This window comes from Ahrensia kielensis DSM 5890 (assembly GCF_000374465.1).
Lineage (GTDB): Bacteria > Pseudomonadota > Alphaproteobacteria > Rhizobiales > Rhizobiaceae > Ahrensia > Ahrensia kielensis.
This window is the reverse complement of the sequence record NZ_KB894528.1, coordinates 290470-404035: the sequence shown is the minus strand read 5'-3', so window position 1 is coordinate 404035 and position 113566 is coordinate 290470. Positions and strand designations below refer to the sequence as shown.

The following is a 113566-nucleotide window of genomic DNA, read 5'->3' as shown; positions in this document are numbered from 1 at the left end:
TTGCGGATTATTGATGCGGGAAAAGAACTTATATCGCTTCATAACCGTCCTGCGGTCGCTTTGTCGCAACGTAAAGCCGCGCCGCAACCCTTTCAATCAAATAACAAATTCGCCGTTTTACAAGGCGGAGCAATGCTTGGCGCAAAACAAGCGCCGCGCGTTGCTACCCGATTACAAAAGCCAAATTTAGTTATCCTGCCTGGCGGGCGATCATGATCAATAATATATAAAAATTTAGGTGCACGGCTTACCTGTTGTTAACCTCGATGCCTCATTCTAAGGGGACTATTTATTAGACTCGTGGAAAAACCGATGAGCTTTGCCCCAAATGCAGCTGAGATTGACCTAACGAGACGCCAGTTTCAACGCGTCGATGTTAATTTAATTGGCCGCTATATGTTGCAGGACCGTTCAGAACATGAATGCAAGATTTGCAACATGTCACCGGGCAGCGCAGCATTTATATGCAACAAAGTTGGTGAAATCGGAGAGCGTGTCGTCGCCTATATCGATCATGTTGGTCGCATCGAAGGTAAAATTACCCGCATTACAGACGTTGGCTTTGCGATTGAGTTGACCTCAACAGCACGTAAGCGCGAAAAACTTGCCGCGCAGCTTACTTGGCTTGCCAACAAGCATGAGCTTGCTCTTCCTGAAGATCGTCGCCACGAACGTATCGTGCCGCAGAAACAAGCTGTTGTGTTGTCGCTTCCAGATGGGCGTCAATATCGCTGCCGTATCATTGATTTGTCTCTGTCTGGCGCAGCTATAGAGTTGAAAGTAAGGCCCGCATTGGGCTCGGCTGTGACACTTGGCAATATGCGTGGACAAGTTGTTCGTCATTTTGAAGACGGAATCGCAATTGAATTTGCAGTAATTCAGCGACGTGAAAGCCTCTCAGATTACCTAAACTAGGCAATTTATATCAGCAAAAACAATATGTTGCTGAGAATACGTAAAAAATACTTTGAATTTTACACGTAATTTCACAGAATTTGCTTCAAATTTACACGCCAGAATTCGGCTGATTTAAAACTCTTGCTGTCAGTGTTCATCCCACAGGAGATGGACATGACAACAATAAAAAAATCAGCGAGTAAGTTTCTAGCTTCCGCATTCGGCGCTGCACTGTGTACCATAATGGTATCGAGCGGCAGTGCCTATGCGCTCAGCATGAAAACGACGAATTTCACCACACAGCCAATTGGCCACAATGAGTTTTGTAAAGCTGCCCCCGTTGAATGCCAACGCACAGGCCGCAACATAGCACCGCATCAATTGACGCGTGCGAGCTGGGCAAAAATTGTCAATGTAAACAATCACGTGAACACGACAATCACGCCGCTTACAGATCTTGAAATCTGGGGCAAAATGGAAGTTTGGTCATACCCAACCAATGTTGGCGATTGCGAAGACTATGTTCTTTTGAAACGCATCAAACTGATTAAGGCTGGCATTAATCCGGGCAATCTTTTGATTACCGTGGTCAAACAACCCAATGGCGAAGGTCATGCCGTTTTGACTGTACGCACCGATCGCGGTGACTTCATTCTCGATAACCTTGTCGGCCGTATCGATGATTGGCGTGACACACCTTATGAATATCTAAAGCGGCAATCGACTGAACATGCTGGTCGCTGGGTAACAATCGAAGACAACCGAAGCCGTATCGCACGGAACTGACGTGTAAATAGCAACACTGTTAACTTGAGTTTGCCCGAGTCGAGTCCCATCATCCATCCCCAGACTTGGGCAACGGCCGATCTTCTTAACTGAAGATCGGCCATTTTTTTATTCAATCATCGGCTTTGTTCTAAAAGCCTTCGAGCACAAGTTTGCCCCGCGCTTTACCGCTTTCAAGAATAGCATGGGCGCGTTTCAAATTTTCTGCATTGATTATGCCAAGTGTCTCTGTCGCGGTTGAGCGGATTTTACCGTCATCAAGCAATGCAGCAACTTCGTTCAATATATCGCCCTGCCGCTGCATATCATCTGTTTCAAACAGCGAGCGCGTAAACATCATTTCCCAATGTATCGACACGGCTTTGCCTTTGAACGGCATAATGTCGAAGCTTTCTGGATCATCAATCAATCCAAAACGCCCCTGCGGCGCAATTAACTCTCCAACTTGTGCAGCATAGCTACCCGAATAATTTGTCGAGAATACAAAGCCGGGCTGACCGATCCCCAAGGCTTCGATCTGTGCGGCCAACGGCTTACTGTGATCAATCACATGGTGCGCGCCCAGATCTTTGACCCAGTCCATTGTTTCGGGGCGTGATGCCGTTGCGATAACCTTAAGATCAGTCAAAGCACGCAGCAGCTGGATTGCGATTGAACCAACACCGCCTGCCCCGCCGATGATCAACACCGCAGGTGCAGCGCCTGGAACAGGATCATTCACACGCAAGCGGTCAAACAGCATTTCATGCGCTGTTAGCGTTGTTAATGGCAAGGCTGCGGCTTCTGCATCTGTCACCGATTTAGGCTTTGTGCCGACGATACGCTCATCCACGAGGTGAAATTCAGAGTTTGTGCCCTGCCTATTGATAGCGCCAGCATACCAAACCTCATCACCTGGCTGGAACAATGTCACATCGCTGCCTGTCTCTACGACTTCGCCAACCGCATCCCAGCCTAAAACAACAGGGACATCATTTTTTGATTGCTTGCGACCGCGTATTTTGAAATCAACCGGATTAACCGACACAGCCTTTACCCGAACCAACAAATCTCGGCCTGTTGGTTGCGGCTTATCCATTTCCAATTCAACCAGCGCCTTGTCATCGACAATCGGCAGGCTCTCATAATATCCAATTACTTTCATTTCATTCTCCATCGCCGCAAAATGTTGCGGTGTTATATCAAGCTATTTTGCTAAGTTCATTGACACTAAAATTAGCAACCGCTCCATCCGTTGCCTTCATATAGGCTGCTAAATGCGGCGCACTCATATGCTGCTGCCAAAGCTCACGGCTTTCCCAGTTTTCGTAAAACACGAAGAAGCCCGGATTCTCATTATCGATGTGTAGATCATATTGCAGACAACCCTGCTCTGCGCGTGTGATCGAAACCAGCTTCTCAAGCTGTGTGCGTACCAAATCTTCGCTGCCAGCAACCGCTGTAATTTGGGCCAGAATAGTAAGTGCCATGTCAGTTCCTTTTTTGACAATCAAACAAGTTAGATGCATATGAGACTTTACACACAATCTGACAAGTACGCACAATTGATGCATATAGGTACATTATGGATACTGTAGAAACGCACTTACCCTTACCGGCACAGCGCTTTGAAAATTATGATTGCAGCGAGGGGTGCCCTGTTGAAGCAGCGCTTGAGCAAATTTCAGGTAAATGGAAGGGCTTGATTATCTTCCACCTGATGCAAGAAACCCTGCGTTTTAATGAGCTATCCCGCCGTCTTTCTGGCGTGACACAGCGCAGCCTGACGAAGCAGCTACGTGAATTAGAAACTAGCGGCATTGTTCACCGGAAAGTCTTTGCTGTGGTGCCACCAAAGGTGGAGTATCGCCTGACAGATAAAGGCCGTGAACTGCACGATGTGATTGAAGCATTACGCTCTTGGGGCAGCCGTTACAGATAATAAAAACGCCGCAAACTCAATGAGCTTGCGGCGTTTTAAAATTTAATAGTGCTCGCTCTTTAAGCTGAAGCGTTCTCTGCTTCTTCGGCACGCTCTTCATAAATATAAAGTGGGCGCGCACCGCCGCGAACAACTTCGTCAGATATAACGACTTCGCGTACACCTTCCATCGCTGGCAATTCGAACATTGTGTCCAGCAAAATGCTTTCCATAATAGAGCGAAGACCACGAGCACCTGTTTTGCGCTCGATTGCTTTTTGCGCGATTGCGCTCAAAGCATCTTCGTGGAATGTCAGCTCGACTTCTTCCATAGAGAAGAGACGTTGATATTGCTTCACGATTGCATTTTTGGGCTCGGTCAGAATGCGGATAAGCGCTTCTTCGTCGAGATCTTCCAATGTTGCAAGAACCGGCAAACGGCCCACGAACTCAGGAATCAAACCAAAGCGTAGCAAATCTTCTGGCTCAACCTTGCGGAAGAGTTCGCCTGTTTTGCGTTCATCCGGCGCTTCAACCGAAGCGGCAAAACCAATGGACGTACCTTTACCGCGTTCAGAAATGATACGGTCTAGACCGGCAAATGCACCACCTGAAATAAACAGGATGTTTGATGTATCAACCTGCAAGAATTCCTGCTGCGGATGCTTACGGCCACCTTGCGGCGGCACGGAAGCAACAGTGCCTTCCATGATTTTCAAGAGTGCCTGCTGTACGCCCTCGCCCGATACATCGCGTGTAATAGACGGATTGTCAGACTTACGAGAAATCTTGTCGATCTCATCGATATAAACGATGCCGCGCTGCGCGCGTTCAACATTATAATCAGATGCCTGAAGCAGTTTGAGAATGATGTTTTCAACATCTTCGCCCACATAGCCAGCTTCTGTCAGTGTGGTTGCATCGGCCATTGTGAACGGCACATCAATCACACGCGCTAGCGTTTGAGCGAGAAGCGTTTTACCGCAACCTGTTGGGCCGATCAGCAAAATGTTAGATTTCGCCAATTCCACATCATCGTTTTTCTCGGCATGTGCCAAACGCTTATAGTGGTTATGAACAGCAACAGAAAGAATGCGTTTCGCATAAGGCTGGCCGATGACATAATCATCTAGCGCACCCAAAATCTCTTGCGGTGTTGGCACACCTTCGGACGATTTAGCCACAGAGGATTTATTTTCCTCGCGGATGATATCCATACACAATTCAACACATTCATCACAAATGAAGACGGTTGGTCCTGCAATTAGTTTACGCACTTCATGCTGGCTCTTGCCGCAAAAAGAGCAGTAGAGTGTGTTCTTTGCGTCTCCGCCTGAACTTCCACCACCACTATTACCGACTTTGCTCATCAATTCGTCCCTATGTTTCGCAGCATATTCTACTATGCCGGATTTTGCCCTTTAGGGGCTATTTGTCCCGCTATTACCGATCATAAGGTAAACGGATACTATTTAACTGGACGCAAAACATTTCCAGCGTGATTCGTATCAACATGTGACCACACATCTTGTAACCAACACATTAACGCGTCCAAAATTTAACGCGATTGCGCAAATACGCAATCGCAAAGGCGTGTCACAATTGCCGCACTAACGTCTAAAACAACGCAATATGCGTTAAATCAGACGATTACTTAGCGCTTTCGCTCTCGATCGCCGCACGTGACGTGATCACTTTGTCGATCAAGCCAAATTTTTGTGCTTCATCAGAAGACATAAAGTTATCGCGCTCTAGTGCGTTTTCAATAGTGTCGTAGTCCTGACCTGTGTGTTTGACATAGATCTCATTCAAACGACGTTTCAAGCGCTCTGTGAACTTGGCGTGGATCATAATGTCCGTTGCCTGTCCCTGATAACCACCTGATGGCTGGTGCACCATGATTGATGCGTTTGGCAATGCAAAGCGCATATCTTTTTCGCCAGCTGCAAGAAGCAACGAGCCCATGGACGCTGCCTGACCTGTACAAAGTGTAGACACGGCAGGTTTAATGAACTGCATTGTATCATAGATCGCCATGCCGGCTGTCACAACACCGCCTGGTGAGTTGATATACATTGCGATTTCTTTTTTCGGGTTTTCTGCCTCAAGAAAAAGAAGCTGCGCGCATACGAGTGTCGCCATACCATCTTCAATCGGGCCCGTGATAAAGATAATACGTTCTTTAAGAAGGCGTGAAAAAATATCATAGGCGCGTTCACCGCGTGCGGACTGCTCCACAACCATCGGCACAAGGTTCATCGCGGTTTCAATTGGATTGCTCATTTATCACCTTTGGCGTGTTAGCTTGATTTCATGTTTAATTTTGCGAATGCAAAATGATAATTCTAATTCCCGACTTCATAGACATTTCGGGAATCATTTAAATCTGTTCCTGATAAATAGGGTGTCAAACCCCTATTTCGCAAGGTAGGTATGGGAATTTGGTTTAAAGGTGGTTTATACATTCCATTCCTACCCCTCTTTCACATCATTTATTTTCATGACCACCTGCCCAAATTACCTTAAAATTACGTTGAAGCCGTCTGGGCCCCATGTATCCATCGATCCACATGAGTCAGCCTTCGTTCAGAACCCCTATGCTGCATATGCCGCCTTGTTTGAGGTTGGTCATCCGGTTTTCTTTTGGGAAGAATATGGCATTTGGTGTCTGGCAGGGTTTGACGCCGTCAATGCTTTGTTTCGTGACCGCCGCTTCGGACGACAAATACTGCATGTGGCAACCCGCGAAGAACTTGGCTGGCCAGAGCGCCCTCAACATTTGAAAAACTTTGATGATGTCGAGCGCCATTCACTTTTGGAACTTGAGCCGCCGGGCCATACACGTTTGCGCAAACTAGTGAACCGCGCCTTCGTATCACGGCAGGTCGAATTGCTGCGCCCGCAGATTACAGACCTTTGCCTGCAACTTGCGGATAAGTTTAGCGGCGAGACTGAACTTTTGGCTGATTACGCAACGCCGCTTCCCCTCACGACGATCTGCCGCTTGCTGGGTGTTCCCGTTGATGCTGGCCAGCAATTGCTCGATTGGTCGCACGCCATCGTGAAAATGTATGTGCTGGACCCAACGCCTGCCGATGAATTAGCCGCGGACAAAGCGTCGAAAGACTTTGCCGATTTTCTGCGTCATCACATCCAGCAGCATAAGCAGGCACCGAAAGATGACTTGCTCTCAACGCTCATCGCCGCCACAGAAGATGGTGACCGATTGACGGAAGATGAGTTGATTTCAACGATTGTCGTGCTGCTTAACGCCGGACATGAAGCAACGGTTCATCAGCTTGGCAATGCTGTGAAAACGATTCTAGAAAGCGGCATAAGTCCTTCAAAACTATTTGAAAGTGATGCTTCAACGATTGCGACGGTCGAAGAATGCATACGCCATGACGCGCCGCTGCATATGTTCACACGCTATTGCCTTGATGATCTAACACTTGAAGTCGATGGTGCATCTATTCCTTTGAAAAAAGGTCAACAGATCGGACTTCTCTTGGGGGCTGCCAATCGCGATCCGCGCAAGTTCGAGGCACCAGACCAGTTTAATCCTGAGCGTTCGTTCCAAGGTAATGTATCGTTCGGCGCTGGCATTCATTTTTGCATTGGGGCGCCGCTGGCGCGGCTTGAGTTGCAAATAGGACTGCGTACATTGTTTGAACGCGTACCGGATTTAAAACTATCGACACCGCCGCAATATCGCGACATTTTCCATTTTCACGGACTTGATAAAGTTCTCATTTCATAGACGACAAAGAGGCATTCATGACCACCCCGAACTTTGACGAACAGATTAACCGCATTGGCACAAATTGCGCCAAATGGGACGCGCTTGAGAGCACGTACAACATTGCGAGCGACGAAGGCTTGGCCATGTGGGTGGCCGATATGGAATTTAAGCCACCGCAATCGGTTCTTGATGCGCTGAACTCAATGGTCGATCACGGTGTCTTTGGTTATTATGGCGATCAAACCTCTTACAAAAACGCCATCGTAAACTGGATGGACCGCCACCATAATTGGAAAGTTGACCCAGCGTGGATTTTCACGACGCATGGCCTCGTCAACGCTACGGCATTTTGCGTTCAAACATGGTCTAAGCCAAATGATGCCGTTATCCTGTTTACGCCGGTTTATCATGCCTTTGCACGCATTGTTGAAGCCAATGGCCGCCGTGTGCATGAAAGCCCGCTGATTAATGAAGCTGGGCGCTATGTGCTTGATATGGAAGGCTTGGAAAAGAGCCTTAAGGGCGATGAGACAATGCTCATCTTCTGCTCACCGCACAATCCGGGTGGACGTGTCTGGTCAAAAGACGAACTAAAAGAAATTTGCGATTTCTGCATCAAGCATGATTTAATTTTAGTGTCTGATGAAATTCATCATGATCTGGTTTTTGGCGATGCCAAACACACAATCATGAGCTTGGTGAGCGAAGACATCAAATCACGCCTTGTCATGATGACGGCGAGTTCAAAGACATTCAACATGGCGGGCGGTCATTGCGGCAATGTCATTATTGAAGACAAAAAGCTTCACGGCGAGTTCGACGCAACGCTAAAAGCCAACGGCATTTCGCCAAACAGCTTCGGTATTGGCATGACAGAAGCTGCCTATAATGGCGGCGATGAATGGCTGGAAGCGCTGCTCGCCTATCTATCAGAAAACAAACGTATTTTTGATGAAGGCATCAATGCCATCCCCGGTATTCGCTCGATGAATTTGGAAGCAACCTATCTTGCTTGGGTTGATTTTTCAGGCACAGGCATGGACCGCGCCGAGTTTACAAGGCGCATCGAGAAAGATGCCAAGATTGCCACTAATAATGGACCTACATTTGGCTCAGGCGGCGAAAGCTGGCAGCGCTTTAACCTTGCGGCCCCACGCGCACAAATCATAGATGCCGTGGCGCGGATGCAAGCTGCCTTTGGTGATATGCAATAGCAACAATCAAGATAGCGTATCCGGTTTTGTCGGATACGCTATTTTTGTAGGCACGAATTTTAACAATCTTGCGCTAATCATCCATGCTCAAGTCAGCAAGGGATTAAACGCATATGTTCGGCAGTTCAAAATCACGCCTTCCAGCCATCATAACATTTACAGACGGCAAGCAGCTTAAATGCGAAATTACACCGGGTTCAACACCTGGCCTCATGTCTGCCATTAGTGGCGAGAACGTCTTTCTGGATTTATATGTGGAAGGCAAACGTAAATTCTATTTACGTCAGCATATGCTTTGCGTTGAAGAAGATAGCGAAGCTGTCGCGCTTAAAGAAAGCAAAGCTTAAATCTCAACGAATGCAACGTGTCCAAGGCGGGGCAATCCCCGCCTTGAAGTTGTCTGAAGCCTGGCTTAGCCAAGCGCCTTATCAATATCAGCAATAATATCGTCAACGCTTTCAATACCAATTGAAAGTCGAACCACATCATTGCCAGCGCCTGCTGCTTCGCGTTGCTCGTCCGTCAGCTGGCGGTGCGTTGTTGACGCTGGGTGGATAACAAGCGAGCGTGTGTCGCCAAGGTTAGCAACATGGGAGATTAGCTCCAAGCTTTCCACGAATTTGACGCCTGCATCATAGCCGCCCTTTAGGCCGACAGTGAAAACACCACCTGCCCCGTTTGGCGAATATTTCTTTTGCAATGCATTGTAGGGATCATCTTCCAAACCGGCATAACGCACCCACGACACTTTATCATGTGATTTCAAGTGTTTTGCGACCGCAAGCGCATTGTCGCAGTGACGCTGCATACGCAATGACAAGGTTTCTGCACCAGTCAAAATATTGAATGAGTTTTGCGGAGAGATCACGGGACCAAAATCGCGCATACCCAACACGCGGCAAGCAATTGCAAACGCAATATTGCCAAGTGCTTCATGCAACACAACGCCTGCATATTCCGTGCGCGGCTTTGAAAGCATCGGGTATTTGTCTGTTGCAGACCAATCGAATGTGCCGCCATCAATGATGAGACCGCCCATAGAATTGCCGTGGCCGCCGATGAATTTAGTCAATGAATGAACAACAATGTCCGCACCATGTTCGAATGGGCGAATAAGATATGGCGTTGCCATTGTGTTATCGACGATCAGCGGAATGCCATGTTTTTTAGCTACTGCTGAAACAGCCTCAAGATCGGTGACGATGCCGCCTGGGTTCGCCAAGCTTTCGCAGAAAATAGCTTTCGTATTCTCATCGATCTGGCTTTCAATCGTGGACACATCGTCCATATCGGCCCAGCGCACATGCCAGTCGAAGTTCTTAAACGCTTGATTAAACTGGTTGATAGAACCGCCATAAAGTCTGTTTGCGGCGATGAAATTATCACCTGCATTCATGATCGTGTGGAAAACCAACAATTGAGCGGCATGGCCAGATGAACATGCAAGAGCGGCTGTACCGCCCTCCAATGCTGCGACTTTTTCTTCGAGCACTGCTGTCGTTGGGTTCATCAACCGTGTGTAGATATTGCCAAATTCCTGCAAACCAAAAAGCTTAGCTGCATGGTCTGTGTCTTTGAAAACATAGGCTGTTGTCTGATAAATTGGCGTAATGCGTGCACCCGTCGTCGGGTCAGGCGATGCGCCAGCATGAATTGCGAGTGTGTCGAAACCGGGTGTGTGAGGCGCCATATTCATCTCCTAAATAAATTTATGTATACGTTATTGAACAATTGCTCGCCTTTGCAAAGGAAGGATATTCTAACAAAGCTCGAATGGGCGAGCATATACATGCATTTCAAGCAATTTGGTGAAATTATAATCTGGTTAAAGCCTCAGTCGTGGTATCTCAATGGCAGGGCAGCGGTCTTGCACAACAACCAGCCCCTGCTCCTCAGCAAACAGTGCCGCTTTATCATCGCGCACGCCGAGCTGTGACCAAATGTATTTAGGCTGCGGCGTCAGATCGAGCGCTTCTTCGATCACGCCGAACAAATGCTCCGGCGCGCGGAATACATCTACCATATCAATCGGCTCCGGAATATCGGCAAGGGATGCGTAAGTCATCGCTTTGTTGATGATACGGCCTGAATGACCCGGATTGACGGCAAAGACCGTGTAACCTTTGTCGACCAAATACCCGATCACCCGGTTGCTAGGTCGGTCGCGGTTAGCAGACGCGCCAACGACTGCGATGGTTTTCACTGTGGTCAGCACATCGCGCAAAAACGCATCTTCATAAATATCGTGGTCCAAAAAGTATTACTCCGGCAAAAATTATTCGGGCAACGGCATGTTGCGGTTTTCATCAAGTGGCGCAAATGGATTATGTGCTAATTCCCAAAGATGACCATCGGGATCTGCGAAATAGCCTGAATAGCCACCCCAGAACGTTTTATGAGGCTGTTTGGTGGCCGTAGCGCCGCAGCTTAATGCATGCGCAAACGCCTCGTCCACGGCTTGCTCATCATCAAGATTATGGGAAATCGAAACACCGCGATATTGCACGGGCATATCTTCGACACCTGCATCATCAGCCAGAGCCGCTTTACCAAACAGCCCTAAAACCGTACCGTTCGTGATAAAGAAAGTGACGCTGTCTTGGCTGGCGGATGATTTTTTAAAGCCAAGCTTTTCATAAAATGCGCTGGCGCGTTCAATGTTCTCAACACCAAGCGTTATCATCGTCAAACGTGGTTCAAAAACCATTAGCGGTCACTCCACTTTGCTTCACGCTTTTCTATAAAAGCTTCAATGCCTTCGCATGCATCGCCTGCCAGCATGTTTTCCGTCATCACCTTGGATGTGTAATCATAGGCTTCACGAAGTCCCATCTCGGCTTGCGCATAAAATGCCTGCTTGCCCGTTTTTACCGTCATTTGTGATTTTGAAGCGATCATCGTGGCGTATTTGGTAACGACTTGATCGAGATAATCTTCAGGTACAATGCGGTTAATCAAGCCATATTCTTTGGCATCGCCTGCCTCAATGGTTTCACCTGTCAGCAGCATTTCCATTGCTTGTTTGCGGTGAACATTGCGCGTGAGAGCGACCATTGGCGTTGAGCAGAACAAGCCGATATTAACACCCGGCGTGCAAAAGGTTGCCTTGTCCGTCGCGATTGCCAAATCACATGTTGCAACCAGCTGGCAGCCTGCGGCCGTTGCCAAGCCATTAATGACCGCGATTACGGGCTTTGGACATTCATTGACTGCCAACATTAGCTCCGAGCAAAGATCAAATGTCTGCGTGAAAAACGCCTGCCCCTTATCTGCATCTGCACGTCGGGCTGTCATTTCTTTTAAATCATGGCCGGCGGAAAACACTTTACCCGCATGACCAATGACAATGACGCGCACGCTATCATCAGAGCCAGCGGCGACAATTGCATCACGCAATGCTGTCATCAACGCAATCGACAATGTGTTCGCTGAACCATTGTTGAGCGTCAAATGCAAAATGGCATCTTTTTGCAGCGATAATAGAATTTCATTTTCTGATTGCGGGGCGGCTGACATGGCTTTAGCTTCCAGTTGAATATCGATTTCAAACTACCAGTGTCATGCTCCAAGTGACAAGGGTGGCCGACGACTTGTTATAATGGATTTGTTCGTATGAGCGCTCAACAAAACACAGTCAGCAACGAACGCTATGATTTTTGGAGCGTCTCGACGCTGCACTTATGTGCATTGACCTTTGTTGCGCTGAACACAACGCTTGCATGGCTTCGCGGTGAAACGGATTTCATTATCGGGGCGCTCTATCTTCTAACATTCGTGCATATGGGATTTTGTATCGCGCGCAATAATTTTAGCGGATCGCGCAAAACCACATGGATATTATTGGTTCTGGCTCTGCTCGTGAGCGAGGCAATAAGGTTCTCAGGCTACCTTATCCCAGCCAGCCAATTATCTTCCGGCATTACCACCGCTCCCACTGTTGGGCCCTATATCGGTAAATTTATACAAAATATGACGCTTATTGGCCTCAATCTTTCTGATCTTGGCGCGTTGATTTTCTTACTGATACTTGGGGCGAGCATGACTGCCTATTTCAAAATCAATAGTCATGGCGAAGGCACGCTGGAGCGAATTGTTGTGTTGGCTATCCTTTTGATGTTCGCACTGCTTTTAGGAAGCGTACTATTTAGCGGAGCCGACACTTCCGCGACAGCTGCGGCAAACGATCCTGCCCTGCCGCAATGGTATCTTTTGCCGTTTTATTCAGCGCTGCGTGCCATTCCCAATGAAATTGGCGGCATCATCATGCTGTGTATTATGCTCGTCATACCGGTTTTTGCAATCTTTATAGGAACCCCAAAAGCAAAAGGACGACGCCTGTTTATGCGCATACTTATGGGGCTCGCGCTTGCATCATTTGTTGGCCTTGGTGTCCTTGGCGCGCAATCCGTCAATAATAATATGATGATCGCCTCTCAGGTGCTCATTGCCATTTACTTTTCATATTTCATTATCGGAACGATTTTGACACCGAGACCGGAGAATTAAAATGACTGAACTCACACCAGTGATGACTGCTTCTGAAATTGAGCATTTTCTTGATACGCAGTTTTCAGAGGTTCATGTCGATGGCCGTGTATTTTCAGTCGTTGATGTTTCTCCAGCAAAAACAACGCTTCGCCTTGACCCAATTGCGCGGCATTTACGTCCCGGCGGCACCGTTTCAGGGCCAACACTTTTCGCGCTGGCAGATGTTTGTGCTTATCTGGTTATTTTGGCTCATATCGGCCCGATGAAGCACACCGTTACGACCAATCTCAATATCAACTTCATGCATAAGCCTAAGCCCGGCCCGCTTAATTGCGTCTCGACCTTGCTCAAACTTGGCAAAAGGCTTGCTGTTGTTAATTGCGATATATTGGATGAAAATAAGACGATTGTGGCCCAAGCAACGGCAACATATTCAATTCCATCGAAATAATCATACGGTAAAATAATACCACATTATTAAGCCACTGTTTTTGCTTAACATTTACGTTTTGACGTTTTCAATATCACTTGACAGTGCCCCTCACCCTCAGTAAACGCAGCTCTATCGCGCAAAGCTTCTGTTTTGTGCGGTTTATTTTTTGGAATATGCGATCCATTTGCATCCCAAATACAAGCAACAAAAAAAGCCTGAACCGACTGGTGACGGATATCTAAAGGAAACTCTTATGCGCACATTTTCGCAGAAGCCTCACGAGGTGGAGAAAAAGTGGCTGATTATCGACGCTGAAGGTCTCGTCGTTGGTCGTCTTGCCTCTATTATTGCTCACCGCCTTCGCGGCAAGCACAAGCCTACATTTACACCGCATGTTGATGATGGTGACAATATTGTCGTTATCAACGCTGATAAAGTTGTCTTCACAGGCAAAAAACGCAGCGACAAAATTTATTACTGGCACACAGGCCACCCAGGCGGCATCAAGCAGCGCACAGCTGACCAACTTCTTCTTGGTCGCTTCCCAGAGCGCGTTCTTGAAAAAGCTGTTGAGCGTATGATCCCACGTGGTCCGCTTGGTCGTCGTCAGATGAAAAACCTTCGCGTTTACGCTGGCTCTGAGCACCCACACACAGCTCAACAAGCAGAAACGCTTGATGTTGGCGCAATGAACTCCAAGAACAAGAAAGTTGGTTGATCCAAATGGCTGAAATTAATTCACTTGAAGAACTGGGCGCAGCAACTGGCGCTATCTCTGCCGAAGCTGCTGTTGAAGCTGCACCGGTTTACGAGAAAAAAGTTGATGAATATGGCCGTGCCTATGCAACTGGCAAGCGTAAAGACGCTGTCGCACGTGTATGGTTGAAGCCAGGTTCTGGTAAAATCACAATCGTTGGTGAGCCTAAAAAGCGCGATGTTCGCTCTAAAGCCCGCAAAGAGAAGGTCAAAGCAGTTAAGTCACGCGACTTTACTGAATACTTTGCCCGTCCTGTTTTGCAGATGGTTATTAAGCAGCCGCTCATCGCAGCGAACCGCGAAACACAATACGACATCGTAATCAGTGTTGCTGGTGGTGGTCTTTCTGGTCAAGCTGGTGCTGTTCGTCACGGCATTTCAAAAGCTTTGACATATATGGAACCATCATTGCGCGGCGTTCTGAAGCCAGACGGCTTCCTAACACGCGACAGCCGTACAGTTGAACGTAAGAAATACGGTCGCGCAAAAGCCCGTCGTTCTTTCCAGTTCTCAAAACGATAAAAATAAACTGGCATTTATTGTCAGCTGCATTGAGCGGGGCTTTTCAGCCCCGCTTTTTTTATATCTTCCCTTATAAACTTCGAATTTAATTGGAATAGCGCTGCGCTTTGTCTTATATCGCTGGCATCAATAGGAATAATCCCATGCCATCGACCAAAATCGACAACGCTTTTACAGCACGCAATCTCAATGCAGCAGCAGAAGACCCTACGCATGCAGGTGCGTTGTCATTCATGCGCCGCAAATATTCTAAATCACTCAGCGGTGTTGATGTCGCTGTAATGGGCGTGCCTTTTGATGCTGCTGTATCAAACCGCCCTGGCGCGCGTTTTGGTCCGCAAGCAGTACGGCGTGCTTCAGCAATTTTTGATAATGATCCGCAATATCCGTTTGATGCAGATTTGTTTGAAAATCTGGCTGTCGTTGATCGCGGCGATGTTCTTTTAGATTATGGCAATCACAGCCAGACGCCAAAACGCATTGAAAAAGAAGCGGCAAAAGTTGTTGAATCTGGTGCCAAACTCATCACAATCGGTGGTGACCACTATGTTACTTGGCCGACTTTAAAAGCGCATTTTGCCAAATATGGGAAAATGGCTCTTATTCAGTTTGATGCCCATCAGGACACTTGGTTTGATGATGGCAAGCGCATTGACCATGGTTCATTTGTCGGACGCGCTGTGCGCGACGGAACGATTGACCCTGAGCATTCTATTCAGATCGGCATCCGCACTCATGCGCCAGAAGATTGCGGCATTAAAATGCTGTATGGCTATGATGTTGAAGAGATGCGTATCGCCGAGATTGTAAAAGCAATCAAAGAGCGCGTTGGCGACATGCCGTGCTATATCACTTTTGACATTGATTGCCTTGATCCTGCCTACGCACCTGGCACTGGCACCCCTGTGGCAGGTGGTCCATCTACGGCGAAAATGCTTGGCGTATTGCGCGACCTTGGCTCACTCAATATTGTTGGCGCAGATATTGTAGAAGTTGCCCCAGCCTATGATCACGCCGATATCACGGCAATCGCGGGCGCTTCTGTTGCTATGTATTATTTGGGCCTGCTTGCTGAACAGAAGAAGAAGTAGTTCACACATTGATTCCGCAAATGCGGCTAAGTTTTTGGAATTAGAATCAAAATGACTAAATCAGTTTTTATTGACGGCGAGCACGGAACCACAGGCTTGCAAATTGCAGAACGGCTTGCTGCACGCGATGACATCAATCTTTTGTCGCTTGCGATGGAAGATCGGCGCGACAATGAAAAGCGAACAACAATGCTGCGCGATGCTGATATTGCGATTCTATGTTTACCCGATGATGCTGCGCGCGAAGCTGTTGCACTGGCTGAAGGTTCAGGCACACGGTTTATTGATGCGTCAACTGCGCACCGTATTGCAGATGGCTGGGTCTATGGTTTTGCAGAAAGCGAGCCGGGCCAGCGCGAAAAAATCATCCACGCGCAAAATGTTACTAACCCGGGCTGTTATTCAACAGGCGCGATTGCCCTGCTGCGTCCCCTCACCTTAGCGGGTCTATTACCCAGCACTTATCCGGTGACGATAAATGCGGTTTCTGGCTATTCAGGCGGCGGCAAGCAGATGATTGCGCAGATGGAAGATGCTAAGCGTGATGACGCGATAGAGGCCCCTTATTTTGCCTATGCGCTTAGTTTGAAGCACAAGCATGTGCCTGAAATCAAAGTGCGTAGCGGGCTTACGCTTGATCCAATTTTCACGCCAAATGTTGGCCGATTTGCTCAAGGCATGTTGGTCAATATTCCGCTGCATACAGATGCGATGAATGGTGCCTCCCGCGAAACTATTCATCAGGCTCTTGCTGCTCATTATGCAGGCCAAGACATCGTTGAGATTGTACCTAACGATGTAACTGACGGTTTGGCGCGAATTGATCCAACTGAAATGGCGGGAACCGACCGCATGAAGCTTTATGTTTGCGCGCGTGAAGACGGCAAGCAAATCAACCTTATTGCTTCCTTGGACAATTTGGGCAAAGGCGCATCAGGCGCAGCTGTTCAAAACCTCAACCTGATGCTTCAAGCCTAATTTAAGTGAGGCCGTGCGTGTGTGCACGGCCATCTTTTAGCGGTAGCGGCCCAACAAGCCCGCGCCAATGCGCAACCGCAAATGCTAGAACTATAAACGCCAAGCCTTGGTGCACGAGTGCCCAATCCAGCTGAACCTCCGTTAGCAGCGTTGCAATACCAACAATCGCCTGACCTATCACCAAGACAAGAAGCATTGTCGCGCGCCATGTATGTGTTGAACCAGCGGCCCAGCGCCAACAAATGATGGTATGCAGCAAAACGGCGGCCAAAACGACATAGGCACCCGTGCGATGAACGAACTGCACAATTGCCGGATTTTCGACCAGATTATGCCAACCCAGCGATGCTTCCCACATTACCGATGGGAAAAAACCATTCCCCATCATTGGCCATTCATTAAAGACAAGTCCTGCATCCATGCCGGCAACAAGCGCGCCGAGATAGATTTGCAAGAAGATCAATATGGCTAAAACACCAGCCACAAATGATGAATTGGCGGTTGGCTTTAGATCATTGCGATGCGGAGCGATGCCGCGTGCGACCCACATTATAAGCGCGAGTATCAATGCGGCCATGCAAAGATGCGTTGCCAAACGATAATGGCTCACATCAACCCGCTCGCTCAAACCTGACGACACCATCCACCAGCCGATAAAGCCTTGCAAACCACCCAAGGCAAGCAAGCCCACAAGCGGCTTTTTGATACGGTTGTCTAATCTGCCTGTTACCCAGAAGAATGCCATGGGCAATGCAAAGACGAGGCCCAAGCTGCGCGCTAAAAAGCGGTGTGCCCACTCCCACCAAAAGATGAATTTGAACTCATCCATCGACATGCCTTTATTGACCAGCTGATATTCAGGAATCTGGCGATATTTTTGCAGCTCCTCTTCCCAAGCAGCATCGGTCAATGGCGGCACAACGCCGTGAATTGGTTTCCACTCTGTGATTGAAAGGCCAGAATCGGTCAGGCGCGTCGCACCGCCAACAATAACCAGACACAGCAACATCAACGCTGTGAAATAAAGCCACTGGCGCACCATTTTTCGGTTCTTCAATTCGCGCTGAAGGCTATTTTGTTCTGGCTGTGACATGAGTGTAATTTCCATTCATTATGTAACGCGCTATTTCGCAAAATAGCTACCTTCATACAAGTGTCGGTTTGTCGCGGACATTTGTTGCCAAACGCCTCGGTTTGATGGCAAAGGTCAGGAAACGAATATTACCAATTGGGACGAATTAATGCCGACACGCCTAAAATCTTTTATCGGGATGCTTCTGCTCGTAACAATGGTGATTGTTTACGCATTGGTTGCCACCACTGTGGCCACATACCGACTGGCCGATAGCGAATGGTATATCCATTTAGCGTTTTTCGGCCTTTCTGGTCTTTTATGGGTGGTCCCTGCGATGTTTGTCATTTCTTGGATGCTGAAACCCAGCAAAAAAGAAATTGAGAGAAACAACCAATAGAATTTGAATAAACCCAGTAACGTTTCAAAAACCATATTTTGAAAGATTACGGTGGAAACGCGCTAAATCAAGCAGCAAACTTAAAACGCTAAAACATTTGAAACTTGCACATGCAATCCTTACGCAAACAGGATTGGATATGTCACACACAGTAGAAAATACTATGGCCACAAGTGATCGGGAGACCCGAACACGCGCAGCCTTCTCAGTTCGTGCGATCACGGATAGACAAGAAGCGCTGTCTTATGTCGACCAATTATCTGATGATGTCGTGACAACCGGTTACCAAACAAAAATATTCCTGTCCGCGTGGCTTTCTAACGAAACAGCCAAACCACTCTTTCTCATTTTCAACAAGCATGGCCATGGCGATGTTTTATTACCATTGGAGTTGCAGGCTAAGAAGACGGCAATCTATTGCGGCGATTCTCATGCGAACGGTAATTTTCCCGTCGGAAAGCGCGACGATATTCTCGCTCTATCAAGCATTACGATTTCAGAAATATCGAAAGAATTGCGAAATCTCAATTGTGCGGCGGATGCTCTCTTTCTTGAACGTCAACATGAGCAATGGGATGACATCAAGAACCCATTTGTTTTCGAAAGCAGTCAAGCCAGCCCGAATGTAGCGTTATCGCTAAGCCTTGAGGGCGGATTTGAAGGCGTTCAAGAGCGTCATCACGGCAAGCGCAAGCGCAAGCGGCAACGCAGCCATATGCGCAAGTTAGAGATGATTGGTACTGTGCGCTATGTTGAACAAGTACCTTGCGATGATATCGAAGCTGTACTCGATGCGTTCTATGAAATGAAAACGGCACGGTTCAAAGAGCTTGGTCTTTGTGACGTTTTTGCCGATCAATCCGTTCGCAATATGTTTGGTAAAATGTTTAAAGACAGCTGTGCGCTCGATAAACCGACACACACATTACAGGCCGTTTATTGTGATGATGAACCTGCGGCTATCATTGGATGCACACACCATAAAGGACGTCAAACCGTTGAGTTTGGCACTTTTGCAGAAAAGTTCGCAGATTGCGGTCCAGGCGATTTGTTGTTTTTCAATTCAATCGAAACAGCATGTGCAAGAGGCTATGATATTTATGACTTTGGCGTTGGTGATGAGTTTTATAAACGCCGCTGGTGTGAAATCGAAACATGGCACCGCGAAACCCACATTCCAATTAGCGCACAAGGTAAGCTTAAAACCACGCTGCGTATTCTTCGCGGCCGCATTGTAAAAGCCGTTAAGACCAACACATTCATATGGGCAAAAGTGAAGACTGCCCGCAAACATGTTGGAAATTTGTTTAGGCGCTGAACGCTTGTTCAGCACCTAACTCAATCATTTAGATTATGCGTGATATCGATTTGATGTCGGAGGCAACGGCGCATCAACATTGCCTGACGTGACAATCAACACATCCTCATAGCCGCCAGCAACCAGATCTTCTGCAGCTGCAACAACCTGATTTGAATCTGGCTCCACCATCGATATGACAATTTCGCTATCTGGTGTTGTCAGTCTTTTGAGACCACTAGCATCCGTTGGTCCGCAATCAACCACAACAAGATCGTAAGCAGAGCTCAGCGCATCCATAATCATGGGCAAGCGATCAATCGCACGCATTGCCAAAACAGCATCTGCATTGCCAGTCGGGATAATATGGGCCCGTGTTGCCGCATCGCAGTGAATTACATCTGAGTAAGGCGCCTGCGACGCTAGAAGCTCGGTAATACCGGGCAATGTAAAGTCAGCCAGCATATGCTGCGAAGATGCAGCTGTGCCCGTTAGATCAACGAGAACAACTCGCAACCCTTCATCTGCCAAATGCCGAACAAGGCTTACAGAGCACATGCTACCTGCATCACCTTCTGGCGATACAATAATGGCACGGCCGGCACCCTTTTCGATGAGTTGATTGGCAAGCGAAGCAACCGAGAAATTATCATTCGCTATATATTCTGGTTCAGGAACATGTTCCTCGCGTTTTTGATAAACGGCTGCTGTGCTTTTGGGCACATTATTGGCAACTGGCATCGCAACAACATTATCTTCATCAGTTCTCTCACGGGCCGCAGCAACAGGCACCAAAGCGCGACCAGAAAACAACTCGCTCATTAATGTCACAAGAACCATAATGATGAGCGAGCCAACAAATGTTGCGCCCAAGAGTGGAACCATTTTTGGAAACGCAGCTTCAATCGGCGTTAAAGCCGGAGAAATAATACGTGCTTTGGCTGGCACATCTTCGCGCTCGCCGCGCGATTTTGCCTCACGGAATCGCAAGGAATAACTTTCAAGCAATGCGCGCTGTGAAGCAGCTTCACGCTCTAGCGCTCTAAGCTCGACTTCCTGTCCGCTTACCTGCGATGTGGCAGCTTTTTGCTCGTTCAATGCGCTTATGAGATCTTGTTCCCGCTCGCGGTTGATAGAAGCCTCGTTGCGCAATCCTTGCAGCACACGTTCAGCTTGTTCACGCACCTGCTCGTTGAGGTCGTTAATTTGAGATCGCAATGCTTTGATGCGCGGATGCTCCGGCAGCAGCGTCGTTGATAAATCTGCAATTTGTGCGTTCAAACGAACCTGCTGCTCGCTCAAACGTTCAATGAGCGGTGAAGAGATCACATCCGGCAATGTATCAAGAGCAGCGCCGCTTTCTAGAGCCCGTTCAACAGACAGAACACGCGCTTCAACACTTGAACGTTCGGCGCGAACCCGCGATAGCTCTGATGCTAATTCGCCAAGTTGCTGGGTCGCAAGTGTACTGTCATTTTCACTTTGAAAGAGATCATTTGAAGCACGGAAGTCTTCCACCCGCGTTTCCGCTTCAAATAGGCTGCGCTGTAGCTGTGCGATTTCAGAGGCTAAAAAGTCAGCCGCCTGCCCGCTCGTATCACGCTGAGATTGGCTCTCCAGTGACACATAGGCTTTTGCAATAGCGTTCGGGACGGCCTTGGCAAGCTCAGGGTCTGAGGATTCAAACTCAATGACGACGACGCGAGCAGGTTCAGCAGAATAAACTTCCAAACGATCACGCATCGCTTTTAGAACGCGTTGCTCTGCTGGCAATTCACGCGGATCAGCGGCCAAACCAAATGTGATAAGGCCTTCTTTAAGGGCGGAAATATTTCGTGTTGAGTCAAACTCGCCCCTGTCTCCAAGTTTCAACTCTTCAGCAACTTTGAGCAACAAATCGGATGAGCGAATAATTTCGATCTGGCTGGCAACACCTTCAGCATCAATTATAGGCTGATCAGCTGGTTGGTTCTCTGCCGATGGGCGGGTGTAAACAGATTCATTTAAATCCAGTAATACGCGCGTGTCCGCTTTATATTTTGGAGAAACCATACTCAGCAACCCAAAAACAACGGCTGTGAGTATGAGGGCGATGATAATAATACGGAATTTATCGCGCCAAATAGCACCGAACAAACGTCCCATATCAATATCGGCGTCGCGTGACTGGACTTGATCCGACATACTCATAACTCCAACTCAAAATACTAACGACTAAACACTTACCCACCCACCTCTAAAGCAACATGGTAACCATAGAGTAAACTTGCCCTTAAAGCTTTGTTCGCAAAGATAACTGAAGTGTTAAGTTTTGGGCGATGATGGCGGCTACGCCAAGGAATTGACCGCTCTTTGACCAGTTTTTTACCAGCCATTAACCTTAACAGCGCGATAAAGGAGCTGAGTTTTATTGCGCAACGTGCGCAGATTCTGACCGGAACGCGTTATGATGAGTATGAAAACAACCACACGAATGATCGCACTAAGCATTGCTTTGGCGAGTTTAAGTGCTTGCACAGGTTACCGCCCTGCACCGCCCGCATTTCACGATATCATCAATCAACCCTATATGTTGGATGCCGGAGATCAGATTCGGGTTACCGTGTTTGGTCAAGACGATTTGACCAATACATATAATGTCGACAAATCAGGCTACATATCATTCCCGCTGGTTGGCGCAATCGCAGCACGCGGACGCACTGTCCAACAAATCGAAGGCGCAATCGCAGCATCTTTGCGCAATGGTTACTTACGCGATCCTGACGTTTCTGCGGAAGTTGCCGCATACCGTACAATCTTTGTAATGGGTGAAGTTGGCGCTTCGGGCCAATATTCTTATCGGCCGGGCATGACAGTGCAAATGGCCGTTGCTGGCGCAGGTGGCTTTTCTTCACGTGCCAATCAGAGCAACGCGGATATTACACGCCAAATCAATGGTAAAGTAATGACCGGACGGGTTCTCATTTCTGATCCCGTTATGCCAGGCGATACTGTTTATGTCCGCGAACGGATTTTCTAGTCCAGTGCATAAACCAGAAACCTTACGCATCGTCCATATATTGCGCGCACCTATGGGCGGTGTATTGCGCCATGTTCGAGACCTTGCACTTGCGCATGCTAAGCTTGGCCATGAGGTTGGTATTATATGCGATGCCAGTGGTCCGGCAGGCTATAATGAAGCATTGCTTGAACAGCTTGAACCTCATCTTTCTTTGGGAATTACGCGCACCGCAATGAGCAGAAGTGTTGGGCCATCTGACATCACTTCGACAATAAAGATTCGCAATCTGATTAAATCGCTGCGCCCTGATGTTGTGCATGGGCATGGCGCAAAAGGCGGTGTTTACGCCCGTATTAGCGGCTCGCTAATAAGCACCGATCACGGACGCCCTGCACGGCTTTATTCGCCCCATGGCGGCAGCCTTCATTTCGACCCTGCCAGTAAAAATGGCAAAATTTATTTCATTATTGAAAAGTTTCTCGAACGACTAACGGACTGCCTTTGCTTTGTTGCCGACTTTGAGGCTAACGCTTATCGCAGCAAAGTTGGCACGCCAAAATGCCCGTCACGGGTTATTTACAACGGGCTTGCGGAAGATGAGTTCGAGCCCATCACGCTTGCCGATGATGCCGCCGACTTTTTGTTTATTGGCGAAATGCGAATGCTCAAAGGGCCAGACCTTATGCTGCGTGCGCTTTCCAGATTAAAAGCTGAAGGCGCGCAAAACATCAGCGCTGTTATGGTCGGCGAAGGCCCTGACCGCGAAGAAATTCATGCCCTCATAAAAGAACGTGAACTGCAAACCAATGTGACGTTGCGCCCGCCAATGCCTGCTCGAACAGCGTTTTCACTGGCTAAAACCGTAGTTATGCCTTCGCGTGCTGAGGCGATGCCTTATATTATTTTGGAAGCCTTGGCCGCACAGCGTCCACTGATCGCGACCAATGTTGGCGGCATTCCTGAAATCTTTGGAAAGGCAAAAGATGTGCTCATTGAGCCTGATGTCGATTCTTTAACGGCCAGAATGCGATTTGCATCTCAAAATCCTGATGATTTTATGGCGCGTATGCCTGATCATACTGATTTAAAAAGCGAATTCTCAATCGACACAATGTCAAACTGGGTACTTGAAGCCTATTACAAAGCGAAGTCTCGACGAAAATAAGTCGAATGGTACAGCTTTTATCAAGCGTTTCTTAGGGTTGCGGCTCTATTATCCTCACAACCGCCCCGTGGGTATGCAAACAAATGACCAATATTGATCCAAAAGAAAAATTCTCTCGAAGTGCTGTCGCCAATTATGACGACGGCGAAGGACTAGTCGTTAAACCCGGCAAGTTGAACGATCTTGCAGCGCGTATTGCCGCTGAATACCGTGTGGATACGGTATCGCCTGCGATGCTGACCGGCTTTATGCGGCTGGGTGAAGCGATTGTACTTTTTGCGATCGGCATTGCGATTATGGTCGTCTATGTCGGCGTGAAATGGACGCCTGTGGCAAACGGATTGGCTTGGCATTACCTTTTATCATCTGCCATTGGCGCAATCCTCACCATTACCTTTTTTCAGGTGCTCGACCTTTATCAAACCAATGCACTTCGGCGCTCTTTCCGCACATTTCCAAAAGTTCTACTGGCTTGGTCATCGACCTTTGCTATCTTATTGATTGGCGCTTTCTTCTTGAAAATTTCAGAAGACTTTTCGCGCGTTTGGCTCGCCTCTTGGTATATTGGCGGGGTCATTTTCCTATTCTTTGAACGTCTCATGCTCAATTTTTGTGTTCGTAGATGGGGCCGCAACGGTATCATGGAACGCCGCGCGGTTATCGTCGGCGGCGGCAAGCCTGCTGAAAAACTGATCCGCTCGATTGAGCAACAAGCCGATAATGACATTCGCATTTGCGGCCTCTTTGATGACCGCGATGATGTGCGTTCACCGCCAATTGTCGCCGGATACCCGAAACTTGGTAATATCGAAGAATTGGTGGAATTTTCACGCCGTGCACGCATTTCCATGCTGATTGTTGCTTTGCCGCTTGATGCAGAAGATCGTGTTTTGGCAATGCTGAAAAAACTGTGGGTTCTCCCAGTTGATATCCGCCTATCGGCACACTCAAACAATTTGCGCTTCCGCCCACGCACTTATTCTTATGTCGGCAACATTCCTATGTTCGACATTTTTGACCGCCCTATTCGCGATTGGGATTCTGTCGCAAAGCGTGCCTTTGATATTTTCTTTTCTGTCTTAGGCATCACGCTGCTCTCACCAATTATGCTGGGTGCCTATCTTGCTGTGAAATTGACTTCAAAGGGACCGGCCATTTTCGTGCAAGAACGCCATGGCTTTAATAATGAGATTATCCGTGTTTTTAAGTTCCGCTCAATGTATGTGGAACAACAGGATCTATCGGCGAGAAACGCAGTCACGAAAGGTGATCCGCGCGTAACCCCAGTTGGCCGCATTATTCGCAAAACTTCAATTGATGAATTACCGCAATTTTTCAACGCTTTGCGCGGTGACCTATCACTTGTTGGACCTCGCCCCCATGCCGTTCACGCGCAAACACGTGAAAAGCTTTACGGTGAAGTCGTTGATGGATATTTCGCACGACACCGTGTTAAACCCGGTGTTACCGGATGGGCTCAGATCAATGGTTGGCGCGGTGAAATCGACCATGATGACAAAATCAAAATGCGCACTGAATGCGATCTCTATTACATAGAAAACTGGTCGCTGATGTTTGATTTGCGCATCTTATTCATGACGCCCATCAGCTTGTTCACAAAATCGGATAATGCCTATTGACCGATACCTGCTTACATTACGGTGCCCCAAACGGCCTGACGCTTGCTGAAAAAAATCGCGCTTTGATCGCGATTTTAAGCGGTTTCGCGTTATGGACTGGTGCCTTTTTAAGCGGATTTGTTATTGCTGAACCAGCGCCTTATGAACTTTTCATGGCTGGCCTGATTGGCGTTTGGGCTTTGTTAGGGCTTAAAATTCCAGCCTCTATTTCACCGCTCGTTGTCCTGATACTTCTGTTCAATGTCGGCGGCATTGTTTCGTTGATGACGATGGATAATTGGTCGAGCCAAGTTATTTATGTCGCCGTCTCATTTTTCCTTGGGCTGACATCAATCTTCTTTGCCGCCGTCGTTGCTGCAAGGCCAAGCCTGCTTAGGGTCATTTTCTCTGGTTATATGGCTGCCGCTGTCATTACAGGCACAATCGGTATTCTTGCCTATTTCGGCGCAATGCCTAGTGCTGACCTTTTCTTGCGCTTTGGCCGCGCGAAAGGTGCCTTTCAGGACCCCAATGTTTTTGCGCCGTTTTTGTGCTTACCAGCGCTTTTCTGCTTGCATCAAATTTTAGTACGCCCCGCGATCAAATCACTGTCCTATATGGCGATGCTTCTTGTCATTGCGCTTGGTATATTTCTATCGTTTTCACGCGCAGGCTGGGGGCTTTTTGTTCTGAGTGCACTCCTGCTAACAGCGGCGCTTCTGATATCCAACCCGTCGGGCCGTTTTCGTGTGCGCGTTACGCTTCTGGCCATAACCGCCCTAATCGCGGTTAGTGTTGCACTTCTCATAGCGCTTCAATTTGAAGCCGTGCGCGATGTCTTTTTCACACGTGCTCAATTGGTGCAGGATTATGATGGCGCGCGTCTGGGACGATTTGCCCGCCACTGGATTGGATATATGATGGCGACGGAGCATCCGTTCGGCATTGGTATTCTTGAATTCGGTGAGATGTTTGGCGAAGACACACATAATATCTGGCTCAAAGCTCTGTTTGATTATTCATGGCTTGGCTTTTTTGCCTATGTCACGCTTATGGTTTGGACGTTGGGCGCTGGTTTGAAAATTCTATTTCGCAACCGCCCGTGGCAACCATATCTGTTGTGCACTTATATAATTTTCATCGGCCACATCGTCATTGGCAATGTGATCGATACCGACCATTGGCGGCACTTCTTTTTGCTGCTGGGCATCATATGGGGCTGCATAGCAGCGGAAAATTACCACCAAAATAAGCTTGCTGCTTCTCAATAAGTGGTCGGAGCGGCGGGATTTGAACCCACGACCCCTCGCCCCCCAGGCGAGTGCGCTACCGGGCTGCGCTACGCTCCGACTATCATCGCTATAGCTGCCTCTTTATCACCAGACAAGACTGCAATTGAACAGAGCTCTGTAATCTTACAGAGCCCATAACAAACGAAAATGCAGACAAAAAAATACCGCTATCCAAAAAAGGAAGCGGTATGAGTTAAGTGAGTAAAAGACTGGTGTTAAATCCAGTAAGCAAGAAATACGGGGTAGATATTAACTTGCGGTTAAGCGTCAGGAATATTCAGCGCGCCTGATCTAATAAACGTTTGCACTCAAGAAGATCGAATAGCGCCTCTTGCAACAATGTACGATTATCTCGGCTCATACCTTCGCCAGAGATCGCATCTTCTTTTACATTCTTGCTGCGATTGAAAAGCCCGCGCCCCTTCGCTTTTGCTTCTCCGACAAGCACGTTTTCGTCCACGGTATCAGATTTTGCGCTTTCGCGTAGTTGTTGAGCTGCCTTATCGGCTTCCTCAGCTTGGGCATGCGCAGCTTCTTGATTGCGCTTGGACATTTCTTCCAATGCACTCAGATCGCCGGTGCCAATAGCAATGGCAAATTGCACACCATTTTGACGTAAAATTTTCTGTACACCCTTAATGGTGTAGCCTTCTTCATAAAGGAGATGCTGAATACCGCGCAGAAGATCGAGATCAGCGGGCCGATAATAACGGCGACCACCACCGCGTTTTAGTGGCTTGATTTGACTAAAGCGTGTTTCCCAGAAGCGCAGTACGTGTTGAGGCAAATCCAACTCATCAGCAACTTCACTGATCGTGCGAAACGCGTCTGGACTCTTATCCATAATCAACACCTACCTAAATCATATATCGCACATACTAAGCGAGGCGAATCAACGCTCCAGATCATAGCCTAGTTAACGTGAGCTACGGCGGAAACCTTCAATTACATGATTCTTAAGGACATTTGAGGCTTTGAATGTCACCACACGCCTTGGCGTAATGGGCACTTCTTCACCTGTTTTAGGGTTTCGACCGATCCGCTCGTTCTTCGAACGGACCTGAAATGTTGCAAAAGAAGAAAGCTTTACTGTCTCGCCTCGCACAATGGCATCGCAAATTTCATCGATGATCATTTCAACCAAAAGCGCCGACTCGGTGCGGGATAGACCCACCTTCCGATATACAGCCTCCGACAGGTCAGAACGTGTCAACGTCTTGTCCGTCATTTGGCGTTTCCCCTCAAAGTTTCGTGATATCGGCGAAAGCTATAGAAAATACTGTAGTGAATCAAGGCCAATAGACTTCTAAAGCGCTAATTTAAGTTACCAGCGTAATAATACTGCGCCCCAAGTAAATCCGCCGCCCATTGCTTCAAGTAAAACCAAATCGCCTTTCTTGATCCTTCCGTCAGCTACAGCGACTGAAAGTGCCAGCGGAACAGACGCTGCTGATGTATTACCATGTTTATCGACAGTGATGACTACTTTGTCGGCTGGAATACCTAGTTTTTTAGCCGAAGCATCAATAATACGGCGGTTTGCCTGATGGGGAACAAACCAATCAATCTGCTCGCCAGTAATGCCTGCCGTTTCAAAAGAATCTTCGATCACATCTGTGATCATGCCAACAGCATGCTTGAAAACTTCCTTGCCAACCATCCGCAAATGGCCAACGTCTCCGGTCGTTGAAGGCCCGCCATCCACATAGAGCTTTTCTTTGTGGCTACCATCTGAGCGCAAATGAGCAGCTAGAATACCGCGGTCCGACGTTAAACCTACGCCTTCAACAGCTTCCAGAATAATAGCGCCTGCACCATCACCGAACAATACGCATGTTGTGCGATCTTCCCAATCCAGCAAACGCGAAAATGTTTCTGCACCAAGGACCAGCACTCGTTTTGCCATACCGCCGCGTATATAAAGATCAGCGGTTGTCGTTGCATAAACAAATCCTGTGCAAACAGCTTGCAGATCGAAAGCTGCACCGTGTTTCATTCCGAGACGGTTTTGAATATTAACGGCTGTCGCTGGAAACGTATTGTCAGGCGTTGATGTGGCGCAGATGATCAAATCGATATCATCTGGCGTTAAACCTGCATTGTCTAAAGCTGCACGCGCTGCAGATTCGCCAAGCGATGCGGAGGTCTCCCCCTCACCCGCTATATAGCGCTGCTTAATGCCAGTACGCTGCTCTATCCATTCCGATGTTGTGTCAATTTTTTGCTCGAATTCTGCATTCGGCATAACGCGCTTGGGTAAAGCACTACCAACACCTATTACCGCTGATCGGATCATTGAATCTACTTTTCGCTCTTGTTTTCGTTGAGTTCCGGCACTATTGCCGCAGGTGTACTGCGTCCCTGACGTGTGTGGAACTGCTTGATATCTATATCGATTTTACTTTGCAACTCGTTACGGACCATGTCGTGGCCCATATCCAAAGCAGCCGCAAACCCTTCGCTGTCAGTGCCGCCGTGACTTTTGATCACGATGCCATTGAGGCCTAGAAAAACACCGCCATTGACTTTGCGCGGGTCCATTTTTTCGCCCAAGCGCTTAAACGCACTGCGCGCAAACATATAGCCAATCTTAGACATCAATGAATGTCCCATGGCGGCGCGTAAATATTCGCCGATTTGCCGCGCTGTGCCTTCAGCTGTTTTAAGGGCAATATTGCCGGAAAAACCTTCCGTCACAACAACATCAACCGTGCCTTTGCCTAAATCATCGCCTTCAACGAAACCGTGATATTCCAATGTTGGCAAATCCGCATCACGCAGCAAGCGCCCTGCTTCTTTTACTTCTTCTTGGCCTTTGATCTCTTCAACGCCAACATTTAGAAGGCCAACTGTCGGGCGTGGATTTTCAATCATTGCGCGCGCCATTGCAGCGCCCATAACGGAAAAATCTACCAATTGCTGTGCATCAGCGCCAATCGTCGCGCCAACGTCCAGAACGATGCTCTCTCCGCGTAAAGTCGGCCAAATCGCAGCAATAGCGGGGCGTTCAATATCTGCCATTGTACGCAGGCAAAAGCGTGACATAGCCATGAGTGCGCCCGTATTGCCAGCGGACACACACACATCCGCCTCACCGGTCTTAACGGCCTCAATGGCCTTCCACATCGATGACTTCCAGCGCCCCTGCCGCAAGGCTTGGGACGGCTTGTCATCCATACGCACAGACACATCGCAATGCACGAATGTGCTGGCGGCTTTTAATTTGGGAAACTTATCAATTTCAGGCTGAACTTCAGGTTCTTTGCCATAAAAAATAAACTTTAACTCAGGATGACGCTCTAGCGCGATTGCCGCGCCGGGTATGAGTACCGACGGGCCATGATCGCCGCCCATCGCATCCACTGATATTGTGACCAAAACTGAACCGTCCCGTTTATTAATTATTTAATTCAGGTTATTTTCATGTTCTCTTGAACAGGTTGAAAATAACGGTTTTATGGCAGCGAACAAGCTTTTCCTCAAAGCTTCACAGCTTGTCTTTTAAAGCTGCAAGCGCTGCAAAAGGATTTTCCTTGGCCTCTTCCTTATCTGAAGCGCTTTCTTCTGCAAACTTTTGAGCTTCTTCCTCTGCCCCGTCAATACGCGGATATGGATTGATCTCAAGTGCAAAAAACTCCGCCGCGATGTCTCCCACGTCCAAAAATGGCGATTGAAAGACTTCCGGCACATCATCACCTTCAGCATCAATCAACAATTCATTGGCTTCGCCAGTAACAGCAGGCTTTGCCAATTTCGACGTTTCAGGCACAAAAACCGCGTTTATTTCTTCGTTGACCGTCTCTTCCACAGGCTCCAACGTAATCACACATTCCTGATAAAGCTGCGCTTTTAGGGGCCCAGATACTCTCACACCGTCCTTATGCCAGCGCTTGATGTTCAACTTTGCAGACAATGACGATATTGACAGCACGCCCATGCTTTTAGCCAGCGCCGCAAGTACATCCGCGTCCGGTTCAATCTTCACGTTCAGCCCCTTCGCAGGCAGCTTTAATACGTTGATTTTTTGCGATATGGGGCTTGGCAAAGCTGAGCCAGATGCATTTTCATCCATATGATTCTCATTCATTCGCAAATTACCTTACGGTTGAGGAAAATTAATTTCGCCGCGCAACAATTGATCCTCATCAATCTTGGCCAAATGAGCAGCGCTCGTGATCATATATTGAGCCAGCGCTTCAGATGCTAGCTGTTCTTTGCTATCGGGCGTAATGTTGCGGACAAGCGCGTCTTTTAATGCATCAATATTATTATCATCCAAAGCCTTCCAATAAGGCCCCATGCGCCCATAGAACATTTTTCCCAGCTTTTTCATACGCTTGGGAACACCCGCGTCCCCCACACCGAGCTCACGCACAGAGTGATCTAGCTCCAAAAAGAACTCATCAAGCACATCTTGGCTCAGCTCTTCTAATGCAGGCGATGTGCTGCGTGTGCGGAAAAGAAACAATATCATGTGAAGTCCGATAGCTTCATAGCGCCCTATCGGCGTGTCAGGCACACCCCATTCGGCATAAAGGACCGGTTGACGGCCAGCTTCAATAATATGTGCATAGAGCTTAGAAACGATTTTCTCGTTCGGATTTTGTTTTTTTGGTCGAAACAGTGACATAATCATAATGCAAACCCTTACTCTATTCGGCACTCGAATAGCTTATGCTTGCTGCTAGCGCGTTGCGCAGACGCTTGCAAGAAGGCGGTATGTGCGGTACCGGACAATAGAATATATAGAGTATGCGTACTCTGCCTAAGGAGATAGATGTGGCGGCAAAGAATTCCAAGACCGATAAAAGAGGTCATTTCATCGCAGCAGCAGTTGCAGTCGCAATGCTTGGCGTTTCGGGCTGCTCAACATCGAGTGTTCTAGGGTCCAAAGAAACCTTCAAGCAAGGTTATGTCATTGACGAAGAAACAATGGCGCTTGCGCCTGTTGGTTCGAGCCGTGAGCAAGTTTTGCTAGCGCTTGGCACACCCACCACTACGAATAATTTTGGCGGCGAAGTATTTTACTATATTTCCCAAACGCGCGTTCGCTCTGCTCAGTTTTTAAAACCTAAGCTTGTCGACCAGCGTGTGTTTGCGATTTATTTCGATGACAGCGATACGGTAAGCCGCATTGCCGATTACGGCCTTAAAGATGGGCGCGTATTTGACTTTATAGCTGGCGCAACGCCTACGGGCGGTAAAGACCAGACATTCCTAGGTCAAATTCTGACAGGATCTCTAGGCGGCCCTTCAGCTTCCAGCATTCTGGGACGCTAAAAGCCTCAATCAATATATTAAACGTTGCAAATCACACTGGTTTGCAGCGTTTTATTTTGCCTAAGAATTACGGCGCACAACGAATGCTTGGCCCAACAGAACAAGCAAGCATAGCGCGCATACAGGCAATACGATCCAATTGAGCATATCCCAGCCATAGGCGTTCAGCGTTGCACCGGATGCAAATGACGCAATTGCTACAGTTGTGAACAGCGCGAAATCATGCACGCCTTGAATCTTGTTCTTTTCAGATGGACGATAAGTGTCTGTGAGCATAGCGGTTGCGCCAATAAAGCCAAAGTTCCAACCAACGCCCAATAATATAAGCGCAAACCAAAACTGCCAAAGCGCAAGACCCGATAGCGCAACAATTGCGCAGCCAATCAATAAAATCAGTCCCGTCGCGACGATTTTTTCCTTACCGAATCGCACAATCAATCTGCCGGTAAAGAAGCTCGGCGCAAACATAGCCATAACATGCCATGAAATACCTAGGGTCGCATCGTTCAATGAGTGCCCGCAGCTTATCATGGCAAGCGGTGCGCCTGTCATCACAAAGCTCATTAAGGCATAGGTTGTGACGGCGCACACAAAAGCGATTAAAAAACGCGGCTGCGAGATAATTTCGAGCATAGGGCGTTCCGCGCCCGATGGCGCATTTGCGTCTTCTACTGGCACGGGCAAAGTGCGCAATGTCATTAAAATGCCTGCGCCAATGATGCCCAGAGCCACAACAGATATGAATGCACCTGCAAAGCTTACAGGCTGCAGCATATCTTTTGTGAAGATAACGGCTTGCGGTCCAATGATTGCGGCAAATACACCGCCGCCCAGGACCCAAGAGATTGCCTTTGGCTTAAATATTGCTGGTGCTGCATCGGCTGCTGCAAAGCGATATTGCTGAACAAAAGAACCGCCGACACCAAGCACGGCCAGTGCCACCACAAAAAACCAGAAATTATGCTGGATCAAGGCCAATGCGGCCAAAGCGCCGCCAACACTTGAGATTAATGCGCCTGTTGAAAAACCATAACGGCGTCCAATTGCACGCATCAGCATTGCAGCTGGCAATGCGCCAAGCGCAACGCCGACATTATATCCTGTGACTGGCAGTGTTGCGAATGTCTTATCGGCGCCTAAAAGGTAGTGACCAGCCAAACCGCCGATAGAAATTGCAATCGGCGCACAAGCACCGACAAAAGCTTGAGAAATGGCGAAAGTAGCGGCTGTGCGCTTGGCTTCACCAAGGTCTAGCGTATCGCTCATTTTTTCTCACGATACTTACGGGCTATGCGGTCAAGAACAGCATTTACGAGTTTCGGCTCATCACCATCTTCAAAGAAGGCAACCGCAATATCAATATATTCAGAGTTGATCACTGCGACCGGCACATCCTTGCGCTCAAGCAGCTCAAAAGCCCCTGCCCTTAAAATCGCGCGCAATGTGCTGTCGATGCGCGATAATGGCCAATCTTCTTGCAAAGCATCACGAATGATGGGGTCTAGCTTGGTCTGATCGCGTACAACGCCTGAAAGGACGCCGCGAAACCAAGAGGCATCCGCTGCCACATATTCTTCGCCGTCAACGACTTGGCCTAGACGAAATGTTTCATATTCGGCCGCGATCTCAAGTACGCCAGCGCCAGAAATATCCATCTGGAATAATGCTTGCACAGCGGCAAGCCTTGCAGCGCCGCGTTTATTTGCCGATCTGGTCTTCGCTACAGCCATTAAACTTGACCCAACATTTTGAGCTTCAAGCTATGCATCGTAACTGCTGCACGCGCCGCAAAGCCGCCCTTATCTAGCTCAGTCTTGCGCACACGCGCCCAAGCTTGGATTGCGTTTTCAACGGTCAAAATACCATTACCAATTGGCACGCCTTCAGACACAGACAAGTCCATCAGTGCGCGCGAGCTTTCATTGGACACAATATCAAAATGATATGTTTCACCGCGAATGACCATGCCGAGTGCAACATAACCATCATAATCGGTGACACCGTCTATCGCATAAGCAATAGCGGCAGGAATTTCGAGTGCGCCCGGAACTGTCACCACATCATAGGTAACACCCGCTTCATCGAGCGCAGCTTTCGCGCCTTCGAGCAAGGCATCCGCCATGTCGTCGTAGAAACGAGCTTCGACAATTAGAAAATGAGGGGCATCTGACATGAAAAATTCCGGCTGTTTTGAAATGAAATGGCTGACTACGCCTCTTTACCCGCCTCTGCAAGACGCGAAATGTAACGTTCTACATATCTGGCGATTTGATCGATCTCAATATTGACCTTATCACCCACTTGAACCTGCCCCCAAGTCGTAACTTTTTGGCTATGGCGAATGAGTAGAACATCGAAAATATCGCCGTTAACGCTGTTAACAGTCAGAGACGTTCCATCAAGACAGACCGAGCCCTTGGGCGCGATATATTTTGACAAAGCGGATGGCGCTTCAAGATAAAAACGTGTTGCGTCGCCTTCGGCTTCAATGCGTGTCACGGTGGCAAGACCATCAACATGACCCGACACCATGTGGCCGCCATACTCATCGCCGACTTTCATCGCACGTTCGGTATTAATGCGCGTGCCTTCCACCCAAGTGGCAGCACTTGTTAAACGCAGCGCCTCTTCCCAAGCCTCAACTTCAAACCAGATATTGTTACTATCCAGCGACGATTTTGCTGTGACCGTCAAACAAACGCCTGCACAGGCAATCGATGCACCAATATCAATCGTTTGCGTGTCATAGGCCGTGCGAATACGAAACAGCTTACCGCTGGCAAGTTCTTTAACGCTGTCAATTGTTGCAATATCGCTGACGATGCCTGTGAACATTAGTTTTTTCCGATTTCAAAATAACGATCAGGACCGAATATAGCGCGTCTTTTGATTACAAAACCATCCGGTAAATCACCGCTTGTAACAGGACTTGCAATTCCGCTTTTGCCGACCTCTACATCGCTTTCAAACAAGCAGATATTTTCAACCAGATCGTCCCTCAAAAAGCTTCGAGCCACTTGCCCGCCGCCTTCAACCAAGGCGCGTGTGATGCCAATTGCGGCTAAATCTTCCATAAGTTCTGGCAGCGCAATGCGGCCATCATGAATATCGCAAGCCATAATTTTCGCGCCGTGATCGGCCAGCGCTTTCGCATTGTCTGATTGCGGATAGGCTGTCGCCACATAAAGCGGTGCCTGATCAATGGTGTGAACCAATGCGCCATCAACACCCAAACGTGCGCCCGTATCCAAGACAATACGCGCAGGCGATCTGTTTTCCAGCCCTGGCAGGCGGCAGGTCAAAGTGGGATTGTCAATGATGGCCGTATCAACCCCGACGATAATCGCGTCATGTTCAGCGCGCAATATATGGCTTTGATGCCGCGCCTGTTCTTGCGTAATCATCAATTGACGGATTTTGCGGTCGCCGATCATGCCATCGGCAGAAACGGCAAGCTTTAGAGTCGCTTGCGCCCGTTTTGTCATAGATCGATTCAAGTAAGAACCAAGCACTGTGCGTGCCTCATCTTCCAGGCAGCCAACAAGAACTGTGATTCCTGCCTCGCGCAGAATATTATACCCTTTGCCCGATACGCGCTCATCAGGATCGGTCAATGCACTCACAAGACGGGTGATGCCCGCATTCACAAGCGATACAGCGCATGGCGGTGTGCGGCCATGATGCGCGCAAGGCTCCAATGTCACATAGGCTGTCGCGCCTTTTGCATGTTCGCCAGCTTCTGCCAAAGCGGCAGCTTCCGCATGGGGCCGCCCACCAATATCTGTAATGCCACTGCCAACGATAACGGGTCCATGGCCCAAATCTTTGACAAGCAAAGTCGAGACCGACGGATTGGTGCCGGTGCGTGCTAAATGACGCCGACCGAGCCGAATGGCAGCCGCCATAAATCGTTCGTCTGTTTTGGTAAGATTTTCAGCCGCCATTATGTGCGCCTTGCAACATTAGTCGTCTGCTTCTGGTTTAGCGACCGGTAGATTTCCACCAAGTTCGCCCAAAAGCTCTTGAAAGTCATTGGGATCACGAAAATCCTTATAGACTGATGCATAGCGCACATAGCCAACATCATCGAGATTTTTTAAAACCTCCATAACAAGCGCGCCCACATCATCCGATGCGATTTCCTGTTCGCCGCTGCTTTCAAGTTGGCGCACAATACCGGACACAGCGCGTTCAATGCGGTCGGCCTCAATTGGGCGCTTGCGCAGGGCAATTTCAAACGACCGCGCAAGTTTATCGCGCTCAAAGGCAACTTTGCGGCCGTTTTTCTTTACAACGTAAAGCTCGCGCAATTGCACGCGCTCAAATGTTGTGTGCCGCCCGCCGCAATCATTACACACACGTCGCCGCCGGATAGCCGTGTTATCCTCTGCAGGACGGCTATCTTTAACTTGTGTGTCTTCTGAATGGCAAAACGGGCAACGCATTTATCAACTCATATAATCGTAAATCGGAAAGCGGTTTGTTAGCTTGATAACGTCTTCTTTAACAGATGCTTCAACACCAGACGTATCGCCGCCCTCACCTGCTGCGGCAACGCCGTCAACAATACGAACAATCAGCTTGCCAACTTCACGGAATTCAGCAGGACCAAATCCACGTGTGGTTGCAGCTGGTGTACCAAGACGAATACCAGATGTGATTGTTGGTTTTTGCGGATCGTTCGGCACGCCGTTTTTATTACACGTAATAAATGCACGGCCAAGCGCTTCTTCCGTCGCCTTGCCAGTCACGCCTTTCGGGCGCAAATCAACCAGCATCAGGTGCGTATCTGTGCCACCTGAAACAATGTCCATGCCGCCTTCGACAAGTGTTTCCGCCAAGATTTTAGCATTTTGAGCAACAGCGCTCATATATGTTTTAAATTCTGGGCGTAGCGCTTCGCCAAATGCAACAGCTTTACCAGCAATAACATGCATCAATGGACCGCCCTGAATACCAGGGAAAACAGCAGAATTGATTTTCTTCGCAATCGCTTCATCATTGGTCAACACAAGGCCGCCGCGTGGGCCGCGCAAGGTTTTATGCGTTGTTGATGTTGCAACATGGGCATGTGGGAACGGGCTTGGGTGCAAGCCTGCTGCAACAAGACCTGCAATATGGGCCATATCAACCCAAAGGATTGCATCAACAGAATCAGCAATTTCGCGGAAGCGTTTAAAGTCGATAACACGTGAATATGCAGAACCGCCGGCCACAATGATCTGCGGCTTGTGTTCTTTAGCCATTGCTTCGACCTGATCGTAATCAATCAGACCTGTTGCAATATCCAGACCGTATTGAACCGCGTTGAACCATTTGCCAGACTGGTTTGGACGTGCGCCATGTGTGAGGTGACCACCGGCATCAAGGCTCATGCCGAGCAATGTATCGCCTGGTTTTGCAAGCGCCATAAACACAGCTTGGTTTGCCTGACTACCAGAGTTAGGCTGAACATTGGCAAAATCACAGCCGAAAAGCTCAAGAACGCGTTCAATCGCTAAGTTCTCAGCAATATCAACATATTGACAACCACCATAATAACGGCGGCCAGAATAGCCTTCCGCATATTTGTTGGTCATGATTGAGCCTTGTGCTTCGATCACTGCGCGTGATGCGATATTTTCCGAAGCAATCAATTCAATTTCATTGCGCTGACGACCCAGTTCTTGGCGAATTGCACCAAAAACAGCCGGATCGCGGTCGCTCAAGGTTTCATTGAAAAAATCGTTGGAAAACTGTGTCAGATTAGCACTATCAGTCGACATAAACGGTCACCTTTCATGATTTAGAAGATGAGGATCTTCACATGTCGTCGCTCTAACAGATGATTACCCCTATGTCATCGCTAGAATCGACACCAAAACGGCGCATCCAAAACATTGAATGCGCCGCGCACGTTTTCTAGCAAATTTTGACTTAAAAATTTAAAGTGAAGTCGCAGCTGTTTCCAACTCGCCAACACCGTCGCGGTTGTAAATATCATCGCGGAAGTGAACAACGCTATCGCCTGTCGACCATGCGCTGATATATACAAAATATACCGGCACTGGCGTGCTTAGCTGAATTGGCGTGCTCTCACCTGATTTGATGATTTGTTCAATTTGGCCGCGCGTATAGCCAGCTTCTGATGACAACAACCAAGCAGATAGTTCACGGATATCTTGAATACGCACGCAGCCAGATGACTCAAAGCGCAAGAATTTACCGAACAAGCTCTGCTGCGGTGTGTCATGCATATAAACAGCATGCGGGTTGTGGAAGTTGATCTTGGTCGACGACATCGCGTTGATCTTGCCTGGCTCCTGACGGAAGCGCAGCGCAACAGCTTCATCTGTTGCCCAGTTCACTGTTTCAGGTGCCACTTCCTGACCGCCACCATCAAACAAACGAATTTTGTTGCGTGTCAGATATGTTGGATCTTTGCGCATTAAAGGAATGATATCTTTGCGGATAATCGACTTTGGTGCAGTCCAATATGGATTAAGAATAACTTCGTGAATCTTGGACGAAAGCACCGGTGTTTCGCGGTCAATACGGCCAACAATGGTTTTATGACGGCGTTCAACACGGCCATTGGTCACAGCTTCCAGCTCAGTACCTGGAATGTTGACCATAACAAAACGATCACCAAGATAGCCTGACATCGAGCGCAAGCGCACAAGGTTTGTTTCCAGCTGGCCAAGACGTGTCTGCGCATCAACATTTAATGCAGCAAGCGTGTAGTTACCCATAACACCATCGGCAACCATGCCGTGACGCGCCTGAAAGCGCTTCAAGCCCGCATCAAGGAAAGAATCAAATGTTGTGCTATCGCCGGAATTACGTGCCATATCGCCAGAAATGATAAGGCGCTGACGTAATTGACGCACGGCATTGTCACGTACACCAACTTTTAGACGCTGTGTCGCATTAACCCGTGGCCATCCGCCGTTTGCGACGATGCGTCGGTAATTATCAATCGCCACTTCCACATAAGACACAGTTGAAGGGCTGAGAATTGGAAGGCGGCTATCGACAGCAGCTCTATTGCTAGAGCCTGCAGAATCAAACTGATCATCCCAATTGCCGCGCTGTGGTGATTGCAAAATATCACCAATTGATGCCTGAGCGTTCGCCGCTGAAGGTAAAATTGCCGCTGCGCTTAACGCTGCTGCAGATTTTAAAACTGTACGTCGGCTACTTTTAATAAATCCGGTCATGGGTTTCCCGCGTAGTGGATACAAATAAGATTGCGAAACTATAATATGTTGTGCTTCGTAACATCGTCAACTTAACAAAGCGCAAACCATGATAACAATCGCGCGACTACCAAAGGTAATCTCGGACTTATGTACATTGCTCTTGCATTGACCCTAGCTGTCACCCTTACTTGTTTCATTGGAATATGGCTAATAAATGTCATGACACAAGATGCTGGGGTTATCGACTATTATTGGGGGCCAGGTTTTGCGGTTATCGGCGGCGTTAATCTCTATCTGCTGGGCACAGGCTCATTTTATGAATGGTTTTTGTTCGGCGCCGTTTGCTTATGGGCGCTTCGATTGGCAGGCTATTTGATCAATCGCCATCATGGCAGCACACTGGAAGATGGGCGTTACCGCGTCATGCGTGAAAATGCAGGGCCTGGATATTGGTGGAAAAGCCTCTTTACGGTTTTCATATTGCAGGCAGTCCTGCTTTGGCTTATCGCCGCCCCTCTTCACGTTGCATTTGGGGCCGACTATGCAGCAATCCCCCTCCTCTTTTGGCTGGGTATCGCCGTGTTTGCCTTTGGCTTTGTTTATGAATGGGTTTCAGATCATCAATTAGCAACGACCAAGACGACCAGTGGGCACAGCGTAAGATCTCTAACACTGGTCAAAAATGGCCTGTGGAGCCGATCACGGCATCCCAATTATTTTGGCGAAATTGTCTTATGGTGCGGTATTTCAATCGCAGCTTTTGCGCTATCGGGTTCGATATTGAGTTTTGTTGGCCCTGCACTTTTAGCATTCGTTATGATCAAAGTGTCTATTCCGCTGACAGAACAGCACTTAGCGCGAAGCCGGCCTTCCTATTCGTCCTATAAAAAGACAACGCCTATGCTTTTGCCGCTCGGCAAGGCGAAAAAGTAGTCTTCATAAACAAAGCGCCGCATGATCTGCGGCGCTCTATTTGTAAAATCAGTGTGATTTCTTAGAGACGGTACATCACTGTGTCGTTCCAGTAGCGGTCCAAACGCTGCATTGTGCGGTTCATCGCTTCAAATTCTGCATTGCTGATGCCTCCAACAGCCTCGATTGACGCAACGTGGCGGTCGTAGAGTGCTGAAACCGACTTTGCTACTGCGACGCCTGAATCTGTAAGGCTGATACGCACTGAACGGCGGTCTGAACGTGAACGCTCATGATTGATGAAACCAAGCTCAACAAGTTTCTTGATGTTATAAGAAACGTTTGAACCAAGGTAATATCCGCGAGAGCGCAGTTCACCTGCTGTCAATTCACCATCACCAATATTGAAAAGAAGAATTGCCTGAACAGCATTAATATCGTTGCGGCCTTGGCGATCAAATTCGTCTTTTACCACTTCTTGAAGGCGGTGATGAAGGCGCTCAACCAATTGCAAAGATTCAAGATATAGCTTGCTGGTAGGTGAACTATTCGTTGTCGAGTGGGATTCCCCCACCTTATTTAATTCGTTTAACATTGTAGCCTCACTGTATGTCGCCGATGTTTCTCGGCTTGTGAGTTCAATCTATCGAACACGTATAAAATTCGAATTAAAAGCCAGCGTTAACAACCTCTTACAGTTCGCTATTGTGAGTTTTGCTTAACAAGAGCTTACAGGTGTTCGAATCCGGTACGCTGCTGGTGTCGGTTCTCAATGAATATGCCTGCCGATAAGAGTGCCCAAAATAGTATGGCAACGCTGTGCGTTAAAACGGTCATTGAGCGCGGTTCAAACAGTTCTGTCCAAACGCCAAAAGCCAAAAGCTCAAGGCACATTGCAAACAGCCACAGTACAACGCCCCATGATTGGGTCATCCATAAGCCCAAACCAGCAGCAGGCAGAATGACGGCCAAAACAGTCTTGAGCATACGCCAATGGGTATCCAGCATATCGAATCGCAAATTGCCGTTTTGCGTGATGCCAGTGAGCTGCGCCCAGTTCATCAATGCGGCGATGAGGCACAGCACTGCCATGGTTCGCAAAAACCATACATATAAAGACACAATGAATGTGCGCTTGGAGCCATTGGTTTGCATCGTGTGGAGAACCGCACCTAATCGTGGATGAGGCATAATCGCCTCTTGGCTTAATTTGCTACCCTAGCTCTTGGCTAAATGCAAAGTCCCGTGATACGCCCACAAGGAGTTGTACACGGACTAAATGGAATAAATAAATGCGCAATATTGATGACATTGTTCAAGGCCGCCGATTACGCCGTATGCGTAAAGCACAATGGTCCCGTAATCTTGTGCGTGAAAATCAACTCACGGTGAATGATCTGATTTGGCCCATTTTTCTTGTTGAGGGTGAAAACCAGACCCAGCCGATTGATGCCATGCCCGGTGTTTCGCGTTTGAGTGTCGATATGGCCGTTGAAGCTGCCAAGAAAGCCCACGATCTTGGCATTACGCTGATTGCGCCATTTGCCCATGTGCCTTTTGAAAAGAAAGATGTCACCGGTTCTCACATTCTTGATGAAGACAACATCATCTTGCGCGCGGTCGCAGCGATTAAAAATGCGGTACCTGAAATCGGGCTTATGACTGACAGCGCGCTTGATCCGTTTACAGATCATGGCCATGACGGTGTTTTGCGCGATGGTATCATCGTCAATGACGAGACCGTTGATATACTTGTGCGCGCATCGGTTTTGCAGGCGCAGGCAGGAGCAGACATTATTTCACCGTCCGATATGATGGATGGCCGAATTGGTGCCATTCGCGATGCGCTTGATGCATCTGGCCAATGCGACATTGCGATCATGTCTTATGCGACAAAATTTGCATCTGCCTATTACGGCCCCTACCGCGAAGCGATCGGCACATCCGGTCTCTTAAAAGGTGATAAGAAAACGTATTACATTGACCCTGCAAATTCAGACGAAGCCATTCGCGAGGCCGAACAAGACATCGCAGAAGGTGCTGACATGATCATGGTCAAACCTGGCATGCCTTATCTGGATATTTGCCGCCGCCTCAAAGACACGTTCCAAATGCCAACCTTTGCCTACCAAGTATCGGGCGAATATTCGATGATTGAAGCTGCGGCTGCCAATGGCTGGGTCGATGGCGAGCGCGTCATGATGGAAAGCCTGCTTGCTTTCAAACGCGCTGGCTGTGACGGCATTTTGACCTATTTTGCGCCAAGGGTCGCCGAAAACTTGGCCAAGAATTGAAATCAGCGCCGATTGTTCCCATCTATTTGTAGAACAAAGAATGAGGACAAGCATTGATGAATAGCGAAGCTGACATACAACACTGGCGCCTATTAGAGGGCGTGCGAACAAGACGCATCTTTGCGTTTTTTATCGATTACGCCATGATTTTGGTATTGATCGCGCTGGCTGCTTTGCTCGTTTTCGTTCTTGGCATTGCAACATTAGGTGCCGCATGGCTGCTTTATCCAATCTTAGGCTTTCTTGTTGCCGGTATTTATATTGCATGGTCCGTTGGCGGTGAAAAACAGGCCACATGGGGCATGCAGATGATGGGCATCAAACTGTCTCGCTATGACGGACAGCGCATTGATTCCATGACCGCGATTGTTCATGCTGTTTTATTCTGGGCCACAACCGCAATCTTTATGCCGCTTTTACTGGCTCCGTTGTTTTTAGAAGATAAACGCACATTGCATGATCTTGCCCTTGGAACACGCGTTATCCGCTCAAATGCTTGATCAAACTGTACCTTGACGTTTGCCAATTTGTGACCAATTTTACTTTGGCAATCTTTTTGGGTGATGATGACACAGCACGATACAAAAACACCGCAGTTTTTTCTGACATCACCGTCTAAGTGCCCTTATCTTGACGGGCAGATGGAACGGAAGATATTCACGCATCTTGTTGGTGACAAAGCACCGGAGTTGAATGAGCTTTTGACGCAAGGCGGTTTCCGCCGCAGCCAAAACATTGCATACCGCCCCGCCTGTGAAACCTGCCGCCGCTGTGTGTCCGTGCGTATTTTGGCCGATGAATTTAGACCAACGAAGAATATGCGCCGCATCATAAAGGCGAATAATGATCTGATTGGCACTGAGCTTAATCCAGAGCCAACGTCAGAACAATTTTCATTGTTTCGCGCCTATCTGGATTCAAGGCACCGCGATGGCGGCATGTCAGACATGACAGCGCTGGACTATGCAATGATGGTCGAAGACACGCATGTAAATACTAAAATCATTGAATATCGCCGCCGTGGTCCTGACAGCTTCATCACGGGCAAAGGTGAAGGCCCGCTGATTGCCGTTTCATTATGTGACCGCATGAATGACGGCTATTCTATGGTTTACTCATTCTTTGACCCAGATACGGAATTCAAATCCTTGGGCACGTGGATCATTCTTGACCACATCGCGCGAACAAATATCCAAGGTTTGCCATTTGTTTATTTAGGGTACTGGGTCGAAGGTTCACCTAAAATGGACTACAAGTCTCGCTTTAAGCCGCAACAGCACTTGACCGTAAATGGGTGGGAGCTTTACCGCGGTTAAGTGAACCACCGGATAAAGCGACATGACTCCCTATCAAAAAGGCCTATTGATTACTGGATTTGGCGGCTTGGTGCTGACAATCGACATTCCGCTCATCCGGCTTGGCGGCGGCGATGCATGGTCGGCGCAGTTTACCCGCTCAGGGCTAGGCTTAGTAATCGCACTCTTGTGCTGGATCTTCATCAGATTACGGCAGGGCAAACGCGTCTCACTATTGCCGGGCCGCGCAGGCATGGTCGTGGCTGCCTTTTATGGCTTGAGCGCCATTGCTTTTGTTGCTGCGGTCTTCAACACCACGACCGCCAATCTCGTTTTTATTCTAACGTCCACAACCATATTTTCGGCATTGCTGGGCTGGGTTATCCTTCGTGAACGTCCTAAGACTGCAACACTCATCACAATGGCTATTATGGTGTTCGCGGTATTTCTGATTGTTTCAGAAAGCATTCAAAGCGGTAATTACTTTGGCGATTTGTGCGCCGTGGCAGCTTCTTTTGGATTATCAATGGCCATTGTATTTGCCCGTTTAAGCGGCAAGGATATGGGGTTTGCGCCCATGATTGGCGGCATATTACCGTTGATATTAGCGACTGGCGTTTTGCTTTCAAAAGGCGGTGTATCGGCATTTCACCTTGATGCCGCTTGGTGGACAATCGCCAATGGCGCGATTGTTATTCCGATTGCATTTTGGTGCCTTGCGACTGGTCCTAAATATCTATCTGGGCCAGAAGTTGGGATGTTCTATCTTTTGGAAACAGTTTTGGCGCCAATTTGGGTCTGGATCATCTTTTCAGAAGCGCCCACCCGAAACACGATGATAGGCGGCACAATATTGATTATTGCGCTTATAGGCCATTCGCTCTGGCAATTACGCAGCGAGCGAAAACGGCGATCAGCTGAGCGTAACGAACTTGCCACCAATATAGGTTAAAGGCATTTTTTCACCGGATGCAAAAGCCCGCACGCGGCCAATTAGAATATCGTGGTCGCCTGCCCCAACGATCTGATTGATATCGCAATCAAACCACGCACTGGCCTGCGGCAGGATCAAGCGCCCACTTTCAAGCCGGCGCACCTCAACTTCCGCAAAGCGGTCTGCATGATCGCCTTTGGTAAAGCGCATCGCTGTATCGGCCTGCTCTGCGGCCAGAATGTTGACCGTATAGCCTTTGGCCTTTGCAAACGCATCATGGCTGGATGAAGCCTTGCGAATGGACCAAAGCACCATTGCTGGATCAAGCGACACCGTGTTGAAAGAATTGCATGTCATGCCATAGTCTTGGCCTTCGAAATGCGTGGTCACGACTGTAACGCCGGTTGCAAAACACCCCATCGCTTTTTTAAGCTGGTTGGCGTTTAAGGCATCAAGGTTTAAATTTGCATCAGCATTCATTAGAGAAATCTCCTTCACGGCACTTCGTGACCTTCGGCTAGCGTCCACAATTCAAACCATGTTTCACGGTCTATTTTTACGTTCATTGCATCTGATATTTTTGCAATACGCTCGATATTATTCGTGCCTATTACCGGCATTATTTGTGCTGGATGAGCAAGCAACCAAGCAATTGCCACAGCATCAGCACCAACATTTTGCTCATTTGCAATTTCTTTCAAACGCGGCATTACGCGTTTTGCGGCTTCATCGGAAGTATCGAACAGTCGCCCGCCCGCCAAAGATGACCAAGCCATAATGGGCATATCTGCCTGCTGGGCTTTGGCAATCTGGCCATTTGTAAACGGCGCATGTTCAAGAATGTTGACCTCGATCTGATTGGTCAAAATCGGATGTTTCATCGCAGATTGCAGGAGTTCAATATCCCACGGCATGAAGTTGGAAACACCAATACCGCGCACTTTACCGCTATCGACAAGCGCATCGAGCGCAGCGCCTGTCTCATAGTGATCCATCATCGGATCAGGACGGTGGATGAGCAGCATATCAATGACGTCCACACCAATACGCTTGAGCGAATTTTCGACCGAATAATTAATGTGGGCCGCCGATGTATCATAATATTTTACGCGGCGCTGCGGGTAAGCTTCACCCGTTAGCATGATATCGCATTTGGTTATGATCTGCATTTTGCTCTTTAGATCACTGCGCCCTTTAAGCGCATTGCCAAAAAGCTCTTCACACACATAGCCGCCATAAATATCGGCATGGTCAAATGTCGTAATACCTTGATCCAAGCAAGCTTCAACCTTGCGGATAATATGCTCCGAAGACGTGTCGGCATCATCACCCAAACGCCACACACCATAAATAAGGCGGCTCATCTCAGGCACGGCGTTTTTAAAGTCGATCATTTGCATGCTAGAAAGTCCATTATCCATCAATTACTTACGTGTACCATTGCCAAGCGGCGTTGGTGGTGTTTCGTCTGGCACACGCCCATATAGATGAGGCATTGAGCATGTTTTCAAGTGCGGCAAGACCTTGGTGCCAAATATTTCGCATTCATCCAAGTGAGGATAGCCCGAAAAGATGAAGGATCGGATACCCATCTTCTGATAGGCTTCGATCTTGCTCATCACCTGATCAACAGAGCCAACCAACGCTGCACCACAGCCTGAGCGCGCACGGCCAACCCCTGCCCAAAGATGCGGCTCAATAAAGCCAAACTCATCAGCACGGTCACGGTTGGCGGCTTGCAGCGCTACGCCGTAGTTTTTTGCATCCAAGGCACGTTCACGAATTTCCTTGCCTTTTTCATCTTCAAGCTTGCTCACCAGCTCGTCCGCATATTCATAGGCTTCTTGTTCGGTATCGCGCACAATCATATGAACCCGCAGACCATAATCGATCGTGCGGCCATGTTCCGTTGCCCGTGCGGCAACACTTTTCATGCGCTCGGCAATGAGTTCTTCAGGCTCAGGCCACATCAGGTAAACGTCACAATGTTTTGCGCAAAGTTCAACAGCGTCGGGCGAATAGCCGCCAAAATAAAGCAATGGGCCGCCATTTTGTTGGTACGGGCGAACCGGATCTGTGTTGAGACCCTTTAGATTATAGATTTCGCCTTCATAATTGATTTCATCTTGCGTCCAGCATTGGCGCAGAATTTCGACAACTTCGGTCGAGCGCTTATAACGATATTCACTCGATGCTTGCTCACCGGGAAATGGCGAAGAAATGACATTCAGCGTCAAGCGCCCTTTCATCATATGGTCAAGCGTTGCAACGGCACGGGCGAGCATGACAGGGTGTACTTCACCGCAGCGAATAGCGGCCAATAGATTGATATTGTCTGTAATCGGCGCCATTGCGGATGCAAAAGTCCATGTGTCCATACCAACTTGATAGGATGATGGGCAAAGACAATTGCGAAAACCCAACTGATCGGCGCGCTGAACAATTTTGCTGGTATTTTCCCAAGATGAGCGAAGATCGCCGTCTGGAACACCTAAATAACGATAGTCATCTGAACAGATCGGCGCGAACCAAGATACTTCTGCTGCATCTAGATCCGCTGATTTTACGGGGACAATCGTCATTTCGCCTTCTCCTACGCATTCCTGTTGATGGTGTTCTACCACTTCAATTGATGTGTATCAATAGTGAATGAATTTAGAACCCATAATTTATCGTGACATGACCAAGCGCCCCTTTTATTATTGCGCCAAGTTTGGGGGAAAAATCTTGCCTGATAAGAAACAACGCGGCGGTGCTTTACCGCTTTATATGCAAATATCAGAACTGTTATCGCGCGAGATTGCCGCTGGCATTTGGCCGGATGGAACGCGCCTGCCAACAGAGGCCAACCTTGCCGCGCATTTGGGTGTTGCTGTTGGTACTTTGCGTAAATCGCTTGCGGATTTGGAAGAGAAAAAACTGCTTGAACGCATCCAAGGATCAGGCACCTATGTGCGCAAACGCGCAAAATCCGGTTCGATTTATGAGTTTCTCCATTTAGAGCTTAAATCTGGCGCTGGCCTGCCAACAGCGCAAATATTGTCTCTCGACAAATGCCCATGCCCAGATTTCCTGCCGCCCTTTGGAGACAGTTCTTCACACCATGCATGGCGCGTGCGCCGTTTGCGCTTTTTAGGCAAAACACCTGCCGCGCTTGAAGAAATCTGGTTTGATGCACGGCACGCGGCAAGCTTAGATATTGAATCAATGCCAGAAGCTATGCATCTGTTTTACAGGCAAAATTTGAACTTCTGGATTGCGCGCGTTGAAGATGCTGTCAGCGTTTCACCATGCCCAGACTTTGCGCCAAGCGATGGCCCTTTCACGCAAGGAACACCGCTTGGATATGTGGAGCGCGTGTCATGGGGTAATGCAGATACAGTAGAAGAATTTAGCCGCAATTGGTTTGACCCAAGCACTGTTGCTTATGTGGCAAGATGGGCGTGACCGGCGAACCAATCATCCAAAACATTGCGATACCAAGCCTTTAGCTTTGCATCATAGGCTTCAAAGCCAGCATTTTGTTGATCTTTTGATTGCGTGCCTGGGCGGCCAATATATTCGCCAAATTCTGACTGCCACTGCGTCAAAATAGGCCGCGTCACTTCAGGATGAAACTGCAATGCTAATGTTTTATTGGCTCTGAATGCTTGGTTGGCATGTGGATTATCGGCTTGTGCTGTGGCGAGCAATTGTGCACCAGCAGGCAATGTCCAAGTTTGGCTATTGCCGTTTAAAACCATCATGTCGTCAGCCAAGCCAATGGCCTTGCCTTCTGGCTTTGCATCAATCGCGTAAAAGCCCATCGCCATTGCACCATCATCGCGGTACGAGACTTTCGCGCCCATAGCAGTTGCAATCATCTGGCTACCCAGACAAACGCCGACAAGTGGGATTTGCCTCTCCATCGCATCCTCAATGAACTTTAATTCATCAAGCAGGAATGCATTATTGCTCGCTGTCGCTTCAGAAATCATCTGCGGGCCGCCCATGATCATGACGCCCGCCTCATCGCCAATAAGCGCAGGCAATGTTTCGCCCTTCCAAGGCTCAACAACGCGCACATCATAGCCTTGAGCAATCAAATGCTGACGACCAGCATCTGGCTCGGCGATTTGCCAATGTTCAATTACATAAAGTGGTTTTACTTCACCACGCGCCCCTGCAACCATCGATGCCAACTCTCTGCTGTACCATTAAATACATTGAGATCGATCTTTGTCGCGACGCCTTTTGAAAGTCCAGTACCTGAATACTGCCAGAAGGCAAAATCCTGATTCGGATAACGCATTTTTGGATGCTCAGCGACAGACCGCAGCCAGAAGGAGTGATCTTTGAACTGGCCTTTTAGGTTGTCATCGTAAAAGTCAGGTGCTGTATAAATGATCGGCTTTTGACCATAGTGGCGTTCGATCAGGCGTGACCAAACTTCCATTTTGGCCAGCACATCTTTTTTAGAAATTTTGCCCGGGCACGTTTTGCGGTTGCCGTGCCATTCAACATCAAGCACCGGCGGCAAAGCGCCCTTTTCTTTTGGCACATGACGTATAAACCAATTGGCCTGCTCTTCAGCATTACGGCACCAATACATGAAGTGGTAGGCACCGCGCGGAATGCCAGCTTTCTTCGCTTCGTTCCAATTTTGCTTAAACAGGCGGTCAACATGCTTGCCGCCTTCTGTCGCTTTAATAAACGCGAAATTTGCGCCTTGAGTGCGCAGTTTTTCCCAATCGATATCTGACTGCCAATGGGAAACATCGACACCGTGGACTTCAAATTTAGAAGGATGACGCGCTGGATGAAATTTTATCGGATGCGCATCGCGAAAATTCTCTGAATAGACTTTTGTGCGTCCATGCTTTGGCTGCGGTGCAACCTGCTTTGTCAGATTTTCAGGTTTTAATGCTGCAACCTCAATCCGCTGGGGAGCTGGTTGCTGCTGCGCGTTCAATGGCGCAGGAAATGGATTTTGTTCTTCAAGTGAGAGCGGCTCTAACCTGTCCTCTTCATCAATTTGGGACACATTAATCGAGTTGACGACCTCTGCTGACGGCCTTAATTCAAGCACATCGCGGGTCGAACCGGACGTACAAGCCGTTAACGCGGTTGCGGCAAAGGCCAAACTGGCGAAAACTGCCAAACGCATATCAAATCCACTCACATTAAAGATATTATTCTGCGCAGCGCGCAATTTTCGTAACCTTAACGGACAATGAATAAACAATCGGCAAATTGATCTGGTTAACAAAAAGCTAATTTGGCGCACCTTAAAACGCGCCTTTTACTAGCAATTTGATGGAGTTTAGGCGCTTAAGAGAAATTCACCTTTAAAGCGGCGGCGGTGATCAATCGCAATAACGGCACTTTGCATTGCGCTGAATAAATCTCAGGCGCGTTTCGCCGCCATGTTTGGCAATCAGCTCCGGTATATCGAACGCATATTCAGCGGCGCATTTAAGGCATTTGAATTTTGCACCAAGACGCATGTGTAGCATCTCGTTCAAGCTCAAATGGTAGTTGTGTTCATCAGCATAAAACTCTTTGACCATAACTACCTCGCCTTTTACTTAGCTGAATTTACCCGATCGCGGAAAACCTTTTGGCACCATTCTCCCTGCTCCAGCACGTGCGCCCATATATTCGGCGAGCTCCTCTTTCGTGCGGTTATGCGCGCGCGAAGAACTATCGAACCATGTTAAGCCCTCTTCCAGTTTGAACAGCGTGACATCCTTAATGCCGCCATCCTTAAACTTTTGAAGACGCACGCCTTTACCGCGTGTCATTTCCGGCACTTGATCCAAAGCGAAGAGCAACATTTTACGGTTTTCACCAACGCTTGCCACATAGTCTGCGCCTTCTGGCACTGGGTGACAGATCAAAGCTTCGTCAGGCAATTTGACGTTCATGACCTGCTTGCCCTTGCGCGTATTGGCAATGACATCGCTTTCACCAACGATAAACCCGTTACCGACACTGGAAGACAGGAACAATTTTCGGCCAGCCTTGTAAACAAAAGCAGTCAAAATATCGCTGTCATTATCCATATCAACGACAAGACGAATTGGCTCGCCATGGCCACGCCCGCCCGGCAATCGGTCGGCACCAATCGTGTAAAACTTACCAACGGTCGTGAAGACGATAATCTTATCGGTGGTCTGCGCGTGGAAAGCCGTTTTGAGCTTGTCGCCTTCCTTGAACGAGAACGAGGAGAAATCAGCGACATGGCCTTTCATGGCCCGCATCCAGCCTTTTTCAGACACGACAATCGTGACCGGTTCTTTTTCAATCATCGCTTCTTGAACAGCTTCAAGATCGATTTCTTTTGCTTCAGCAAAGTTTGTGCGGCGTTTGCCGATCTCAGTGTCTTTGCCGAATTTCTTTTTTACATCCTTGATTTCAAAAGCGATGACTTCCCATTGCTTATCTTCAGATGCCAGCAAGGCTTCGATCTGGTTTTTCTCTTCCGTTAAAGCATCAAATTCTTTTTTGATCTCAACTTCTTCGAGCTTATTCAAAGCGCGCAAACGGAGGTTAAGAATAGCGTCCGCTTGAACTTCGGTAAGTTCAAACGTTCTTATCAATTCGGCTTTGGGGCGATCCTCAAAGCGTACAATACGGATGACTTCATCAATATTAAGATAGGCAATCAGAAATCCGCTCAATGTTTCTAAGCGGCGCTCAATAATGCCCAAACGGTTGCGTGAACGGCGCAAAAGCACATCGCGTCGGTGCTCCAACCATTCGCGAAGCATTTCGCGAAGGTTCATCACCTTCGGCGTAATGCCTTGGGAAAGCACATTCATGTTGAGTGAAATGCGTGTTTCAAGCTCTGTTAGCTTGAACAAGGATTCCATAAGAATCTCAGGATCAACCGCCCGCGACTTCGGCTCCAATACGATGCGAACATCTTCGGCACTTTCATCGCGAATATCTTCCAAAAGCGGTGTCTTTTTAGCGATAAGTAGTTCGGCGATCTTTTCGATCAACCGCGATTTTTGAACCTGATACGGAATTTCCGTAACGATAATCACATAGCCGCCGCGGCCTGTGTCTTCTTTGTGCCAGCGCGCACGCGTTCTAAATCCGCCGCGCCCTGTTTTATAGGCTTCAAGAATATTGGCACGCGGCTCAACAATCGTTCCGCCCGTTGGAAGGTCCGGCCCTTCAACATATTCAACCAGTTTTTCAATACTAGCATTGGGGAACTTGATGAGATGCAGTGCAGCATCGCAAAGTTCTGCAGCATTGTGCGGCGGAATATTCGTTGCCATACCAACCGCAATACCAGCGGAACCATTGGCCAAGAGATTTGGAAAAGCGCCCGGTAATACAACAGGCTCTTTATCTTCTTCATTGTAGTTGTCGCGAAAATCAACAGCATCTTCGCTCAAGCCCTCAAGCAGAAGTGTGCCAACCTCTGTCATGCGCGCTTCTGTATAACGATAGGCCGCAGCATTATCGCCGTCGATATTACCGAAATTACCCTGCCCGTCGATCAGTGGATAACGAACAGAGAAATCCTGCGCCAATCGCACCAGCGCATCATAGATCGCTTGGTCGCCGTGCGGATGGAAGTTACCCATCACGTCACCAACGATTTTCGCACATTTTTTGTAAGCGCTTCCGGGGTTCAGCTTGAGCTGATACATCGCGTAAAGGATGCGTCTGTGCACTGGTTTCATGCCATCGCGTGCATCGGGCAAAGCACGGTGCATGATCGTCGATAGCGCATAGGCCAGATAGCGCTCTTCAAGCGCAGCTTTAAGATCTACCGGTTCAATTGCCTTGCCCGGTTCATCAGATGGTGGTGGCGTGTTCTTTGACATGCACTTTCGTTAGCGCTTTGCCTGATTCGCGGCAAGATTGAAGCGCGTCAACTCACAGATCGTAAACAGCTTCAAGTTTCACGGAAGTTTTGTGACAAATATTCTTATGAAAACGAGGCGAGAGACAAAAAATCCCGACAAATTGCCGGGATTTTTAGATTAAAGATTCAAGTGATTACTTCTTCTTTAGAAGGTCACGAATTTCTTCAAGCAATTGAACATCAGCAGGTGGTGCCGCTGGCACTTCAGGTGCTGGCTCTTCTTTGCGCATCATGTTGTTGACGGCTTTAACCATCAAGAAAATGATGAAAGCGAGGATAAGGAAGTTAATTGTCGCTGTGATGAAGCTACCATAGGCCAAAACCGCGCCCTGCTCTTTAGCGGCATCCAGCGTGTTTGCAGTCACTTCAGATGAAAGACCCACAAAATAGTTGTTGAAGCTCAAGCCACCAAAAATGGAACTTACGACTGGCATAATAACATCGTCAGTCAATGATTTAACGATTGTGCCGAAAGCACCACCGATAATAACACCTACCGCCAAATCCATCACATTGCCTTTGGCAATAAACTCTTTGAACTCACCGATCATTCCCATTGTATATTCCTTTTGATTAAATCGTTTAATAAAATTGTATCATTTTGAGAACACTCGTAATGCAACTGCTCTGGAGTTGCAAATATTTAACAAATTCATAAACACATACGACAACCTGCCAGCAAGCTTTCATATTGCGATAATTTCGCTCATATTACCCGCCGTAGTAAAATTGGCGGGCGGGGAAACGACATGCAGGGCTGGCTTATCGCGTTGGCGGCATTCATCTATTTGGCAATGCTTTTTGCCGTTGCTGCCTATGGTGACCGGCAAACATCGACGCATTTGTCGCGCCCACGACCATTTGTCTATGCATTCTCCTTAGCCGTTTATTGTACTTCATGGACGTTTTTGGGTTCCGTCGGCGTTGCTGCTGATCGCGGATTTGAATATTTTGGCATTTATGTTGGGCCAATATTGCTCTTTACCGTCGGGTTGCCGCTGGTAAAGCGCATTGTTCGGCTCAGTAAATCAGAACGCATAACGTCAATTGCTGATTTTCTGGCTGCACGCTATGGCAAAAATGCCCGTGTTGCTGCGCTCGCGGTGCTTATCGCGATTATTGGCACCGTGCCCTATATCGCTCTCCAGCTCAAAGCCATTTCTGACACCGTGACCTTGATGGTGACGCATTATAATGTTTCAGCCGACAGCACTATTTTGAACTTTGATGTCGCGTTCATCGTCGCGATAACATTGATTATATTTGCCATTCTATTCGGCACCCGCCACGCCGATGCGACCGAACACCAAGACGGCCTGATGCTTGCCGTCGCACTCGAATCTATCATCAAAATCGTCGCCTTTATTTTTGTTGCAGTGGCCATCACCTTTTTTCTATTCGATGGTTCAACCGCCATTTTAGAGGCTTTCAAATCGAACGCCGAAACGCAGCGCGCAATCATCAAAGGCAGCTCGCTTAGCACATGGCTCGTGTTGACAGTACTCAGTGCTGCGGCTGTCATCGTGCTACCGCGCCAGTTTCACGTGATCGTTGTCGAGAACAGGTCAGAGGATGAACTCAATCACGCCGCGTGGATTTTCCCGATCTATCTGATCGCCATTAATGCGCTCGTCATGCCGGTGGCCATTGCTGGCATGCTTTATGTTAAGGGTGGCACGCCCGCCGATCTTTATTTGTTAGCCCTGCCCCTACAAGCAGGCCATGATTGGCTTGCAATGGTTGCCTTTATTGGTGGGCTTTCAGCAGCCACAGCGATGGTTATTGTGGCAACTGTCGCTCTTTCCATCATGATTTCGAACAACATCATTATCCCCTTATTGCTGTGGCGTTTTGGCGGTGTTTTACAAACATCGGGCAATAATTGGTCGAATGTCATTTTGAATATGCGGCGCATTTCAATTGCTGTCGTTATCTTTGCAGCCTTTGCCTATTATCAGCAAACGACACAAAGCGCACCGCTGGCCGCGATTGGGCTTCTTTCATTTGCCGCCATGGCGCAGTTTGTTCCCTCTATGCTCTTCGGGCTTTATTGGCGAAAAGCCAATGCGCGCGGTGCCTTTTTCGGCATGCTCGGCGGTGCAATAGTTTGGTCCTATACGCTGCTCATTCCAGCGCTCTCCTCGCCAACAATTGCGTGGATACAGTCCGGCCCTTTCGGCATAGCCGCCCTTCAACCACAAGCCTTATTTGGTGTGCAGCTTGAACCGCTAACCCACGGCGTTTTGTGGAGCATTGGCATCAATATTTTGCTTGTGATTATTGGCTCACTCTCGCGTGCTTCAACGCCACTTGAGCGCGTGCAGGCAGCGACATTTGTCCCCCGCAGCCAGCAAGCCAGCAGTGAACTCAAGCGGTTTACAACCACGGTAACGGTTGATGAGGTCAAAGAGACCGTTGCGCGCTATGTCGGCATAGAACGTATGCAAAGAGCATTTGCTACTTACGAAGACCAAGAAGACAAAAAGCTGGTCGGCAGTAATATCACCGATGTTAATCTTGTGCGTTATGCTGAGCAAATACTCGCAAGTGCCGTTGGTTCGTCTTCAGCGCGTCTTGTGCTGGGCCTACTTTTAGAAAAAGACGGCATTTCGCCCGATGAAAAAATCCGGCTTCTTGATGATGCATCCGAAGCGCTTCAGCAAAACCGCGATCTATTGCAAATCGCGCTCGATCAGATGGACCAAGGCATCACGGTTTTTGACAAGGACTACAAGCTCAAGAATTGGAACCGCCAGTTTAGGCATTTGCTCAATCTGCCCGCGAAATATGGTCATTTTGGCATGCCGCTCAAAGACATTGCAGAAGCCCTTCTTGATCACGGCGAAGTAAGCACCAATCTGCGCGATGATTTTGTTAGCCATATTAGTCAAGCAAGTTCGGCCTGGTTGCTCCCACTTGCCAAAAGTGGACGCATTTTAGAACTTCGCTCTAACCCCATGCCTGACGGCGGTTTGGTCGTCACCTATACGGACATTACAGGGCGGGTTGAGGCCAATGAAGCGCTGGAGAGATCAAAGCAAAGCCTTGAGCAGCGTGTGCAAACCCGTACCGCAGAACTAACCTCTGTGAATGAAGCGTTGGCAAAAGCACGCCAAGAAGCTGAAACGGCAAATATCGGCAAAACACGCTTCCTTGCAGCGGCGGGTCACGACATTAGCCAGCCGCTCAATGCGGCGCGCCTTTATACAGCGTCCTTGGTGGAGCGCACGGTTGATGTTGAACATAGGCACCATGATATTGCCTTGAAAATTGATGCAGCCCTTAGCTCTGTCGAAACAATCATCGGTGCGGTTTTAGACATTTCGCGGCTTGATGCGGGCGCATTGAAGGCAACACGCGCGGCGTTTGAAATGAACCCGTTTCTTGATCAACTGCGCAATGATTTCTTGCCGCTTGCCAAAGAAAAGAACTTAGAACTTATCGTTCTTCCGTCCAGTACAATTGTTGAAAGCGACCGCGCATTGCTCATGCGCGTTGGCCAGAATTTAATTTCCAATGCGCTCAAATATACCCGCAAGGGCAAAGTGCTGGTCGGTGTGCGCAGATATGGGAGCGCCTTAAAACTATGTGTTTATGATACGGGCATCGGCATTCCAGAACACAAAGTGGACTCCGTTTTCAATGAATTTGAAAGGCTCAGTGAAGGCGCGCTGATCGCTCGCGGACTAGGGCTTGGCCTATCAATCGTTGATAGAATATCCCGTGTCATCGGGTCAGAAGTGGAAATCCGCTCTGCGCCGGGCGCAGGCACAGCCTTTATGGTGTCATTGACTGCTGCCAGCGCAGCCTCTCTGCCCAAAACGAAAAAGAGCCCCAAGCAGACGACGCAAGCCAATTTACTGGGCGGGCTTAACATTGCTTGTATCGATAATGAACCGTCCATCGTTGAAGGCATGTCAGTCTTGCTTGATGGTTGGGGCGCCAGCACGATTTGTGCAACAAATATTGCTGAATTGAGCAGCAAGCTTGACGATGCACCTCACCCACCGAACGCCATTATTGCCGATTATCACCTCGACAATGAGGACGGCATCAGTGCAATTGCGACAGTGCGTGAAAAATTTGGTGCAGATCTGATGGCGATTTTAATTACGGCAGATCGTTCAAACACGATAAAAGCGCTTTGTGCGGATGAAAACATCTCGCTCCTCAACAAGCCACTTAAACCTGCTGCCTTGCGCGCTTTGCTCCACTCAATCCCGCGTGAAAAACCACATGAGGCAGCCGAATAGTTACTTAAGAAGCGCTGTCATTTTGGCTATTGCTGTCTCGCAATATATCCGCGCCAATTTTTGACAGGCGAATAACGGCCTGCGTGCGGCTATCAACATCGAGTTTTTGTAGCACAGCAGACACATGCGCTTTGACCGTCGCTTCAGAGACACCAAGCTCATAGGCAATCTGCTTGTTCAAAAGCCCTTCGGCAAGCATACCCAGCACACGCGCTTGCTGCGGAGTGAGTGTTTTAATGCGTGCAATCAAATCGACAATTTCTTCATCTTCATCGCCTGCCGGAGACAAATCGTGCGGCAGCGCAATGTCACCCGCCAGAACGCTGTTTACAGCTTCTCTGATTTGGTCCGTTGATGCTGATTTAGAAATAAAACCGGAGGCACCAAGCTCAATGGCACGGTGTACCGTGAGATGATCATCGGACGCAGAAACAATAACAACGGGTACGGATGGATAAGATGCGCGCACAGATACAAGCGCAGAAAGACCCGAGGTGCCGGGCATGTTAAGGTCTAGAAGCAAGAGATCGACCTCATCATGCTCTTTTAAAGCTGCCATGGCGCTTGAAAAATCATGCGCCTCGATCATCTGGTTGGGTTCAATTCCATCGCCGATATGATCGCAAATAGCCGACTTAATAGCGTCGCGGAATAAAGGGTGGTCATCTGCAATGAGAACGGTTGTTGGCACAAGCACACCTTAAATTGTGAACAATGGGGTTCTTATGCGGTCTGCAGACCGCCATCGTCAAGTCAGGTGCGAACTAAGTCTATGTAATTATCCACGAAAAGCACGTGCAATACGCGGCAAGCGCATGACAAACCAGATGACAACCCACACATTTCCCAAGAATGGAATCGGTATAATCCAAAATAAAGCTTGGCGATTGCGTTCAACCAAAACGATAATGACGGCAAACATCAGGAAGCCGAAATAAAGATCAACAAGCGTTACAATGCCCCACGGGTCTGTGGACAACCAGCGGCCTGCCTGTGAAAAATTGCCCTGAAACAGCGCCCAGACAATGAGCGCAGCAAACCCAGCACCCAATATTGCCAATAATGTTCTTAGCAGTCCCATTTCATCACTCCATATTTAAGCAATGAAATAGGACACGCTCAGAATTTGTCTAGCAAATGCAGCGCAATCCTAGCGAAGAAGCCGCTGTACTTTATTACAATAGTTCTGCGAAATAGGATTCATACGCTTGGCACCGTGGCCAGCATTGTAGCGCAAAATAGTGCCGCATGTGCTTCCGCTTGCCAGTTGGCGCGCTTTGCCAAGATATTTCATGCCATATTTGATGTTCGTTTCAGGATCGTAAAGTCCTTTGGCAGAACCACGATAACCAACCAAACGCGCTGTTGGCAGACGTAATTGCATCAAGCCGATTTCGCCAGCTGCACCGCGTGCGCTTGGCTTATAGCTGCTTTCAGAAAACACCACAGCATGTGCAAGGCCGACAGGAATATTGTTGGCTTTGGCATGGCGTGAGATAATCGCGTGGTAAGGCTTACCCTTGCTGGAAAACTTTGCGCTGACTTCTGTCTTTTTTGACACTTTTGTTGAAACTTTGGCGTCTTGTGTGGTTGCACAAGCAGACAACGTCACTGCCACGAATAGTGAAAGAACAAACTTATAAATTTTCAAACTGAAACCCTCGATTAACGCAATGTGCGATCAGCGGGCGGAGTAACGCTTGGTAATGCGAAGCGTCCACTCAAATAACGAATCAGTTTGTAACAAACCGATATTGATAATTTTATTTAATTCAAAGACTTATGAGAAATATCGACTTACGGCAACGCGCTCAAGAGGCGGTGCAATGTATCAATCGTTGACATGTCAGCGACACCGTCAACACGTTTGGGACGGAAATGGCGTTGAAACGCTTCGACAACGCCCTTGGTTTTTGCATCGAAAACACCGTCAACATCTATGCGGTAACCATAGAGCCTAAACATGGCCTGCAAAGCTTCAATGGGCTGGCCCGTTTCACCTTCGCTAAAATAACGTCCACCTGCAATGGCCGTTGGCTCTGTCCAGTGGCCGACACCCGCTTGCGCAAGTAGTTTCCAGTCAAAATTCTCACCTGGGTCTAATTTGCGTATCGGTGCCACGTCGGAATGAGCCAGCACATGCGCGGCAGGAATTGCGTAGCGTGACAAAATCGATTGGCAAAGCTTAACAAGGCTAGCCATTTGCTCTTTAGGGTAATCTGGCAAACCAGCAGGATGACCACCATTGACGATCTCAATGCCAATCGAGCGCGAATTGGTATCCTCTTCGCCTTTCCAAAAGCTATTGCCGGCATGCCAAGCACGGTCCGCCTCACGCACCATTTGTACAACACGCCCATCTTCATGGACTATATAATGCGAAGAAACTTGGCTTTCCTCGCTACAAAGCCATTCTTGTGCGCCCTCACCGCTATCCATGCCCGTATAGTGCAGTAGCAACATATCGATTGCGCGATCATCTTTGCGCGGCCCAAAATTGGGCGATGGGCATATTTCAGCGGTTTCAAAATCGGCTTTAAATATTTCAGGCATCATAGGCGTTTCAAATCTGCTTCGACCGAATGCCAAGCATCATTAATCGCAGCCATTCGGTCTGTAGAAATCTTCATGAATTCCATCGGCAGGCCGCGCGCAAGAAAATTATCCGGATGATGTTCACGCACTAAGTCCATATAGACAGCGCGCGCATCGCTATATTCGACGCCAGGTTTCAACCCCAAGATTCGATAAGGATCGCTTGCGCCCTTATCGACATGCCGCGATAAAATGCGGTCAAACTCGGCATCTGAAATCGAAAATATCGCTGCGACTTCTTGCAAAAACGCCAATTCATTACTGTGTAATAAATTATCGGCTTTAGCGATGTGGAACAAACCGTCGATGATATCGCGCAGGATTGGGCAGTTCTCGCCTTCTTGTGAGCTGCATAAATTGGCAAGCTGCGCAGCATAGGAGTCAAAGCCTGCCACGTCTTGTTTCGCCAAATTGTAAAGCATGGATACCTGATCGGCATGCTCTTCGGGTATATCAAATATTTCTTTGAAAGCATCGACTTCGGATTGCATAACCACACCGTCGGCCTTTGCCATTTTGGCAGAAAGCGCAATCATGGCGACCGAAAATGCAACACGGCGGCGCGTCTCAGGATCGCCTTCAAACAATGTGCGAACGGCTTCAATCACTGCACTAAAGGCAGGGATAGCCGTAGCAGACACGAAATCAGTTATGCGAACCCAGATAGACATTTGGCGGCGCTTTCTTTGAATCGCGTCACTCATAATGCAATTGAAAGAAAAGTTTAAGTAAAACTTCCGTGGCGGTTCTTAAAAAGTTTAGCCGAGGTAAAATCGCCGCGCCAAAGAGCGCGGCGATAAACTAATTATTGAGCTTTTGGCTCTTCAACAGCAGATTTCACTTCATCAGTAGCATCTTTAACTGCATCTTTGGCAGCTTCTGTTGCTTTTGCAGCTGCGTCATCAGTCGCCTTTTTCAGTTCTTCAGCTGTTTGACCTGTTTCTTCTGCACCAGTTTCAACGGTTTCCTTAGTCGCGTCCATCACGTCGCTGGCTTTTTCTTTAGCGCTATCAGCCATGTCACCGGCTTCTTCTGTACCTGTGCCAACAGTCTCTTTGACAGCGTCCATCATGTCGCTTGCTTTTTCTTTTGCGCCATCGACCATGTCACCGGCTTTTTCAACGGCATCATCTGCTACTTGGCCAGCTTTCGCTGCAGCATCGTCTGCCATTGTTTCAGCGCCTTCAACCAATTCGCCGGCTTTAGTTGCAGCGTCATCAGCAGCTTCTTTGACGGTATCAACAGCTTCTTTTGCCATGCTTTCAGCATCTTTAGCCACTTCACCAGCTTTTTCAGCGGCATCATCGGTTGCTTTTTTTACGCTTTCGGCTGCATCATTAGCTTTTTCAGTTGCTGTCTGTGCTGCACCCTCAACATTTTTCTTCGCTTCTTCAGCTTCATTGCTACAAGCACCTACGGCCAGCAAAGCGAGAAGGGAAACAGATGCAATCAATAATTTTTTCAACTTAAGTCTCTTTCGTTGGCGCCATATCGGCGCGGTTTAGTTTAACAATCTACATATGTGATATACCTAATCTAATTTCAACAAAAACACACGTTTTAAAGTTAAAATCATTGGTTATACCAGATGTACTTGAATATTATGCATTAGAATATGGAGTATTTTATGTCGGCAAGTCGTTGGGACTTTTGGATTGATCGCGGCGGCACATTTACGGATGTGATCGGGGTTGAGCCCAGCGGCGCGTTACATAGTCACAAACTTCTGTCTGAAAATCCTGAAAGCTACCCTGATGCTGCCGTGCAAGGGATACGTGATCTGCTTGGGATAAAAGCCAATGATCCCGTGCCATCTGAAAAAATCGGCACAGTTCGCATGGGAACAACAGTTGCGACAAATGCCTTGTTGGAGCGCAAAGGCGATAAAACCCTGTTGCTGATCACGAAAGGCTTTCGCGATGCATTGCGTATCGCATATCAAGCGCGGCCCGATATTTTTGCCAAAGAGATAATTCTGCCCGAACAGCTTTATGAGCGCGTGATTGAAGTTGATGAACGCGTCTTAGCGGACGGCACGGTTGAATTGCCTTTTTCTAACAATGCGCTCGAACAGCAGCTTGCCGATGCAAAAGCCGATGGTATCGACAGTGTCGCAATTGTTTTCATGCATGCTTGGGCTTTCCCAGCCCATGAAAAACTGGCCGCAAATATGGCGCAGCAATGCGGCTTTTCACAAATTTCCGTGAGCCATGAAGTCTCGCCCTTGGTAAAACTTGTCGGACGCGGCGACACAACGATTGTTGACGCATATCTTTCACCGATTTTGCGGCGCTATGTGGAGCAAGTTGCAGGCGCTTTAGGCATAACAGATGATGCAGACAGCCCTCGCCTGCAATTCATGATGTCATCGGGCGGTTTGACGGCGGCAGAACGTTTCCAAGGCAAAGACGCGATCCTATCTGGCCCTGCTGGCGGCGTGGTTGGCATGGTAGAAACCTGCGCGATGGAAAATTTCGATCATGTCATCGGCTTCGACATGGGCGGCACGTCGACCGACGTTGCCCATTATGCTGGTGAATATGAACGTGCGTTCGACACCGAGGTTGCTGGCGTTCGCATTCGTGCGCCCATGATGCGCATTCACACCGTAGCCGCTGGCGGCGGTTCAATCTTAAAATATGAAGATGGACGTTTTCAAGTTGGGCCAGAATCTGCAGGAGCCAATCCTGGGCCTGCCTGCTACCGGCGCGGCGGACCGCTCACGGTCACAGATGCCAATGTTATGCTTGGCAAGCTCGACCCTCACTTCTTTCCTCCGATTTTTGGGCCGGACCGCGATCAACCACTTGATGCAGATATTGTGCGTGAAAAGTTTGAGTGCCTTGCCGCAGATATTGGCGACGGGAAATCGGCCGCCGAAGTTGCCGAAGGTTTTTTGACGATTGCCGTTGAAAACATGGCGAATGCGATCAAGAAAATATCCGTGCAGCGCGGCTATGATGTGACGCACTATGTTCTTAATTGTTTTGGCGGCGCTGGCGGCCAACATGCTTGCCTTGTTGCTGACGCGCTCGGCATGACATCAGTGCTTATTCATCCATTGTCGGGTCTGCTCTCAGCTTATGGCATTGGATTATCAAAAACCTATGCGGCACGCCAACATGCCCTTGTTCAACCGATGCACGAAGATGTGCGCGCTGAAATGACAGGCCTTTTGAATCGCTTGGAGCAAGATGTTCAAGCAGAACTTACACAGCAAGGCGTTGAACGCGGCCGCATTGCGGTTCAGCAAGCATTGCATATTCGCTATGACGGCACAGACAACACGATTGAAGTTGCCTTTAACGGCAGCGATCTTAAAGCTGCAAAGCTTGAATTTGAAGAAGCCCATAAAGCGCAATTCGGGTTTATTTCAGCTGGCCGAAAACTCATTATTGAAGCGGTCGGCGTTGAAGCTATTGAGACTTCAGAGGCAAAACAGTCCAATGACAATCATGATGCCGCAGCTTCTTATGAAGCTACACCTGCACAGGAAACACATATCTTTGCGGATAATGATTGGCATCAAGCCAATGTGTTTATGCGGCAGGAACAAACACCGCACGATCAACGCTTGAAAGCGGGCGCGACACTAAACGGCCCTGCGCTGATTATTGAAAATAACCAAACGATTGTCGTTGAAGCAGGCTGGCAAGCGCGATTAACAGCAAATGATATTATCGTGTTGACCCGCGTTGAAGAAAAATCACGCCTCGCGGCAGTTGGCACAAAAGCTGACCCTGTGATGCTGGAAGTGTTCAACAATCTATTCATGTCCATTGCCGAACAGATGGGTGTCACACTTCAAAACACCGCCTCCTCCGTCAACATTAAGGAACGTCTAGACTTCTCATGCGCGGTATTTTCTGCCGATGGTGCATTGGTTGCCAATGCGCCGCATATGCCTGTGCATTTGGGATCAATGGACCGCTCTGTTGAAAGCATCATTCGGCAAAACCCTAATATGAAACCGGGCGATGTATATGCGCTCAACGCGCCTTATAATGGCGGCACACACCTACCCGACATCACGGTTGTCACGCCTGTGTTTTCTGATGATGAAACCGAAATTCTGTTCTTCACGGCGGCACGCGGACACCACGCAGATGTTGGCGGCATGGCACCCGGTTCAATGACACCGCGTGCAACCCATGTCGACCAAGAAGGCGTTTTGATTGATAATTTCAAATTGGTTTCTGAAGGCACATTGAATGACGAAGCGTTTCTGGAGATAATGACAAATCATCAATATCCAGCGCGAAATCCGCAGCAAAATCTTGCTGACATCACGGCGCAAATCGCGGCCAATGAAAAAGGCGCAGCCGAACTTCGGCGCATGGTTACACAGTTCAGCCTGCCCGTTGTGCAAGCTTATATGATGCATGTGCAAGATAATGCCGAGGAAAGCGTTCGGCGTGTTATCGACCGTTTGAGCGATTGTGAAGCGGTCTATCCAACGGACAATGACCAGCAAATCGCGGTCAAGATTACCGTCGACAAAGAGCGTCGTGAGGCCACCGTCGATTTTACCGGCACATCGCCGATGAATGGTAATAATTTCAACGCGCCGGAACCTGTTACCCGCGCGGCGGTGCTCTATGTTTTCCGCATCATGGTGGAAAGCGGCATACCAATGAATGCAGGCTGCCTGAAACCGATCAATATCATCATTCCAGATGGGTGCATGTTGAAGCCGACCTATCCGGCAGCGGTTGTGGCTGGCAACACCGAGACATCGCAGAACGTCACCAATTGCTTGTTGCAAGCGCTTGGCGCAATGGCCAACGCGCAAGGAACGATGAACAATTTAACATATGGCAATGCGGAATATCAAAATTATGAGACCATCTGTTCTGGCGCACCAGCTGGTGCCATGAATAATGGCCGCGGCTTTCATGGCGCTTCAGGGGTTCACACCCATATGACCAATACGCGTATGACTGATCCTGAAATATTGGAAATGCGCTTTCCTATCGTTGTTGAGGATTTTTCCATTCGTGAAAGTTCTGGCGGCAAAGGCAAATTCAATGGCGGTGATGGTACGCGCCGTGCCTTGCGTTTTACCAAAGATATGGATTGCGCCATCCTTTCCTCGCACCGTTATCATGCGCCTAAAGGCATTAATGGCGGCGGTGATGGGCAGTTAGGCAAGACTGAAGTGCAGCGTTTGGACGGCACAATAGAAGTTTTGAAAAACGCAGATCAAACCTTCGTTAAAGCTGGTGAAATCGTGATCGTTACAACGCCAACAGCCGGTGGCTATGGCAAAAAGAATTGACCATTCTTTTTCCTTATTCTCACGTCATAAGCGGCGTGGGAATAAGGATATTTGCCAATGCATCGCCGCCACTTTCTATATGCCTTTTTGTTTCTGCCTGCCGCTTGCGTGAGTGCGCCCAAACCTCAAATCGAACCGCGTGCTGCTGAACAAGCAGTGCCGACAACGCTTGACCATCATATTGCTCAATATGCATCTTTTTATGATGTGCCAGAAAGTCTGGTTCACCGTGTCGTCAAACGCGAAAGCACTTATAATCCCAAAGCGCGCAACGGGCCTTATTATGGATTGATGCAAATCTTGCCCGCAACGGCGCGTACAATGGGCTTTCAAGGCGCACCGAACGATCTATTGGACGCTGAAACGAACCTTAAATATGGCGTCAAATATCTGCGCGGCGCTTGGCTTTTGTCCAATGGCAGCCACGACCAAGCAGTCAAATGGTATAGCCGCGGTTATTATTACGAGGCTAAAAAGCGCGGCATGCTGGTCGAAACAGGGCTTCGGCCCGGCTAAGTCCAATTTTTACCATCTTCATATTCGGCCGGACCTTTGATCTCTAGCATATTTCCAAACGGGTCATGAATATAAACCGAATGTCCCATACCGCGTGCACCGCCGTGAAATGCCTCGCGAATGATCTTCACATTGTGCGCTTTTAAATGATTGCGCATTTCCTCATGGTCGAATGTCGTTGTCGCAATACACAAATGATCGACATTACGGCCGCCTTTGACCTTCGGGGCAGCATAGGCCGCACCTGGATTTGTGATGTCTTGCAGGACAATAAGAGCGCAGCCACACCAGAGCTGTTCCATGCCTAAGGTTGGGTAAGAGTAGCCTATCCTTGCTCCTAACACTTGCTGATAAAACGCTAAGGCTTTGGGCATATCATCAACGATGAAGACCACATGATCGAGACCCACAAGCGAAAATGGAGGCGTTGATTGTTCCATTAACCCCACCTCATTTGGTTGCTTGAATAACTGCTTCTGCCAATTTGCCGGGCATATAGCCGACATTAGACGGCGTCAGGCCAAGGCGAACAATAACGATGTCATTTTCCGGTATAATCGCAATCGACTGCCCATCATGGCCTGCTGCCCAAAAAGTTCCTTGCGGCAATTCACTCACCTGCGTTTCACGTTCGGCAGGCGGCAAGCGCCATAGATGTCCACGGCCATATTTACCGCCCGATGCAGGATGTATGTCGGTCATCCAATCCACATAACCGGTCGGCAATAAGGAAACACCATTCCACGCGCCGCGCTGCAATAATAATTGCCCGAAACGTGCCCAATCCCGTGCTGTGGCATATAAGTAAGAGCCGCCGACAAAATTGCCTGCTGCACCCTGCTCTAAGACGGCGCTTGCCATGCCAAGCGGCTCAAACAATGCTTCTGATGGAAATGCGTTGGCATCTTCGCTCTTTGCGACAGCATTTTGCCAATATTTGGAAAGGATAACGCTGCTACCGGACGAATATTCAAAAATATCCCCTGTCGGTTCTGGCGTTTCAGCATCAATCGGCTTGCCCGCCGCAAAGGCTGCCATATCCTCTTCAAGATAGAGCATACGTGTTACATCAGACACGGAACCATAGCCTTCGTTCCATTCCAGATCGCTCACCATCGCCATTAGATCGCGTACGCGAATGACATCGCGGTTATCACCGCGCCAGCTATCGAAATTGAGTGTGTCATCAACGCTCAAAATTCCGCGCTTTTGAGCAACGCCAATCAGCGCCGCAGTCACCGTTTTGGTCATTGACCAGCCGAGCAGCGGCGTTGTTTCATCAAAACCGTCAGCATAACGTTCAGCGATAATGCGGCCGTCTTTGACAATCACGATAGCCCGCATGCCCTCACCTGCAAGTGCCGGATCGTTGAGAACAGCTTCTAGCTCTTGGTTCGTTTCTGTGGTGACTGTGTTTCCTTGCGGCCATTCATCATTGTTCAAATCAACTTTCGGGGCAATGAAGGCATCATGCGCACCAACAATGCCAAGCTGGCGTGCATCAGGAACGATTGTGCAGCCGCGTTCTTTTGTTCCAAAGGCGAGCCCTTTACCAATAAAACCAAAGAGGCCAGTTCGCACGACCGTTGTGCCCGCGCGTTCATCTATTGAATAGCGCATCAGTTTAAGCAGCGGATGGCCTGGCGCCTGCACATCAATTTTAAGAACATCGTCAGGGTTGCGGCCCGTTAAAACGACATTGGAGCAGATCATTTTTGCCGTGTAATTTGCTCCAACACGGATCAAATCCGGCGGTGCAATGGTGAGCCAAGCAAGCCCCACTATAATCAACAAAACTAAGCCGCTTAATATTTTTCGTAACATGTTTTCCGCCAGAATTATGGTTAATCAACGATTAACGGAACGTTGCTATAGGTCAAGAAGGTTCAAAAATAGTCGACAGACAAAATAGCATTACACTTCTTGTGCCACTGGTTTGCCAATATTCAAAACCATAAGGTGTCACTGGGCTAAATGATGGGCACATTATGAAATTTGATTCGGTACGAAAGCACCTAGGACTTGGCGCTGTGATTTTCAGCATGTTTTCACTTAGCGCATGTACATCTGTAGATTATGCAGGTCTATCGCCGAGCGTAAGCACCGTTTCTGCAAATCCCAGATATGGTGACAGCGATCCCATCACCTCATGGCAAGGCGGTGCACCATTTGGATTTCCAATCCACGGTGTCGATGTTGCAAAATATCAAGGCGATATTGACTGGCCAACACTCAAGCAACAGGGCATCGAATTTGCCTTTATCAAAGCCACTGAGGGCGGTGATGTACTGGACCCTATGTATGCCAAACATACCAGCGGCGCACGGCAAGCGCGCATTGCCAGCAGCGCTTATCATTTTTATTATTTTTGCACCCCAGCGAAGAAACAAGCTGAATGGTTCATCCGCAATGTACCGCGCATAAGAGGCTCCCTGCCCCATGTCTTGGACATGGAATGGAACCCGCATTCTCCGACATGTAAACTGCGCCCTCCGGCAGCAAAAGTGCGCCATGAAATGGAAATTTTCATGCGCACGATCGAACGTCATTACGGAACACGGCCGATAATTTACACGACGGTCGATTTTCACGAAGAAAATTTAGCTGGCCATTTTAAGAACGATTCCTTCTGGTTACGCTCGGTTAAAGCACATCCAAAGATCACTTATCCCGGCCGCTCATTTGTGTTTTGGCAATATACGGGCACTGGCCGCGTTAAAGGTGCCACGGGTGATATCGACTTGAATGTTTTTGCAGGGTCGCGCGATCAATGGCGTGACTGGGTTAAGCGCTCATCGCGCTAAAATTAATTCTTAAATTTACGTGGGAACTGAACAATGAATTTGATGAAATCCGTTTTAATCGCAGGCGCTGCGACCACAATACTCTCAACAAGCGCTTATGCTCAAAGCTGCGGCGGTGACTTTAACGCTTGGCGCTCCCAGATGGTTGATGAAGCCAGAGCCGAAGGCGTTTCAGGCGCAGGCATTCAAGCGATGCAAAATGCGAAGATTGATCCAGCAATCCTGAAAAAAGACCGCGCTCAAGGTGTTTACACCCTTGATTTCGTCGAATTTTCACGCCGCCTTATCAGCCAAAACCGGATTGATAACGGACAAAAGAACCTTAAAAAATATGCCTCTGTTTTTGAGCGCGCGCGCCAAGAATATGGTGTTGCGCCAGAAATCATTACATCGTTTTGGGCATTTGAAACCGATTATGGTGCAATTCAGGGCGACGACTTAACAATCAATGCGGTGACAACACTTGCGCATGATTGCAGGCGTCCAGAACTGTTTCGCCCACAATTGATTGCGCTGGCCAAATTGATCGATCAAGGCATCGTTCCTGCCGATGTTACCGGCGCTTGGGCTGGCGAAATCGGGCAAATTCAAGTTCTGCCTGCTGACTATTTGACCAAAGGCCGTGATGGCGACGGCGATGGAAGAGTAGAACTTAAAACATCTGCGCCCGATGCGATTATGACGGCAGCTAATTTTCTATCCAAGATTGGCTGGCAGGCAAACCAGCCTTGGCTGCAGGAAGTGACCGTGCCCAATGAAATGGAATGGTATGATGCAGGCTTGCACAAACGCCTTCCGGTTTCAGAATGGAAAGCGCGCGGCGTTAGCGCCCGTGGCGGCTCTTTGCCTGCCAACCTTGAGGCGAGCCTTGTTTTGCCCATGGGCCGCAAAGGACCAGCGTTTTTGGCCTATCCAAACTTCACAATCCTGCTGGAGTGGAACCAGTCACTTACCTATGTGTTGACGGCTGCCTATTTTGGCAATCGTCTTGGCGGCGCACAGATTTATAATGCAGGCGCAAACCATAACGGCCTACCGGCTGCAAGGCTTAAAGAGTTGCAGGTTAAGCTTAGCGCCGCTGGCTATGATGTTGGCAAAGCCGACGGCATACTTGGTGCAGGAACACGCGCAGCGGTGCGTGAAGTGCAGCACAAGAACGGCCTACCAGCAGACGCTTGGCCAACCGAGATTTTGTTCAATCATTTATGATTTTCAAATGATGCATCGATGGGCTGCATGAAGACGTGTGAATGAGATTATAAAACCGAACGGAAAATTGCTGAAACCTGTTCGGTTGAGGGCTTTGGCCCTTGGCCGGTCGCATACATCAATGCGATTCCATCAATAAGGCCTGCACATGTCTCTATGGGAACATCGTCTTTTCCATCGGAAACAAGCTTTAGAAAAAACGCGATGGGCCTGCGCGCGGCCGCTGTGAGTTTATCCCCCACCCCTGATAAATCATCACGGCGTGCAGCCGCTAATGTCAGCTCCATACGTGCTAAAAACAGATGCCGCGAGGAATCTGCATAGGAAGCAAGCTCATCAGCAACATAAGCGACGGCTGCATCCATGCCATTTTGCGCAACTTTGTCAGCAAAACCGACCTGCAATTCATCGCAATCTTTTTCCAATAATTTTGCCAAATGATCCGCTGCGGCAATCAAAAGATCAGTCTTCTTTGAAAAATAGTAAGATGTTGAACCTTGCGGCAGGCTCGAGATTTCATCAACCGCACGATGCGTCATCCCCTCCAAACCCTTACTGGCTAAAAGGCTAATCGCTCCATTGAGCATCGTTTCACGTCGTGCAGCTTTATTCATTGACAGCTTTTCTCTACATATGTAGAGATTTCCTTTTCCAATATAGAGTTTAGTATGACACAAGCCATTACCAGATTGAACCCTTCCACACTGCCAGATGCAGGTGAAATGGGATATTCTCAAATTAGTATCGTAGAGCCAGGCCGTATGGCCTATATCTCAGGCCAAGTTGCATGGCGGCCAGATGGCCTACCCGTTCCAGAAAGTTTAGAAGAGCAAGCCAAGATTGCTGCATTGAATGCTAAAGCAGCACTGGATGCGATTGGCGCAAACCCTGAAAACATTGTCATAGCGCGCATTTTCATGGTGGATTTAAATCCGGATACGCTGAACCAGATTTTTCCTGCCATACTGGATATGTTCGGCGGCGCGAAACCATGCATCACAGGTGTGGGCGTTGCATCGCTTGCTGCACCAGACCTTAAAATCGAAATTGAATTGACTGTGCGTTTGCCGAACTGAGTTCTAATCTCCCATAGTCTCAAGGCTGGCACGGCCTGTTGGCGCTTCACCAATTTCGAATGCGTTTTCAACTTCAACGAATGTATCTGGGTAAAAACCGTTGAAGTGAGAACGCAGCGAAAGCGAATAAGCGCCAATATTGCCAATCTCAATCCAATCTCCGGTGTCGATTGTTTCCGGCAGATAAAATGGCCGTGTCAAAATATCAACGGAATCACAGGTTGCACCGCACACTTTAAATGGGACGATCTTTTCTGGATCGCCATTGCGACGCCTAATTGTTGGGTCAGGTATAATTCGCGCTGGCATCGTCATTTTGCCGGTCCAGCTATCCGACAATGACGCCCAAATGCCATCATTGATATAAAGGCGCTTACCTTTACGCAGCAGCACGCGCACGATGAGCGAGAAGGCCCGTGCACAAATCACCCTGCCCGGTTCGGCAACCAATGGCAGGTCATCAAAGTCATATTCTTTAACGGCCCCATCAATGCTCTGCATGAGCGCTTCTAAGCCGGGGGTAAAATCATTTGTTTTCTTTGGGTCACGGCCATAATCGGCAGGAAATCCACCGCCGACATCAAGCCCCACCAAGGGAACATTGGCGCGTGTGCGCACCCAATAAGCCGATGCAATTGCTTTTTCATAGGTGTCTGCATCTTCGATCTGGCTTCCCACATGAAAACAGATGCCTGTTTTAAAGCCGATACGGTGCAGCCTTCTTAAAAGATCGACGGCATGGCTTGGCGCAGCACCGAACTTTTTGGAAAGCTCATAGGCTGCGTGGCCCTTGGTTTGCAGGCGCACAAAAACCGTGACTTGCGTGTGATCAATATCAATGGCGCGGCAAACCCGCAGAACTTTGACGATCTCATCTTCATGATCAACGACGAGTGTGCGAATTTTGTAATGTTCAAGCGCAAGGCGAATATCGGACTGTGCTTTGACCGGATGCATATAAAGCATTTCTGCATCGGGCGAATATTTGCGTACAATTTCAAATTCGGCTGGGGATGCCACGTCGAACGCCGTGACGCCTGCATCAACAAGCGTTTTGATCACCATCGGCTCGCCGTTGGTTTTCACCGCATAGGCGGTTTGTCCAGGAAACAGGGATTGGAAGCGCTTTGCGTCCTCGATCAATACGTGCGGGCGAAAACAATATACGGGCTGATCTGGCCTTAGAGCCAACGCTGCCTCAGGGCCGTCCAAATACCGATCCATATTTCGCTCCCGCAAATCACAACTGATTTGTGAAACCTAATGCAGGGCCGAGTGATGCGCCACCCATAGCGTGATGTGCGGCTCGAACATTAACCGCTTAATTCATTTTAAGCCGAAATCGCTTTGAACGAAGAATACGGGCGGCGCTTAAATAAATACCGCGAATGTGGGCGTAAACATTCGCGGTATATCGTTCTTACGAACTTTTAGAAATTAAGCGGCCAAACGCTCGATTTCAGCATTGGCTTTTGCAAGAGATGCAGCTTCATTTGCCACAAGGCCGTCTGCAGCAATGATTTCAACATCTGTGATGCCGATAAAGCCGAGAACTTGGCGAAGATAAGGTGTTGCAAAGTCGTATGGGCTATCAACAGGCACGCCGCCTGAAGCGATGACCACATAGGCTTTTTTGCCTTCAAGAAGACCTTTTGGCCCTGTTTCAGTATATTTAAATGTGTCGCCTGCGCGGCAAACCATATCGATCCAAGCTTTAAGCGCGGCAGGTACAGAAAAATTATATATCGGCGCGCCGATTACGAGAACATCGGCTGCCTTTAGCTGCTCAACAAGCTTGTCGGACAGTTCCAGATCCGCCTTTTGTTCAGCGTTACGGTCTGTCTTTGGTGTCCAGTTTGCGCCGAGCCACTTTTCATTTACGTGCGGAATAGTCTGCGTTAAATCGCGTTCCTGCACGTCAAAATTTCCGCTCTTATTGAGCTTTGCAATCAGCTCTTTGCTAAGATCGCGGCTATGGGAATTCTCATGACGGGCAGATGATTGGATAGAAAGAATTGTAGGCATTATGGTCTCCTTGGAAGGTAATTCTGGAGACCATATAAGCGCTATGATTGTTCACACTAGGCAGCGTTTCGGCGACAGACTGTTCAACGTTTCCTTATGCTGCCCAAGCTGAATTGTCATTTCCCTTAATGCCGATCAGCTTACACAAGGCAAAAACAAGGTCTGGCCTGTTCATCGTATAGAAGTGAAAATCGGTCACGCCGCGGTCAACAAGGTCCGTTACTTGATCTGCGGCAATGGCGGTTGCAATCATCGCATGGGTTTGAGCATCGTTCTCAAGGCCAGAAAACCGATCCGCTAACCAAGCAGGTACATTGGTTTGGCACCTTTGTGCAAAATTGGACATGGCTTTGAAATTATGGATTGGCAAAATACCCGGCACGATTGGCACATTGATACCAGCGGCACGCACACGCTCAACATAGCGCTCATACAAATCGTTTTCGAAAAAGAACTGCGTAATCGCGCGGTTAGCACCATTGTCGACTTTGCGCTTCAACATTTCTATGTCTGCATCAAAGTCTGGGCTTTCGGGATGTTTTTCAGGATAGGCTGCCACTGACACATCAAAATCTGACGTGGCTTTGAGGCCTGAAACCAGATCAGCGGCATTTTCATATCCGCCTTCTGTTGGCACATATTGAGTACCCATTCCCGTTTCAGGATCACCGCGCAGCGCAACAAATCTGCTGATACCCATCGACGCAAAGTCGCGTATGACTTCATCAACTTCTGCTTTGGTCGAGCCAACACATGTCAAATGCGCAGCAGCTGGCACACCAGCCTGTTCTAAAATTTTGGCAAGCGTGCGCCTTGATGGATCGCGGGTGGAGCCACCTGCGCCATAGGTCACTGAAATGAAATCCGGTGAAAGCGGTGCCAATTTTGTAATTGTTTGCGCTAATGTTTCTTCCATCGCATCATTTTTGGGTGGAAAAAACTCAAAGGAAATGCGCAAGTTACGCTCTTCAGCAGCACCATGCGTCCGCGATAATACTGATCCGGTCATTATGCTAATTTCTCCACATGTGCAGTATCTGCAATTTCAATTCGTTTGTCTTCGGCAGCCCAAATCATGACGGTCAAAGGATTGCCGTCATTGGTGCCAGAGGATTTAATTGCTTTTGACGCGATTGACTGTAGCCCTGCTTCTTTAAACCAGCCCTCGATGGCCTTGGTTTCAAAACCGAGGCGTTGATGCTGGTGTTCCTGACGCAGAAACTCCATTTCATGCGGTGCAAAATCCACGACGACCAACCGGCCAGACGGCGATAGGCTTCGCATGGCCTCGCGCATCGCAGCTGCCGGATCATCCAAATAGTGTAGCACCTGATGGATGACGATTAAATCATAGGCGTTGCGCTCGACGGGCATGTTGTAAATATCGCCAAGCCGAACCTCGACATTGGACAGTTCTGCGGCTTCAAGATTTGAGCGCGCAACGCCAAGCATTTCGCGGCTGGCATCAATACCAACAGCAGAACGATAGTAAGGAGCAAATAGCTCAAGCATGCGCCCAGTGCCCGTGCCAATATCAAGCATGTTGTTGAATGGACCCCTGCCTGTAATTTCAAGCAGTGCTTTTTCAACATCACCGTCAGCGGCATGCAACATGCGCAGCTTGTCCCAGCTGGCAGCATTTTTGGCAAAATATTCTGCAGCAGCAGCACGGCGTTTTTGTTTCACAGATTCCAAACGCTCAAGATCACGCTGAACAACGGGATCTGTGGGCTCAATGGCTGCCAATAATGAATGCACAAGGTCAGCCTTGGTGCCGGAAGATACAAGCCGGAACAGCGCCCATGAACCTTCCTGCCAGCGGTTTATCAATTGTGCATCAATGAGCAATTTCAAGTGGCGCGAAACGCGTGGCTGAGATTGGCCAAGAATCGCGGTAAGGTCTGAAACGGTCAAATCGCCATCGGCAAGCAAACGCAAAATGCGCAAACGGCTTGGCTCCGCAATGGATTTAAGGCAATCAACATAGGGATCGATTTGAAACATAGCACTCTCAATTAAATGACATAAACATATCTTTATATCACAAACGTATTTGCTACAAGCACCATATTGAATGTTACCAATAGATAGTTGAATTATGAGCACACGATTTCAAGTTGAAATGTCCAAAGCTTTGAACGCATTGGTGCCCCATGCGCCGCTCAGCGAAGTGATCGCCATTAAGGATATTGCCCGCAAACGCCATTTACGGCACCTGCCCGCTGATATTAGCGCTTGGCTGGCGGTGACGACACATGTGCGCCACAACCACACCGATTATGACGAATTGCTTGATGAGGGCTATGACAGCGATAGTGCACGCCACTTTGTGCTGGATGCGATGAATGATGTCTTGCGTATCTGGGGTTCAACGCGCCTGATTGATGCGGATGAAGATGAGCTAACGCTTATGCGCAGTCACAAAACAAATGTTGCGCATGAAAATGAAGGTGATGAAGATTTTGATGATGAGCCAGAATAGGCATCACCATTCCATTGTTGAACCATCGTAAGCAACGAATGTGCCCGTCTTACTCATATCGATATTTTCAACCAAGTCGGCGATACCACTGACGCTTTCATCAACGGAAATATCAGCGCCCTGCCCACCCATATCGGTTCGCACCCAGCCAGGATGCACCAACTGAACGGGAATGTTTATTTCACGCAGATCGGTCGCTAACCCTTGCATCACTTTATTGACGGCAGATTTTGATGCGCGATACGCAATGCGGTCTGAGACTTGATAAGCCATCTTACCCATCTGCGACGATATAGTGATGATACCGGGCCTTTTGCTCTGTTTAATGTGCGGCAGAAATGCCTGACACATCATCAATGGCGCAAGTGTGTTGATCTCTAGCGTCTTTGCAAAACCAGCAAAATCCATATCCAGCGTTGATTGTTTTTCAGGCCCGATCACGCCAGCATTATTGACCAGAACGTCAATTGCGCCTTCAACGCTTGATGCAGCCTTTTTAATGGCTTCATGGTCCGTAACATCGAACACCAAGACATCGATCTTAGCACCAAAGGTTGATTTAAGCGCTTGGCCGTCGGCATCGTTTCGCACCGTCGCGATAATGTTATGGCCGCGCTTTATCAGCTCTGCGGCCAATGCGTGTCCAATACCGCGTGCAGCGCCCGTAATTAAAACTCTCGCCATTGTCGCATCCTCGTTTTGACTGAACATCAGGCCAGATAAATTTCTTGACTATTTTAACGCGTCACTCTTTTCAAAAAGCGCTCAATAGCAGCGCTTGCAGCGTCACCTGGGCGTCCAAGACGCGCAGCAATTGCGCCATGACGATAGGCCGTGCCATGGAAAATTTCGGTTGGCGTGCCAAGGCCTTTGATTAGATTTGCATAGCCAATCGAAATTGAACGTCGACGCTCACCTTGGCTGCTCGAATAAAGTATCAAATGTGGCGGCATCCGTTTTGTTGAACGGGCATAGGTCGCAGGCGACCACCGCATCCAGTTTTTTGGCTCATCGGTAAAAGCCAGTCCGAACATAGAGCCAATTGACCCGCGTTTCGTGGCATAGGCGAGCAAGTCATAAGCCTGCACATCATTGGGAATGATACCGCGAAAGCCTTTTGCTTGCCCTTTGGAAGCAATCAAGGCTGAAAGATGCGCGCCTGCAGAATGCCCCATTAGAACCATACGGTTTGGGTCGCCGCCATATTTACGGATATTTTTGCGCGCCCAGTTCATAGCCGCGGTTACATCATGCACCTGCCCGTCAATCGTTGTTGCTGGCACTTTGCGATAATCCATCGCGACAAAGACATAGCCCTTGGACGTCAACCATTCTGGCATTTTATAAACGCGCTTGCGGTCGCCTTTTGCCCAGCCGCCGCCGTGAATATAAATCACGACAGGTTTTTTACGCGCAAACAAGCCGCGTCCACCATCGGGTTCATAAACATCTAGCTTTAGATTACCGGAGTATCGAATACCGTCATGCAGTTTGGCTGCACTGGCTTGCATAGGTGCAAGCAATAATGTTGCCCAAACCGCAAAAAATGAAACGATTATACGCGCCGAAAAATGATAACGCTGCGCGTTGATTTGTGCTGAAGCACCCATGGATCATCCAAATTCTTGATCAAATTGCCCTAATGAAACCGATATACCCGATTTTAGGCAAAATTGTATGGGCTACACGATATTTTTTGATAAACAGCCGCAAATGAATTTGGAAATGACCGTGATTCCACAACGCCCACGCCCTGACTACAACCCGCCAATGGTTCCACTCGCCGTTGTTTATGAAGATGAATTTGTGCTTGTTCTGGATAAACCGACCGGTTTATTGACTGTTTCTGGCACAAGCCCGGGCACGCATGACTGCCTCGAATCGCGCGCTATCGACTATAATTCTGAGGCGCGTTTGGTGCATCGGCTCGACTGGGACACATCAGGCCTGATCATATTTGGTCTAACGGCCAAAACGCGCGCCCATTTAGGACGTCAATTTGAGGATCGCGTTGTTAAAAAACAATATATTGCGCGTGTATGGGGCCACCCGGATCAACAATCAGGCATCGTGAACCAGCCTTTGCGCTGCGACTGGCCAAACCGGCCGCGCCAAATGATCGATCACGAGCAAGGGCGCGAAGCAATTACTGAATGGGAAGTTATTTCCCAAACAGAAACAACAACCGACCTTTTGATGAAGCCCAAAACGGGCCGCTCGCATCAATTGCGTGTCCATTGCCAATATCTGGGCCATCCAATCATAGGCGACCGTATGTATGCACCTGACGAGGCTTATTACGCCCATGAGCGCATGTGCCTGCATTCCACACAGGTTGAGTTTTATCACCCTGTCACACGCGAGTGGTTAAACTTAAAAAGCCCCTGCCCCTTTTAGATACAAATAATAGCGCATATTTATGCGAACTTAACTTCACGTCATTTTTATCACATAATTGCCTTGCAGCTTGCGCCAAGCGCCGTATCTTTGGCGCATCATCCAACTTAAGAGACAGGCCATATTATGCTGCCCATGATTTTTAAAACGACAGTCGCAACAGCGATCATTTCAACATTTGCGACATCAGCATTTGCGGCAATTGACGGCCAGACCGTGCTTGATCGCCTCGCTGCGCAACTCGAATTGCAAGGCATTACAGTGAACGCTGACAGCGTTAGCGTTGAAGGCGGCGATGACGTTGTTCTCAAAGGCGTCACTCTTAAATATGCAGAAACCGATTCTGTGAAAATTGATTCATTCATTCTTCAAGATGTCATCGAAGCCCCTAACGACGGCTATATTGTTGGCCGTATCGGCGTACCGGGTTTTGAAACAAATGACGATGATGTAAAATTTTCTTTTGGCGGTGTTATAATTGAAGGTTACTTTATTGCTGGCCCCAATGAGACAGACCCCATTTTAAAAGGTTCTTTTTACAGAAATGCCGTCAGCGCTCCGATCAAGATTAGCAGAAACGGTAAAACCATTTTTTCTGCAGGAAAAAGTTCAGCTACGATTTCTGACTATCAGCCAGGCGGGAAAATAAGCTCTGACATGGTCATTGAAGATCTATTCATTGACTTCACAGCGACTGGCGATGCCAAGACAATTGAAACGATGAAAGCGCTTAATTACGAACAGATCAATGGCACGCTTGAAGCCAAAGGCACTTGGGACCTTGGCAATGGCGATCTTATTCTCGATCCAATGATTATTTCAGCCGAAGACGCTGCCGATCTTACATTCCGCTTTGAAGTTGGTGGTTACACCACACAATTGGCGACGGCGATGCAGGAAATGCAAAAAGCCAACAAAGACAATGACCAACAGATGGGTCTTGCGATGCTCGGCATGATGCAGCAATTGGACATTAATTCCGCTTCAATCACGATTGATGATAAATCCCTGACGGGCCGCCTGATCGACTTCTTTGGTGCTCAGCAAGGCATGAACCGCGAGAGCACAGTCGCTTTTGCAAAAGGCATGCTGCCCCTTGGTCTTGCACAGCTCGGCGATCCAGATTTTGCTGCCAAGGCAAGCGCTGCCATTGGCCAATATCTGGATAATCCTAAGAGCTTGACCATCTCTGCGGCCCCAGCCTCACCTGTACCTGTTGCGCAGCTTATCGCAGCGGCCACATCAAACCCTGCGTCATTGATCAGCGCTCTTTCGCTGAAACTTGAAGCGAATAAATAATCTCGCATTACGAAAAAGGCCCGCTGTGAAATCTCGCAGCGGGCCTTTTTATTCTCGTAACGCTTTATGAAAGCGCAGCGCTTATGGCGCTCAGTCTTTGATGATTGGATTGATACGCAGGTTCAATTCACGCAATTGCTCGTTGCCGACTTCGCCCGGTGCCCCCATAAGCACATCGCGCGCTTGCTGGTTCATTGGGAACATGGTGATCTCACGCAAGTTCTTTGCGCCAACCAGCAACATAACCACACGGTCAACACCTGCAGCCATGCCGCCATGCGGCGGTGCGCCATATTGGAATGCACGGTAAAGACCGCCAAAGCGCTCTTCAACGGTTTCCTTCGACAGGCCAGCATATTCAAACGCCTTAACCATCGTGTCAGGCAAGTGGTTACGAATGCCGCCTGACGCGATCTCGAAACCATTACACACCAAGTCATATTGGTAGGCTTTAAGTGCTAGCTGCTGCTCTTCAGTGGTTGCAGCGTCCAGCGCCTCTTTGCCACCCTGCGGCATAGAAAACGGGTTGTGTGCAAATTCAACGCGCTTGTTTTCTTCGTCCCATTCATAGAACGGGAAGTCGACAATCCAGCAAAGCTCAAAGCGGTTTTCATCAATTAGGCCCGCTTCTTCGCCTGCCTTCTGGCGTGCAGAACCGGCAAAGGATGCAAACTTTTTCGGATCGCCCGCTGCAAAGAACACAGCATCGCCAATTTCAAGACCAAGCTGCTGACGAAGCGCTTCTGTGCGTTCTGCGCCAATGTTTTTAGCAATTGGACCAGCAGCATCAAACTTACCTTCAAGCTCACGCCAGAAGATATAGCCCATGCCCGGCTGGCCTTCGCCCTGCGCCCATGAATTCATGCGGTCACAATGTTTGCGGCTGCCAGCGCCCTTAACAGGGATTGCCCAAACTTGGTGTTTCGGGTCTGCATCCAAAATGCCAGCAAACACGCCAAAGCCTGAACCGCGGAAATGTTCTGATACATCTTGCATAACGATTGGGTTACGCAAATCCGGCTTATCTGAACCATACATGCGAATGGAATCGTCATAAGCAATGCGGCGGAAAGTCTGCGACACAGGTTTACCGTCCGCAAATGCTTCAAACACATTGCGCATGACTGGTTCCATCGTCTCCAGAATCTCGTCCTGCTCAACAAAGCTCATTTCAAGGTCGAGCTGATAGAATTCGCCCGGCAGGCGGTCTGCACGCGGGTCTTCATCGCGGAAACATGGCGCGATCTGGAAATAGCGGTCAAAGCCACTCATCATGATCAGCTGTTTATATTGCTGCGGCGCTTGCGGCAGTGCATAAAACTGGCCCTGATGAATACGGCTTGGCACGAGGAAGTCGCGCGCACCTTCCGGCGAAGATGCCGTCAAAATTGGCGTCGAGAATTCAGTGAACTCGATCTTGTTCATCTCTTCACGCATTTTGGCAATAATACGCGTGCGCTGCATGATGTTGGCATGCAGTGATTCACGGCGCAAATCGAGGAAGCGGTATTTTAGGCGAATATCTTCAGGATAATCCGGCTCACCAAAAACAGGCAGCGGAAGCTCTTCAGCTTTCGAGAGCACTTCAATATCGCGCGCATAAATTTCGATTTCACCGGTTGGCAAATTCGCGTTGATTGTCTCATCGCTGCGCGGCTTCACATCGCCATCGATACGCAAAACCCACTCGCCGCGCGCCAATTCAGCAGCGTTAAAGCAAGGCGAATCCGGATCGGCCACAACTTGCGTTATGCCATAATGGTCACGAAGGTCGATAAACAGAACGCCGCCATGGTCACGAACACGGTGAACCCAGCCAGAAAGCCGGACTGTTTTGCCAGCGTCAGATTTACGTAAGGCGCCACAAGTGTGACTGCGATAACGGTGCATGATAAATGCCTTTAGTTATAATGATACTATTTAAGTGCACCGCTTAATTCAGCTGGCACGAGAAAGCAATGTAGGATGCTTGGTTGGTGTGCGGTTTATATCTGGCAAGCGCCATAAGAGACAGATTAAACCCCTTGTCTATGCTTAGTGAATTCGCAAAACGTGGATTACCGTTTCGATTTACTCAAGTGCCATGCATTGTAGAAGGCAGCCCCAAGCGCCAGCACAGCAAGTGAAAGCCATACGGTTCCCGATTGCTCTGTATATACAACACCTGCCTTATCGTCGAAGCATCGGCCCTGTTCATTGAAACATTCGCGCCATTTGAAATAATCAGCGTAGTACAAATATCCAAAAACAAGCGCCAACCCAAGGCAAACCAAGGCACATATCTTTCTCATCATTTATGAACCTCTTGAATCATGGCCAAAAGCTTCGTGCTTCGGCAGTCAAGTTTACGTTTGAATTTCAGCAAACTCAATTTCGACAATTACCCACCAAAGCCTAATCCAATTTCCGTCATCCTAGGGCTTGAGCCTAGGATGAAGGTGTCTTTGATCAAATTCTGCACCCTCACTCTCACTTTTAAAAGAGGGAGGTATACAGAGCGGGGGTTATTCAAACGATCCGTATTCCGCCCCCAACCGATCAGCCGCGCTGTGCTTGCTTCTCGTGCCTCCCCCGCCAGCGGGAGGAGGCGGAAACCACCCCAAACAACTCATACAAAGCACACAAGATTCCGCGTTTAGCCACCTGCCCTTCTCCCGCTTGCGGGAGAAGGTGGATACGAGTGGTAACGAGTAGACGGATGAGGGGGACAGAGAATTCCCCTCACCCAGTTGCGGCTAACGCGCAAATGCGCGAAGCCTCACATCCCTCTCCCGCAGGCGGGAGAGGAAAAAGGATCGCCCGTTCGCGCAGGGTTTATATTTGCCTTGTGGCCAAACAGACAGATTCAACGCCTTGTGCAGGGCTGCTGAAATTCCACATTGAGCCCTTAATTTCAAAATTCAGCGTGTCAAATATTAGATTGGGTGGCGGTTCAGTGACCATCGAAGTTGACCGATAGCGGTTATTTATATCATTTCGTGCGGTGGCGAGAAGCGGACATTTGGCAGCCTCATACACACACATGAACGATAAAAATCCAAAGGTATACAAAAATATGGAGATCTGTTGTATAAAGAAAAAGGCTCGACATAAAATATCGAGCCTTTCCCAATTAGGGCGTCGAGGGTCCGTCACGAGCAAAGCGCGCTGCCGACCTAGGTCTCGACGTTTCATATACAGAATTACGATAAAGAGGCTCATTTGTCAAGAAATTTAACTAGTGCTGATACAGAGAAGATCAGTAAACTTATCTCCGCAGAGCGGCTTGCAACCTTCCAAAACCTGACCGAAACGGACGATGCTGCTATTGAGCTTCACCAAGCAACCATGATTCTTGGCGCCTCAATTATGTCACTTGTGGGGGTAGTTGAAATTGCGCTGCGCAACAGCATCTGTGAACGAATGCAACATGACATTCATCCGAATTGGCTACGTGGCGATCCAAGGCCGATAAGGCTTGATACGCGAGAAAAAAACCAAATCAAAAGCGCGGAAAATCATGCTCAACGGGCAGCTTATTCCAAGTTGGACTATGCCCAAAAACAAGCCCTTGATGCAGCAGCCTATCCAAATGGGAAACCGCAGGGGATTTCTCATAAAGACGAGGCCATTGCACGACAGAGAACGCTGATTGTATCAGATGGCCAGGTCATCTCTCAAATGACGATCTATTTTTGGAAAAGCTTGTTCGCCGAACGATACGAAAAAACGCTTTGGAAACGATCTTTAAAAGGTGTTTTTCCAAATAAGACATATGATAGAGCCTTGATCGGACAACATCTCGAAACACTCTATCAAACACGAAATAGACTAGCACACCATGAGCCAGTCTACGGAACGCGATTGCAGGCGATAAGTGCCGCTATCGATTTTTTTCTTGAAAACCTTGGGTCGCGCAAACCAAGCCGAGAATCGCCCGCTGCTAAGTTCATTTTACCGCACTATGAGCGCTTCCATGGCGATATGGCCGTATTTCAAACAACATTTGAGCGCCTAAAAAAGTAGCGGGAATGGAGCTATCCATATTCAGAAATTACCCACAAAGCTGAATTTGCCATCGCATTGCTAGATCGCCTTGTCGGTCATTCTTTAGTGTCGACTTTTGAACAGCAGCCATATTTCTTTAACATACAAAATTAGGCGCATAGCGGTAACAACCAGTATGTCGCTGACAGAACAATTTAAGATGATCGACATCGTTGGTTTACCCGCATACCCGACTTTCATGATAATCCCACAACAGATTCCTACTCACCGCTTTGTCTTACAATCGCAAACACTTGATTTATGTTCTACATTGTTTCACTCAAACCAAGTTTTCCACCCATATTATCCAACCACCACAAAACACCCGCACACTGCGGCGATGAACAGCGCATCTAAAGCCATTGCCATTGAAAAGAACCGCGCGGCGCTTTTGCGTCTCGTGCGGTACTGGCTGTTAATCGCGGCCATGTTCAGTGCAGAACGCGTTTTGCCACGCCGGATTGGGCTGTGGGTGTCGGACACAATTTTCAAGTTAGAAAGAGCCACCTATTATTTGCAGATTGCGTCAGGCTTTGTGCAGATAGCCATGCCTGTTCAGCAGCATGGTCTCATAACTATCAAAGCCGTTGTCACTCGGCTCAAAGCGGTGAAAAAAGCGCTTATTCGGTTAAAGCCAAGCGCCGAGGGCCAGCCCCAACACGCCCAATGTTTGGCGCGGCCCCTCCTGAACAATTATTCACGCAGGTGTGCATTTTATATCCGCAGCAGTGCTGCACGGCTTGTTCTGGCCGTTTTTAACTGCCGTGCACCGCCCTGCCTTCATATGGCACGCCTAAATTCAAAATTTGCACTCTATAAATCGCACCACTTAAGTGCGATAATGCGATCACACGCCTTCACACAACCTGCACGCTTAAAGCCAACAATTCCATTCGACTCTTTGCGTCACCTCCGATAAATAAAATTCTTATGAGCTTAATAACGATAAACGACACTGCCACCCTCGCCGATGTATGCGCGCGCTTTGCAACCCATAAATATGTGACCGTTGATACGGAATTTGTCCGTGAGACAACGTTCTGGCCGGATTTATGTCTGGTGCAGGTTGCCTCTGATGATGAAGCGGTTCTGATTGACCCGCTTGCAGAAGGCATCGATTTGACGCCGCTTCACGATTTAATGGCGAACAAAGATGTCATCAAAGTCTTTCATGCGGCCCGTCAGGATGTGGAAATTTTCTACAAACTTTCTGGCAAACTGCCCGAGCCTTTGTTCGACACACAGGTTGCAGCGATGGTGTGCGGCTTTGGTGATTCCATTGCTTACGACCAGTTAGTGCGCCGTATTTCCGGTGCGCATATCGACAAATCTTTGCGGTTTACCAATTGGAAGCTGCGTCCGCTTTCTGATCAACAGCTTGAATATGCATTGGCAGATGTAACGCATTTGCGCGACGTGTATAATTTCCTCAAAGACAAGCTGGAAGAAGAAAACCGCACCCATTGGCTGACCGAAGAGATGGATATTCTCACGACGCCAAAGACCTATGATCTGCCGCCGAATGAGGCTTGGACACGGCTTAAATTACGCATCAAAAAGCCGATTGAATTTGCGATTTTAAAAAATCTGGCTGAATGGCGTGAAAATGAAGCGCGTGAGCGGAACGTGCCGCGTAACCGGATCATAAAAGATGATGCGATTTATGAAATTGCGCAAAGCCAACCCAAAGACACCGATGGTCTTTCACGGTTGCGCACCTTGCATAAGGGCTTTGAAAAGTCGGCAAGTGGGCGTTCAATTATTGATTGTGTTGCGCGTGCCCATGCGCTGGACCGTGATGAATTGCCGAAGATTCCGCGTCCTGCGCATTCGCCAGAAGGCACCAGTGCGGCCGTTGATTTGCTGAAAGTTTTGCTAAAACTTACAGCAGAAGAATTCGATGTTGCAGCCAAAATTATCGCATCTTCAGATCAGCTTGAGCAGATAGCGATCTTGGGCGAAGAAGCCGATGTGCCAGCAATGAAAGGCTGGCGCAAAGAGCTTTTTGGCGAAAGAGCGATGAAATTGCTCGATGGAAAATCAGGCTTGCGCTTTGAAAACCGCAAGATCGGTGTTGTCGATATTTAATATCGCAGGCTAAGGGCGAATACTGACGGAGATTTTCCAGCCGGTGACTTTTGACAATTGATTGATCCGGCCGGCGGGACGTTCTCCGGCTAAAGCGCGCAGGCTTTCAGGGAGTGTTAACATCATTTCTTTGTCGCCCGTCTGCTCCCACTCAAGGTTGCTCATGACGCCCGGCATTGCAGCGGTGAACAAATATGCAACCCGCATAAACCCGCCAAGGAGCCTTGAACGTTCCCAAATTCGGTCTGTTGTTATGCTGCGGATTTCTGGCGCGAGCGACTCGTTTTTAAGCCCCTCATAACGAAAGTAATTCGATAGCGCGATATAGGCCCGCCCCTGATGATCAACCTGAACAAAACTGCCATAAGCGAGAATCGCAAGCGACTGCATCGCGCGGTAATCGGCATGGGCACGCCAGCCAATATCGGCCAAGAGACACGCCGCATCGCGGTAGCGTTTTTCGTCAACGCTTTCGTCAATCCCGAACTTCTCGAAACTATATGCAGTCCACTCAGCCAATTCGCGGGCATGGCGCGGCGAACGTGCGCGCAGAATTGCGAGTTCTCCTGCTGCTTCATACAATGCGTCAGCACGCTGCGTCTCTTCATCAAGCTGCGCATAAAGATATCCTTCGCGCAAACCACTGGAAGAAAAGACAATTTTGCTCGGCTCCATCCTTTTGATAACTTCTGTAAGTACAATCGCACCATAAGGCAGCAACGCTCGGCGGGAATTAGAAACGTCTGAAATTCCCTCGAATTTATCCAGATTGCCTTGTTTGATCTTATCGAGGAATTTTAGCAGCTCCTCCGGCTCAACTTCATAGGAATGCGTGACATGCAAAGGATAACTTGTCGAAGATATGTGCAGCTTGGCAATGTTTCGCCACGTGCCGCCAACAGCATAGAAGACGCGGCCTTTGCCGGTATCAAGGATATCTGCGGATTTTATATCTTTGCGCGTGATTTTTTCAGCGGTTGGAAACGATGCTTCTGCACGTTCGCCAAGGCGAATGACCCCGAGCGGCATCGTTATTCCTGTTCCCGCTAAATCGCCATTAATATCAACAAGTTCAAGACTACCACCGCCCAAATCGCCTGCGATACCATCTGGCGCGCGGAAGGCAGAAATAATCCCTTGGGCAGAAAAATGCGCTTCCTCTAACCCCGTCAAGATGTGAATGGGTTGGCGCAGAATACGCTCTGCCTTTTCAACAAATTCGGGACCATTTTCGGCTTCGCGTGCAGCAGCCGTTGCCACGATATACAATTCTCCAACGCCAACCTGATCGGCCAAGGCACGGAAGCGAACCAACGCTTCAAGCGCCTCTTCAACCGCGCCATCATCCATACGATTGGTCGCGGCAATACCGCGTCCCAAACCACAGGAGACTTTTTCGTTAAACAAAATAGCCGGAGAACGCACCAATCCTTCGTAAAGCACCAGACGAACTGAGTTTGACCCGATATCAATAACGCCAACCGGATTTCGGCCTTTTAAACGGCCTTGAGCGTCTTCAGTTTCAATCACACAAATTACCGATGCTTTTATTTTATCGTCGATGAAGCATCTTGCGCTCTTTTCTTATGCGCAATCAATCCCGGTGCAGAAGATTTCAGTGCTTTTCCCCTTCCAGAAAGACTTGGATTGGTCATAAAATAGGTTTGAGCATTGAACGGTGCTTCATCTGGCAATGGAATAACACGTTTTGAGCGACCATCGGATAGCAAATCATAGCTTTGCTCATTGTCCAAAAGATTGGCGAGCATAATTTGGTTGACCACTTGTTGTAACACGGTCGCATTTTCAAGCGGCACCAATGTTTCTACGCGGCGGTCCAAATTACGCGGCATCAAATCGGCAGAACCGATATACACGATTGGCTTTTTGGACGGCAATCCGCGGCCATTACCAAAGCAAAAGATGCGGCTATGTTCGAGAAACCGGCCGACGATAGATTTCACACGAATGTTTTCAGACAGGCCTGGAACTTGCGGACGCAGACAGCAAATGCCGCGAATGATCATGTCGACTTCAACACCCACAGCGCTTGCTTCATATAAAGCATCGATGATTTTTGCATCGACAAGCGAGTTCATCTTCATCCAGATCGCACCGGGGCGCCCTGCTTTCACATGCTCAATCTCTTCGTTGATATGACGCAAAATTCGGTCGCGCATATAATAAGGCGATACGGCGAGTTTCAAATCTTGTCCCGGATCAGCATAGCTTGTGATCAAATTGAACACGCGCTGCACATCATGCGCAATCTGGTCATTACATGTGAAGTATGAAAGGTCCGTGTAAATTTTCGCGGTAATCGGATGGTAGTTGCCGGTGCCTAAGTGAACGTAATTGCGAAGACCCGTCTCCTCTTGCCTGACAACCAGAGACATTTTGGCATGGGTTTTCAACTCGACAAAGCCAAATACGACCTGCACCCCTGCTCGCTCCAAATCACGTGCCCAACGAATATTGGCTTCTTCGTCAAAGCGAGCTTTCAGTTCAACAAGCGCGGTTACGGATTTACCTGCTTCTGCAGCATCCATGAGCGCACGCACAATCGGGCTGTTGTTTGATGTTCGATAAAGCGTTTGCTTAATCGCAAGCACATCGGGGTCGGCCGCTGCTTGACGCAGAAACTGCACCACAACATCAAAGCTCTCATAAGGGTGGTGAATGATAATGTCTTTTTCATTGATCGCGGCAAAGCAATCGCCAGAATGTTCGCGCACACGCTCTGGAAAACGTGCGGTGTAGGATTTGAACAGAAGATCATCACGCGGTATTTTTACAATTTCTGACACTGTGCTGAGCGCCAAAACCCCAGTTTGTACGCTCACACGGCTCTCGGGCACTTCCAGTACATGACTTACGAAATCGCGCAGATTTTGAGGCGTTTCTGAATCATATTCAATCCGAATAACCTGTCCACGACGACGACGTTTAAGCGCGCTTTCAAAATAGCGCACCAAGTCTTCCGCTTCTTCTTCGACCTCAAGATCGCTGTCGCGAATAACACGAAAAGTACCTGCGCCTTTAACTTCATAGCCCGGATAAAGCTTGTCGATATATAGGCTAACGATAAGTTCTAGCGATACGAAGCGAAAGCGCGACCCATCCGTTGGCACTTCCACAAAACGATTAAGCGCGACCGGCAAACGGATCAGCGCATTCATGATTTTGCGGTTCTTTAGGTTGATCAGTTCCAATGCGATGGAAAAACCAAGATTGGGAATGAATGGAAATGGATGTGCCGGATCAACAGATAAAGGCGTCAAGATTGGGAAAATCTTTTGCAGGAAATGATCTTCAAGCCACGCTAAATCTGCATGCGTTAATTCTTCGGTTTTAACGATCTCAATATTTTCTTTGCGCAGCTCTTCTAAAAGCGTGGACAAAGTGGATTGTTGTTCACATTGAAGCTTGGCGATTTCTTCAATCACCATATCCAATTGTTCTTGCGCAGAAAGACCGTCAATAGACCGTTGACCGACTTGAGCCCGCACTTGGCCAGCTAAGCCTGCGACACGCACCATAAAAAATTCATCAAGATTGGCAGCGGAGATCGATAGAAAACGCAAACGCTCAAGCAAGGGTTGGTTCGTATTTTGAGCTTCTTCCAAAACACGCCAATTGAACTGGAGCCAAGAAAATTCGCGGTTCACAAACCGTGCAGGATCGTTTTCGGCAATCATCTTTATAGATGATGAGGCATTTCCGGAAGTTTCTTCGAAAGAGTTAATCATGCGACCCATATTCTTATCAAGAGTTCTATCGACTCGCCGTATTTATACCAGCTATATGACAGAAATAAATCGCTACGCACTAGGGGCAGTTTGAACCAATAAGAAACTGGTTTTCCACATTATTCACTGTCAATCGTTTCTAGCACACGGGCGATCAGAGGCTTTGTAATACGCGCCTTAGACATGAGCGCTTCCCGATCAAGAAGATTGACTACATGGTTCGCACTGCCAAGGGAGCGATCTATGCGTGTTGCCAAATATTCAACAATATCGGGGCCAACATTAATCTGCCTGTCAGCAAATAATTTGGCAAGAACAGCGCGCAGAAGCGCATCATCTGGTTCGCCAATTTCAACGGTCGTGGCAGCCTTAAACCGAGAGCGAAGGTCTGCCGTTTCTAAACGCCACAAAGCTGGGTTGTTTTCGGCCGTAATCAACATGGTTTGCTGCGCATTGCGAACAGCGTTCATGAGGTGAAATGTGCGGGTTTCGTCGAAATTACCTTCAGATAACCCATCGATTAGGATTGGGCGACCTTTTTGTGCTTCATCCAGATCAACATCTGATAATTCCGAAGGATTAACGCGGTGCGCCTGTGCCGCCTCGCACCAAATCTCTGCAAGGTGCGATTTACCATAGCCTTTAGCGCCAATCAAAACAGCCCAAGGCGAAGGCCAATGCGGCCAGTTATCTATAAGCGATGCCGCATTCAAATTGGCAGCACTAACCACCAAATCATCGCGTGTCAGCGATGGTGCGCCCCTCAAATCCAGCAGTAGCTGATTTGCTTCAACCATTAAAAAACGCTCTAGCCAAACTCAATGCGGCTATTCTTCTATTTCAGCTTTGGTCTCTATAGCACGCCCTGCGCTTTCATTTTGGTAAAGATCGCTGTGAAGATAGGCCGAAAGAGCAAACCGCACTAACACGCCAACCGCAGCTGCAGCGGGCACAGCAATTAACATGCCTGTAAAGCCGAGCAATGAACCAAATGCGAAAAGCGCAAACATCAACCACACCGGATGCAAACCAACACTGTCGCCAACCATTTTAGGTTGAAGGAAATTACCCTCAAAGAACTGACCAGCAAAGAAAATCGCAGCAATGATACCAATTTGAATATAGTCCGGCCAGAACTGCACCAGCGCGACACCAATTGATAATATGAGACCGATTGCAGAACCTACATAAGGAATGAAGCTCAATACTCCCGTTAGAAGGCCGATAAGCAAGCCGAAATTCAAACCCGCTAAGGTGAGCGAAATGGCATAAAAGATGCCAAGGATTAGGCTTACCGTTCCCTGTCCGCGAATGAAACCGGCCACAGCCTCATTCATGTCCCGTGCAATCGCACGCACTGTGGTTACATGATCGCGCGGAATCCAGCCGTCAATTTTGGCAATCATCTTGTCCCAATCGAGCAACATGTAAAATGCCACGACAGGCGTAACAACCAAAAGGCTGACAATGTTCATTGCGGCCTGACCAGAATTCCAAATGCCTTGCACGACGGTTTTAACGACACCGAAGCCTTCTTCCAGATAGGTGTCAAAACTTTCGGTGATCTTTTTCATGTCGAAGCCAAGATCAACGGTGGCAAAATCAATGCCAAAAAATGTATTGAGCCAAGTCATGTCGATCTTAGCGCTGGAAATGACCTCGCGCAGCCGCACCAAATAGTTCGGCAAATTGCCTGCAAACTCAATTGCCTGCGATGCTAAGACCGGCACAATAATTGCCAAAGCGAGAAGGAATACAATGAGGAACGCCAGCAAAATACTGACGGTCGCCCATATGCGCGACATGCCTTTGCGTTCCAAATAGTCCGCGACTGGGTCTAAGAAATAGGCCAGAACAAAACCGGCTAAGAACGGGAGCAAAACGCTTCTGAAAATATAGAGCAGCACACCGAAAAAGATGATTGCGCCAAGCCAGAAAAGAGCCTGACGGCGCAGCGCTTTTGCTGATATATGTTCGCCCATTACTTAATCCTCATATTCTGCCATATGCCGGAACCACACGACGCAATAAGCCGCCGTAGATGCCAAGGTTAATGCAGCGACAATGTAGATAAGAGCGCTGCCTAGAATCGGTATCGAAAAAAATCCAGCCTTCGTTGCAATCAGATAAGCGGCAAGACCAATCTGCACAAGTGTATTCGCTTTAGAAATCATGAGCGGTTTTATATCAACATCAGCGCCCATAATTGTTGACAACACCACAGCGCCGATGATCAGCACATCACGCGCAACAACTAGAAACACAAACCAGATCGGCACGACCTCATAATAACCAAGCGCTATAAAGACAGCTGTTAAAAGCACTTTGTCTGATATTGGATCAAGGTAGGCTCCGACCTCGCTGCCGAGACCGTATTTGCGCGCAATGATACCATCGACAGCGTCTGAAATGCCGGCCAAGACAAATAAAACCAGTGCGGCAGTCCAATTGCCCAAGACAATGAGATAAATAATCAGCGGCACGGTAAATAAACGGGCCAAAGTGATGAGATTGGGGAGAGTGTAGACGTTTTTTCCCATCGAGCTAAATCCTGTTCAGTCTTTATCTAGGTTCAATTCACGTTAAATCCAAACAACGGCTGCAAATGTAGCCAATAAAGTCCTTTTTTCTGTGATTGTGGCACAAGACCATTGGAACATAAGGACGACCCGTGCCATAGAGCGCTAAAACCGAAGTAGCAAACGGGACAAAGTCAATGTCAGAAGATACAAACAGTTCAAACGGATTGAGTTATGCCGATGCCGGCGTTGATATTGATGCCGGAAACGCGCTTGTCGAGGCCATAAAGCCTATCGTGCGTGAAACAAGCCGTCCTGGCTCTGATACCGAAATCGGCGGATTTGGCGGATTGTTCGATTTAAAAGCGGCTGGCTTCAAAGATCCGATTCTTGTTGCTGCTAATGATGGTGTTGGCACAAAGCTAAAAATTGCGATCGATGCGAACAAGCATGACACAGTCGGCATTGACCTTGTGGCAATGTGTGTGAACGATCTGGTTGTTCAAGGCGCGGAACCATTATTCTTTCTTGATTACTTCGCAACGGGCAAATTAAGCGTTGAAGAAGGCACCGACATTGTGCGCGGTATCGCTGATGGCTGCAAACAGGCTGGCTGTGCCTTGATTGGCGGCGAAACAGCTGAAATGCCCGGCATGTACCGCGATGGTGATTATGATCTGGCTGGCTTTGCGGTTGGTGCAGCAGAGCGCGGCGCGATGCTGCCTTCTAATGATATTCAAGAAGGCGATGTGATTTTGGGCCTTGCGTCCAGCGGCGTTCACTCCAACGGCTTTTCACTCGTGCGCAAAATCATTGAGACAGATGGCCTTGGCTTTGCAGACAAAGCGCCGTTTGGCTCCAAAACAGTTGGCGAAGAATTGCTCGAGCCAACGAAAATTTATGTGAAGTCACTTTTGGCAGCCATTCGCGAGACCGGTGCCGTGAAAGCAATGGCGCATATTACCGGTGGTGGATTTACTGAAAACATTCCGCGCGTTCTGCCAAAGAGCCTTGCAGCAACCATTGATCTTGACGCTTTGGAAACACTGCCAGTGTTTCGCTGGCTTGCAAAAGCTGGCGGCGTGAATGCGTCAGAAATGCTGCGCACATTTAATTGCGGTGTTGGCATGATCGTTATTTTATCGCCGGAAAACGCAGATGCCGTGAGCGACATCCTTGAACGTGAAGGCGAAAAAATATGCCGCCTTGGAACACTGACTGCGCGGAGCGGCGAAGCGGTCATTTACAAAGGCACACTTGATCTTGGTTGAACGGGTTACAAAAGTTGCAATTCTGATTTCCGGTCGCGGCTCGAACATGATCGCGCTTGCAGATGCAATTTCTGCGCCGGATTTTCCAGCTGAAGTCGTCGGTGTCATTGCCGATAAAAAAGATGCGGCAGGTCTCATGACTGCTGCTGATATGAATATCGCAACAGGTGCATTTGCACGCGCGGATTATGCATCGAAAGCAGAGCATGAGACTGCAATCCACAATCAGCTTTCTGAATGGGATGCAGACATTATATGTCTTGCGGGTTTTATGCGCCTTTTAAGCGCAGACTTTATCGACAAATGGGCTGGGGAAATTATCAATATCCACCCAAGCATTCTGCCGAAATATAAAGGCCTTAACACGCATCAGCGGGCACTTGACGCGGGTGATGATGAGCACGGCTGCACCGTTCATTATGTGACAGCCGGTATGGATGAAGGCCCTGTAATCGCGCAGGCAAAAGTGCCAATATTAAGCGGTGACACTGAAACCACCCTCACCGCACGTGTGTTGGAGCAAGAACACAAGCTTTATGCGCAAGCGCTACGCGATGTGATCGAAAGGCAAAAGCCATGAACTACCGCCACGCTTACCATGCTGGTAACTTTGCCGATGTCGTCAAGCACATCATTTTGACGCGCGTATTGATGTATTTCAAACGCAAGGATGCCCCGTTCTTTGTCATGGATACCCATGCGGGTGTCGGGCGTTATGATTTGAAAGGCGTTGAAGCGCAAAAAACGCGTGAAGCTGAAACAGGCATCGCCCGCCTTATGAAGGCCCTACCCAACGCGCCAAAAGAGGTACGTGAGCTCTGCGAACCGTTCACCACTCTTTTGAACGACATGAATGAAGACAAGCTTCAGCATTATCCCGGCTCGCCCATGGTTGCACAATCATTGATCCGCCGCACTGACCGCCTGTCGCTTGTTGAGCTTCACCCTGAAGATTTTGACGAACTTACGATCAACTTCAACTGGGCCAAGAACACCAAGACGCACCATCTTGATGCTTGGCATGCAATGAAGGCGCAGTTGCCACCAAATGAAAAGCGCGGCCTCATCTTGGTCGACCCGCCATTTGAAGACCGCGATGAATTTAATGCGATTTTGCGCGCGCTTTATGATGCTCAAAAACGGTTCTCCAAAGGCACCTATATGCTTTGGTATCCGATCAAAGATTTGCAGATGATTGCCAGCTTTTCCAGAGTGCTTTCCGGTATGGATTTGGGCCGCACGTTAGATGTTCGGATGATGATTGATCGCCCCGGCTCTCAGGCTAAATTTATTGGCACCGGAATGGTTATCGTCAACCCGCCTTATGTGTTGGAAAAAGAGCTAAAGGTTTTGTTGCCTTGGCTGGTCAAATTATTTGAAGTCGTGCCGGGCTCCGGCTCGCATTCAATTTATGAGCTCGTTGGTGAGCAAAAATAGCTAAGAACGCTTGGCGCAGCATTGTGCTTGCGCTACATCTTACAACGATAGCGCAAGGCAGGAGAAAATGATGAAGTCGAACATGAGCAAATTTGCAGCAATATTATTGAGCGGTGCAATGCTTAATGCTCCGATTTTAAGCCCTGCCTCTGCGGCTGACATGGTGTATTCGGAAGCACAAAATAATGACTGTAGCGATGTAAAAGTAATCAATCGCATTAAGTCACGGTTCCACATTCAGGCCAATGAAGTTCACCACAATCCAGACCTTCAAGTCGCTGAACTATATAACACCTACGAGACACGCTATGAGCCAGAGGGCAAAAGCCCCTTTGCGCGGCGTTATTGTAAAGCGCAAGCTTATATGAGCGACGGCCAACAACGCTCCATCTGGTATTTACTGGAATATGGCGCAGGTTTTGCTGGTCTTGGCAATAATGTTGAGTTTTGTATTTCTGGCCTCGATCGCTGGAACGTCTATGGTGCTCACTGCAATATATTGCGCTAATACCTATGAACCGGCTGATCATCTGCATAGCTTTAATGCTATTGGCTGGCTTTGTTGCGAGTTGCTCAGCCGACAATAACGATAGATCAGAACCGCCTTCAACCATTCCTATTGGCAATGGTTTTGATTTCTACGTTCTATCGTTGTCATGGTCGCCTGGATATTGCGCTTCAGAAGGCAATAATGCGGATTCGCGCCAATGCGGACCGGATAAAAAATATGAATTTGTTGTTCATGGGTTGTGGCCGCAATTTGAACGCGGATATCCTGAAAACTGTAACAGCAACAACAAACTCGATAACAGCCTCGTCAGCTCCATGACGGATATTATGCCAAGCTTTGGCTTGATCAAACATCAATGGCGCAAACATGGTTCTTGCAGCGGCCTTTCACCCGAAGAGTATTTTAGCGTCACGCGAGCAGCATTTAGTAAAATCAGTCTTCCGCCTAGCTTTTCCGGTTTGACAGAAACAAAAACAATTTCGCCCATCTCCGTTGAAAAGCTCTTTCAAGCCGAGAATCCGAACATTCCCAATGACGGGATTGCAGCCACCTGCAAGCGCAATTATTTGCGTGATGTGCGCATCTGCATGACAAAAGACCTTGCCTCATTCCGCTCTTGCCCAGAAATTGATAGAAACTACTGCCGCAGCCGCTCAATGGCTGTCGCCCCTTTACGATAGGAACAACAATGCCAATTATACTCTATTCACCGGCTTCTCCCTACAGCGCCAAAGTGCGCATGGCAGCAGATTATGCAGATATTGGCATTGAAGCGCGCAAGGTGACCACGAGCGACGAACCAAGCGATCTGATTGACGCCAATCCATTGGGAAAAATACCAACATTGGTTCTTGATGATGGTTTCTCGGTCTTCGACAGCCGAGCCATTATGCAAGAACTTGACCGCCTGTCTGGCAAAACGCTCTATCCACGCAATGGCGACAAACGACGCATTGCAGAACGCCTTGAGGCAGCAGCCGATGGGCTTTGTGATTGCTTGCTCGCACAAGTTTATGAAAAGCGTATGCGGCCGGAAGAAAAAATCCATCAAGAATGGATTGATATGCAAGCACGTAAGGTAGAGCGATCTCTCGATTGGCTCGAAGAGAATATTACACCGGTACGGGGAAAATTAAACGGCGGGCAATTCGCTGTTGCTGCGGCCATGAGCTATATGGATTTGCGTTTTCCAGATTTGAACTGGCGACGTGGGCGCGCCAAATTGCGCCGATTTGAAACACGCTTTCAAGAAGCCTATCCTGCGTTTGATACTTATAAAGCTCAGGCTTGAATCAAAAATGCCGCCGAACGCAATGTCGGCGGCATTTTCACTAAAATATTAAATTAGAATTTCAGACCAATACCTGCGCGAACGCTGTGATCTGAAAAGCCTGAAGAAACGGATGTTCCACCAGCACCTGTATTATAGTCTTTTGAGCCATAATCAGAGTAACGGTATTCAACACGAGTAAAGATATTCTCTGTTACAAGCGCTTCACCGCCGACACCAACTGTCCAGCCAAGATGTGTGTTTTCATCACTGCCAGTAGTATCGCTAACTTTGGCCTGTGTTGCGGCAACACCTGCTGTACCGTAGAGCATGAATGGGTCAAAAGCATAACCTAGGCGCGCACGTGCAGAACCAAACAGACCCTGTTTAATTTCAGCACCGCCACCAATTGATTCTTTTGCGTCGGAGTAACCTAAGTCACCCTCGACACCATATACAATTGAACCGGATTGGCCGTTAACACCAACAAATCCGAGACCGCTGATACCATTGGTATCTACATCACCGCCTGATGTATCAAACTTGCCCCATGAATAACCCAGTGAAGCACCGCCATAGATACCAGACCAAGTATTTGCTGGAGCAGCCTCTACATAGTTTGAAACTGGTGGCTCAGGTGGCGCTTCAATCGCATCTGCGGCAATTGCCGGTGCTGCGATTAACAAAGCTGCGACTGCAGCACCTGCTTTTAGAAAATTCGTACGCATAACTTCTCCTATCGGTGTTAATTGTGTCCTTGAAAAAATCGTGGACAGCCCCTCACCCTCAAGAAACGTTTTGCACCTCAATTGCGGCATTTGATTTTCAAAAATGTGGAATTGCAGTGACTGAAATAAGGCGCTTAGTAGTGTTCTAAATAAGCAACAGTTTTGTTGAGCAACAAACAAAATCAATGCGCTAGCCCTTTTTATCGTCTCATAGAGAACTTATATACTGGTCACATTCTAAGCAGGGACCCCATTTAAATGTTACTCAATATCGCAATGCTGGTGGGCGGATTAATTCTGCTCGTTTTTGCTGGAGATTACCTTGTTAAAGGTGCCGTGGGTCTTGCAGAGAAATTTAACATCCCGCCCCTCATTATCGGCCTTACAATTGTAGCATTTGGCACATCTGCACCGGAGCTTGTTATATCGCTCGATTCAGCGCTGTCAGGCGTTCCAGACATTGCCGTTGGCAATATTGTAGGGTCCAACATCGCCAATGTGCTGCTTGTAATGGGACTGCCAGCCCTGATCACTGTCATTCACGCCAACCAACGTGGCCTATCGCGTAATGTCGGTATTCTTCTCGTCTTCACACTCGCATTTATGTGGATGATTTCAGACGGAGTTTTATCGAGGTCGGAAGGCGGCATCTTGTTTGCCGGTTTGCTTCTTTATATTATCGCACAAATCGTTCGCGCGCGCACACAGACAGAAGATGACCCGTCGATACCGACTGATTATCATGACGATGTCGGAGAGGCCCCAACACAAAATTCCAAAATCATAGTCTTCCTGCTTGGCGGTCTTATTCTGTTGCCCGTTGCGGCTCATTTCACCGTGGAAGGCGCGTCAGGTATTGCAAGTCACTTCGGTGTTTCTGATGCGGCAATTGGTTTGACCATTGTTGCTATAGGCACATCGCTACCGGAACTGGCGACCTCTTTCATGGCAGCATGGCGCAAAAATGGTGATGTAGCGCTTGGCAACATTATCGGCTCAAACATTTTCAACATCGCAGCCATTATGGGCATAACAGGCCTGTTAATCGACGTGCCTGTTGCCGACACAATGATTGCCTATGACATGTGGGGCATGTTAGCCGCCGCCGTCTTGCTGGCTGTTATTTGCTTTGCACGCATTACGACCGGAAAATTGCTCGGTAGCGCTATGCTTTTGGCCTATCTGGCCTATATCATTTCCGTATTCTAATTTTTAAACGGAGCTATTTGTGGCCAAGCAGCACATCAATGCATTGATTACTGGCGGTGCCCGCCGTGTTGGCCGCGCTATCGCCTTAGATCTTGCGGCCAATGGTTATGGCGTCATCATTCACGCCAATTCTTCACTTGATGAAGCGCAAGCGCTTTGCGAAGATATTAAGCGTAATGGCGGCCGTGCCTTTGCTGTTGAAGCTGATCTGAAGAAAATGAGTGAAACCACGGCTTTAATAGACCAGGCCGCGCAAAAAGCTGGAAGCGTTGACATACTCATCAACAATGCGTCGGTTTTTGAAGATGATGAGATAAGCGATCTTGATGAAGCTCTATGGGACACGCATTTTAATGTTCACGTCAAAGCGCCTGCATTTTTAAGCAGCGCCTTGGCAAAACATTTAGGTGATAAGGAAGGCCTGATCGTCAATATGATTGATCAAAGAGTATGGCGGCTTAACCCTAAGTTCTTCACCTATACGCTGTCAAAATCCGCCCTTTGGACTGCTACAAAAACAATGGCACAGGCGCTTGGTCCGAACATTCGCGTCAATGCCATCGGCCCTGGCCCAACGTTAAAGAATGAGCGCCAGTCCGATGAGGATTTTGCAAAGCAACAAGCGACGCTCATTTTAAAACATGGACCTGATCTATCAGAATTTGGCGCGACCATTCGCTATTTGTGGCAAACAAAATCAATCACGGGACAGATGTTAGCGCTTGATGGCGGTCAACATCTTGCATGGCAAACACCCGATACCCATGCCAATGAATAGACAATAATTGTCAGTAGGCATTATTCAAATGCGTAATATTGTTGGCTTTAAAGCGTATACCGCTTGAAGCAGCACATGGAACAAGCCCATATTATAAACATGATTCCTGATAATCCAGATATGGCTGACAATGTCCCTGATGTAGAAATTTCTGCATCTGCCCTCACTGATGTTAAGTGGGAGCAGGATGAGACAATCACCAATGACCTGTCTGGCACTGAGCTTATCAATGCCTATGTGAAGCGCCTTCCCAACAAGCCCGGTGTCTATCGTATGTTCAATACGAACGGCGATGTGCTGTATGTTGGCAAAGCAAAATCGCTCAAAAACCGCGTCACGAATTATGGCCGTCATGGTGGGCACACCAACCGTATAGCGCGGATGATCCGCGAAACAGCATCAATGGAGTTTGTGACAACACGCAGCGAAACAGAAGCGCTGCTGCTTGAAGCCAATTTGATCAAACGCCTGCGCCCAAAATTCAACGTTTTGCTCCGCGATGACAAGTCATTTCCATATATTTTGGTAACGAGCGATCATGAAGCACCGGGGCTTTTCAAACATCGTGGGGCGCGGTCAAAAAAGGGCAAATATTACGGTCCCTTTGCTTCGGCTGGCGCCGTTGGCCGCACCATTAACGCATTGCAGCGCGCATTCTTGCTGCGCACATGCACCGACAGCGTTTATGAAACACGCACGCGCCCTTGCCTACTCTATCAAATCAAGCGTTGTTCTGGCCCTTGCACGGGTGAAATTTCACCGGAACATTACGCGCAATTGGTGAGCGAAACGGATGATTTTCTCTCTGGCAAAAGCCGTGCGGTGCAAACAGCAATGGCACAAACGATGCAAGACGCATCGGATGAATTGGATTTTGAACGCGCAGCGCTTTACCGCGACCGTATATCGGCGCTAACGGCGATCCAAAGCCATCAAGGCATCAATCCGCAAGGTGTGGATGAAGCCGATGTATTCGCCATTCATCAAGAAGGCGGCACAAGCTGCATTCAAGTTTTCTTTTTTAGAACAGGTCAGAACTGGGGCAACCGCTCCTATTTTCCCAAAGCAGATTCATCGCTTGAACCAACAGAAGTGCTCGGTGCATTTCTGTCTCAGTTTTATGATGACAAGCCCTGCCCACGGCTTATTCTTCTGTCGCACGAGATTGAAAATCCTGAACTTTTTGAAGAGGCTTTCACGCTTCGCGCTGAACGCAAAGTCACGATCAATACGCCGCAGCGCGGTGAAAAGCGCGATCTTGTGACCCATGCGCTTGCCAATGCAAAAGAAGCACTTGGCAGGCGGTTGGCTGAAACATCAAGTCAGGCACGGCTACTCAAGGGGCTTGCGGAAACATTTGAATTAAAGCGTGTGCCGCGCCGCATCGAAGTGTTTGATAACTCGCACATCATGGGAACAAATGCTGTTGGCGCGATGATTGTTGCTGGCCCTGAAGGGTTTGTGAAAAACCAATATCGCAAGTTTAATATCAAATCGACAGAGATTACGCCGGGCGATGACTTTGGCATGATGCAGGAAGTTATGGAGCGCAGATTTACGCGTCTTATCAAAGAGCATGGTATTCCTGATCGTTCTGCCGAAAGTAATGACGAGCCAGAAAGCACGGATACATTGCCTGCATGGCCCGATCTTTTGCTAATTGATGGCGGCCTTGGCCAGCTCAATGCCGTGCGTGAAATCGTTAAAAGGCTTGGCATTGAGGATGTGATAGAACTCATTGGTGTGGCCAAAGGCCCGGACCGTGATGCAGGCCGCGAACGGTTCTTTATGCCTGGTAAAACGGATTTCAGCCTTCCACCGCGCGATCCGGTTTTATATTTCACACAACGTTTGCGCGATGAATCGCACCGCTTTGCCATCGGTACGCACCGCGCGAAACGCAAAAAAGAAATGGTGCGCAATCCGCTTGATGAAATTGCGGGCATTGGCCCTTCTCGCAAGCGGGCGCTATTACATCACTTTGGTACAGCCAAGGCCGTTGCCCGCGCACCGCTGTCAGATTTAAGCAAGGTCGAAGGCATTTCAGAAGCAATGGCAAAACTAATTCACGATCATTTTCACGATGGTGATCAGTAAATCGCTTTAATTGCTTGACCCAAACACTTTGCAGTGTTGATTTGAAATTTCACAGAGAATAGCAAAACCTATGTCTAACGCTCAAAAACTTTTAATTTTCTCATTGCCCAACGTGCTCACTTATGCGCGTATTTTGGCGGTTCCACTAATTGTCTTATGCTTTTTCACCGAAGGACAATTAGCTTCCAGCGATACGGCGCGGTGGGTTGCCCTATTCATTTTCGCCCTTGCAAGCGTAACCGATTTTTTGGATGGTTATCTGGCACGCAGATGGCAGCAAATTTCCAATATTGGCCGCATGCTAGACCCCATCGCAGATAAGCTACTGGTTTCAGTCGTGTTACTCTTGCTGGTTGGATTAGATACCATTGTTGACTGGTCGCTCTGGGCTGCCGTGATTATTCTATGCCGCGAAATCCTCGTCTCTGGTCTGCGCGAATATTTAGCTGCCTTAAAAGTCAGCGTTCCGGTTTCGCAAGTTGCCAAATGGAAAACTGCCATACAAATGATCGCTATTGGCTTTTTGCTTGCGGGTGAAGCTGGAGACAAAGTCCTTCCCTATACCAGCGAAATCGGCCTTACCCTTTTATGGATTTCAGCAATCGTTACGATTTACACAGGGTGGGATTATTTCCGTGCAGGTATGCGCCATGTGATTGAAGATCCAAAAGATGGTGCGGCATGACAAAGCTTGTATATTTCGCATGGGTTCGGGAGCGCATTGGGTTTTCTGAAGAAAGTGTTGAGCTGCCAGACGACATTGAAACCGGTGATGATCTTATGCGCTGGCTGAAAACACGCGGTGAAAACTTCGAACATGCGCTCGAATATTCTGATCAAATCCGCATTGCGGTTAATCAGGAACACATTCACCACAGCGAAAAAATCGGTGCGGCAAATGAGATTGCGCTGTTTCCTCCCATGACGGGTGGCTAAGCAAGTGGCGCTTAAACCTCACATATCTGTACAAGCGAGTGATTTCGATCTTCAAAGCGAGGTCGATAAACTCACCCAGGGGCGAAAAGATATTGGTGCCGTTGTTACTTTCACAGGGCTTTGCCGTGATGAAGGCGGAAAACTCAAAGCGCTTGAGTTAGAACATTATCCTGCAATGGCTGAAGCGCAGCTCAATCAGATTGCGCAAAAAGCCGCCAAGCGTTGGCCGCTTACGGGCCTCACCATTATTCACCGCTTTGGTAAAATTGAGCCCGGTGCGAATATCGTGCTTGTCGTAACAGCATCCAGTCATCGCCGTGCGGCATTTGAGGCTGCGGATTATTTGATGGATTATCTTAAATCCGAAGCACCCTTTTGGAAAAAAGAACATCTTGCAGACGCTGAAGATGGTGATTGGGTTCAATCCAAACAGGCAGATATTGATGATTTAAAGCGCTGGTAGGCGCTTACATCAACACCCCGCCCGCAATCGCTACAAAATGACAGGTAGAGGCGGCCAACACAAAGCTATGCCAAATCGCATTTGAATATTTAATCGTGTTGGACTGATTGAAATAAATGCCAATTGTATAAAGCAAACCGCCAATAATCACGAGCCAAACACTGCGCGCAGCTAACACCTCAAACAACGGCCATAGAAGCAAAATTGAGCTCCAACCAAGCGCAAGATAGATAAAAATCGTATGTTTATCCAAGCGCTCGCCTGCCAATAATTTAATCAAGGCACCGCTTGTTGCGACCAACCAAATGGCTGCCAAAAGGTAATAGGCAAAATCGGTATTCACGATGAACACCATCGGCGTAAATGTGCCTGCAATTTTGAAATAGATCGCAGCTTGGTCAAAACGGCGCAATATTGGCCGTAATTCAGGGCGCGGCACCATATGATATGCAGCTGAAAAACAAAAAAGGCCGATCACACACGCCGCATAAATTTGAACAACGCCTAAATAGCGCGTATCGAATGCCGGCTGACTTAAAAGAAGAATAAATGCAGCAATAGAGAGAGTGACACCGACTATATGGACTAACCCATCCGCTAGACGCTCTTCGAACGAATAATCAGGATAAACAAAACTCAAATGAGATGCGGAAGCTTTCGCCTTTATTGTGGTCGCCATATTAAACTCTTTACACTGCTATGATCACCCTCGTGATGAATTAAAATTTCCTCGCCATAAGCATAACAGAGATATGCGAAAAAAAAGTAAACCGGACAGATTGCTCTGTCCGGTTTGCATTAAGTAAAAATTCATTGAAGCGAAATTGTGTCTAAAGCATTGTCGCAATTTTTAACGGAAAACCGGTGTCCACTTTTCCTGAAATTGCTTACTTATCCTACGATTTCGTTGCCACCAAACCAGAATGCAATTTCTTCAGCAGCTGTTTCAGCAGCATCAGAACCATGCACAGAATTCTCGCCTATTGATTCAGCGAACAATTTACGGATTGTGCCGTCAGCAGCTTCAGCTGGGTTTGTTGCGCCCATAACTTCGCGGTTTTTCGCTATAGCGTTTTCGCCTTCAAGCACCTGAACGATGGTTGGCGCAGAACACATGAATTCTACAAGCTCGCCAAAGAATGGACGCTCTTTGTGAACAGCATAAAAGCTTTCAGCCTGTTTTTGGCTCATCCATACGCGTTTAGAAGCAACAACACGAAGGCCGTTCTCTTCAAATACTTTCGTGATAGCACCAGTCAAGTTGCGCTTAGTTGCGTCTGGCTTGATCATGGAAAATGTACGTTCGATTGCCATTTTTGACATTCCTGTTTTCTTTATGAAGGGATTTGGGCGGTCTATAGCGGCCCTAGCTATGAAAGCCAAGGCTTTTATCTTTCCACTAAACGTTAAGCGGCTATCGTCGCAGCACGCCCTGCCCCATCATACATGTCCAGCAGCGTATCCATCCAAGCTTCTGCTTTGCTGCCTTTCTTCAAGAGCGATTGCCCCTTAAAGATACGGAGCCATTGCAATGCACCAAAGACAACATAGTCAGCATAAAGTGGTTTCTGCCCACCGATGAAAGGTTGATCGGCCAGCATCGCCTCTAACGGCACTAACACATTGTGCAAATCTGTTGAGGATGCACCACGTGTTGCACTAAAATCTTCCAGTGTCATTCCAAACGCTTTTTCGCGGGTCGTTCTAAAATGGGCTTTGTCTTCATCATTCAATGAATGGTAAATCTGTATGAGAACTAGTCTTGCAACAACCGGATGAAGTTGGTTTTGGCTCCAAGCTGTGACAAATTGTGTTACCGCTTTGCCACCCTCGCCGTTAAACAGGCTTGGCCTATCTGGGTATTTCTCTTCAAGATAAAGCGCAATTTTGTAGCTGTCTTCGATGATGTTTTCTCCATCACGCAAAACAGGAACGCGGCGGCTTTCGCCTTCTTCAATGCGGGCAACCTTAGAAAAACCAACAGGTTCAGTCTCGTAGCTCAGGCCTTTATGGGCGAGCGCCATGCGAACCTTCCAGCAATGTGGGCTGAAAACCATCTTATTGTCAGCGCCGCAAAGCTCATAGAGTTTGATTGTCATCGTCTATTTTCCCTATCCAATTACTTGGCCCTTTGCATAACGCTTTTCTATCTTGCTAAACAAGCCAATCCGAGCCAAACAGCAGCCATGTTAAATATTAATAATCTTACATTTCGAATGATGGGCCGCCCCCTTTTCGAAGACGCATCAGCGACTATCCCAACCGGCTCTAAATGTGGCCTTGTTGGACGAAACGGCACGGGCAAAACCACTTTATTTAAACTCATCAATGGGACCCTTTCGCCTGAAAGCGGCGATATCTCATTGCAAAAAGGTTTGAGACTTGGCCAAGTAGCGCAGGAAGCACCTGGCACTGATGCCACTCTTCTCGAAACCGTGCTTGAGGCTGATACTGAGCGCACAGCCTTACTTGAAGAAGCTGAAACGGCGACAGATCCAAACCGGATTTCTGAAATTCATATTCGCCTTGCGGATATTGAAGCACATTCTGCCGAAGCGCGGGCCGGCGCTATTTTGCACGGTCTTGGCTTTGATGCAGAGGCGCAGCAACGGCCATGCTCATCCTTTTCGGGCGGTTGGCGTATGCGTGTGGCGCTGGCTGCGGTTCTATTTCTTGAGCCCGATTATCTGCTGCTTGATGAGCCGACCAACTATCTCGACCTTGAAGGCACATTGTGGCTGGAAAACTACATCCAGAGATATCCGCACACCGTCTTTATCATCAGCCACGATAGGGATTTGCTGAACTCAGCTGCCACCTCGATTTTGCATCTGGAAAATAAACAGCTCACTTTATACCGCGGCAATTATGACAATTTTGCCCGCACGCGCGCAGAGCGCATGTCTCAGCTGGTCAAATCTAAAGAAAAACAAGACGCCAAGAAAAAGCATATGGCGGCATTTGTTGAGCGTTTCCGTGCCAAAGCGTCTAAAGCCAAACAGGCGCAGAGCCGCTTAAAAGCACTTGAAAAAATGGGCGACATTTCGATCATGGTTGACGAAAGCGTCAAGCCTATCGTTTTCCCTTCGCCCACCAGAGAAGCTGCATCGCCAATCGTAACGATGGAATCTGCGCGTGTTGGTTATGATCCGGATAAGCCTATTTTGACGCATCTTAATTTGCGCATTGATGCGGATGATCGCATTGCGCTTTTGGGTGCGAACGGTAATGGCAAATCGACATTTGCGAAATTGCTTTCGGACCGCTTGCAGGCTCAAGAAGGCACGGTTGTACGTGCAGATAAACTGCGCGTTGCGATGTTTGCCCAGCACCAGATGGATGACCTTCACTCAGATTGGACTGCCTTTGACCATTTGCGTGCAGCGCTGCCCGAAGAACCTGAAAGCCGCGTGCGCGCGCGTGTTGCGGCTATGGGTCTTGGCACCGACAAGATGGACACGAAAGCTGCTCAGCTTTCCGGTGGTGAACGGGCACGGCTTACGCTTGGCCTTGCAACGCTCGACAAGCCGCATTTGTTGATTCTGGATGAGCCGACCAACCATTTGGATATTGATAGCCGCGCAGCCTTGATTGAAGCGCTTAATGGCTATTCAGGTGCCGTGATGTTGATCAGCCACGATCGACATTTGCTTGAGGCGACAGCTGAACGTTTATGGATTGTTGGCGAAGGTACTGTGAAACCTTATGAAGGTGACATGGATGAATACCGCACGCTCATCCTTAAAGGTCCGCAGAAGAAATCCAACGATGATGACGATGCCAAAAAAGGCGATGGTCTATCGGGTAAAGAGCGCCGAAAACTGGCTGCACAAGCACGCCAGAAAATGGCGCCTGTTAAGAAAAAGATCAATCATATTGAAGGCTTAATGGCGAAAGCCACCAAAGAGATTCAAGTGATTGATGAAAGTCTTGGCACTAAAGCTGTGCTTGATGATCAGGGCAAAGTCTCTGACTTGACGATCAAACGCGGCAAAATTGAAAAACAAATCGCCGATTGGGAAGCCGAGTGGATTGATCTGTGCACACAGTATGAAGAGGCAACGGGCACAAATTTAATGGATGACTAGGCTTCAGTCTTCTGAACCTCGTCCCCATTTTTGATCTGGTTGTTTCTTCTTCTGAGCGACCTCAGGCACTTCCTCCTGCCTGCCGATACGAGAAGCGCGCCCCGTTGTACCGGTTGGCGCGTTTCCAATTTTCTTCTTGCTTCGGCTGCGTGTCAAAAAATAAATGACAGCGCCAAATACCAGCAGCATAAGACCAATTTTAATGTAATCGTCTAGACCAGAAAACATTAGGCCGCCCGCTCCCATTTGCCTTCCATTGACTGCTTCCAATAAGTCAATGTGTGACCGTCAGCTTTCAAACTCTTCCAATTGTTTCGTGCCTGACTGACAGCGCTTTCATCATTGCCATCAAACATAATCGCAACACGTTCATAGCTGTTCAAACCATCAGGAAGTGCAGCATTATCAACGACGAAGCGTATGTGGCTGCCATTTTGATTCAAGTCGGTCGACGTCAGGAAAACCGGATGTTCGGCCTCGAATGGATCGCCGTCTCTTCCATGCGCCAGAAAGCTATCAGCCTTGTACTCCCAGAGCCGAGCATCAAGTCTATCGCGCACATCATCGCTATGGGTTTGAATTGTTGCCTTCCACCCACGACCGAGCGAACGCTCGATGAGCACCGGAAGGGCCTCATCGAGCGTTGTTTCAGTTAGATGGTAGAAGACAATATCAGTCACATTTTTACCGTGCTTAGCCTTCGTAAGAATCGGCAACCATCTGGTTAAGCAAACGCACGCCAAAGCCAGATGCCCAAGATGTATTGATGTCTGATGCAGGCGATGACATCGCTGTGCCAGCAATATCGAGGTGCGCCCAAGGTGTTTCACCGACATAACGCTGAAGGAATTGCGCCGCTGTGATTGAGCCAGCGTAACGTCCGCCAGTGTTCTTCATATCGGCGAATTTGCTGTCGATCATTTTATCATACGCTGGTCCAAGTGGCAGACGCCAAACTTTTTCGCCAGAAGCGCTACCGGCATTGAAAATGTTTTCGGCCAGCTCATCATTGTTGGAAAACAGACCTGCATGTTCTTGGCCGAGCGCAACCAGAACAGCGCCCGTAAGCGTAGCCAAATTGATCATGAATTTTGGTTCAAATTTTGTATTACAATAATGCAGTGCATCACAAAGAACCAAACGGCCTTCGGCATCTGTGTTGATGACTTCAATTGTCTGACCAGACATTGAGGTGACGATATCGCCTGGACGCTGAGCGTTGCCATCTGGCATATTTTCAACAAGTCCGATGATACCGATGACATTTGCTTTGGCTTTACGCGCAGCAAGAGCATGCATGAGGCCAGTCACTGCCGCAGCGCCGCCCATATCACCTTTCATGTCTTCCATACCGGCAGCAGGCTTAATGGAAATACCGCCCGTATCAAATGTAACGCCCTTGCCCACAAAGGCGATTGGCTTGTCTTTGGCTTTGCCGCCGTTCCACTTCATAACCACAAGACGCGGATCATGGCGCGATCCTTGTGCAACGCCAAGCAGTGCGCCCATTTTGAGCTTCTTCATCTCTTTTTCAGTCAAGATGTCGATTTCAACGCCAAGTTTTTTCAAGGCAGAAGCGCGCTTAGCAAATTCAATTGGGTACAGGACGTTAGCTGGTTCATTGACGAGGTCACGCGCAAGAATTGTGCCCTGCGCAACAGCCTCTTCAATTTCCCACTGTTTTTTAGCGTCGGCCACATCAACAAGACAGATAGAAACCGTTTGAGAAGACGGCTTTTCTTCGTCGTCTTTCTTCTTTGTTTTGTACTGATCAAAATCATAGCTGCGCAAAAGATAACCATGTGCAAAAGCAGCGGCCTGAGCACCAGAACCTGACAATTGAACAGTTACTTGCTCTTCATTTGCGAGTGCAGCGCGGGCTTTACCGCCCAGCGACATCCAGTCTTCTATCGACAATTTGTCCAACTCACCGGCACCAAGCACAACGATGCGCGAAACCGGTGCGCTCGCTGGTGCAAGCACATCAAGCTTAGCGCTTTTCTTGGCTTTAAATTTTGCAGATGCTGCGGCTTTTGCGAGCACATTTTCAGGGTCCGCATCATTTACGAGAGCCGATGCATCGTTTAACGCAGCTTGTACAATCAGCAACGCCCCTTTTTTCGGTGTAGACAGTTTTGCGAATGATATTTGCGGCACAACGGACATGAACGAACCTTTTGTATTTAATTACAAGAAAAAAGAGATTTGCATTGATTTGGGCTCACTAACCAGCTTTGACAAGTCAAATCCGACCTAAATTGGTTGTTAACCATTAAAATTGCCTAAGTGTTAGTCAAACACATGGTAATTCCTTAATAGATAGTTGTCGATGCAGTTCGCTTTTTAAGTATCTGTTCGATGAAAATCAGAGAAGCGAGTCGACTGTGAACAGCATCCAACGCTACATTTTCGGACGTATGTTGAAAGCGTCACTTGGTTCTACCCTCGCAATGGTTGCGTTGGTTTGGGTAACTCAAGCCGTCAGCCGCATTGATTTTGCGACAGGCTCCGGCAACTCCATCACATCGTTTCTACATTTCATGTCATTACTTATTCCTCAGTTCTTAACTGCGGTTCTGCCCTTCGGCATTGCCTTGGGTGCTGTTCAAGTACTGAATGCGATGAATAGCGATTCAGAAATGCCGGTTTTAGCAAGCGCTGGCATAGGCAAATGGCAAATCGCCAAACCGATTCTTATCGTTGGCTTTATGGCAGGTGCCTACACATTGGTTTCAAGCCATTTTATTGAACCCTATACCAACGCTAAGTCCCGTGATGTTTTGACACAATCGCGCGCGAATCTTTTGACAACACTTATTCAGGCAGGTCGCTTCACACGCGCTGACAAAGATCTCACCATCTATGTGAATGATAAAAACGGCAGCGCGCTTGAGCAAATCATGATTTCAGACACGCGCGATCCTAAGCTTGATCTGATTTATTATGCGCAATCAGGCGGTGTCGGAGAGGTAAACGGCGAATCGTTGCTCATTTTGAACGATGGCGAAATTCATCGCAAAACAGCTGGCACCCAAGACATTACCGTTATCCGGTTCGCGTCCTATGCTATTAGTCTTTCGCAATTTTCACGCGCTGACGGTAAAACCAACTATTTCGTGATGGAACGCACCACGTCTTACCTGCTCAATCCCGACCCAAATGACAGGGAAGTGCAACGTTCTCCTGGCAAAATAACAGCCGAATTACATCGCCGTTTTTCAAACTGGCTTTACCCCGTTTTGCTAGGCTTTGCGGGTGTGGCCTTGGCCGGAAAACCGAGATCACACCGCGGTGCGAGCATTACCAATTTTATTTTGGCTTTTGGGGCCGCGATTATCTATCGCGGTTTGGCAGAATCTGCCATTGGCCTCAATAAAGAGACGGCTGACTACATCTACCTTCTCTATCTAATACCGCTTATCGGCATTGCGATTTCGTGTTGGATGATTGAGACACAACGTACGATTGAAGCGCCTGATTGGTTGCTCAGATATATGGATAAGGTTGCAGAATTTGTGAAAAATATCCGTCTGACTTTCGCACGTAGAAAGGTGTCCTAATGCTCGGACGAACCCTTCAGCTTTATATCTTCAAATATATGCTCAAGATGACGATTTATTTCTTCCTTGGCATAGCTTTGCTTATTTTTCTGATTGATTTCACCGAAATGAACAACCGTTTTGGTAATTTACCAGGGTATTCATCTTCACTTGGTATTTATATCACGACGATGCGCCTACCCTTCATATTGAGTGTCGCGATTCCGTTCGTTATTTTGGCAGCTTCTATGACGACGCTCATCCAACTCAATAAGAAAAATGAACTTGTTGTTGCGCGCTCTGTTGGGGTTTCAGCTTGGCAATTTCTTTTGCCGTTATGGCTCGCGGCTCTGATTTTTGGTTTGTTCTCTATTTTTGTTATCAATCCAATTTCAGCCTATGGCTATTCAGTTGCAACAGAGATGGAAAGCACATTTAGAGGCCAAAAGAAAAGCACAGATTTATTTGATGATAAGCGACCTTGGCTGCGTCAAGATTCAGAAGATGGCGGCAGCATTTTAATCGGTGCAGAGCGTGTTTCTGGCAACGGAATTGTTCTTCTTAATGCTGTTTTTCTTGAATTGAATAATGATGGTAGAATCAAGCGTCGCCTTGATGCCGCAAATGCACGTCTTGAAAATGACCGTTGGATTTTAACAGAAACTACAGCGAGTATCGTAGGGCAGCCAAGCGAGGATCTGGGCCAGATTTTTGTGCCAACAGATATAGATCCCGCCATTATTAGAGAAGCACTTGTTCCGCCTGAGCTTGTGCCGTTTTTGCAGCTATCTGAACAAATCAATGCTGCACAATCGTTTGGCGTCACATCGGCTCCTTACCGCATGCAATTTCAAGCACTTTTGTCGACTCCGCTATTGTTGATTGCAATGACACTTATTGGCGCAACAGTTTCGTTAAGGTTTGCACGATTTGGTCAGTCAGAACGTATGATTTTAGGTGGCATTATTGCGGGCTTCATGCTTTATGTCGTCACTGAGGTCACAAAGTCCTTTGGTGGAGCGGGAATCATATCGCCGATTATCGCAGCTTGGTTGCCAGTGGCAGCTAGCAGCATGTTTGGTATTGCGTATTTGCTGCACCGGGAGGATGGGTAATTGTTGGGTGTGAGAGTGGTGGATCAGCGTTTGATCAATCAAGGGGAAAAACGTTCGTATGGTGCTTGGCGACAAGCAGCAGCGCTTTCGTGTGCAAGTGTGCTTGCCATTGCGGCAGCCATGACAACCCCTGCCCTTGCGCAATCAGGCGAACAAGTCGGCGGTTTTACGAACCCAAGCGCTGATGCACAATTGCTGCTGCAAGCCGATGAATTAGTTTACGACACCGATAATCAGACGATCACCGCCCAAGGCGGCGTGCGCATTGATTATGATGGCACTATCCTCATTGCCAAGCGCGTTATCTACCAAGAAACAGGCGGGCGTTTGATTGCCGTTGGTGATGTGGAAATTCTGCAACCTGATGGCACACGCACATTTGCCGACGAAATTGATATTACAGATGATTTCCGTGATGGTTTCGTCAACTCATTACGTGTTGTCACGACTGATGAGACACGGTTTGCTGCGGAAAGTGCGACACGCCAAAATGGTGAAGTTACCACATTCAATAATGGTATTTACACAGCTTGTAATGAGTGCGTTTCCAAAGAAGGCCGCCCTTTATGGCAAATTAAAGCCAAAAAGATCATTTGGAATGGCGAAGAAAAAACGGTTCGTTTTGAACGGGCAACCTTTGAATTTATAGGTATTCCGCTTGCCAAAATTCCAGTTTTCACGACTTCTGACCCGAGCATAAAGCGAAAAACGGGCTTTCTTATTCCGAGCTTTAAAAACTCCGAAGAATTGGGATTTGGGCTCCGTGTTCCCTATTTCATAAATCTTGCACCGAACAGAGATTTAACGCTGGCAGCGACGGGCTACACCAAGCAAGGTTTCTTAGGTGAAGCTGAATATCGCCACAGGTTGGAAAATGGTGTTTTCACGCTCAAAACAGCTGGCATTCATCAGTTTGACCCAGATTCGTTTAATTCTGGCTATGTCGATTCCACTGTCGTCAATCGCGGCATGGTTGGAACGACAGGCAGGTTTAAAATCAATCCACGTTGGGCTTTCGGCTGGAATGGTATGCTTCAAACGGATTCTAACTTTTCTCGCACTTACGCGATTGAAGGTTATGACGCCTCCACTTTTGAGAATAATATATATTTAACGGGTCTTGGCGAACGCAGCTATTTCGATGCGCGCACGATCTATTATGACTACCAAACGTCAAGCACAGCGAGCCGCAGTGAATTTGAACAGGCTATCGTTCTGCCAAGTGTCGATTATAATTACACGCTTGAAAGCCCTGTTGCAGGTGGTGAACTCTCCTTCAACATGTTCAGCCGTTATCTGAAACGTAAAGAAGAAGATGCTCGTTTTGGCGGCGATACTACGCGCAGCAATTATGCGACACCAGGCGTTGATGCTGATACATTCAGCCTGACTGCGGAAACAGAGTGGAAGCGTACATTCATCACGGATGGCGGCCTTATGATTACACCGCTTCTGCATGCACAGGGTAATTTCACCAACCTAGAAGACCGCACATCTGGCGACCTTTCTGCAACCGATGCTAATCTTGGCGGAAGTGATCGTTATTATCGCGGCATGGTAACGGCTGGGCTTGAAGTGCGTTATCCAATCTTGTTTTCCACCAGCAGTGCGACACATATTTTAGAGCCTATTGCTCAAATTTATGCGCGTCCGGACGAATCTCAGATTGGTCTATTGCCGAATGAAGATGCTCAAAGCCTTGTCTTTGATGCGAACTCGCTTTTCGCGCGCGATAAATTTTCCGGCTATGACCGCATGGAAGGTGGCACACGCGCTAACCTCGGCGTTCGTTATACGGGAACATTCGACAATGGTTGGGGTGTCAAAGCAATATTTGGTCAATCCTACCATTTGGCTGGCCTTAATTCATTCGCTCAAGCCGACACTTTCAATACTGGTGCCGATTCTGGCTTAGAAACAGCGCGTTCTGACTATGTCGGTGCCGTATCGTTTACCAATGGCTCCAATTATTCATTCGATGTTGGCGCACGATTTGACGAAAAAGATTTTGACGTAAGACGCGCTGATTTGGCCGCCAATTACACTGGCAACCGTATAAAATGGCGTGTGGGTTATGCTTTCATCGGCAGCCAACCGACCTATAATTATGTCAGCGACCGCCATGAAGTATCGACTGCTGCATCCTATGAATTTGCACCGAATTGGACAGTTTACGGCGGCGCGACCTACGATATAGAAAACTCATTCCTAGACCGCTACACAGTCGGCATTGGCTATGATTGTGACTGCTTTAAAATGCGTGCCAGCTATAGCGAAGATCGAAGCACCAACACCGATACGATTACGAAGCAGTATCAATTGTTCTTATCATTCAGGACTTTGGGCGATTTTGGGCTCAATAGCGACGAGTTTTCTGCATCGCAATAATGAATTGTGTGACATTGTTTGAACAAACATGGGTGACACTGCTATATAAGCAATTGCTGCATTTAGCAGCTGATTTAAGAACTGACTGTCGGAGGCATTCATGCGCGCACATTCACTTTTGACGACCGGACTGCTTGCCGCCGCTATGGCAATCACCCCTTTGACTTTCCAAAACATCAATCTCAATGTCGTTGGTGCAACCGCTGCACATGCATCTGAGATCAAGGTCATTGTGAATGATGAAGTTGTTACCAGCTATGATATTGCGCGTCGTTCAGCGTTTTTGAAGCTTCAGCGCCGCAAAGGCAATCTTCGTCAACTTGCCATTGATGAATTGACCGATGATGCGCTCAAGCGCAGCGCGATAAAGCGCGCGGGCATTCGAATTCCAGACAGCCAAGTTGATGCTGCCTTCGCAAACTTTGCTAAAGGCAACAAACTTTCTGCCCAGCAAATGGGCAAAATTCTGGATCAAGCCGGCGTCACATCCAAACATTTCAAAGAGTTTATCCGTCTGCAAATCGGCTGGGGTCAAACTGTTCGCATGCGTTCGCAGCGCAACAGCCTTATGAGTGAGCAAGATGTTGTTGCAAAAATGCTTGAGCAAGGTGGCCAGAAGCCCACGTCAACAGAGTACCTGCTGCAGCAGGTTATTTTTGTTATTCCGCAAGACAAACGCAGTAGCTTGCTTAAAAAACGACGCACTGAAGCATCTAATATGCGCGGCCGTGTAAATGGCTGCGAAAGCACACAGCAGCTTGCAACGCAAATACGTGATGTGACTGTGCGCGATTTGGGCCGCGTTCTTGAATTGAGTTTGCCAGAACGCTGGGAAAAAGACGTAAAAGGCCTAAAAGAAGGCCAAACAACACGCGTGAAAGATACCGAACGCGGTGTTGAATTCCTTGTTGTTTGCCGTGCGCGTGCTGTTTCCGATGACCGTGTTGCCCAACTTGAATTTTCCACACAAGCGCTGGATGATGCAGGCGGCGATCTTGGCAAAC

At 48.3% G+C, this 113566-nt stretch carries 118 protein-coding genes and 1 tRNA gene (2 of these 119 running past the window's edge); 55 read left to right on the top strand and 64 right to left on the bottom strand.

Annotated elements, in window-relative coordinates; all coding sequences use genetic code 11:
• The 3 genes from C504_RS17025 to C504_RS0101915 all read left to right on the top strand — a co-directional run.
• A protein-coding gene (locus tag C504_RS17025; RefSeq protein WP_018687614.1) for a PAS domain-containing protein crosses the window boundary here: on the top strand, positions 1-216 show its end. 462 nt of this gene lie to the left of the window's left edge; 216 of the gene's 678 nt are visible here — the last part of the coding sequence; its start codon lies beyond the left edge, outside the window; its stop codon occupies positions 214-216.
• Between the two features lie 96 nt (positions 217-312).
• Positions 313-915, top strand: a complete 603-nt coding sequence (locus C504_RS0101920; RefSeq protein ID WP_018687613.1) for a PilZ domain-containing protein — start codon at positions 313-315, stop codon at positions 913-915.
• Between the two features lie 156 nt (positions 916-1071).
• Positions 1072-1683 (top strand): transglutaminase-like cysteine peptidase, encoded by a 612-nt coding sequence (locus C504_RS0101915; RefSeq protein ID WP_018687612.1) that lies wholly within the window; start codon positions 1072-1074, stop codon positions 1681-1683.
• 130 nt (positions 1684-1813) lie between these two features.
• Here the strand turns inward: C504_RS0101915 and C504_RS0101910 are convergent, their stop codons facing one another.
• Positions 1814-2827 carry a zinc-binding alcohol dehydrogenase family protein gene (locus C504_RS0101910; RefSeq protein WP_018687611.1) on the bottom strand — a complete coding sequence of 338 codons (1014 nt, stop codon included), beginning with the start codon at positions 2825-2827 and terminating at the stop codon, positions 1814-1816.
• Between the two features lie 37 nt (positions 2828-2864).
• On the bottom strand, positions 2865-3152 hold the full coding sequence (locus C504_RS0101905) for a putative quinol monooxygenase (RefSeq protein ID WP_026317145.1): 288 nt from the start codon (positions 3150-3152) through the stop codon (positions 2865-2867).
• 95 nt (positions 3153-3247) lie between these two features.
• Here C504_RS0101905 and C504_RS0101900 point away from each other — a divergent pair, with 95 nt between their 5' ends.
• Positions 3248-3604, top strand: coding sequence for a winged helix-turn-helix transcriptional regulator (locus C504_RS0101900; RefSeq protein WP_018687609.1), 357 nt, complete (start codon positions 3248-3250; stop codon positions 3602-3604).
• A 59-nt stretch (positions 3605-3663) separates the two neighbouring features.
• Here C504_RS0101900 and clpX read toward each other — a convergent pair whose 3' ends face one another.
• The gene (gene clpX / locus C504_RS0101895) at positions 3664-4953 is read right to left on the bottom strand and encodes an ATP-dependent Clp protease ATP-binding subunit ClpX (protein WP_018687608.1); all 1290 of its coding nucleotides are present in this window, start codon (positions 4951-4953) and stop codon (positions 3664-3666) included.
• A gap of 280 nt (positions 4954-5233) precedes the next feature.
• On the bottom strand, positions 5234-5866 hold the full coding sequence (locus tag C504_RS0101890; protein ID WP_018687607.1) for an ATP-dependent Clp protease proteolytic subunit: 633 nt from the start codon (positions 5864-5866) through the stop codon (positions 5234-5236).
• Positions 5867-6083: 217 nt separating this feature from the next.
• Here C504_RS0101890 and C504_RS0101885 point away from each other — a divergent pair, with 217 nt between their 5' ends.
• The 3 genes from C504_RS0101885 (at position 6084) to C504_RS0101875 (ending at position 8886) form a co-directional block, all read left to right on the top strand.
• The gene (locus tag C504_RS0101885; protein ID WP_026317144.1) at positions 6084-7343 is read left to right on the top strand and encodes a cytochrome P450; all 1260 of its coding nucleotides are present in this window, start codon (positions 6084-6086) and stop codon (positions 7341-7343) included.
• 17 nt (positions 7344-7360) lie between these two features.
• A complete protein-coding gene (locus C504_RS0101880; protein ID WP_018687605.1) occupies positions 7361-8539 on the top strand; it encodes a MalY/PatB family protein in 1179 nt (392 codons plus the stop codon).
• Positions 8540-8652: 113 nt separating this feature from the next.
• Positions 8653-8886: a hypothetical protein gene (locus C504_RS0101875; RefSeq protein ID WP_018687604.1), complete on the top strand. Its 234-nt coding sequence runs from the start codon at positions 8653-8655 to the stop codon at positions 8884-8886.
• A 65-nt stretch (positions 8887-8951) separates the two neighbouring features.
• Here the strand turns inward: C504_RS0101875 and C504_RS0101870 are convergent, their stop codons facing one another.
• From C504_RS0101870 to C504_RS0101855, 4 genes are all read right to left on the bottom strand, one after another.
• A complete protein-coding gene (locus tag C504_RS0101870; protein WP_018687603.1) occupies positions 8952-10229 on the bottom strand; it encodes an O-acetylhomoserine aminocarboxypropyltransferase in 1278 nt (425 codons plus the stop codon).
• A gap of 135 nt (positions 10230-10364) precedes the next feature.
• Complete coding sequence (locus tag C504_RS0101865) at positions 10365-10793, bottom strand: CoA-binding protein (RefSeq protein WP_018687602.1); 429 nt, start codon at positions 10791-10793, stop codon at positions 10365-10367.
• A 21-nt stretch (positions 10794-10814) separates the two neighbouring features.
• The gene (locus tag C504_RS0101860; RefSeq protein WP_018687601.1) at positions 10815-11246 is read right to left on the bottom strand and encodes a VOC family protein; all 432 of its coding nucleotides are present in this window, start codon (positions 11244-11246) and stop codon (positions 10815-10817) included.
• Positions 11246-12055 (bottom strand): enoyl-CoA hydratase, encoded by an 810-nt coding sequence (locus C504_RS0101855; protein ID WP_018687600.1) that lies wholly within the window; start codon positions 12053-12055, stop codon positions 11246-11248. Before C504_RS0101855 ends, C504_RS0101860 begins: the two co-directional genes overlap by 1 nt.
• Before the next feature lie 96 nt (positions 12056-12151).
• Between C504_RS0101855 and C504_RS0101850 the strand changes: the two genes are divergently transcribed.
• From C504_RS0101850 to argC, 6 genes are all read left to right on the top strand, one after another.
• Positions 12152-13045: a cytochrome b family protein gene (locus tag C504_RS0101850; RefSeq protein ID WP_018687599.1), complete on the top strand. Its 894-nt coding sequence runs from the start codon at positions 12152-12154 to the stop codon at positions 13043-13045.
• Position 13046: 1 nt separating this feature from the next.
• Positions 13047-13478 carry a PaaI family thioesterase gene (locus C504_RS0101845; RefSeq protein ID WP_018687598.1) on the top strand — a complete coding sequence of 144 codons (432 nt, stop codon included), beginning with the start codon at positions 13047-13049 and terminating at the stop codon, positions 13476-13478.
• A gap of 235 nt (positions 13479-13713) precedes the next feature.
• Positions 13714-14178, top strand: coding sequence for a 50S ribosomal protein L13 (gene rplM, locus C504_RS0101840; protein ID WP_026317143.1), 465 nt, complete (start codon positions 13714-13716; stop codon positions 14176-14178).
• A 5-nt stretch (positions 14179-14183) separates the two neighbouring features.
• Positions 14184-14738 carry a 30S ribosomal protein S9 gene (rpsI, locus tag C504_RS0101835; RefSeq protein ID WP_018687596.1) on the top strand — a complete coding sequence of 185 codons (555 nt, stop codon included), beginning with the start codon at positions 14184-14186 and terminating at the stop codon, positions 14736-14738.
• Positions 14739-14881: 143 nt separating this feature from the next.
• Positions 14882-15829: an agmatinase gene (gene speB, locus C504_RS0101830; protein WP_018687595.1), complete on the top strand. Its 948-nt coding sequence runs from the start codon at positions 14882-14884 to the stop codon at positions 15827-15829.
• 51 nt (positions 15830-15880) lie between these two features.
• Positions 15881-16807, top strand: a complete 927-nt coding sequence (gene argC, locus C504_RS0101825; RefSeq protein ID WP_018687594.1) for an N-acetyl-gamma-glutamyl-phosphate reductase — start codon at positions 15881-15883, stop codon at positions 16805-16807.
• Between the two features lies 1 nt (position 16808).
• Here the strand turns inward: argC and C504_RS0101820 are convergent, their stop codons facing one another.
• Positions 16809-17900: a COX15/CtaA family protein gene (locus C504_RS0101820; protein ID WP_026317142.1), complete on the bottom strand. Its 1092-nt coding sequence runs from the start codon at positions 17898-17900 to the stop codon at positions 16809-16811.
• A gap of 148 nt (positions 17901-18048) precedes the next feature.
• Between C504_RS0101820 and C504_RS0101815 the strand changes: the two genes are divergently transcribed.
• Both C504_RS0101815 and C504_RS0101810 read left to right on the top strand, forming a co-directional pair.
• Positions 18049-18279, top strand: a complete 231-nt coding sequence (locus C504_RS0101815) for a DUF2842 domain-containing protein (RefSeq protein ID WP_018687592.1) — start codon at positions 18049-18051, stop codon at positions 18277-18279.
• A gap of 139 nt (positions 18280-18418) precedes the next feature.
• Complete coding sequence (locus C504_RS0101810) at positions 18419-19597, top strand: GNAT family N-acetyltransferase (protein ID WP_156815826.1); 1179 nt, start codon at positions 18419-18421, stop codon at positions 19595-19597.
• A 33-nt stretch (positions 19598-19630) separates the two neighbouring features.
• On the opposite strand, the gene C504_RS0101805 is transcribed toward C504_RS0101810, so the two are convergent.
• Positions 19631-21760 carry a GumC family protein gene (locus C504_RS0101805; RefSeq protein ID WP_018687590.1) on the bottom strand — a complete coding sequence of 710 codons (2130 nt, stop codon included), beginning with the start codon at positions 21758-21760 and terminating at the stop codon, positions 19631-19633.
• 271 nt (positions 21761-22031) lie between these two features.
• Here C504_RS0101805 and C504_RS0101800 point away from each other — a divergent pair, with 271 nt between their 5' ends.
• The 4 genes from C504_RS0101800 (at position 22032) to C504_RS0101785 (ending at position 26632) form a co-directional block, all read left to right on the top strand.
• Positions 22032-22595 carry a polysaccharide biosynthesis/export family protein gene (locus C504_RS0101800; protein WP_026317141.1) on the top strand — a complete coding sequence of 188 codons (564 nt, stop codon included), beginning with the start codon at positions 22032-22034 and terminating at the stop codon, positions 22593-22595.
• Complete coding sequence (locus C504_RS0101795; protein ID WP_041951481.1) at positions 22573-23742, top strand: glycosyltransferase; 1170 nt, start codon at positions 22573-22575, stop codon at positions 23740-23742. The genes C504_RS0101800 and C504_RS0101795 overlap by 23 nt, the downstream gene beginning before the upstream one ends.
• Before the next feature lie 83 nt (positions 23743-23825).
• Positions 23826-25382 carry an undecaprenyl-phosphate glucose phosphotransferase gene (locus C504_RS0101790; protein WP_018687587.1) on the top strand — a complete coding sequence of 519 codons (1557 nt, stop codon included), beginning with the start codon at positions 23826-23828 and terminating at the stop codon, positions 25380-25382.
• Positions 25379-26632, top strand: a complete 1254-nt coding sequence (locus C504_RS0101785; protein ID WP_018687586.1) for an O-antigen ligase family protein — start codon at positions 25379-25381, stop codon at positions 26630-26632. The genes C504_RS0101790 and C504_RS0101785 overlap by 4 nt, the downstream gene beginning before the upstream one ends.
• Position 26633: 1 nt before the next feature.
• Here the strand turns inward: C504_RS0101785 and C504_RS0101780 are convergent.
• The 7 genes from C504_RS0101780 to C504_RS0101750 all read right to left on the bottom strand — a co-directional run bounded on the left by C504_RS0101780 (position 26634) and on the right by C504_RS0101750 (position 31283).
• A tRNA-Pro gene (locus tag C504_RS0101780) sits at positions 26634-26710 on the bottom strand.
• 220 nt (positions 26711-26930) lie between these two features.
• Positions 26931-27497, bottom strand: coding sequence for a MerR family transcriptional regulator (locus C504_RS0101775; RefSeq protein WP_018687585.1), 567 nt, complete (start codon positions 27495-27497; stop codon positions 26931-26933).
• 72 nt (positions 27498-27569) lie between these two features.
• A complete protein-coding gene (locus C504_RS0101770; RefSeq protein ID WP_018687584.1) occupies positions 27570-27881 on the bottom strand; it encodes an integration host factor subunit alpha in 312 nt (103 codons plus the stop codon).
• Positions 27882-27977: 96 nt separating this feature from the next.
• Positions 27978-28949, bottom strand: coding sequence for a beta-ketoacyl-ACP synthase III (locus C504_RS0101765; protein ID WP_018687583.1), 972 nt, complete (start codon positions 28947-28949; stop codon positions 27978-27980).
• A 5-nt stretch (positions 28950-28954) separates the two neighbouring features.
• Entirely contained in the window at positions 28955-30031 is a 1077-nt protein-coding gene (plsX, locus tag C504_RS0101760; RefSeq protein WP_026317139.1) for a phosphate acyltransferase PlsX, read from the bottom strand.
• A gap of 109 nt (positions 30032-30140) precedes the next feature.
• Positions 30141-30740: a YceD family protein gene (locus C504_RS0101755; RefSeq protein WP_083923112.1), complete on the bottom strand. Its 600-nt coding sequence runs from the start codon at positions 30738-30740 to the stop codon at positions 30141-30143.
• Positions 30741-30752: 12 nt separating this feature from the next.
• Positions 30753-31283 carry a ubiquinol-cytochrome C chaperone family protein gene (locus C504_RS0101750; protein WP_018687580.1) on the bottom strand — a complete coding sequence of 177 codons (531 nt, stop codon included), beginning with the start codon at positions 31281-31283 and terminating at the stop codon, positions 30753-30755.
• Between the two features lie 149 nt (positions 31284-31432).
• On the opposite strand from C504_RS0101750, the gene C504_RS0101745 reads away from it, so the two are divergent.
• Positions 31433-31933 (top strand): outer membrane protein assembly factor BamE, encoded by a 501-nt coding sequence (locus C504_RS0101745; protein WP_018687579.1) that lies wholly within the window; start codon positions 31433-31435, stop codon positions 31931-31933.
• 60 nt (positions 31934-31993) lie between these two features.
• Here the strand turns inward: C504_RS0101745 and C504_RS0101740 are convergent, their stop codons facing one another.
• The 8 genes from C504_RS0101740 to C504_RS0101705 form a co-directional block, all read right to left on the bottom strand.
• Positions 31994-33199, bottom strand: coding sequence for an MFS transporter (locus C504_RS0101740; protein WP_018687578.1), 1206 nt, complete (start codon positions 33197-33199; stop codon positions 31994-31996).
• The gene (gene nusB, locus C504_RS0101735; RefSeq protein WP_018687577.1) at positions 33196-33663 is read right to left on the bottom strand and encodes a transcription antitermination factor NusB; all 468 of its coding nucleotides are present in this window, start codon (positions 33661-33663) and stop codon (positions 33196-33198) included. The genes C504_RS0101740 and nusB overlap by 4 nt, the downstream gene beginning before the upstream one ends.
• Positions 33663-34106, bottom strand: a complete 444-nt coding sequence (gene ribH / locus C504_RS0101730; protein WP_018687576.1) for a 6,7-dimethyl-8-ribityllumazine synthase — start codon at positions 34104-34106, stop codon at positions 33663-33665. The genes nusB and ribH overlap by 1 nt, the downstream gene beginning before the upstream one ends.
• 35 nt (positions 34107-34141) lie before the next feature.
• On the bottom strand, positions 34142-34768 hold the full coding sequence (locus C504_RS0101725; RefSeq protein ID WP_018687575.1) for a riboflavin synthase: 627 nt from the start codon (positions 34766-34768) through the stop codon (positions 34142-34144).
• Positions 34768-35877, bottom strand: a complete 1110-nt coding sequence (gene ribD / locus C504_RS0101720) for a bifunctional diaminohydroxyphosphoribosylaminopyrimidine deaminase/5-amino-6-(5-phosphoribosylamino)uracil reductase RibD (RefSeq protein ID WP_018687574.1) — start codon at positions 35875-35877, stop codon at positions 34768-34770. Before ribD ends, C504_RS0101725 begins: the two co-directional genes overlap by 1 nt.
• A gap of 18 nt (positions 35878-35895) precedes the next feature.
• Positions 35896-36378: a transcriptional regulator NrdR gene (gene nrdR, locus C504_RS0101715; protein WP_018687573.1), complete on the bottom strand. Its 483-nt coding sequence runs from the start codon at positions 36376-36378 to the stop codon at positions 35896-35898.
• Between the two features lie 3 nt (positions 36379-36381).
• On the bottom strand, positions 36382-37698 hold the full coding sequence (gene glyA / locus C504_RS0101710; RefSeq protein WP_018687572.1) for a serine hydroxymethyltransferase: 1317 nt from the start codon (positions 37696-37698) through the stop codon (positions 36382-36384).
• A 159-nt stretch (positions 37699-37857) separates the two neighbouring features.
• The gene (locus C504_RS0101705; RefSeq protein ID WP_018687571.1) at positions 37858-39132 is read right to left on the bottom strand and encodes a L,D-transpeptidase family protein; all 1275 of its coding nucleotides are present in this window, start codon (positions 39130-39132) and stop codon (positions 37858-37860) included.
• Positions 39133-39261: 129 nt separating this feature from the next.
• On the opposite strand from C504_RS0101705, the gene C504_RS0101700 reads away from it, so the two are divergent.
• Positions 39262-40047: a DUF1295 domain-containing protein gene (locus C504_RS0101700; RefSeq protein ID WP_083923110.1), complete on the top strand. Its 786-nt coding sequence runs from the start codon at positions 39262-39264 to the stop codon at positions 40045-40047.
• Positions 40048-40108: 61 nt separating this feature from the next.
• Here C504_RS0101700 and ldtR read toward each other — a convergent pair whose 3' ends face one another.
• On the bottom strand, positions 40109-40621 hold the full coding sequence (gene ldtR, locus C504_RS0101695) for a transcriptional regulator LdtR (RefSeq protein WP_018687569.1): 513 nt from the start codon (positions 40619-40621) through the stop codon (positions 40109-40111).
• A gap of 134 nt (positions 40622-40755) precedes the next feature.
• Positions 40756-41217, bottom strand: coding sequence for a DUF6163 family protein (locus tag C504_RS0101690; RefSeq protein WP_156815825.1), 462 nt, complete (start codon positions 41215-41217; stop codon positions 40756-40758).
• Positions 41218-41318: 101 nt separating this feature from the next.
• Here C504_RS0101690 and hemB point away from each other — a divergent pair, with 101 nt between their 5' ends.
• The 4 genes from hemB (at position 41319) to C504_RS0101670 (ending at position 44567) form a co-directional block, all read left to right on the top strand.
• Positions 41319-42320, top strand: coding sequence for a porphobilinogen synthase (hemB, locus tag C504_RS0101685; protein WP_018687567.1), 1002 nt, complete (start codon positions 41319-41321; stop codon positions 42318-42320).
• Positions 42321-42376: 56 nt separating this feature from the next.
• Positions 42377-42820, top strand: coding sequence for an RDD family protein (locus C504_RS0101680; RefSeq protein ID WP_018687566.1), 444 nt, complete (start codon positions 42377-42379; stop codon positions 42818-42820).
• A 66-nt stretch (positions 42821-42886) separates the two neighbouring features.
• A complete protein-coding gene (locus C504_RS0101675) occupies positions 42887-43636 on the top strand; it encodes an arginyltransferase (RefSeq protein WP_026317135.1) in 750 nt (249 codons plus the stop codon).
• 22 nt (positions 43637-43658) lie between these two features.
• The gene (locus C504_RS0101670) at positions 43659-44567 is read left to right on the top strand and encodes a DMT family transporter (protein WP_018687564.1); all 909 of its coding nucleotides are present in this window, start codon (positions 43659-43661) and stop codon (positions 44565-44567) included.
• Here C504_RS0101670 and C504_RS17020 read toward each other — a convergent pair.
• From C504_RS17020 to C504_RS0101655, 3 genes are read right to left on the bottom strand one after another with little or no spacing between them, the layout of a single operon-like run.
• Positions 44529-45029, bottom strand: coding sequence for a flavin reductase family protein (locus tag C504_RS17020; RefSeq protein ID WP_018687563.1), 501 nt, complete (start codon positions 45027-45029; stop codon positions 44529-44531). The genes C504_RS0101670 and C504_RS17020 overlap by 39 nt on opposite strands.
• A 14-nt stretch (positions 45030-45043) precedes the next feature.
• Positions 45044-45949, bottom strand: coding sequence for an aldo/keto reductase (locus C504_RS0101660; protein ID WP_026317134.1), 906 nt, complete (start codon positions 45947-45949; stop codon positions 45044-45046).
• A gap of 24 nt (positions 45950-45973) precedes the next feature.
• A complete protein-coding gene (locus C504_RS0101655) occupies positions 45974-47131 on the bottom strand; it encodes an LLM class flavin-dependent oxidoreductase (protein ID WP_018687561.1) in 1158 nt (385 codons plus the stop codon).
• A 145-nt stretch (positions 47132-47276) separates the two neighbouring features.
• On the opposite strand from C504_RS0101655, the gene C504_RS0101650 reads away from it, so the two are divergent.
• Positions 47277-47996: a GntR family transcriptional regulator gene (locus tag C504_RS0101650; protein ID WP_026317133.1), complete on the top strand. Its 720-nt coding sequence runs from the start codon at positions 47277-47279 to the stop codon at positions 47994-47996.
• Here the strand turns inward: C504_RS0101650 and C504_RS0101645 are convergent.
• From C504_RS0101645 to mscL, 5 genes are all read right to left on the bottom strand, one after another.
• The gene (locus C504_RS0101645; protein WP_083923109.1) at positions 47975-48721 is read right to left on the bottom strand and encodes a glutamine amidotransferase-related protein; all 747 of its coding nucleotides are present in this window, start codon (positions 48719-48721) and stop codon (positions 47975-47977) included. The two genes, C504_RS0101650 and C504_RS0101645, sit on opposite strands and share 22 nt — an antisense overlap.
• Positions 48694-49695: a glycoside hydrolase family 25 protein gene (locus C504_RS0101640; RefSeq protein WP_018687558.1), complete on the bottom strand. Its 1002-nt coding sequence runs from the start codon at positions 49693-49695 to the stop codon at positions 48694-48696. The genes C504_RS0101645 and C504_RS0101640 overlap by 28 nt, the downstream gene beginning before the upstream one ends.
• A gap of 199 nt (positions 49696-49894) precedes the next feature.
• Positions 49895-50098: a hypothetical protein gene (locus C504_RS0101635; protein ID WP_018687557.1), complete on the bottom strand. Its 204-nt coding sequence runs from the start codon at positions 50096-50098 to the stop codon at positions 49895-49897.
• A gap of 18 nt (positions 50099-50116) precedes the next feature.
• A complete protein-coding gene (gene parC / locus C504_RS0101630; RefSeq protein WP_018687556.1) occupies positions 50117-52375 on the bottom strand; it encodes a DNA topoisomerase IV subunit A in 2259 nt (752 codons plus the stop codon).
• Positions 52376-52550: 175 nt separating this feature from the next.
• Positions 52551-52967, bottom strand: a complete 417-nt coding sequence (gene mscL, locus C504_RS0101625; protein WP_026317132.1) for a large conductance mechanosensitive channel protein MscL — start codon at positions 52965-52967, stop codon at positions 52551-52553.
• A 198-nt stretch (positions 52968-53165) separates the two neighbouring features.
• On the opposite strand from mscL, the gene C504_RS0101620 reads away from it, so the two are divergent.
• Complete coding sequence (locus tag C504_RS0101620; protein WP_018687554.1) at positions 53166-56669, top strand: PAS domain-containing hybrid sensor histidine kinase/response regulator; 3504 nt, start codon at positions 53166-53168, stop codon at positions 56667-56669.
• A 4-nt stretch (positions 56670-56673) separates the two neighbouring features.
• On the opposite strand, the gene C504_RS0101615 is transcribed toward C504_RS0101620, so the two are convergent.
• The 6 genes from C504_RS0101615 to C504_RS18220 all read right to left on the bottom strand — a co-directional run bounded on the left by C504_RS0101615 (position 56674) and on the right by C504_RS18220 (position 60729).
• Entirely contained in the window at positions 56674-57366 is a 693-nt protein-coding gene (locus C504_RS0101615; RefSeq protein ID WP_018687553.1) for a response regulator, read from the bottom strand.
• An 81-nt stretch (positions 57367-57447) separates the two neighbouring features.
• A complete protein-coding gene (locus C504_RS0101610; RefSeq protein WP_018687552.1) occupies positions 57448-57750 on the bottom strand; it encodes a hypothetical protein in 303 nt (100 codons plus the stop codon).
• A 69-nt stretch (positions 57751-57819) separates the two neighbouring features.
• The gene (locus C504_RS0101605; protein WP_018687551.1) at positions 57820-58320 is read right to left on the bottom strand and encodes a lytic transglycosylase domain-containing protein; all 501 of its coding nucleotides are present in this window, start codon (positions 58318-58320) and stop codon (positions 57820-57822) included.
• Positions 58321-58466: 146 nt separating this feature from the next.
• The gene (locus C504_RS0101600; RefSeq protein WP_018687550.1) at positions 58467-59225 is read right to left on the bottom strand and encodes an N-acetylmuramoyl-L-alanine amidase; all 759 of its coding nucleotides are present in this window, start codon (positions 59223-59225) and stop codon (positions 58467-58469) included.
• Positions 59222-59935: a J domain-containing protein gene (locus C504_RS0101595; protein ID WP_026317130.1), complete on the bottom strand. Its 714-nt coding sequence runs from the start codon at positions 59933-59935 to the stop codon at positions 59222-59224. The genes C504_RS0101600 and C504_RS0101595 overlap by 4 nt, the downstream gene beginning before the upstream one ends.
• 134 nt (positions 59936-60069) lie before the next feature.
• Positions 60070-60729: a hypothetical protein gene (locus C504_RS18220; RefSeq protein WP_052323623.1), complete on the bottom strand. Its 660-nt coding sequence runs from the start codon at positions 60727-60729 to the stop codon at positions 60070-60072.
• Between the two features lie 162 nt (positions 60730-60891).
• On the opposite strand from C504_RS18220, the gene C504_RS0101585 reads away from it, so the two are divergent.
• Positions 60892-64542: a hydantoinase B/oxoprolinase family protein gene (locus tag C504_RS0101585; RefSeq protein WP_018687547.1), complete on the top strand. Its 3651-nt coding sequence runs from the start codon at positions 60892-60894 to the stop codon at positions 64540-64542.
• Between the two features lie 57 nt (positions 64543-64599).
• Positions 64600-65058 (top strand): lytic transglycosylase domain-containing protein, encoded by a 459-nt coding sequence (locus tag C504_RS17010; RefSeq protein ID WP_018687546.1) that lies wholly within the window; start codon positions 64600-64602, stop codon positions 65056-65058.
• On the opposite strand, the gene C504_RS0101575 is transcribed toward C504_RS17010, so the two are convergent.
• Complete coding sequence (locus C504_RS0101575; protein ID WP_018687545.1) at positions 65055-65498, bottom strand: VOC family protein; 444 nt, start codon at positions 65496-65498, stop codon at positions 65055-65057. The two genes, C504_RS17010 and C504_RS0101575, sit on opposite strands and share 4 nt — an antisense overlap.
• 10 nt (positions 65499-65508) lie before the next feature.
• Positions 65509-66882, bottom strand: coding sequence for a serine hydrolase domain-containing protein (locus C504_RS0101570; protein WP_018687544.1), 1374 nt, complete (start codon positions 66880-66882; stop codon positions 65509-65511).
• 164 nt (positions 66883-67046) lie between these two features.
• Between C504_RS0101570 and C504_RS0101565 the strand changes: the two genes are divergently transcribed.
• Positions 67047-67862 carry a glycoside hydrolase family 25 protein gene (locus C504_RS0101565; protein WP_018687543.1) on the top strand — a complete coding sequence of 272 codons (816 nt, stop codon included), beginning with the start codon at positions 67047-67049 and terminating at the stop codon, positions 67860-67862.
• A gap of 33 nt (positions 67863-67895) precedes the next feature.
• Complete coding sequence (locus C504_RS0101560) at positions 67896-69071, top strand: lytic murein transglycosylase (RefSeq protein ID WP_018687542.1); 1176 nt, start codon at positions 67896-67898, stop codon at positions 69069-69071.
• 47 nt (positions 69072-69118) lie between these two features.
• Here the strand turns inward: C504_RS0101560 and C504_RS0101555 are convergent, their stop codons facing one another.
• Positions 69119-69685 carry a TetR/AcrR family transcriptional regulator gene (locus tag C504_RS0101555; RefSeq protein WP_018687541.1) on the bottom strand — a complete coding sequence of 189 codons (567 nt, stop codon included), beginning with the start codon at positions 69683-69685 and terminating at the stop codon, positions 69119-69121.
• A gap of 54 nt (positions 69686-69739) precedes the next feature.
• Here C504_RS0101555 and C504_RS0101550 point away from each other — a divergent pair, with 54 nt between their 5' ends.
• Positions 69740-70147 (top strand): RidA family protein, encoded by a 408-nt coding sequence (locus C504_RS0101550; protein WP_018687540.1) that lies wholly within the window; start codon positions 69740-69742, stop codon positions 70145-70147.
• A 3-nt stretch (positions 70148-70150) separates the two neighbouring features.
• Here the strand turns inward: C504_RS0101550 and C504_RS0101545 are convergent, their stop codons facing one another.
• The 4 genes from C504_RS0101545 to C504_RS0101530 form a co-directional block, all read right to left on the bottom strand.
• On the bottom strand, positions 70151-71371 hold the full coding sequence (locus tag C504_RS0101545) for an alanine racemase (RefSeq protein WP_018687539.1): 1221 nt from the start codon (positions 71369-71371) through the stop codon (positions 70151-70153).
• A gap of 213 nt (positions 71372-71584) precedes the next feature.
• A complete protein-coding gene (locus C504_RS0101540) occupies positions 71585-72172 on the bottom strand; it encodes an FMN-dependent NADH-azoreductase (RefSeq protein ID WP_018687538.1) in 588 nt (195 codons plus the stop codon).
• Between the two features lie 94 nt (positions 72173-72266).
• A complete protein-coding gene (gene metF / locus C504_RS0101535) occupies positions 72267-73181 on the bottom strand; it encodes a methylenetetrahydrofolate reductase [NAD(P)H] (RefSeq protein WP_018687537.1) in 915 nt (304 codons plus the stop codon).
• Entirely contained in the window at positions 73181-74188 is a 1008-nt protein-coding gene (locus C504_RS0101530; protein WP_371179694.1) for an ArsR/SmtB family transcription factor, read from the bottom strand. Before C504_RS0101530 ends, metF begins: the two co-directional genes overlap by 1 nt.
• Before the next feature lie 82 nt (positions 74189-74270).
• On the opposite strand from C504_RS0101530, the gene C504_RS17005 reads away from it, so the two are divergent.
• Positions 74271-74654 carry a DUF2293 domain-containing protein gene (locus tag C504_RS17005; protein WP_156815823.1) on the top strand — a complete coding sequence of 128 codons (384 nt, stop codon included), beginning with the start codon at positions 74271-74273 and terminating at the stop codon, positions 74652-74654.
• 3 nt (positions 74655-74657) lie between these two features.
• On the opposite strand, the gene C504_RS0101520 is transcribed toward C504_RS17005, so the two are convergent.
• Positions 74658-75338, bottom strand: coding sequence for an SDR family oxidoreductase (locus tag C504_RS0101520; protein ID WP_018687534.1), 681 nt, complete (start codon positions 75336-75338; stop codon positions 74658-74660).
• 53 nt (positions 75339-75391) lie between these two features.
• Complete coding sequence (locus C504_RS0101515) at positions 75392-76264, bottom strand: alpha/beta hydrolase (RefSeq protein ID WP_018687533.1); 873 nt, start codon at positions 76262-76264, stop codon at positions 75392-75394.
• A 115-nt stretch (positions 76265-76379) separates the two neighbouring features.
• Here C504_RS0101515 and C504_RS0101510 point away from each other — a divergent pair, with 115 nt between their 5' ends.
• Positions 76380-77051, top strand: coding sequence for an RluA family pseudouridine synthase (locus tag C504_RS0101510; RefSeq protein ID WP_245555088.1), 672 nt, complete (start codon positions 76380-76382; stop codon positions 77049-77051).
• Positions 77052-77177: 126 nt separating this feature from the next.
• On the top strand, positions 77178-78350 hold the full coding sequence (locus C504_RS0101505; RefSeq protein ID WP_018687531.1) for a YdgA family protein: 1173 nt from the start codon (positions 77178-77180) through the stop codon (positions 78348-78350).
• 90 nt (positions 78351-78440) lie between these two features.
• On the opposite strand, the gene aspS is transcribed toward C504_RS0101505, so the two are convergent.
• Both aspS and C504_RS0101495 read right to left on the bottom strand, forming a co-directional pair.
• Entirely contained in the window at positions 78441-80240 is a 1800-nt protein-coding gene (gene aspS, locus C504_RS0101500; RefSeq protein ID WP_018687530.1) for an aspartate--tRNA ligase, read from the bottom strand.
• A gap of 167 nt (positions 80241-80407) precedes the next feature.
• Positions 80408-80644, bottom strand: a complete 237-nt coding sequence (locus C504_RS0101495; protein WP_156815821.1) for a hypothetical protein — start codon at positions 80642-80644, stop codon at positions 80408-80410.
• A gap of 907 nt (positions 80645-81551) precedes the next feature.
• Here C504_RS0101495 and C504_RS16995 point away from each other — a divergent pair.
• The 3 genes from C504_RS16995 to rnd all read left to right on the top strand — a co-directional run bounded on the left by C504_RS16995 (position 81552) and on the right by rnd (position 84464).
• Positions 81552-82355: a hypothetical protein gene (locus tag C504_RS16995; protein ID WP_018687527.1), complete on the top strand. Its 804-nt coding sequence runs from the start codon at positions 81552-81554 to the stop codon at positions 82353-82355.
• A gap of 361 nt (positions 82356-82716) precedes the next feature.
• The gene (locus tag C504_RS0101485; protein WP_156815820.1) at positions 82717-83295 is read left to right on the top strand and encodes a hypothetical protein; all 579 of its coding nucleotides are present in this window, start codon (positions 82717-82719) and stop codon (positions 83293-83295) included.
• Between the two features lie 11 nt (positions 83296-83306).
• Entirely contained in the window at positions 83307-84464 is a 1158-nt protein-coding gene (rnd, locus tag C504_RS0101480) for a ribonuclease D (protein WP_018687525.1), read from the top strand.
• Positions 84465-84473: 9 nt separating this feature from the next.
• Here rnd and C504_RS0101475 read toward each other — a convergent pair whose 3' ends face one another.
• The 5 genes from C504_RS0101475 to C504_RS0101455 form a co-directional block, all read right to left on the bottom strand.
• A complete protein-coding gene (locus tag C504_RS0101475) occupies positions 84474-85994 on the bottom strand; it encodes a Ppx/GppA family phosphatase (protein ID WP_018687524.1) in 1521 nt (506 codons plus the stop codon).
• 17 nt (positions 85995-86011) lie between these two features.
• Positions 86012-88222 (bottom strand): RNA degradosome polyphosphate kinase, encoded by a 2211-nt coding sequence (locus tag C504_RS16990; protein ID WP_018687523.1) that lies wholly within the window; start codon positions 88220-88222, stop codon positions 86012-86014.
• Between the two features lie 110 nt (positions 88223-88332).
• On the bottom strand, positions 88333-89010 hold the full coding sequence (locus C504_RS0101465; RefSeq protein WP_018687522.1) for an HdaA/DnaA family protein: 678 nt from the start codon (positions 89008-89010) through the stop codon (positions 88333-88335).
• A 30-nt stretch (positions 89011-89040) separates the two neighbouring features.
• Positions 89041-90195, bottom strand: a complete 1155-nt coding sequence (locus C504_RS0101460) for an AI-2E family transporter (protein ID WP_018687521.1) — start codon at positions 90193-90195, stop codon at positions 89041-89043.
• A 3-nt stretch (positions 90196-90198) separates the two neighbouring features.
• Positions 90199-90753, bottom strand: a complete 555-nt coding sequence (locus C504_RS0101455) for a CDP-alcohol phosphatidyltransferase family protein (protein ID WP_041951479.1) — start codon at positions 90751-90753, stop codon at positions 90199-90201.
• 176 nt (positions 90754-90929) lie between these two features.
• Here C504_RS0101455 and purM point away from each other — a divergent pair, with 176 nt between their 5' ends.
• The 6 genes from purM to C504_RS0101425 all read left to right on the top strand — a co-directional run bounded on the left by purM (position 90930) and on the right by C504_RS0101425 (position 95242).
• Positions 90930-92003 (top strand): phosphoribosylformylglycinamidine cyclo-ligase, encoded by a 1074-nt coding sequence (purM, locus tag C504_RS0101450; RefSeq protein WP_018687519.1) that lies wholly within the window; start codon positions 90930-90932, stop codon positions 92001-92003.
• Positions 91990-92583 carry a phosphoribosylglycinamide formyltransferase gene (gene purN, locus C504_RS0101445; RefSeq protein ID WP_018687518.1) on the top strand — a complete coding sequence of 198 codons (594 nt, stop codon included), beginning with the start codon at positions 91990-91992 and terminating at the stop codon, positions 92581-92583. The genes purM and purN overlap by 14 nt, the downstream gene beginning before the upstream one ends.
• Complete coding sequence (locus tag C504_RS0101440) at positions 92580-93440, top strand: 23S rRNA (adenine(2030)-N(6))-methyltransferase RlmJ (protein ID WP_018687517.1); 861 nt, start codon at positions 92580-92582, stop codon at positions 93438-93440. The genes purN and C504_RS0101440 overlap by 4 nt, the downstream gene beginning before the upstream one ends.
• A gap of 82 nt (positions 93441-93522) precedes the next feature.
• Complete coding sequence (locus tag C504_RS0101435; protein WP_052323627.1) at positions 93523-93948, top strand: hypothetical protein; 426 nt, start codon at positions 93523-93525, stop codon at positions 93946-93948.
• Positions 93949-93953: 5 nt separating this feature from the next.
• A complete protein-coding gene (locus C504_RS0101430) occupies positions 93954-94631 on the top strand; it encodes a ribonuclease T2 family protein (protein ID WP_018687515.1) in 678 nt (225 codons plus the stop codon).
• A gap of 8 nt (positions 94632-94639) precedes the next feature.
• The gene (locus C504_RS0101425) at positions 94640-95242 is read left to right on the top strand and encodes a glutathione S-transferase family protein (protein WP_018687514.1); all 603 of its coding nucleotides are present in this window, start codon (positions 94640-94642) and stop codon (positions 95240-95242) included.
• A gap of 53 nt (positions 95243-95295) precedes the next feature.
• Here C504_RS0101425 and C504_RS0101420 read toward each other — a convergent pair whose 3' ends face one another.
• Positions 95296-95949, bottom strand: coding sequence for an outer membrane protein (locus C504_RS0101420; protein ID WP_018687513.1), 654 nt, complete (start codon positions 95947-95949; stop codon positions 95296-95298).
• Positions 95950-96207: 258 nt separating this feature from the next.
• Here C504_RS0101420 and C504_RS0101415 point away from each other — a divergent pair, with 258 nt between their 5' ends.
• The 6 genes from C504_RS0101415 to C504_RS0101390 all read left to right on the top strand — a co-directional run bounded on the left by C504_RS0101415 (position 96208) and on the right by C504_RS0101390 (position 101432).
• Complete coding sequence (locus C504_RS0101415) at positions 96208-97158, top strand: calcium/sodium antiporter (RefSeq protein ID WP_018687512.1); 951 nt, start codon at positions 96208-96210, stop codon at positions 97156-97158.
• Between the two features lie 19 nt (positions 97159-97177).
• Positions 97178-97936 carry an SDR family oxidoreductase gene (locus tag C504_RS0101410; protein ID WP_018687511.1) on the top strand — a complete coding sequence of 253 codons (759 nt, stop codon included), beginning with the start codon at positions 97178-97180 and terminating at the stop codon, positions 97934-97936.
• Positions 97937-98035: 99 nt separating this feature from the next.
• Positions 98036-100033, top strand: a complete 1998-nt coding sequence (gene uvrC / locus C504_RS0101405; protein ID WP_245555105.1) for an excinuclease ABC subunit UvrC — start codon at positions 98036-98038, stop codon at positions 100031-100033.
• Between the two features lie 70 nt (positions 100034-100103).
• Positions 100104-100718, top strand: coding sequence for a CDP-diacylglycerol--glycerol-3-phosphate 3-phosphatidyltransferase (gene pgsA, locus C504_RS0101400; RefSeq protein ID WP_018687509.1), 615 nt, complete (start codon positions 100104-100106; stop codon positions 100716-100718).
• Positions 100715-100969 carry a molybdopterin converting factor subunit 1 gene (gene moaD / locus C504_RS0101395; RefSeq protein WP_018687508.1) on the top strand — a complete coding sequence of 85 codons (255 nt, stop codon included), beginning with the start codon at positions 100715-100717 and terminating at the stop codon, positions 100967-100969. Before pgsA ends, moaD begins: the two co-directional genes overlap by 4 nt.
• 4 nt (positions 100970-100973) lie before the next feature.
• Complete coding sequence (locus C504_RS0101390) at positions 100974-101432, top strand: molybdenum cofactor biosynthesis protein MoaE (protein WP_026317126.1); 459 nt, start codon at positions 100974-100976, stop codon at positions 101430-101432.
• Between the two features lie 4 nt (positions 101433-101436).
• Here the strand turns inward: C504_RS0101390 and trhA are convergent, their stop codons facing one another.
• The 3 genes from trhA to C504_RS0101375 all read right to left on the bottom strand — a co-directional run bounded on the left by trhA (position 101437) and on the right by C504_RS0101375 (position 103531).
• Positions 101437-102111 (bottom strand): PAQR family membrane homeostasis protein TrhA, encoded by a 675-nt coding sequence (gene trhA, locus C504_RS0101385; protein WP_018687506.1) that lies wholly within the window; start codon positions 102109-102111, stop codon positions 101437-101439.
• Positions 102112-102323: 212 nt separating this feature from the next.
• Positions 102324-102746: a nucleoside-diphosphate kinase gene (gene ndk, locus C504_RS0101380; protein WP_026317124.1), complete on the bottom strand. Its 423-nt coding sequence runs from the start codon at positions 102744-102746 to the stop codon at positions 102324-102326.
• Between the two features lie 92 nt (positions 102747-102838).
• Positions 102839-103531 (bottom strand): glutathione S-transferase family protein, encoded by a 693-nt coding sequence (locus C504_RS0101375; protein WP_026317123.1) that lies wholly within the window; start codon positions 103529-103531, stop codon positions 102839-102841.
• A gap of 87 nt (positions 103532-103618) precedes the next feature.
• Between C504_RS0101375 and abc-f the strand changes: the two genes are divergently transcribed.
• The gene (gene abc-f / locus C504_RS0101370) at positions 103619-105520 is read left to right on the top strand and encodes a ribosomal protection-like ABC-F family protein (RefSeq protein WP_026317122.1); all 1902 of its coding nucleotides are present in this window, start codon (positions 103619-103621) and stop codon (positions 105518-105520) included.
• A 3-nt stretch (positions 105521-105523) separates the two neighbouring features.
• Here the strand turns inward: abc-f and C504_RS0101365 are convergent, their stop codons facing one another.
• From C504_RS0101365 to C504_RS0101355, 3 genes are read right to left on the bottom strand one after another with little or no spacing between them, the layout of a single operon-like run.
• Positions 105524-105748, bottom strand: a complete 225-nt coding sequence (locus C504_RS0101365; RefSeq protein WP_018687502.1) for a hypothetical protein — start codon at positions 105746-105748, stop codon at positions 105524-105526.
• Complete coding sequence (locus tag C504_RS0101360; RefSeq protein ID WP_026317121.1) at positions 105748-106200, bottom strand: DNA polymerase III subunit chi; 453 nt, start codon at positions 106198-106200, stop codon at positions 105748-105750. Before C504_RS0101360 ends, C504_RS0101365 begins: the two co-directional genes overlap by 1 nt.
• Positions 106201-106213: 13 nt before the next feature.
• Positions 106214-107686 carry a leucyl aminopeptidase gene (locus C504_RS0101355; RefSeq protein ID WP_018687500.1) on the bottom strand — a complete coding sequence of 491 codons (1473 nt, stop codon included), beginning with the start codon at positions 107684-107686 and terminating at the stop codon, positions 106214-106216.
• A 218-nt stretch (positions 107687-107904) separates the two neighbouring features.
• Here C504_RS0101355 and lptF point away from each other — a divergent pair, with 218 nt between their 5' ends.
• The 4 genes from lptF to C504_RS0101330 form a co-directional block, all read left to right on the top strand.
• A complete protein-coding gene (gene lptF / locus C504_RS0101345; protein WP_169385071.1) occupies positions 107905-109080 on the top strand; it encodes an LPS export ABC transporter permease LptF in 1176 nt (391 codons plus the stop codon).
• On the top strand, positions 109080-110174 hold the full coding sequence (lptG, locus tag C504_RS0101340; RefSeq protein ID WP_018687497.1) for an LPS export ABC transporter permease LptG: 1095 nt from the start codon (positions 109080-109082) through the stop codon (positions 110172-110174). Before lptF ends, lptG begins: the two co-directional genes overlap by 1 nt.
• Before the next feature lie 9 nt (positions 110175-110183).
• A complete protein-coding gene (locus C504_RS0101335; RefSeq protein ID WP_245555103.1) occupies positions 110184-112562 on the top strand; it encodes an LPS-assembly protein LptD in 2379 nt (792 codons plus the stop codon).
• Positions 112563-112662: 100 nt separating this feature from the next.
• Positions 112663-113566: the 5' portion of a SurA N-terminal domain-containing protein gene (locus C504_RS0101330; RefSeq protein ID WP_018687495.1), read on the top strand. The gene runs 47 nt beyond the window's last position; only the first 904 of its 951 coding nucleotides appear in the window; it begins with the start codon at positions 112663-112665; the stop codon falls past the right edge of the window.

What these genes read in the sequence shown, in the direction of transcription:
- C504_RS0101675 (WP_026317135.1), top strand. Translation starts at nt 42,887, where the DNA reads ATGACACAGCACGATACAAAAACACCGCAGTTTTTTCTGACATCACCG.
- moaD (WP_018687508.1), top strand. Translation starts at nt 100,715, where the DNA reads ATGACAAAGCTTGTATATTTCGCATGGGTTCGGGAGCGCATTGGGTTT.
- C504_RS0101705 (WP_018687571.1), bottom strand. Translation starts at nt 39,132, where the DNA reads ATGACCGGATTTATTAAAAGTAGCCGACGTACAGTTTTAAAATCTGCA.
- C504_RS0101515 (WP_018687533.1), bottom strand. Translation starts at nt 76,264, where the DNA reads ATGGGTGCTTCAGCACAAATCAACGCGCAGCGTTATCATTTTTCGGCG.
- mscL (WP_026317132.1), bottom strand. Translation starts at nt 52,967, where the DNA reads ATGATCGGTGAGTTCAAAGAGTTTATTGCCAAAGGCAATGTGATGGAT.
- C504_RS0101725 (WP_018687575.1), bottom strand. Translation starts at nt 34,768, where the DNA reads ATGTTCACAGGCATCGTCAGCGATATTGCAACAATTGACAGCGTTAAA.
- C504_RS0101905 (WP_026317145.1), bottom strand. Translation starts at nt 3,152, where the DNA reads ATGGCACTTACTATTCTGGCCCAAATTACAGCGGTTGCTGGCAGCGAA.
- C504_RS0101355 (WP_018687500.1), bottom strand. Translation starts at nt 107,686, where the DNA reads ATGTCCGTTGTGCCGCAAATATCATTCGCAAAACTGTCTACACCGAAA.
- C504_RS0101455 (WP_041951479.1), bottom strand. Translation starts at nt 90,753, where the DNA reads ATGGGAAAAAACGTCTACACTCTCCCCAATCTCATCACTTTGGCCCGT.
- C504_RS0101795 (WP_041951481.1), top strand. Translation starts at nt 22,573, where the DNA reads ATGTCCGCGAACGGATTTTCTAGTCCAGTGCATAAACCAGAAACCTTA.
- argC (WP_018687594.1), top strand. Translation starts at nt 15,881, where the DNA reads ATGACTAAATCAGTTTTTATTGACGGCGAGCACGGAACCACAGGCTTG.
- trhA (WP_018687506.1), bottom strand. Translation starts at nt 102,111, where the DNA reads ATGGCGACCACAATAAAGGCGAAAGCTTCCGCATCTCATTTGAGTTTT.
- C504_RS0101750 (WP_018687580.1), bottom strand. Translation starts at nt 31,283, where the DNA reads ATGTCACTGTTTCGACCAAAAAAACAAAATCCGAACGAGAAAATCGTT.
- C504_RS0101620 (WP_018687554.1), top strand. Translation starts at nt 53,166, where the DNA reads ATGCAGGGCTGGCTTATCGCGTTGGCGGCATTCATCTATTTGGCAATG.
- C504_RS0101890 (WP_018687607.1), bottom strand. Translation starts at nt 5,866, where the DNA reads ATGAGCAATCCAATTGAAACCGCGATGAACCTTGTGCCGATGGTTGTG.
- C504_RS0101640 (WP_018687558.1), bottom strand. Translation starts at nt 49,695, where the DNA reads ATGCGTTTGGCAGTTTTCGCCAGTTTGGCCTTTGCCGCAACCGCGTTA.
- C504_RS0101885 (WP_026317144.1), top strand. Translation starts at nt 6,084, where the DNA reads ATGACCACCTGCCCAAATTACCTTAAAATTACGTTGAAGCCGTCTGGG.
- C504_RS0101435 (WP_052323627.1), top strand. Translation starts at nt 93,523, where the DNA reads ATGAGCAAATTTGCAGCAATATTATTGAGCGGTGCAATGCTTAATGCT.
- C504_RS0101775 (WP_018687585.1), bottom strand. Translation starts at nt 27,497, where the DNA reads ATGGATAAGAGTCCAGACGCGTTTCGCACGATCAGTGAAGTTGCTGAT.
- C504_RS0101845 (WP_018687598.1), top strand. Translation starts at nt 13,047, where the DNA reads ATGACTGAACTCACACCAGTGATGACTGCTTCTGAAATTGAGCATTTT.
- C504_RS0101555 (WP_018687541.1), bottom strand. Translation starts at nt 69,685, where the DNA reads ATGAATAAAGCTGCACGACGTGAAACGATGCTCAATGGAGCGATTAGC.
- C504_RS17010 (WP_018687546.1), top strand. Translation starts at nt 64,600, where the DNA reads ATGCATCGCCGCCACTTTCTATATGCCTTTTTGTTTCTGCCTGCCGCT.
- C504_RS0101900 (WP_018687609.1), top strand. Translation starts at nt 3,248, where the DNA reads ATGGATACTGTAGAAACGCACTTACCCTTACCGGCACAGCGCTTTGAA.
- C504_RS0101375 (WP_026317123.1), bottom strand. Translation starts at nt 103,531, where the DNA reads ATGACAATCAAACTCTATGAGCTTTGCGGCGCTGACAATAAGATGGTT.
- C504_RS17005 (WP_156815823.1), top strand. Translation starts at nt 74,271, where the DNA reads ATGAGCACACGATTTCAAGTTGAAATGTCCAAAGCTTTGAACGCATTG.
- C504_RS0101540 (WP_018687538.1), bottom strand. Translation starts at nt 72,172, where the DNA reads ATGCCTACAATTCTTTCTATCCAATCATCTGCCCGTCATGAGAATTCC.
- rnd (WP_018687525.1), top strand. Translation starts at nt 83,307, where the DNA reads ATGAGCTTAATAACGATAAACGACACTGCCACCCTCGCCGATGTATGC.
- C504_RS0101680 (WP_018687566.1), top strand. Translation starts at nt 42,377, where the DNA reads ATGAATAGCGAAGCTGACATACAACACTGGCGCCTATTAGAGGGCGTG.
- C504_RS0101660 (WP_026317134.1), bottom strand. Translation starts at nt 45,949, where the DNA reads ATGCAAATGATCGACTTTAAAAACGCCGTGCCTGAGATGAGCCGCCTT.
- C504_RS0101755 (WP_083923112.1), bottom strand. Translation starts at nt 30,740, where the DNA reads ATGAATGAGAATCATATGGATGAAAATGCATCTGGCTCAGCTTTGCCA.
- C504_RS0101520 (WP_018687534.1), bottom strand. Translation starts at nt 75,338, where the DNA reads ATGGCGAGAGTTTTAATTACGGGCGCTGCACGCGGTATTGGACACGCA.
- aspS (WP_018687530.1), bottom strand. Translation starts at nt 80,240, where the DNA reads ATGCACCGTTATCGCAGTCACACTTGTGGCGCCTTACGTAAATCTGAC.
- metF (WP_018687537.1), bottom strand. Translation starts at nt 73,181, where the DNA reads ATGACCGGATCAGTATTATCGCGGACGCATGGTGCTGCTGAAGAGCGT.
- C504_RS0101810 (WP_156815826.1), top strand. Translation starts at nt 18,419, where the DNA reads ATGTCACACACAGTAGAAAATACTATGGCCACAAGTGATCGGGAGACC.
- C504_RS0101870 (WP_018687603.1), bottom strand. Translation starts at nt 10,229, where the DNA reads ATGGCGCCTCACACACCCGGTTTCGACACACTCGCAATTCATGCTGGC.
- C504_RS0101510 (WP_245555088.1), top strand. Translation starts at nt 76,380, where the DNA reads ATGACCGTGATTCCACAACGCCCACGCCCTGACTACAACCCGCCAATG.
- C504_RS0101415 (WP_018687512.1), top strand. Translation starts at nt 96,208, where the DNA reads ATGTTACTCAATATCGCAATGCTGGTGGGCGGATTAATTCTGCTCGTT.
- C504_RS0101565 (WP_018687543.1), top strand. Translation starts at nt 67,047, where the DNA reads ATGAAATTTGATTCGGTACGAAAGCACCTAGGACTTGGCGCTGTGATT.
- C504_RS0101645 (WP_083923109.1), bottom strand. Translation starts at nt 48,721, where the DNA reads ATGGTTGCAGGGGCGCGTGGTGAAGTAAAACCACTTTATGTAATTGAA.
- C504_RS0101485 (WP_156815820.1), top strand. Translation starts at nt 82,717, where the DNA reads ATGAACAGCGCATCTAAAGCCATTGCCATTGAAAAGAACCGCGCGGCG.
- C504_RS0101560 (WP_018687542.1), top strand. Translation starts at nt 67,896, where the DNA reads ATGAATTTGATGAAATCCGTTTTAATCGCAGGCGCTGCGACCACAATA.
- rpsI (WP_018687596.1), top strand. Translation starts at nt 14,184, where the DNA reads ATGGCTGAAATTAATTCACTTGAAGAACTGGGCGCAGCAACTGGCGCT.
- C504_RS0101460 (WP_018687521.1), bottom strand. Translation starts at nt 90,195, where the DNA reads ATGGGCGAACATATATCAGCAAAAGCGCTGCGCCGTCAGGCTCTTTTC.
- C504_RS0101545 (WP_018687539.1), bottom strand. Translation starts at nt 71,371, where the DNA reads ATGGATCGGTATTTGGACGGCCCTGAGGCAGCGTTGGCTCTAAGGCCA.
- C504_RS0101425 (WP_018687514.1), top strand. Translation starts at nt 94,640, where the DNA reads ATGCCAATTATACTCTATTCACCGGCTTCTCCCTACAGCGCCAAAGTG.
- ribD (WP_018687574.1), bottom strand. Translation starts at nt 35,877, where the DNA reads ATGGCGGCTGAAAATCTTACCAAAACAGACGAACGATTTATGGCGGCT.
- hemB (WP_018687567.1), top strand. Translation starts at nt 41,319, where the DNA reads ATGCGCAATATTGATGACATTGTTCAAGGCCGCCGATTACGCCGTATG.
- lptG (WP_018687497.1), top strand. Translation starts at nt 109,080, where the DNA reads ATGCTCGGACGAACCCTTCAGCTTTATATCTTCAAATATATGCTCAAG.
- C504_RS0101850 (WP_018687599.1), top strand. Translation starts at nt 12,152, where the DNA reads ATGAGCGCTCAACAAAACACAGTCAGCAACGAACGCTATGATTTTTGG.
- C504_RS0101365 (WP_018687502.1), bottom strand. Translation starts at nt 105,748, where the DNA reads ATGTTTTCTGGTCTAGACGATTACATTAAAATTGGTCTTATGCTGCTG.
- C504_RS17020 (WP_018687563.1), bottom strand. Translation starts at nt 45,029, where the DNA reads ATGAATGCTGATGCAAATTTAAACCTTGATGCCTTAAACGCCAACCAG.
- C504_RS0101585 (WP_018687547.1), top strand. Translation starts at nt 60,892, where the DNA reads ATGTCGGCAAGTCGTTGGGACTTTTGGATTGATCGCGGCGGCACATTT.
- C504_RS0101420 (WP_018687513.1), bottom strand. Translation starts at nt 95,949, where the DNA reads ATGCGTACGAATTTTCTAAAAGCAGGTGCTGCAGTCGCAGCTTTGTTA.
- C504_RS16990 (WP_018687523.1), bottom strand. Translation starts at nt 88,222, where the DNA reads ATGGGTCGCATGATTAACTCTTTCGAAGAAACTTCCGGAAATGCCTCA.
- nrdR (WP_018687573.1), bottom strand. Translation starts at nt 36,378, where the DNA reads ATGCGTTGCCCGTTTTGCCATTCAGAAGACACACAAGTTAAAGATAGC.
- ribH (WP_018687576.1), bottom strand. Translation starts at nt 34,106, where the DNA reads ATGTCAGATGCCCCTCATTTTCTAATTGTCGAAGCTCGTTTCTACGAC.
- C504_RS0101570 (WP_018687544.1), bottom strand. Translation starts at nt 66,882, where the DNA reads ATGTTACGAAAAATATTAAGCGGCTTAGTTTTGTTGATTATAGTGGGG.
- clpX (WP_018687608.1), bottom strand. Translation starts at nt 4,953, where the DNA reads ATGAGCAAAGTCGGTAATAGTGGTGGTGGAAGTTCAGGCGGAGACGCA.
- C504_RS0101440 (WP_018687517.1), top strand. Translation starts at nt 92,580, where the DNA reads ATGAACTACCGCCACGCTTACCATGCTGGTAACTTTGCCGATGTCGTC.
- C504_RS0101690 (WP_156815825.1), bottom strand. Translation starts at nt 41,217, where the DNA reads ATGCCTCATCCACGATTAGGTGCGGTTCTCCACACGATGCAAACCAAT.
- C504_RS0101790 (WP_018687587.1), top strand. Translation starts at nt 23,826, where the DNA reads ATGACCAATATTGATCCAAAAGAAAAATTCTCTCGAAGTGCTGTCGCC.
- C504_RS0101875 (WP_018687604.1), top strand. Translation starts at nt 8,653, where the DNA reads ATGTTCGGCAGTTCAAAATCACGCCTTCCAGCCATCATAACATTTACA.
- C504_RS0101800 (WP_026317141.1), top strand. Translation starts at nt 22,032, where the DNA reads ATGAAAACAACCACACGAATGATCGCACTAAGCATTGCTTTGGCGAGT.
- C504_RS0101915 (WP_018687612.1), top strand. Translation starts at nt 1,072, where the DNA reads ATGACAACAATAAAAAAATCAGCGAGTAAGTTTCTAGCTTCCGCATTC.
- C504_RS0101550 (WP_018687540.1), top strand. Translation starts at nt 69,740, where the DNA reads ATGACACAAGCCATTACCAGATTGAACCCTTCCACACTGCCAGATGCA.
- C504_RS0101855 (WP_018687600.1), bottom strand. Translation starts at nt 12,055, where the DNA reads ATGTCAGCCGCCCCGCAATCAGAAAATGAAATTCTATTATCGCTGCAA.
- C504_RS0101700 (WP_083923110.1), top strand. Translation starts at nt 39,262, where the DNA reads ATGTACATTGCTCTTGCATTGACCCTAGCTGTCACCCTTACTTGTTTC.
- uvrC (WP_245555105.1), top strand. Translation starts at nt 98,036, where the DNA reads ATGATTCCTGATAATCCAGATATGGCTGACAATGTCCCTGATGTAGAA.
- C504_RS0101770 (WP_018687584.1), bottom strand. Translation starts at nt 27,881, where the DNA reads ATGACGGACAAGACGTTGACACGTTCTGACCTGTCGGAGGCTGTATAT.
- C504_RS0101505 (WP_018687531.1), top strand. Translation starts at nt 77,178, where the DNA reads ATGCTGCCCATGATTTTTAAAACGACAGTCGCAACAGCGATCATTTCA.
- C504_RS0101920 (WP_018687613.1), top strand. Translation starts at nt 313, where the DNA reads ATGAGCTTTGCCCCAAATGCAGCTGAGATTGACCTAACGAGACGCCAG.
- C504_RS0101430 (WP_018687515.1), top strand. Translation starts at nt 93,954, where the DNA reads ATGAACCGGCTGATCATCTGCATAGCTTTAATGCTATTGGCTGGCTTT.
- glyA (WP_018687572.1), bottom strand. Translation starts at nt 37,698, where the DNA reads ATGTCGACTGATAGTGCTAATCTGACACAGTTTTCCAACGATTTTTTC.
- parC (WP_018687556.1), bottom strand. Translation starts at nt 52,375, where the DNA reads ATGTCAAAGAACACGCCACCACCATCTGATGAACCGGGCAAGGCAATT.
- C504_RS0101815 (WP_018687592.1), top strand. Translation starts at nt 18,049, where the DNA reads ATGCCGACACGCCTAAAATCTTTTATCGGGATGCTTCTGCTCGTAACA.
- purM (WP_018687519.1), top strand. Translation starts at nt 90,930, where the DNA reads ATGTCAGAAGATACAAACAGTTCAAACGGATTGAGTTATGCCGATGCC.
- C504_RS0101655 (WP_018687561.1), bottom strand. Translation starts at nt 47,131, where the DNA reads ATGACGATTGTCCCCGTAAAATCAGCGGATCTAGATGCAGCAGAAGTA.
- C504_RS0101740 (WP_018687578.1), bottom strand. Translation starts at nt 33,199, where the DNA reads ATGAGCGATACGCTAGACCTTGGTGAAGCCAAGCGCACAGCCGCTACT.
- C504_RS0101600 (WP_018687550.1), bottom strand. Translation starts at nt 59,225, where the DNA reads ATGATGCCTGAAATATTTAAAGCCGATTTTGAAACCGCTGAAATATGC.
- C504_RS0101880 (WP_018687605.1), top strand. Translation starts at nt 7,361, where the DNA reads ATGACCACCCCGAACTTTGACGAACAGATTAACCGCATTGGCACAAAT.
- C504_RS0101860 (WP_018687601.1), bottom strand. Translation starts at nt 11,246, where the DNA reads ATGGTTTTTGAACCACGTTTGACGATGATAACGCTTGGTGTTGAGAAC.
- C504_RS0101805 (WP_018687590.1), bottom strand. Translation starts at nt 21,760, where the DNA reads ATGTCGGATCAAGTCCAGTCACGCGACGCCGATATTGATATGGGACGT.
- C504_RS0101575 (WP_018687545.1), bottom strand. Translation starts at nt 65,498, where the DNA reads ATGGAACAATCAACGCCTCCATTTTCGCTTGTGGGTCTCGATCATGTG.
- C504_RS0101595 (WP_026317130.1), bottom strand. Translation starts at nt 59,935, where the DNA reads ATGTCTATCTGGGTTCGCATAACTGATTTCGTGTCTGCTACGGCTATC.
- C504_RS0101670 (WP_018687564.1), top strand. Translation starts at nt 43,659, where the DNA reads ATGACTCCCTATCAAAAAGGCCTATTGATTACTGGATTTGGCGGCTTG.
- C504_RS0101765 (WP_018687583.1), bottom strand. Translation starts at nt 28,949, where the DNA reads ATGATCCGATCAGCGGTAATAGGTGTTGGTAGTGCTTTACCCAAGCGC.
- abc-f (WP_026317122.1), top strand. Translation starts at nt 103,619, where the DNA reads ATGTTAAATATTAATAATCTTACATTTCGAATGATGGGCCGCCCCCTT.
- C504_RS0101610 (WP_018687552.1), bottom strand. Translation starts at nt 57,750, where the DNA reads ATGGGACTGCTAAGAACATTATTGGCAATATTGGGTGCTGGGTTTGCT.
- rplM (WP_026317143.1), top strand. Translation starts at nt 13,714, where the DNA reads ATGCGCACATTTTCGCAGAAGCCTCACGAGGTGGAGAAAAAGTGGCTG.
- ldtR (WP_018687569.1), bottom strand. Translation starts at nt 40,621, where the DNA reads ATGTTAAACGAATTAAATAAGGTGGGGGAATCCCACTCGACAACGAAT.
- nusB (WP_018687577.1), bottom strand. Translation starts at nt 33,663, where the DNA reads ATGGCTGTAGCGAAGACCAGATCGGCAAATAAACGCGGCGCTGCAAGG.
- C504_RS0101465 (WP_018687522.1), bottom strand. Translation starts at nt 89,010, where the DNA reads ATGGTTGAAGCAAATCAGCTACTGCTGGATTTGAGGGGCGCACCATCG.
- pgsA (WP_018687509.1), top strand. Translation starts at nt 100,104, where the DNA reads ATGTCTAACGCTCAAAAACTTTTAATTTTCTCATTGCCCAACGTGCTC.
- C504_RS0101910 (WP_018687611.1), bottom strand. Translation starts at nt 2,827, where the DNA reads ATGAAAGTAATTGGATATTATGAGAGCCTGCCGATTGTCGATGACAAG.
- C504_RS0101495 (WP_156815821.1), bottom strand. Translation starts at nt 80,644, where the DNA reads ATGATGAGAAAGATATGTGCCTTGGTTTGCCTTGGGTTGGCGCTTGTT.
- speB (WP_018687595.1), top strand. Translation starts at nt 14,882, where the DNA reads ATGCCATCGACCAAAATCGACAACGCTTTTACAGCACGCAATCTCAAT.
- ndk (WP_026317124.1), bottom strand. Translation starts at nt 102,746, where the DNA reads ATGGCAATCGAACGTACATTTTCCATGATCAAGCCAGACGCAACTAAG.
- C504_RS0101635 (WP_018687557.1), bottom strand. Translation starts at nt 50,098, where the DNA reads ATGGTCAAAGAGTTTTATGCTGATGAACACAACTACCATTTGAGCTTG.
- C504_RS0101820 (WP_026317142.1), bottom strand. Translation starts at nt 17,900, where the DNA reads ATGTCACAGCCAGAACAAAATAGCCTTCAGCGCGAATTGAAGAACCGA.